The 115,343-nt window shown below is 48.4% G+C and carries 97 protein-coding genes and 1 other annotated feature (1 of these 98 running past the window's edge); of the genes, 10 read left to right on the plus strand and 87 right to left on the minus strand.

What is annotated here, in order from left to right:
* Nucleotides 1-202: 202 nt before the first annotated feature.
* The 8 genes from BC351_RS10680 to rsgA all read right to left on the minus strand — a co-directional run bounded on the left by BC351_RS10680 (nucleotide 203) and on the right by rsgA (nucleotide 6,491).
* Entirely contained in the window at nucleotides 203-1,531 is a 1,329-nt protein-coding gene (locus tag BC351_RS10680) for an IS91 family transposase (RefSeq protein ID WP_167388014.1), read from the minus strand.
* 253 nt (nucleotides 1,532-1,784) lie between these two features.
* A complete protein-coding gene (locus tag BC351_RS10685) occupies nucleotides 1,785-2,243 on the minus strand; it encodes a hypothetical protein (RefSeq protein WP_079411650.1) in 459 nt (152 codons plus the stop codon).
* Nucleotides 2,244-2,263: 20 nt separating this feature from the next.
* Complete coding sequence (gene floA / locus BC351_RS10690) at nucleotides 2,264-3,253, minus strand: flotillin-like protein FloA (protein ID WP_144028352.1); 990 nt, start codon at nucleotides 3,251-3,253, stop codon at nucleotides 2,264-2,266.
* A gap of 11 nt (nucleotides 3,254-3,264) precedes the next feature.
* Nucleotides 3,265-3,930: an NfeD family protein gene (locus BC351_RS10695; RefSeq protein ID WP_079411651.1), complete on the minus strand. Its 666-nt coding sequence runs from the start codon at nucleotides 3,928-3,930 to the stop codon at nucleotides 3,265-3,267.
* Nucleotides 3,931-4,060: 130 nt separating this feature from the next.
* Nucleotides 4,061-4,504 carry a GatB/YqeY domain-containing protein gene (locus BC351_RS10700; protein WP_079411653.1) on the minus strand — a complete coding sequence of 148 codons (444 nt, stop codon included), beginning with the start codon at nucleotides 4,502-4,504 and terminating at the stop codon, nucleotides 4,061-4,063.
* Between the two features lie 8 nt (nucleotides 4,505-4,512).
* Entirely contained in the window at nucleotides 4,513-4,686 is a 174-nt protein-coding gene (rpsU, locus tag BC351_RS10705; protein ID WP_029195880.1) for a 30S ribosomal protein S21, read from the minus strand.
* A gap of 114 nt (nucleotides 4,687-4,800) precedes the next feature.
* Nucleotides 4,801-5,151 carry a histidine triad nucleotide-binding protein gene (locus tag BC351_RS10710; RefSeq protein ID WP_079412023.1) on the minus strand — a complete coding sequence of 117 codons (351 nt, stop codon included), beginning with the start codon at nucleotides 5,149-5,151 and terminating at the stop codon, nucleotides 4,801-4,803.
* Nucleotides 5,152-5,426: 275 nt separating this feature from the next.
* A complete protein-coding gene (gene rsgA, locus BC351_RS10715; RefSeq protein ID WP_079411655.1) occupies nucleotides 5,427-6,491 on the minus strand; it encodes a ribosome small subunit-dependent GTPase A in 1,065 nt (354 codons plus the stop codon).
* A 190-nt stretch (nucleotides 6,492-6,681) separates the two neighbouring features.
* On the opposite strand from rsgA, the gene BC351_RS10720 reads away from it, so the two are divergent.
* The gene (locus BC351_RS10720) at nucleotides 6,682-8,604 is read left to right on the plus strand and encodes an FAD-dependent oxidoreductase (protein WP_079411657.1); all 1,923 of its coding nucleotides are present in this window, start codon (nucleotides 6,682-6,684) and stop codon (nucleotides 8,602-8,604) included.
* Between the two features lie 79 nt (nucleotides 8,605-8,683).
* Here the strand turns inward: BC351_RS10720 and BC351_RS10725 are convergent, their stop codons facing one another.
* The 16 genes from BC351_RS10725 to BC351_RS10805 all read right to left on the minus strand — a co-directional run bounded on the left by BC351_RS10725 (nucleotide 8,684) and on the right by BC351_RS10805 (nucleotide 44,428).
* Nucleotides 8,684-12,547, minus strand: coding sequence for a TIM-barrel domain-containing protein (locus BC351_RS10725; RefSeq protein ID WP_244208957.1), 3,864 nt, complete (start codon nucleotides 12,545-12,547; stop codon nucleotides 8,684-8,686).
* A 51-nt stretch (nucleotides 12,548-12,598) separates the two neighbouring features.
* On the minus strand, nucleotides 12,599-15,874 hold the full coding sequence (locus BC351_RS10730) for a TIM-barrel domain-containing protein (protein WP_079411661.1): 3,276 nt from the start codon (nucleotides 15,872-15,874) through the stop codon (nucleotides 12,599-12,601).
* A gap of 162 nt (nucleotides 15,875-16,036) precedes the next feature.
* Nucleotides 16,037-16,663: a thioesterase II family protein gene (locus BC351_RS10735; RefSeq protein WP_079411663.1), complete on the minus strand. Its 627-nt coding sequence runs from the start codon at nucleotides 16,661-16,663 to the stop codon at nucleotides 16,037-16,039.
* Nucleotides 16,660-20,361, minus strand: a complete 3,702-nt coding sequence (locus BC351_RS10740; RefSeq protein ID WP_079411666.1) for a glycoside hydrolase family 31 protein — start codon at nucleotides 20,359-20,361, stop codon at nucleotides 16,660-16,662. The genes BC351_RS10735 and BC351_RS10740 overlap by 4 nt, the downstream gene beginning before the upstream one ends.
* A 94-nt stretch (nucleotides 20,362-20,455) precedes the next feature.
* Entirely contained in the window at nucleotides 20,456-21,808 is a 1,353-nt protein-coding gene (locus BC351_RS10745) for an ABC transporter substrate-binding protein (protein ID WP_079411669.1), read from the minus strand.
* Nucleotides 21,809-21,906: 98 nt separating this feature from the next.
* Nucleotides 21,907-22,737, minus strand: a complete 831-nt coding sequence (locus BC351_RS10750; RefSeq protein WP_079411671.1) for a carbohydrate ABC transporter permease — start codon at nucleotides 22,735-22,737, stop codon at nucleotides 21,907-21,909.
* On the minus strand, nucleotides 22,727-23,611 hold the full coding sequence (locus BC351_RS10755; RefSeq protein ID WP_079411673.1) for a carbohydrate ABC transporter permease: 885 nt from the start codon (nucleotides 23,609-23,611) through the stop codon (nucleotides 22,727-22,729). Before BC351_RS10755 ends, BC351_RS10750 begins: the two co-directional genes overlap by 11 nt.
* Nucleotides 23,612-23,646: 35 nt before the next feature.
* On the minus strand, nucleotides 23,647-24,672 hold the full coding sequence (locus BC351_RS10760) for a LacI family DNA-binding transcriptional regulator (RefSeq protein ID WP_079411675.1): 1,026 nt from the start codon (nucleotides 24,670-24,672) through the stop codon (nucleotides 23,647-23,649).
* A gap of 293 nt (nucleotides 24,673-24,965) precedes the next feature.
* Entirely contained in the window at nucleotides 24,966-26,903 is a 1,938-nt protein-coding gene (locus tag BC351_RS10765) for a stalk domain-containing protein (protein WP_144028357.1), read from the minus strand.
* A 149-nt stretch (nucleotides 26,904-27,052) separates the two neighbouring features.
* The gene (locus tag BC351_RS10770) at nucleotides 27,053-28,150 is read right to left on the minus strand and encodes a chymotrypsin family serine protease (RefSeq protein WP_244208958.1); all 1,098 of its coding nucleotides are present in this window, start codon (nucleotides 28,148-28,150) and stop codon (nucleotides 27,053-27,055) included.
* Between the two features lie 349 nt (nucleotides 28,151-28,499).
* A complete protein-coding gene (locus BC351_RS10775) occupies nucleotides 28,500-31,988 on the minus strand; it encodes an AAA family ATPase (protein WP_079411679.1) in 3,489 nt (1,162 codons plus the stop codon).
* Between the two features lie 785 nt (nucleotides 31,989-32,773).
* Nucleotides 32,774-33,952 (minus strand): exonuclease SbcCD subunit D, encoded by a 1,179-nt coding sequence (locus tag BC351_RS10785; protein ID WP_079411683.1) that lies wholly within the window; start codon nucleotides 33,950-33,952, stop codon nucleotides 32,774-32,776.
* A 16-nt stretch (nucleotides 33,953-33,968) separates the two neighbouring features.
* Complete coding sequence (addA, locus tag BC351_RS10790) at nucleotides 33,969-37,931, minus strand: helicase-exonuclease AddAB subunit AddA (protein WP_079411684.1); 3,963 nt, start codon at nucleotides 37,929-37,931, stop codon at nucleotides 33,969-33,971.
* A 25-nt stretch (nucleotides 37,932-37,956) separates the two neighbouring features.
* Complete coding sequence (gene addB, locus BC351_RS10795) at nucleotides 37,957-41,484, minus strand: helicase-exonuclease AddAB subunit AddB (protein ID WP_079411685.1); 3,528 nt, start codon at nucleotides 41,482-41,484, stop codon at nucleotides 37,957-37,959.
* A 188-nt stretch (nucleotides 41,485-41,672) separates the two neighbouring features.
* Nucleotides 41,673-42,788, minus strand: coding sequence for a citrate synthase/methylcitrate synthase (locus BC351_RS10800; RefSeq protein WP_079411687.1), 1,116 nt, complete (start codon nucleotides 42,786-42,788; stop codon nucleotides 41,673-41,675).
* A gap of 269 nt (nucleotides 42,789-43,057) precedes the next feature.
* Nucleotides 43,058-44,428, minus strand: coding sequence for a class I SAM-dependent rRNA methyltransferase (locus tag BC351_RS10805; RefSeq protein WP_079411689.1), 1,371 nt, complete (start codon nucleotides 44,426-44,428; stop codon nucleotides 43,058-43,060).
* A 123-nt stretch (nucleotides 44,429-44,551) separates the two neighbouring features.
* Here BC351_RS10805 and BC351_RS10810 point away from each other — a divergent pair, with 123 nt between their 5' ends.
* Entirely contained in the window at nucleotides 44,552-45,559 is a 1,008-nt protein-coding gene (locus BC351_RS10810) for a Na/Pi cotransporter family protein (RefSeq protein ID WP_079411691.1), read from the plus strand.
* Here the strand turns inward: BC351_RS10810 and deoC are convergent.
* The 5 genes from deoC to prmA form a co-directional block, all read right to left on the minus strand.
* The gene (gene deoC / locus BC351_RS10815) at nucleotides 45,522-46,205 is read right to left on the minus strand and encodes a deoxyribose-phosphate aldolase (protein WP_079411693.1); all 684 of its coding nucleotides are present in this window, start codon (nucleotides 46,203-46,205) and stop codon (nucleotides 45,522-45,524) included. The genes BC351_RS10810 and deoC overlap by 38 nt on opposite strands.
* 127 nt (nucleotides 46,206-46,332) lie before the next feature.
* Nucleotides 46,333-47,673 carry a tRNA (N(6)-L-threonylcarbamoyladenosine(37)-C(2))-methylthiotransferase MtaB gene (gene mtaB, locus BC351_RS10820; protein WP_079411695.1) on the minus strand — a complete coding sequence of 447 codons (1,341 nt, stop codon included), beginning with the start codon at nucleotides 47,671-47,673 and terminating at the stop codon, nucleotides 46,333-46,335.
* A gap of 5 nt (nucleotides 47,674-47,678) precedes the next feature.
* Complete coding sequence (locus tag BC351_RS10825) at nucleotides 47,679-48,446, minus strand: 16S rRNA (uracil(1498)-N(3))-methyltransferase (protein ID WP_079411697.1); 768 nt, start codon at nucleotides 48,444-48,446, stop codon at nucleotides 47,679-47,681.
* 104 nt (nucleotides 48,447-48,550) lie between these two features.
* Nucleotides 48,551-49,222: a site-2 protease family protein gene (locus BC351_RS10830; RefSeq protein ID WP_079411699.1), complete on the minus strand. Its 672-nt coding sequence runs from the start codon at nucleotides 49,220-49,222 to the stop codon at nucleotides 48,551-48,553.
* 10 nt (nucleotides 49,223-49,232) lie between these two features.
* Entirely contained in the window at nucleotides 49,233-50,207 is a 975-nt protein-coding gene (prmA, locus tag BC351_RS10835; protein ID WP_079411701.1) for a 50S ribosomal protein L11 methyltransferase, read from the minus strand.
* A 240-nt stretch (nucleotides 50,208-50,447) separates the two neighbouring features.
* On the opposite strand from prmA, the gene BC351_RS10840 reads away from it, so the two are divergent.
* On the plus strand, nucleotides 50,448-51,254 hold the full coding sequence (locus tag BC351_RS10840; RefSeq protein WP_079411703.1) for a glycerophosphodiester phosphodiesterase: 807 nt from the start codon (nucleotides 50,448-50,450) through the stop codon (nucleotides 51,252-51,254).
* 62 nt (nucleotides 51,255-51,316) lie between these two features.
* Here BC351_RS10840 and BC351_RS10845 read toward each other — a convergent pair whose 3' ends face one another.
* From BC351_RS10845 to gpr, 20 genes are all read right to left on the minus strand, one after another.
* On the minus strand, nucleotides 51,317-51,592 hold the full coding sequence (locus BC351_RS10845) for a hypothetical protein (RefSeq protein ID WP_079411705.1): 276 nt from the start codon (nucleotides 51,590-51,592) through the stop codon (nucleotides 51,317-51,319).
* Nucleotide 51,593: 1 nt separating this feature from the next.
* A complete protein-coding gene (locus BC351_RS10850; protein WP_079411707.1) occupies nucleotides 51,594-51,746 on the minus strand; it encodes a YfhD family protein in 153 nt (50 codons plus the stop codon).
* An 83-nt stretch (nucleotides 51,747-51,829) separates the two neighbouring features.
* Nucleotides 51,830-52,663 carry a hypothetical protein gene (locus BC351_RS42875; RefSeq protein WP_079411709.1) on the minus strand — a complete coding sequence of 278 codons (834 nt, stop codon included), beginning with the start codon at nucleotides 52,661-52,663 and terminating at the stop codon, nucleotides 51,830-51,832.
* A 10-nt stretch (nucleotides 52,664-52,673) separates the two neighbouring features.
* Nucleotides 52,674-53,873 (minus strand): ABC transporter permease, encoded by a 1,200-nt coding sequence (locus tag BC351_RS10860; protein ID WP_079411711.1) that lies wholly within the window; start codon nucleotides 53,871-53,873, stop codon nucleotides 52,674-52,676.
* Nucleotides 53,870-54,547, minus strand: coding sequence for an ABC transporter ATP-binding protein (locus tag BC351_RS10865; RefSeq protein WP_079411713.1), 678 nt, complete (start codon nucleotides 54,545-54,547; stop codon nucleotides 53,870-53,872). Before BC351_RS10865 ends, BC351_RS10860 begins: the two co-directional genes overlap by 4 nt.
* A gap of 84 nt (nucleotides 54,548-54,631) precedes the next feature.
* Nucleotides 54,632-56,416: an alkaline phosphatase gene (locus BC351_RS10870; protein WP_482811863.1), complete on the minus strand. Its 1,785-nt coding sequence runs from the start codon at nucleotides 56,414-56,416 to the stop codon at nucleotides 54,632-54,634.
* A gap of 169 nt (nucleotides 56,417-56,585) precedes the next feature.
* On the minus strand, nucleotides 56,586-57,704 hold the full coding sequence (gene dnaJ, locus BC351_RS10875) for a molecular chaperone DnaJ (protein WP_079411717.1): 1,119 nt from the start codon (nucleotides 57,702-57,704) through the stop codon (nucleotides 56,586-56,588).
* A gap of 138 nt (nucleotides 57,705-57,842) precedes the next feature.
* Nucleotides 57,843-59,681, minus strand: coding sequence for a molecular chaperone DnaK (dnaK, locus tag BC351_RS10880; protein ID WP_079411720.1), 1,839 nt, complete (start codon nucleotides 59,679-59,681; stop codon nucleotides 57,843-57,845).
* 67 nt (nucleotides 59,682-59,748) lie between these two features.
* Nucleotides 59,749-60,318, minus strand: coding sequence for a nucleotide exchange factor GrpE (gene grpE / locus BC351_RS10885; protein WP_079411723.1), 570 nt, complete (start codon nucleotides 60,316-60,318; stop codon nucleotides 59,749-59,751).
* Nucleotides 60,319-60,378: 60 nt separating this feature from the next.
* Complete coding sequence (locus BC351_RS10890) at nucleotides 60,379-61,923, minus strand: TCP-1/cpn60 chaperonin family protein (RefSeq protein ID WP_079411725.1); 1,545 nt, start codon at nucleotides 61,921-61,923, stop codon at nucleotides 60,379-60,381.
* Nucleotides 61,920-62,948, minus strand: a complete 1,029-nt coding sequence (gene hrcA / locus BC351_RS10895) for a heat-inducible transcriptional repressor HrcA (RefSeq protein ID WP_079411727.1) — start codon at nucleotides 62,946-62,948, stop codon at nucleotides 61,920-61,922. The genes BC351_RS10890 and hrcA overlap by 4 nt, the downstream gene beginning before the upstream one ends.
* Nucleotides 62,949-63,059: 111 nt before the next feature.
* On the minus strand, nucleotides 63,060-63,533 hold the full coding sequence (locus tag BC351_RS10900) for an N-acetyltransferase (protein WP_279628333.1): 474 nt from the start codon (nucleotides 63,531-63,533) through the stop codon (nucleotides 63,060-63,062).
* Nucleotides 63,534-63,701: 168 nt separating this feature from the next.
* Entirely contained in the window at nucleotides 63,702-64,853 is a 1,152-nt protein-coding gene (hemW, locus tag BC351_RS10905) for a radical SAM family heme chaperone HemW (RefSeq protein WP_079411732.1), read from the minus strand.
* A 76-nt stretch (nucleotides 64,854-64,929) separates the two neighbouring features.
* A complete protein-coding gene (gene lepA, locus BC351_RS10910; RefSeq protein ID WP_079411734.1) occupies nucleotides 64,930-66,744 on the minus strand; it encodes a translation elongation factor 4 in 1,815 nt (604 codons plus the stop codon).
* Nucleotides 66,745-66,819: 75 nt separating this feature from the next.
* Nucleotides 66,820-67,209, minus strand: coding sequence for a DUF3679 domain-containing protein (locus BC351_RS10915; protein ID WP_079411736.1), 390 nt, complete (start codon nucleotides 67,207-67,209; stop codon nucleotides 66,820-66,822).
* 51 nt (nucleotides 67,210-67,260) lie between these two features.
* Nucleotides 67,261-68,493 carry a stage II sporulation protein P gene (gene spoIIP, locus BC351_RS10920; RefSeq protein ID WP_079411738.1) on the minus strand — a complete coding sequence of 411 codons (1,233 nt, stop codon included), beginning with the start codon at nucleotides 68,491-68,493 and terminating at the stop codon, nucleotides 67,261-67,263.
* Nucleotides 68,494-68,959: 466 nt separating this feature from the next.
* On the minus strand, nucleotides 68,960-69,127 hold the full coding sequence (locus tag BC351_RS42180; RefSeq protein ID WP_158082051.1) for a hypothetical protein: 168 nt from the start codon (nucleotides 69,125-69,127) through the stop codon (nucleotides 68,960-68,962).
* On the minus strand, nucleotides 69,099-70,076 hold the full coding sequence (locus BC351_RS10925; RefSeq protein ID WP_079411740.1) for a TIR domain-containing protein: 978 nt from the start codon (nucleotides 70,074-70,076) through the stop codon (nucleotides 69,099-69,101). Before BC351_RS10925 ends, BC351_RS42180 begins: the two co-directional genes overlap by 29 nt.
* Entirely contained in the window at nucleotides 70,073-70,546 is a 474-nt protein-coding gene (locus BC351_RS10930) for a TIR domain-containing protein (RefSeq protein WP_208629677.1), read from the minus strand. Before BC351_RS10930 ends, BC351_RS10925 begins: the two co-directional genes overlap by 4 nt.
* Before the next feature lie 136 nt (nucleotides 70,547-70,682).
* Nucleotides 70,683-71,681 carry a GPR endopeptidase gene (gpr, locus tag BC351_RS10935; protein WP_079411744.1) on the minus strand — a complete coding sequence of 333 codons (999 nt, stop codon included), beginning with the start codon at nucleotides 71,679-71,681 and terminating at the stop codon, nucleotides 70,683-70,685.
* Nucleotides 71,682-71,877: 196 nt separating this feature from the next.
* Between gpr and rpsT the strand changes: the two genes are divergently transcribed.
* Nucleotides 71,878-72,147 (plus strand): 30S ribosomal protein S20, encoded by a 270-nt coding sequence (rpsT, locus tag BC351_RS10940; protein ID WP_079411747.1) that lies wholly within the window; start codon nucleotides 71,878-71,880, stop codon nucleotides 72,145-72,147.
* A 68-nt stretch (nucleotides 72,148-72,215) separates the two neighbouring features.
* On the opposite strand, the gene holA is transcribed toward rpsT, so the two are convergent.
* From holA to BC351_RS10975, 7 genes are all read right to left on the minus strand, one after another.
* Complete coding sequence (gene holA, locus BC351_RS10945; protein WP_079411749.1) at nucleotides 72,216-73,235, minus strand: DNA polymerase III subunit delta; 1,020 nt, start codon at nucleotides 73,233-73,235, stop codon at nucleotides 72,216-72,218.
* Nucleotides 73,236-73,454: 219 nt separating this feature from the next.
* Complete coding sequence (locus BC351_RS10950; RefSeq protein WP_079411751.1) at nucleotides 73,455-74,678, minus strand: anti-sigma factor; 1,224 nt, start codon at nucleotides 74,676-74,678, stop codon at nucleotides 73,455-73,457.
* Nucleotides 74,675-75,223 carry an RNA polymerase sigma factor gene (locus BC351_RS10955; protein WP_079411753.1) on the minus strand — a complete coding sequence of 183 codons (549 nt, stop codon included), beginning with the start codon at nucleotides 75,221-75,223 and terminating at the stop codon, nucleotides 74,675-74,677. The genes BC351_RS10950 and BC351_RS10955 overlap by 4 nt, the downstream gene beginning before the upstream one ends.
* 315 nt (nucleotides 75,224-75,538) lie before the next feature.
* Nucleotides 75,539-76,141, minus strand: a complete 603-nt coding sequence (locus tag BC351_RS10960) for a response regulator transcription factor (RefSeq protein WP_079411755.1) — start codon at nucleotides 76,139-76,141, stop codon at nucleotides 75,539-75,541.
* 21 nt (nucleotides 76,142-76,162) lie between these two features.
* Nucleotides 76,163-77,278, minus strand: coding sequence for a sensor histidine kinase (locus BC351_RS10965; RefSeq protein ID WP_079411757.1), 1,116 nt, complete (start codon nucleotides 77,276-77,278; stop codon nucleotides 76,163-76,165).
* Between the two features lie 3 nt (nucleotides 77,279-77,281).
* Nucleotides 77,282-78,022 carry an ABC transporter permease gene (locus BC351_RS10970; RefSeq protein WP_244208959.1) on the minus strand — a complete coding sequence of 247 codons (741 nt, stop codon included), beginning with the start codon at nucleotides 78,020-78,022 and terminating at the stop codon, nucleotides 77,282-77,284.
* Between the two features lie 26 nt (nucleotides 78,023-78,048).
* Complete coding sequence (locus BC351_RS10975) at nucleotides 78,049-78,933, minus strand: ABC transporter ATP-binding protein (protein ID WP_079411761.1); 885 nt, start codon at nucleotides 78,931-78,933, stop codon at nucleotides 78,049-78,051.
* 170 nt (nucleotides 78,934-79,103) lie between these two features.
* On the opposite strand from BC351_RS10975, the gene BC351_RS10980 reads away from it, so the two are divergent.
* The 4 genes from BC351_RS10980 to BC351_RS10995 are packed head-to-tail and all read left to right on the plus strand — an operon-like array spanning nucleotide 79,104 to nucleotide 83,168.
* On the plus strand, nucleotides 79,104-80,675 hold the full coding sequence (locus BC351_RS10980) for a spore germination protein (protein WP_079411763.1): 1,572 nt from the start codon (nucleotides 79,104-79,106) through the stop codon (nucleotides 80,673-80,675).
* Nucleotide 80,676: 1 nt separating this feature from the next.
* A complete protein-coding gene (locus tag BC351_RS10985; RefSeq protein ID WP_079411765.1) occupies nucleotides 80,677-81,786 on the plus strand; it encodes a GerAB/ArcD/ProY family transporter in 1,110 nt (369 codons plus the stop codon).
* Nucleotides 81,776-82,957 carry a Ger(x)C family spore germination protein gene (locus BC351_RS10990; protein WP_079411767.1) on the plus strand — a complete coding sequence of 394 codons (1,182 nt, stop codon included), beginning with the start codon at nucleotides 81,776-81,778 and terminating at the stop codon, nucleotides 82,955-82,957. The genes BC351_RS10985 and BC351_RS10990 overlap by 11 nt, the downstream gene beginning before the upstream one ends.
* 4 nt (nucleotides 82,958-82,961) lie before the next feature.
* Complete coding sequence (locus BC351_RS10995) at nucleotides 82,962-83,168, plus strand: hypothetical protein (RefSeq protein WP_079411769.1); 207 nt, start codon at nucleotides 82,962-82,964, stop codon at nucleotides 83,166-83,168.
* Nucleotides 83,169-83,237: 69 nt separating this feature from the next.
* Here BC351_RS10995 and BC351_RS11000 read toward each other — a convergent pair whose 3' ends face one another.
* From BC351_RS11000 to BC351_RS42880, 4 genes are all read right to left on the minus strand, one after another.
* Nucleotides 83,238-85,247: a methyl-accepting chemotaxis protein gene (locus tag BC351_RS11000; protein WP_079411771.1), complete on the minus strand. Its 2,010-nt coding sequence runs from the start codon at nucleotides 85,245-85,247 to the stop codon at nucleotides 83,238-83,240.
* A gap of 148 nt (nucleotides 85,248-85,395) precedes the next feature.
* Nucleotides 85,396-87,972: a DNA internalization-related competence protein ComEC/Rec2 gene (locus tag BC351_RS11005; RefSeq protein WP_079411773.1), complete on the minus strand. Its 2,577-nt coding sequence runs from the start codon at nucleotides 87,970-87,972 to the stop codon at nucleotides 85,396-85,398.
* 107 nt (nucleotides 87,973-88,079) lie between these two features.
* On the minus strand, nucleotides 88,080-88,592 hold the full coding sequence (locus BC351_RS11010; protein ID WP_079411775.1) for a deoxycytidylate deaminase: 513 nt from the start codon (nucleotides 88,590-88,592) through the stop codon (nucleotides 88,080-88,082).
* 102 nt (nucleotides 88,593-88,694) lie between these two features.
* The gene (locus BC351_RS42880; protein ID WP_244208960.1) at nucleotides 88,695-89,123 is read right to left on the minus strand and encodes a ComEA family DNA-binding protein; all 429 of its coding nucleotides are present in this window, start codon (nucleotides 89,121-89,123) and stop codon (nucleotides 88,695-88,697) included.
* 165 nt (nucleotides 89,124-89,288) lie between these two features.
* Between BC351_RS42880 and comER the strand changes: the two genes are divergently transcribed.
* Nucleotides 89,289-90,107 carry a late competence protein ComER gene (comER, locus tag BC351_RS11020; RefSeq protein WP_079411779.1) on the plus strand — a complete coding sequence of 273 codons (819 nt, stop codon included), beginning with the start codon at nucleotides 89,289-89,291 and terminating at the stop codon, nucleotides 90,105-90,107.
* Between the two features lie 35 nt (nucleotides 90,108-90,142).
* Here the strand turns inward: comER and leuS are convergent, their stop codons facing one another.
* From leuS to BC351_RS11110, 18 genes are all read right to left on the minus strand, one after another.
* Nucleotides 90,143-92,602 carry a leucine--tRNA ligase gene (gene leuS / locus BC351_RS11025; protein ID WP_079411781.1) on the minus strand — a complete coding sequence of 820 codons (2,460 nt, stop codon included), beginning with the start codon at nucleotides 92,600-92,602 and terminating at the stop codon, nucleotides 90,143-90,145.
* 66 nt (nucleotides 92,603-92,668) lie between these two features.
* Nucleotides 92,669-92,905 (minus strand) — a binding site (T-box leader).
* Nucleotides 92,906-92,975: 70 nt separating this feature from the next.
* Nucleotides 92,976-93,737: a class I SAM-dependent DNA methyltransferase gene (locus BC351_RS11030; protein ID WP_079411783.1), complete on the minus strand. Its 762-nt coding sequence runs from the start codon at nucleotides 93,735-93,737 to the stop codon at nucleotides 92,976-92,978.
* Between the two features lies 1 nt (nucleotide 93,738).
* A complete protein-coding gene (locus BC351_RS11035; RefSeq protein ID WP_079411785.1) occupies nucleotides 93,739-94,632 on the minus strand; it encodes a CvfB family protein in 894 nt (297 codons plus the stop codon).
* Nucleotides 94,629-94,976 (minus strand): ribosome silencing factor, encoded by a 348-nt coding sequence (gene rsfS, locus BC351_RS11040; protein ID WP_079411787.1) that lies wholly within the window; start codon nucleotides 94,974-94,976, stop codon nucleotides 94,629-94,631. The genes BC351_RS11035 and rsfS overlap by 4 nt, the downstream gene beginning before the upstream one ends.
* A gap of 15 nt (nucleotides 94,977-94,991) precedes the next feature.
* Entirely contained in the window at nucleotides 94,992-95,561 is a 570-nt protein-coding gene (gene yqeK, locus BC351_RS11045; RefSeq protein ID WP_079411789.1) for a bis(5'-nucleosyl)-tetraphosphatase (symmetrical) YqeK, read from the minus strand.
* Complete coding sequence (locus tag BC351_RS11050) at nucleotides 95,551-96,138, minus strand: nicotinate-nucleotide adenylyltransferase (protein WP_079411791.1); 588 nt, start codon at nucleotides 96,136-96,138, stop codon at nucleotides 95,551-95,553. Before BC351_RS11050 ends, yqeK begins: the two co-directional genes overlap by 11 nt.
* 12 nt (nucleotides 96,139-96,150) lie before the next feature.
* A complete protein-coding gene (gene yhbY, locus BC351_RS11055; protein ID WP_079411793.1) occupies nucleotides 96,151-96,444 on the minus strand; it encodes a ribosome assembly RNA-binding protein YhbY in 294 nt (97 codons plus the stop codon).
* Between the two features lie 23 nt (nucleotides 96,445-96,467).
* Nucleotides 96,468-97,328: a shikimate dehydrogenase gene (gene aroE / locus BC351_RS11060; protein WP_079411795.1), complete on the minus strand. Its 861-nt coding sequence runs from the start codon at nucleotides 97,326-97,328 to the stop codon at nucleotides 96,468-96,470.
* Nucleotides 97,329-97,345: 17 nt separating this feature from the next.
* On the minus strand, nucleotides 97,346-98,461 hold the full coding sequence (gene yqeH, locus BC351_RS11065; RefSeq protein WP_079411797.1) for a ribosome biogenesis GTPase YqeH: 1,116 nt from the start codon (nucleotides 98,459-98,461) through the stop codon (nucleotides 97,346-97,348).
* Nucleotides 98,462-98,469: 8 nt separating this feature from the next.
* Nucleotides 98,470-98,964 carry a YqeG family HAD IIIA-type phosphatase gene (locus tag BC351_RS11070; RefSeq protein ID WP_173216608.1) on the minus strand — a complete coding sequence of 165 codons (495 nt, stop codon included), beginning with the start codon at nucleotides 98,962-98,964 and terminating at the stop codon, nucleotides 98,470-98,472.
* Nucleotides 98,965-99,057: 93 nt separating this feature from the next.
* The gene (locus tag BC351_RS11075; RefSeq protein ID WP_079411799.1) at nucleotides 99,058-99,834 is read right to left on the minus strand and encodes an alpha/beta hydrolase; all 777 of its coding nucleotides are present in this window, start codon (nucleotides 99,832-99,834) and stop codon (nucleotides 99,058-99,060) included.
* A 56-nt stretch (nucleotides 99,835-99,890) separates the two neighbouring features.
* Nucleotides 99,891-102,122 carry a DUF4129 domain-containing transglutaminase family protein gene (locus BC351_RS11080; protein ID WP_079411801.1) on the minus strand — a complete coding sequence of 744 codons (2,232 nt, stop codon included), beginning with the start codon at nucleotides 102,120-102,122 and terminating at the stop codon, nucleotides 99,891-99,893.
* A complete protein-coding gene (locus tag BC351_RS11085; protein WP_079411803.1) occupies nucleotides 102,115-103,398 on the minus strand; it encodes a DUF58 domain-containing protein in 1,284 nt (427 codons plus the stop codon). Before BC351_RS11085 ends, BC351_RS11080 begins: the two co-directional genes overlap by 8 nt.
* 4 nt (nucleotides 103,399-103,402) lie before the next feature.
* Nucleotides 103,403-104,362 (minus strand): AAA family ATPase, encoded by a 960-nt coding sequence (locus BC351_RS11090; protein ID WP_079411806.1) that lies wholly within the window; start codon nucleotides 104,360-104,362, stop codon nucleotides 103,403-103,405.
* A gap of 244 nt (nucleotides 104,363-104,606) precedes the next feature.
* Entirely contained in the window at nucleotides 104,607-104,957 is a 351-nt protein-coding gene (gene spoVAE / locus BC351_RS11095) for a stage V sporulation protein AE (protein WP_079411808.1), read from the minus strand.
* Nucleotides 104,954-105,973: a stage V sporulation protein AD gene (spoVAD, locus tag BC351_RS11100; protein ID WP_079411811.1), complete on the minus strand. Its 1,020-nt coding sequence runs from the start codon at nucleotides 105,971-105,973 to the stop codon at nucleotides 104,954-104,956. The genes spoVAE and spoVAD overlap by 4 nt, the downstream gene beginning before the upstream one ends.
* A 4-nt stretch (nucleotides 105,974-105,977) precedes the next feature.
* Nucleotides 105,978-106,451: a stage V sporulation protein AC gene (gene spoVAC, locus BC351_RS11105; RefSeq protein WP_079411813.1), complete on the minus strand. Its 474-nt coding sequence runs from the start codon at nucleotides 106,449-106,451 to the stop codon at nucleotides 105,978-105,980.
* A gap of 27 nt (nucleotides 106,452-106,478) precedes the next feature.
* Nucleotides 106,479-107,339 (minus strand): DUF421 domain-containing protein, encoded by an 861-nt coding sequence (locus tag BC351_RS11110; protein WP_079411815.1) that lies wholly within the window; start codon nucleotides 107,337-107,339, stop codon nucleotides 106,479-106,481.
* 194 nt (nucleotides 107,340-107,533) lie between these two features.
* Between BC351_RS11110 and BC351_RS11115 the strand changes: the two genes are divergently transcribed.
* On the plus strand, nucleotides 107,534-107,740 hold the full coding sequence (locus BC351_RS11115; RefSeq protein WP_079411817.1) for a DUF1657 domain-containing protein: 207 nt from the start codon (nucleotides 107,534-107,536) through the stop codon (nucleotides 107,738-107,740).
* A gap of 177 nt (nucleotides 107,741-107,917) precedes the next feature.
* Here the strand turns inward: BC351_RS11115 and BC351_RS11120 are convergent, their stop codons facing one another.
* The 9 genes from BC351_RS11120 to BC351_RS11160 all read right to left on the minus strand — a co-directional run.
* Nucleotides 107,918-108,058 carry an N-acetylmuramoyl-L-alanine amidase gene (locus BC351_RS11120; RefSeq protein ID WP_079411819.1) on the minus strand — a complete coding sequence of 47 codons (141 nt, stop codon included), beginning with the start codon at nucleotides 108,056-108,058 and terminating at the stop codon, nucleotides 107,918-107,920.
* Nucleotides 108,059-108,085: 27 nt separating this feature from the next.
* A complete protein-coding gene (locus BC351_RS11125) occupies nucleotides 108,086-108,844 on the minus strand; it encodes a C1 family peptidase (RefSeq protein ID WP_079411821.1) in 759 nt (252 codons plus the stop codon).
* A gap of 111 nt (nucleotides 108,845-108,955) precedes the next feature.
* Nucleotides 108,956-109,927 carry a glycosyltransferase family 4 protein gene (locus BC351_RS11130; RefSeq protein WP_079411824.1) on the minus strand — a complete coding sequence of 324 codons (972 nt, stop codon included), beginning with the start codon at nucleotides 109,925-109,927 and terminating at the stop codon, nucleotides 108,956-108,958.
* 6 nt (nucleotides 109,928-109,933) lie between these two features.
* Nucleotides 109,934-110,806 (minus strand): UTP--glucose-1-phosphate uridylyltransferase GalU, encoded by an 873-nt coding sequence (gene galU, locus BC351_RS11135; protein WP_079411826.1) that lies wholly within the window; start codon nucleotides 110,804-110,806, stop codon nucleotides 109,934-109,936.
* Between the two features lie 236 nt (nucleotides 110,807-111,042).
* Entirely contained in the window at nucleotides 111,043-111,774 is a 732-nt protein-coding gene (locus tag BC351_RS11140) for a DUF6081 family protein (protein WP_079411829.1), read from the minus strand.
* A 42-nt stretch (nucleotides 111,775-111,816) separates the two neighbouring features.
* On the minus strand, nucleotides 111,817-112,743 hold the full coding sequence (locus BC351_RS11145; RefSeq protein WP_079411831.1) for a prenyltransferase: 927 nt from the start codon (nucleotides 112,741-112,743) through the stop codon (nucleotides 111,817-111,819).
* 156 nt (nucleotides 112,744-112,899) lie between these two features.
* On the minus strand, nucleotides 112,900-114,015 hold the full coding sequence (locus BC351_RS11150; protein WP_079411833.1) for a rhamnogalacturonan acetylesterase: 1,116 nt from the start codon (nucleotides 114,013-114,015) through the stop codon (nucleotides 112,900-112,902).
* A gap of 9 nt (nucleotides 114,016-114,024) precedes the next feature.
* A complete protein-coding gene (locus BC351_RS11155) occupies nucleotides 114,025-115,050 on the minus strand; it encodes a glycoside hydrolase family 88/105 protein (protein ID WP_079412027.1) in 1,026 nt (341 codons plus the stop codon).
* A 53-nt stretch (nucleotides 115,051-115,103) separates the two neighbouring features.
* Nucleotides 115,104-115,343, minus strand: partial view of a carbohydrate ABC transporter permease gene (locus BC351_RS11160; protein ID WP_079412029.1) — the end only. It continues 594 nt past the right edge of the window; only the last 240 of its 834 coding nucleotides appear in the window; its start codon lies off the right edge, out of view; it ends in the stop codon at nucleotides 115,104-115,106.

Below are 115,343 nucleotides of genomic sequence, written 5' to 3' on the forward strand. Positions count from 1 at the left end.
CACCCTCACACCCATCCCTCTTCTATTCTACTTTGAGCTGCCTTCCACTTCTTTGTTCTCTAACCGGTCTGAGACCCGGTATTCGTATCCATATATCCCTTTGTAATACTCTGGATACATAGCTCCTCCACAGCTTTCACATGTAAATTGTGGCGGTACTGCCCGGTCCCCTCGATCCATTCGATCAAAATCTTGCACGACATTAAGCGGTATGCTTTCCACTTCCGAACAAGTCAAACATATATACTTCACTGTCTGTTTCGACAGCACGTAGTTGCTTAGGGACAACTGGGGTTTCTTCTTTTTGCTTTTTGTTTTTTTGCTTCCCGGTGAGATCTCGAATCATCCTTTCTAAACAGCCTCGCGCTCTCTCGCAGACTGCATATTTAATCGTTAGTTTGCCTTCTTCTAGACAGACTTCCCCCTTGTATTCATAGTAACATTCGCACTTTGGACACACCAGCGGGTCTTTACCCGTTATTCTTTGTATTCGTTCTCTCCAATTTCTGCGCTTCAGACGTCTTTGAGCGCGTACGATCCACTTCCTTGCTTCTTTTTGCCAACTTGTCACCAGCATTTTACTTACCTTTTTCAGCCTGCGCGAATAGACCCCATAATACCGGATTGTTTTAAAGTTTTCATCCGGAATATGCCGTATGACCCTTGCAATAAATTCTTCGACCGTTACTTTTTCCGTCTTCTCTTCCCCACTTTTTTTATCGTGGTAGCTGAACACGACGTATTCCCCGTCATAGGACTGGATTCGCTTTAACGCAATAGCTGGTCGCTTTATGTAGCGTCCTATGTAGCCTAGCTGGTTCTTTACGTTCCCTTTTTGTTTCGGCGCATGCACATAAAAACCTTCCCCATTGGCCGAGTAGGCTTGCTGCAGTCTGGACTGTACTTGTTTCTTCTCTTCTTCGTTCAAGCTTCTTCGAATGAGCTTTAACACCACAGTTTGCCACTGTTTTCTAAGCATTTCGAACGGCACGTAATCATACGTTTTCCATTCTCCATTTGATTTCATTCCACCCATCGTCACCAGCATATGGACATGTGGATTAAAGTTCAGACGTGAGCCAAAGGTATGTATTCCCGCAATGATGCCAGGTGTAATCTTATGTTTCTTTTCAAAATGTTCTTTTATGATTCGCACGGCCTCGTCCATGAATTCTTTCAACATTTTCCGATGCTGCAAAAAGACGCGCCATAACCCTTCATCAATGGTAAATACCACATGTCGATGATTGACTTGGAAGACATCTTCCATCAACACGCGGCTCCATTCTTCCGTTTCGCCACAGGAGCATGTTGTGCAAAAACGGCCTTTACAGCGGTACGGCACTCTCCTTATGTCATGGCATCCTTCACAGACTAAAATTTTGAATCCATTTCTAGGATCACCACAGCCACGGAACTTTTGTACCTCTTTGATGACATTTGGCCTCATATGTTCTTTATGCTTTTCTACAAAGGCATCCCAATGCCGATGTTCATCAAAAAATATTCGCTTCATTACGTTCGGGTCCATACCTCTATTTTACCAAAAATTTTAAATAAGGGGTAAGCTTCGCTCACCCCAAACCCCGAAACATATAAATTCTTATATGTTAAATAAGGGGTAAGCTTCGCTCACCCCAAACCCCGAAACATATAAATTCTTATATGTTTAAATAAGGGGTAAGCTTCGCTCACCCCAAACCCCGAAACATATAAATTCTTATATGTTAAAAAAAAGCTGCCCTGAAGTAGATATATCTACTTCAGGACAGCTCTTGTGTATATTATGACCTGCGTAAAGGCTTCTTCGACCTTGGGGGACCCAGTATCTCGGCCCAAACAACGCCCTGCAGCAGTTGTTCTTGCTTAAGCTCTTCGGGAAAAGAATTGGGTGAAGAGATCGTATTTGCATAAATAGGCGAGTTTTCAGCACCTATTTGAGATGAAGAACCAAAGGGAGATGCTTTAGCCTTTGACGCTGCGGCTTTGGCGCTGCCGCTGTTAGAACGGCCGAAATCGTCCGCTGTGCTGTTTTGTGGAGCCGGCCCACCAAACCCTTGCCGGGCTGGCTTCGGTGCTTCAACAGGCCTTGAGGACGGTGTAGACGTCTCGCCGAATGAAGGCATTCGTGATTGCGGAGCTCCTTGCTTCCCGCGCTTCTTGCCGCCAACCTGATACAAAAAGGTGATTGCAATGATGACCAGATACCAATGCTTCACCAGAAATTCAATGAGTTGTTCCACGAGATCACCTCATAAACCTATTATTCTTTCTCACTCTTGCCGTCGTTTAATTTGCCAAGGGAAGAGCGCATTTGTGTATCTGCGTCGATATTTTTGAGATTCATATAATCCATGACGCCTAATTTGCCGTTGCGAAGCGCCTCGGCCATAGCCAGCGGAACTTGCGATTCCGATTCGACAACTTTTGCGCGCATCTCAACGACTTTGGCCTTCATCTCTTGTTCGGCCGCAACCGCCATTGCGCGTCTTTCCTCAGCTTTCGCTTGAGCGATTCGTTTATCCGCTTCCGCTTGTTCCGTCTGTAAATGGGCGCCGATATTTTTGCCAACATCAACATCTGCAATATCAATGGATAAGATTTCAAAAGCGGTGCCGGCATCTAACCCTTTGCCAAGAACCGTCCGCGAAATTAAATCCGGATTTTCAAGAACATCCTTATGCGAATCGCTCGAACCTACCGTTGTAACAATCCCCTCGCCAACCCGGGCAATAATCGTCTCTTCGCCTGCACCCCCGACTAAGCGGTCTATGTTGGCACGTACGGTAACTCTCGCAATAACCTTAACCTCAATACCGTTCTTAGCCACTGCTGAAACGTTTGGCGTTTCAATGACTCGTGGATTAACGCTCATTTGTACCGCTAACAAAACATCCCGTCCTGCGAGATCAATGGCTGCTGCACGTTCGAATTCCAGATGAATTTTCGCACGATGTGCGGCAATGAGAGCATTAACAACCCGGTCCACGTTACCGCCGGCAAGAAAGTGACTCTCCAGCTGATTCACACTGAGATCAATCCCGGCTTTCGTCGCTTTAATCATAGGATTCACAATCCTGCTCGGAGTTACCCGGCGGAGCCTCATAGCAATTAGCGTAATAATGCTGATGCGAACACCGGACGCAAGCGCCGAAATCCACAGCATCACAGGTACAATACTTAACAAAATCGAAAGTGCGATGATAATAACGGCTGCAAGCAGCACTAAATATAAGCCCGGTTCAATATTCATTTTGTTTCCTCCTAATCAAGTTTTGGTTCCATTTCCTTCACAACCACTCGAGATCCTTCCACTTCTACCACAATAATGGATGTTCCGATTGGAATAAAGCTTCCATTCGTTACGACATCGATGCGCTCACCTTGAATGATCGCCGTCCCTGCAGGCCGAAGCGGCGTGATGGCTTCTCCAGTCAGGCCGATCAAATGCGCCCGATCCGGGCTCGATGTAAAGCCTTTGTCAGTTGTTAGCTGCTCTTTCAAAATAAAACGGTTCCATACCCCACGATGCTTAAACGTCCTGATTGCAAAAGCAATCACCACAATAGCAATCAACAGCGCGATTCCAAGCATAAGCGCGGCTTCTTTGGGATCGGACGAAGCCATCAACACGCCGCCAAAGAGACAAATCGCCCCCAAGACGCTTAGTATCCCGAAACTGGGAACTACTAATTCCAAAATAAGCAGAACAAGTCCTAGCCCAAATACGGCCAAATCCCCAAACCCAGCGAAACCCGCCAAGTAAAAACCCAGGAAATAAAGCGCAAAACCTGCAACCCCAGCCAAAGCAAGCAAGCCGCCGCTAAAGAATAGCAGTTCCAATGCAATTCCAATAATACCAACTAACAGCAGTACGGTTGCAGTAACTGGATGAGTCAGAAAAGCGGATAAGTTTTCAGCAAACATCATCTTTCACTCCTTCCCTGAATCTTCCTTATCATTAATATGTACGCTGGAACAACCAAACTGTTTCATTTTACAAAAAAATAAAAGGCCGAGTAGATAGATATCCCCTCGGCCTTGTCAAACATATTTTGTATTATCCCAATAATTGTTGAACTAACTGATTGATAAGCTTACCATCAGCACGTCCTTTAACCTGAGGCATCAATGCCGTCATCACTTTGCCCATATCCGCTTTGGAAGAAGCACCAATTTGTTGGATGGTCTGCTGTACAATGGCTTTCACTTCTTCCTCAGAAAGCTGTTGCGGCATGTACTCAGCTAGAATAACAAGTTCTGCCTTCAGGCCCTCGGCCAAATCATCTCTGCCGGCCTTCGTAAATTCTTGGAGGGAATCCTTACGCTGTTTGATTTCACGAGTTAGAACGTCAAGCACTTCATTGTCATCTAAGGCTCTTTTCAGATCAATCTCTTGGTTCTTAATGGTAGATCTCACCATTCGAATAACCGAGAGTTTGAACTTGTCCTGACTCTTCATCGCTTGCTTCATATCTTCGTTCAATCGATCGCTTAAGCTCATGTTGCCTCCTAGAACTTTCTCTTACGAGCAGCCTCTGATTTAAGCTTACGCTTAACGCTAGGCTTGTCATAGTGTTTACGTTTCTTAACTTCTGCTAGAATGCCATCCTTAGCGATGGAACGCTTAAAGCGACGAAGTGCAGCATCTATAGTTTCGTTCTTACGAACTCGAGTTTCTGACAACAGTTTTCCCTCCCTCCGAACAGACCATCTAAGATCAAACGGTTCATCAAATCCCATTATAGGTGATAGTAATTAGGGTGTCAATCGAATACTTTCGATTCTTGAAAGAGAGCCTTAATTATGAACGCCTAAAGGGGATAATCGTGCCCCTGCCATTAAATGATAGTGAAGATGATGAACAATCTGCCCAGCATTTGCTCCGATATTCGTAATTACGCGATAACCAGATTGTTCAACTTCTAGTTCTCTAGCAATTTGTGCGGCAGCACCTTGAATGTGACCGATTAACGCCCAATCCTCATCTCCCGCATCTGCCAGAGAAACAATATGCTTCTTGGGGATGATCAGCACATGAATCGGCGAAGCAGGCTGAATGTCGTGAAAAGCTAGAATCTGATCATCTTCATACACTTTCTTTGAAGGCAGATCACCTGCGACGATTTTACAAAAAATACAATCACTCATAATTAAGCTTGTCCCTCCACTTTCGTAACCTTCTCCCTTAATTTTATCGGAAATCATCGAAAAAATCCAATCCGATCAGGACATTTTATTGGAACATTTGCAAAAAAAAGAAACACCGCCGTTTCCGATCGATGTTCCCTAGCGAAATGCACTCGTATCTATTAATAATAAGGAAGCAGCGACAAGGCTAATAGTCCGGCTAACGGCAGAACCTGTCTTGCAAAACGCCGTCTGCCAAACCCATAGCCAGGATAAAAATCAATTTATGCGAGCGACTAAATTCGGTTATGCTGCTTTTTTTGCGCTTGGTGGATTTTCTTCCACTTGGCTTTCTCGGCCGCTTGCAGCGCCTTGTCTTCTTTGCGGGCTATAAAGGCGAGCTCTTTCTGCAATTTCAAATAGCTTTGAAACCGGTCAGAAGTAAGCACCCCTTCATCCAGCGCCATTCTCACCGCACATTTGGGTTCATTCTCATGTTTGCAATCTTGAAAAAAGCACCTTTCCGCGATATCCTCAACGTCTTGAAACGAGGTGCTAAGCCCATCTGAGGCATCCCAGAGCTGAAGCTCGCGCATCCCCGGCGTATCAATGAGAATACCGCCTCCAGGCAATGCAATAAGCTCACGATGGGTCGTCGTATGCTTCCCTTTGTCATCTCCGAAGCGGATATCCCCAACGTCCAGAATTTCTTTGCCAAACAGGTGATTGGCTAATGTAGATTTGCCGACACCCGAGGAGCCAAGCAGAGCAACGGTCTGGCCAGATGTCACGTAGGCTCCTAACTGCTCCAATCCTCGCTGCTCGGCGGCGCTGATAATATGAATAGGCACGCCAACGGCAACAGCTTCAACTTCTGCGGCAAGAGCTTCCGGGTTTTCACATAAATCTGCTTTGCTGAGCACGATCACAGGATTTGCTCCGCTTTCCCAAGCCAATACCAAATAACGTTCAATCCGGCGGATATTAAAATCCTGATTGAGTGCGGTAACCAAGAAGACCGTATTCACGTTGGTCGCAACGATTTGCTCATCTGTGACTTGACCGGCCACTTTCCGGGAAAACTTACTTTGTCGCGGCAATACCGCATGGACGGTCGCCCGCTGCTCCTCTTCCCGAACGGTAAGCACAACCCAATCGCCGACAGCGGGATAATCCTCGCGCCGCAGCGCGAGGTGACGCATTTTACCGGAAATCTCAGCTAACATCTCGCCGGATTCGGTTAGAACACGGTACATATGTTTATGTTCCAAGGAAACCCTTCCAGCTTGGTACCCTTCGTTCTGATAAGGTTCAAACGCTTTTTCAAAAAATGAATTCCAGCCTAAATCGGTTTTAATCAAGTGTGTTAGTCCATCCTCTCATCGCTTTCTAATTGTAAGTATAGACGGTGAAAAGCGGTACCACACGGGAAACAATCGTTTAGATTAATCTTTCCTCTTTTGTTTTTAAACAAAGGTTAATTCGATTGTAGACTATCGGTCTATTTTTGCATATAATAGGAATAAATGATGCTTGGAACGGAGTGAGCGGTTGAGTCAATTCATGCGAGCCACTACCCGCAAAAAACGAGATGTCATGATGGAAGTTGCTTTAACCATGTTCATGGAAAAAGGGTATGAGAATGTGTCCGTAGACGATATCATCGCGGCGACCCATACATCCAAAGGAACTTTTTACCACTATTTCAAAAGTAAAGACGCCCTCATCTCAGCCCTTTACACCAAGCAAATCGAATTAATCCAGGATTGGGTCAAACAGCCTCCTTCCAAGGTCCAATCTCTTGAGGGGCATATCAATCGATTATTTTTAGACTTGTCGTCTAACATCGGGATGTCACCCCGTCTTATTCGCAGCTTGCAAGCCATTTCCTTACAAAATGAAACCGTCAAAATGGTCGAGCAGCAGCAGCTGAACATCCTTGCCGAAAGCTTGCTGCATTGGCTGCCCGATCCCCGTAAAATCGATTTGCTGGTCTGCATGTATATAGGAACGATCCGAACTTGGTGCAATCAGGATAATGCCGACTTACTCGAAATGATGACAAACAATTTAGCCTGGATATGGGTAGGACTTCGTTCCGAAGCGCCTTTCGCCTCATTGCAGGTAGATCCAGTCCCTAAGGAGGACAACAACATGAAAATTGCCATTATCGGCGGAGGTCTCGCCGGCCTGACCGCAGCAGCTTACTTATCCGAGAATCCTAACATCGAAGGTATTCTATTCGAGCGCAGCCCGCAGCTTGGCGGACGCGCTTTTACTTATGAGAAGGCAGGCTTCACGCTCAATTACGGAGCACATGCCATCTACGGCATTGATCGCCATACGTTAACCAACATGGAACGGGAACTGGGCCTTTCGTTCTCGTCCAAGCAAGTGGACAAGCGCAAAGTATTTTACGCCAAACATAACCAGCTTACACCTGCGCCGCTTGATGCGATTAACCTTTTGAAAACCGATTTGCTCAGCACGGCTCAAAAAGTCCGGTTCGTAGGCGAAATTGCCGCGATCATCGCAAACATTCATAATTTAAAAAATTACGCAACTTTGGCTGATTATTTGGCTGAATCCAACGCGGACGAGGACGTTAAAGAACTTTGGGAGCATCTCGTTTGCTCGAACTTCTTCATCACGCCTGAAGATGCTCGCAATGTTTCGGGAGCAGTGATCAGCGAGTATTACCACAATCTGTTCCTCTCCTCTAAGCCCGTTAATTACGTGTTAGGCAGTTGGGCTGTCATTACCAATCAATTAAAACAAAAGCTGACGTCCTCAGGCAGATGGGAAATCGCCCTTCAAGAAGGCGTCGAGAGCTTGCGCTACGCTGATCGCAAATTCTTTCTCCAAACCAAAACGCGGGAGCTTTCGTTTGATAAAGTCATTTTCGCCATGCCTGTCCAGCAAGTCGTCAAGCTGTTAAAAGGCACAGCCTGGGAACCTTTCCTTGCCCCTTACGAATCCAATACAGCCACCGAAGTTATGGTGTATGACGTAGGCTTAAGCCAAGTTGTCGCCAGACCTTTCAGCTATATCAGCGATATGGACAATAAGCTGTTCATCAGCGACGTGTCCGCAACAGACCATACTTTGGTGCCGGAAGGCGGCCAATTGCTGCAAGGCATCGCCTACCTTAGCGATCAATTCGAAAGCGACGAACATCGTAAAGCCTACTTGGAAGAAAAGAATAAGCAAATGGAAGCTCTGTTCGACAAGCATTATCCAGGCTGGCGCGATGTGACCGCAGTGAAGCGGGTCTCGAAGAAAGCGATGGTTGCCAGCGTGAAGAACATTGCTACGAACAATCTCCTGCCAACGCGCATAGAGAATGTGCCCTTCTACTTCTGCGGCGATGGCTGTACAGGCAAAGGTGAGCTTGCCGAACGCGCCTTCTCCAGCGCTCGCAGCGCGGCCTTGTCGATCGTTCAAGAAGTGCAGCAAGCTTTGCAAAGCGTTTGATCCTACTACCATCGAGCAAATCCTTGTTCGAATAAAACAAACCAGCGGCCCCCGTTATGCGGGAGCCGCTGGTTTTGGTTTATTGCTTTGTCACACGCACATCATCGATATGCAGGGTCGTTCCACCTGGTGAATCTACATAGAAGCCAACATCAAGCTGGCCATTCGTCACCAGAATATCACTGACGCTGATGTATTTCCAAACGCCACTGTTGCTGATATTCGCGTAAATTGCAGAGCCGCCGTAATTTTGGATTTCTGCTCTGGCTGTCGTTGGGGTCGTGTTCTTCATACGGACCCAAGCTTCAAACTTATACTTCACATTGTTGACAGGTACCGCAATCGTTTGGTGAAGGCTTTGCTGATAAGCACCGGCGGCGAAGAAATAGGCACGCTTGTCGCCTGACCATGGCGATTCCGGTGGATTGGTCGTCGAGCCGCTGTCAATGCCATATGCAATGGCCTGCGTGCTCGGATGCCACTCGACCCAATTGTGGCTTTGGCTCGTATCGCGCTCGAAATCAGGATTGTCGAGCAAATTCTGCTCAGAAGATGGCGTTCCCGGCGCCGCGGTAGACAGCAGTAACCGATCCAGATTAATGTTGCCGCTATCCGCTGCATCGTATTTAAACGCAATCGTATTAGCACCAGCGTTCAAAGAGACCGTCTGTACATTGTCTTGCCAAACGTTCCAATTGCCTCCGGGGCTTGTGAAGCTGGTTTGACCCAATTTAGTTCCATTAATGTAAGTGCTTAGTGTTTTCGTCGCGCTATTTCCATTGGCATAACGCAAAGCGACCTGATAGGTTCCAGCGCTCGGAACATTAACATTGTACTTAACCTGAGCTCCTGCTGCGCTGAGCCCATCAACAAAACCCGCACCGCTGTAGAACCAGTGATTCGTGTTCGGAGTGCCTCCTCCAGAAATTTCTGCGCTTTCTGCCTCATATTTGCCAACTACAGGCGCGAAAGGCACAGTGATGTTGTCGAGATTCGCATTCCCCATATCACCCGCTTCACTATAGTACTTATAGGTCACAATATTCACCCCTGCCGTCAATGGCAGCGTCTCCGATTGTGTAGCCCATGTGTCCCAGTTAGCCAGATTGCCCAGCGATGTCGATTTCACTCTTTTTCCATTCACAAAAATACTGACAGACTTGGCGGCACCTGAAGCGTTCGCATAACGGAGAGAAACATTGTAGTCACCACCCGTGCTCACCTTCGGATAGAAAGTGACGCCAGCCCCTGCATTGCCCAACCCATCTACGAATCCAGTCCCCGTATATCCCGTATGATTCGTATTAACCGTAGCTTTTGTAGCCGTTGTACCGCCAGAAAGCGATGCATCCTCGGCTTCATATTGTGCAGAAGACGCACTCACAACAGCAGTTCCCGAAGTCGCAATGGCTTTGGCAGTTGCGGAACCTGCTGCAACCTTCACATACGTAACATCGCCGTAGATGTCCTTCCCCGTAGCCCAACCTTCGCCGGCAGCCGCTTTCAAGGCTTGCAAGCTGGCATAAGATGTCATCGCTGCCGCATTATTCGTTACGGAGGCAGCAGCTGAACCGTGAAGCTTAACCAAATAAGTTTGAAGAGCTGGCGTGTAGCTTCCGTTCTTCGCCCCTAATGTGAAGCTTTGCGAGCCTGTGCCGTTATCCTGTGCCGTCATATTTTGTTTGAAATAAGCGCTGCCTTCGTAGTTATAACTTGTTCCATCATCATCGTAGTAAGTGAAACTCGATTGTGTCGTGTTCGCAAAAACATCAACGTCAACGGAAGTAACAGCGCTTTGTCCGACGTAATCCTGAACCTTTTGCGTAGGAATGATAGCCCCTTTTTTAATAAAAAGCGGCATATCTGTCAAAGTCTCCGGGTTGACCGAATAATGAATCGTCTGGCCGCCAGCAATGGTTTGACCACGCGCATAATCGATCCACGTGCCTGCTGGCAAATAAATATCTTTGCTCGTCTGTTGTTTGTCCACGACCGGCGCTGCAAGCAGCCAATCCCCGAACATCCAGGCGTCTGTATAATTTTTCACAGCAGCATCCGTCGGATATACCTGCATGAGAGGCCGGACAAGCCCATTGCCGTTCTCGTATGCACTTCTTTCGTACGCATACATATAAGGAATCAATGAATAGCGAAGCTGGATAGCTTCTTTCGAGGCCTCCTCCGCCGTCGAGCCGAAATACCAAGGCTGGCGCTGCTGATGATTGTTCCCATGAACGCGGAAAACAGGTGTCAGCGCACTGAACTGCATCCAACGGGCATATAAATCCGGATTCGGATTATTCGTCGTCCCATCCTGCTGATTGAATCCGCCGGTATCCATTCCCCATTTCACTTGACCGTTGTTCACCGAGGAAAGCATCACTGCCCGCTGCTCCTGCATGCCCGCCGCCCAGTTGATTCGCTCGCCTTTATTGTATTGTATGCCTATATCGCCAGACCAAAGCGTTGTCGCATAACGCTGCGCGCCAGGATAGAACGTCCGTGCTGTCTGCCAGACGCGCTGCGCCCCGCTCGTATAAGCCCGCTCACCTTCATACATCGTCTGAGACATATGGCCAGTTGTAAAGTTCCCGAACCAATAAGAAGCGCCTCCCGACGAGACTTTGTCCGTCTCATCATTCCACCAGCCGACAATACCTTTATCGAAAGCATCTTTGGAGTGATTCCAGAACCAGCTGCGCTCGCTGGCATTATAAGGATCAATGCTTCTTACCGTTACAGGGATGAAATAATCTTGATATTCGTTATGACCTGGATAAAAATATCCGCCATTCGTCGCGTCAGTCCCTTGAGAAGTAGCAGCCGCAGAAGCATCCTTGGTGACGATGCGAGGCTTTGTAATTCCGATCATTTTGATGCCTTTAGCATCCATTGTCGTCTTTAAGGACGTCGAGGCAGCCGATGGGAAATTGGTTGTATTCCAAGCAAATTCTCCATAGTTCGTTTCACCGTACTTTTTCCAGTCATAGTCAAAGGCGTAGGCATCGATCGGGATATTTTTGGCGCGGTACGTGTCTACGTTATTCGTGAATTCCGTCTGATTCGTATCCCACTCGAAGTTCATGAAGCCCAGCGACCACTTGGGAAGCATCGGCGGTTTGCCCGTAATCTCCCCAACGCTGCTCATGATGTCTTTCGGTGTGCCGAGCATGATATAATACTCTACATTTTGCTTCGTATAACGACGGCCTTCAGGAGGTGTTCCTCCGTAATAAAACTCCATCTTGCCCGTTGCGGCATCTGTGTAAGGGTAACCGCCATCACTGTCAACAAGCACGCCATAGCCTGCTGTACTCCAGATCAGCGGCCCGCCGGAATTCCCCTGTTCACCAGCATGAGCAGCCTCCGTCGAGGTATTGCGCAGCAAATCTCCACCGCTGTCAAACGCATTAAAGCTGCGAATGCCGTACATATTGTCCGAGGTGCCATGGACGAAACGCACGCCGTCTGAGAATACCCCGCCGCCAGTGGGTTCCCAGAGAAGCGTAGTGCCATCTGCCTTCTTCACGGTCATTCGTACGGGATTCTTCGTTATCTCAATTTTCATCGCCGAAGTCGTGATGGTCATCGGATTAGCCGCAGTATTGATCGTTGCGCCTACAGCTGACCACGTTTTATTCGGATCAAGCATCGGCGTTTTTGCGCTGGACGCCACTCCGTTCGGCCGGTAATCCACCTTCAAAATCCCATTCTGTACGGCTTGTATAACTAATAGATCATCGTTTGGCTCTGCCCCGTTATCAACCGTGAGTGTCAGGGTATCACCGGTCACACTCGAGCTGATCAGATTGCCGAGACTGCTGACATAAGCATGAGCAGGTGCGCTGGGAAGCACCGCAAGGGTAGAAGCGAATAACGTGCAAGCTGTGAATACAACTAGAAATCGCGTAACTTTTTTAGTAGGCAAATGTACTTGCATCATAGATACTCCCTTTCATTAAGGAAATAAGGGAGGGCACTGCCCTCCCAGCTTTTAGTGCTCTACGATAGCGATATTATCAAGATTAAGGCCAAGTGTGTTTGTGCTATCATAACTAACTTTTACTGTGTTAAGGCCTGCATTTAATGCAACATTAACCGTCGCCGTTCCCCATGTGTCCCAATTCGTCGTTTGCGGTAAAGCAAGATCCGTGACTTTGGCGTTATTCACATAAATCGCCCGCGACCCGTTGCCCGCTCCGGAAGAATAACGAACTTTCAGTGTATAAGTGCCGGCAGCTTTGACAGAAACATCAAAAGACACATTGTCTCCAGACGTTTCGAAGCCATCTACAAACCCTGTTCCTGTATAACCAGTATGATTATTGTTCGTGGATACGCTCGTTAGTGCCGCAAATTCGGCTTCATACTCCACTTTATTAACGCCGCTTAGCACAACGGATTGAGCAGACGCGCTTGCGCCAAGCTTGACGTAAGTAAACTTCTGCACAGTGTCATAATACCAGCCTGTCGAGGCGCCAATCAAAGCGGATAAAGTGCTGTATTCAGTCATCGCAGAACCGCCGACCGTTACAGATGAAGGCTTGGTCGTGAACACCTGCAAGGTTTTCGTTGAATTGATAGCCGGTACAGCGATTGTTTCTTTATTCAATCCATACTGCTCAGTAGACGTGATGGTTTTCACCGAACCACCAATGTCGTCATTCCAATCGTACGTCGTTGTTCCCAACGGATAGATGCGGAAAGCAAGATTCGTATAACTCGTCAAGCTATTGCCGATTGTTCCTCCTACCTGATATTGGGCATTCAAATTCAGAGGAAGAATGCTGCCGGATTTCACAAAGACAGGAAGATCATCAACGCCGGCATTGTAGCTGATCGTCCGACCGCCTGGACGCTGCGCGCCAAACCAGAAATCAATCCAATCCCCTTGCGGGAGGTAGATGCTCTTGTTTGTTTCACCTTGATTCATGACAGGAGCAACAAGCAGATTGCTGCCGAACATGTACTGTTGATTTAATCCATATGTGTTCGTGTCCGTCGGATTATCAAGCACCATTGCGCGCATCATCGGAATACCGGTATCGCTTGATTTCTTCGCTTCACTATAAATATAAGGAAGCAGATTCATGCGGGTATTCGTATATTTGGCAAAATGGTTGATAATCGTGTTGTCGCCTGTGCGAGACTGCGCGTTCCACGGGGAGCGTTCTTCATTAATCCCGGAACTGCCGTTAGACTCGGAGTGGAACTGCATGATCGGGGCAAAAGCGGCCATTTCGGTTGCCCGTTTGTACAATTCAGCGGTAGGATACGAACCTGTGAAGCCAGCCATATCCCAGCTCCAGTAGGGAACACCTGACATACTGGCGGTCAGACCCGCATTTAAGGCTTGTTGGAATGCGCCAAACGTCGATTCTTGGTCTCCTGACCAGAAAATTTGATTCGCCTGCGCACCTTGTGTGCCGGAACGGCTAAAGGAGACCGCATCACTTTTCTTCGAACGCGCATATTCGTTATAAGCCTTCACATATTCATTTGGATATTGATTGCGCATTTCATCGCCTTTTTTACCATTGGAGAACGTATTCGAGCGGCCCCATACCATTTCACCGCCGTCCGTCTTGAAGCCATCAATGCCAACGCCATCAAATAGATAGGCGCGTTTGGACATCCACCAGTTTTTTGCGCTCGTATTTGTGAAATCAAGCAGCAAACTATTCTCAAACCATTGTCCGGCTGGTATCCGGTATTGGCCTCCGCTGCCGTTGCCCACGGCATAATTCTGGGCGATCATATACGTTTCATCATTGTCTTTCTGCGTGTAAGGGGTTGATGTCCATTTCTGGATCGGGACCTGCCATAACACTAGCTTCATCCCATTGTTATGCACATTGTCAGCCATCCCCTTCGGATCTGTCCATTTGCCATTGAATGTGAAATCCGTATAAGCATGGGCAGCACTGCCGGTTTTTGGCGTATAGGTAGCATCATTAAAAATGTAGAAGGTGTTCTCATCACTCCATTGTTCAAGAACAACAGCAGTAGCCGGAATATTGTTCGTATTCGCATTCGTTATGGCTGTTGACACTTTGGATTGACGATCCCACTCATTGGCTGACATCCATAAACCGAAAGCCCATTTCGGCAATGCTGTCGGTTTGCCTGTAATATTGGCATAGTTGCCGACGACATTATTCAAATCATTTCCGTAAATGAAATAATAATCCAGCGTTGAGGCAGCACTTCCCCCTGTATCAGCCGTAAAGCTGAACATATCCGTGCGCTCTGTTGCTAATCGGAACTTGGAATAGTACGTTGATTTCACGAAAATGCCATAACCGCTGCTATTCAGCATAAAGGGAATTGCCATGTAGGTGCGGTCATTTTGGTTCTTGTACTGATTGTACACATACGTGTCCACATCTGTACCGCGTTTGCGGAAGTTGTTGTAGTGCTCGCCAAAGCCAAAAAATTCTTCGGAAGCAGGCGAGTAGAAATGATCTTCCATCTTGTTGATGATGGTGCTGCCGTTGGTCAGCCAAGCGATGTTGCGATTCGTGGTGCTGTCATATTGGCGGGCAATCAGCGTGGTTCCATCCGGTTTATACACACTAAGCTTGAACGGGTTCTTATCCACCTTCACCTTTAATTTGGACGTTGTCAGCCAGGTGGTGGACGCCGTATCCGAAACCGTATAATTGCTAAGGCCGCTGCTCAAAGTTCCTGTCCCTGTCGGGGAGACCTGAACACGTAGCACATCATCGGCGGCAAAGGAAAGATTGATCTTCGGTGTCATCGTTCCGGTGTTCGCTACCGCGTTGAGTACAACACGATTGGTGTTGTTCGTTATTGTACTAACGCTGTTGACTGATTCCCAGCCAGTCACAGTAAACGTGTAAGGTCCGCTCGTCTTCTCGTTCGCGCCATCCTTGTTGCCATGAACGGTGTAGCTGATGGCATCGCCTTTGGCAAAAGTGCCAAGATTGGCCTCCCAATAAGTATTATTGCCGCTGTTGTATTTATATGCCGCTCCGACCGCCGTTTGATTGACCCCATTTTTCGTCCAGGTCACCCAAACGCTTTGCCCCGCTTCGATGGGCCAGGTCGTAATTTTGACATACACCGTGTCTCCTGCCACAGGATCTCTCGGACTTCGTTCTGTCGCTTGTATCTCATACAGATCATCGATGCCGTACGGGGCATGATACACCCCGTCAATGGCATAAATCGAGGGGACTACCAGAAAGAAACAAAGCAAAAAAGAAATCGTAAATCGCAATAATGCAGGCAGCTTTCTTACATGCATGAACGTTTCCCCTTTCGTACTGAAATTTGTTCGTCTGAACTGGGATCACCATGAGTCTCCAACTGACGTTATTTCTTGCCCTCTATGCGCAGTTCCAGGCATCACCCCTTTCACCGAGTGGGGCGGCATCCCAACGTTTCTCGCTCGATGCCGCCGATCGCATTAAATCAGATATTCCCTTTCTACAATGGTTTGCGTTAGCTGGAGCCATTTGACAGAATCCGCGCGCCAGAAGGCATGATCGCCTTCACAAACGTGCACATCGCAAATTTTCGATGTATAACGACTCCACTCCGCCAACTGATCCGCAAGGGCATGCTCATCTTTATTGCCTGTGAAAATACTGAAGCGGGCCCGCAGCGGGCCTCGATTCAGCGGTGTCCGGTACTCCTCCGCAGGCTGGCAGCCCAGCTCAGCAGCTCTGCCCAGCGGTCCCCCGGCTTCAGCCCGAGGCCGCAGCAAGTGCGGGGCGCTGCAGCCAGACAGAAATAAGTGACGAGGTTCCGCCAAACCGTCCTCTTTCAAGCGATGACTGACCTCAAAGGCGAGCAAGCTGCCCCAACAATGGCCGATAAGCACATACTCCTCACCCGGTTCCAGATGCTGTTTGATGAAAGCACAGGCTTCTTCCAGCGCTTGTTCCCAACGAGCCGAGTACACCTCGCGCATGGACAGTCCCGCATGAATCAATTCCACACATTGGAACTTTACATGTGCCGGCAATCCATGGCTCCAAGCAAGATACGACTTGGCGACATCGCCGCAATGCGGGAATCCGAACAAAATCACCGGTCAATCACCAGGCTTCCTGCCGAATCCCGAACCGCAATGAACACTTCTGCAGGAGAAATGAAGTAATGTCCATCTTGCAGCTGAGCCATTTGCTGAACCGGAGACAGCATTGTTTCATACGTGGACACGACAGATACGACATCTCGCTGGGCGAGAATAAAGGTTATCGGCTGGGAGCTGTTGCCTGACCATTGCAGCCGGGTTTGCCCCTTCATTTTCGTCACAGAAATCGTCAAGACATTGCCCAAATCATCTTCAAACACGGTCTCCAGCTCTGTCGCCACATACACTCGGAAACACAATTGCTCATAGCGATCCACCCGATTGCCAACATGATCGCCGAGGGAATAGTTTTCCGCCAAATTCAGGGCAATGACACTGTCCTGTTTCTGATAAACAGGGATACGATCCAATGGAGCAGCCACCTTCAACAAGCAAGGCCCCTGCACTTCTTCCTGATCAAACAGAGAAAGCCATGAGCCTTCCGGGAAATAAATTTCCTTGGAGAAATGTCCCTCGTCCATGACAGGCGCTACTAGCAAGCTGTCTCCGAACATGTACTCACTGATCATCTCAGTGCAACGCGAATCCGCAGGATACTGAAGCGACATGGCACGCATCATAGGCAGCCCCGTTCGGCTGGTACGTATCGCTTGATCGTAAATGTAGGGCAAGAGGTTCATGCGCACATCGGCATACTTTTTGTACAAGTCGATAACGATCATCTGCCCCGTACGTTCAGCGATATTCCATGGCGTCCGGTCTTGATTGAACTCGCCTTTCGTCTCGGCATGATACTGCATGACTGGGCAAAAAGCAGCCATTTGCGCCGATCTCACGAATAGCTCCGCTGTCGGAATATCGCCATGAAAGCCACCCAGATCCCAACCCCAGAACGGAATCCCCGACATGCTGCTGGATAACCCCGCGATCATCGAAGAGCGGAACGCCTCGAAGGTTGAACGCTCATCACCGGCCCAATGCAAGGGGTAACGCTGCGCTCCTGTATAACCCGCTCTGCTGAACGTAATTCCGCCATCTTTGGCATAGGTTTGAATGAAATCATAGTAGCTGCCTACATATAAATTGGGGTACAAATTCCGCATTTCCCGGCCAGTAGAACCGTCATGGAATTGCAGCTGATGTCCAAATACGAATTCACCGCCATCTGTTTTAAAGCCATCCACGCCCATCTCTTCCGCGAGGTAGCGGCGTTTATCGAACCACCATTTCAACGCGTCCGGGTTCGTAAAGTCCATGATGTGACTGTCTTTGAACCAGTTGTAAGGCAGTGTATACGGCATGCCTTCCGCCGTCTTCACGCAATAGCCCAGCTCAAGCAAGGTCTTCTCATCCTGATCGCGCTGACCATGGGCAACACCATACATATGCTTATGAATCGGAATTTGCCATAGAAGCACCTTAAGTCCCTGTTCGTGCAGATCTTCCACCATCGCCTTCGGATTGGGCCAACGGCCCCACTCAGGAAACTGGAATTCCTCATAACGGAAGGACTGACTGCCTTCTTTGACCTCATACTGCGCATCGTTGAAAATATAGAAAGTCGCCTCGTCACTCCACTGCTCTATCACAAGCACCGTGGAAGGAATTTGATACTTGGCCGTCAGCTCCGCCTGTTTCATAACCTCTTCTTGCGAATCCCAATTATTGCTGGACATCCAAGGTCCAAATGACCATTTCGGAGGCAGCATAGGCTTGCCCGACAGCGCCGTGAATTGCCCTACCATCGTTAGAGGCTCGTCTGCAAACAAGTAAACCGTCAATTGCTGCGTACTGGAAACATCTGCTTCCACCTCAACCAGATCAGACAACCGCGTATGAAAGCGAAAGGTCGAATAAAGCGGCGTATCCACAAAGATAGCGTACCCGCCGGAGGAGATCGCAAAGGGAACCGGCATGTACGTTTTCAAACCCTGATCCCGATATTGATTGTACACATATTGATCGACTTCGTGACCCGAATATTCGTAATGGGCAAAGCGTTCCCCCATCCCGAACCAACGATGCTCCGGCTTCGTTTGCCAATTCAATCGCAGCTTATGAAGCGTGCCCGAGCCGTCGATCAGCGCCTCGATGAGCGGCTTCCCTTCGGCGGCGAAGCCCTTCAGAAGCTCGCCCTCCGCGCTGCGCAGCGTCAGCGCGAGCTTGCCCTCGCGCACCTCGGCTTCCAGCCGTGCGCGCCCGACAGCTACAGCCGCCTGCTGCGCCGGCTGGCCGCTCATGCGTTCGCCCGCTGCGGCGAACGTCAACTGCACCGCGCCGCTTGCATCCGCGCGGAAAGCTAGCGATACGGTGCGCAGCGGATCCGCACCGCACACAAGCTCGGCGACGAAGCCATCCGCCGTCGTCTCCAGCGCATGGACACGCTCCAGCGCTGTCCATGTCCGCACGCGAAAGCCATAAGTCGCTGAAAGGATCGACTCCTCTCCGTTCTGAAGCGCGAAGGTATAACTGACCTCGTCTCCTGCGAGGTAAGGGCCAAGCTGCGCTTCCCAGACCTTCTCCCCCTCATCCGTGACTCTCATGAGGGCCCGAACAGACTCGGCCGCCGGAATACCGCCCACGACAGTTTGCACCGTAACAACCTGACTAGCTTGGAACGGCTGGGTCAGCAATCGCACGGATACCACATCCCCCGCTTCCGGTTCCCGAGGGAAGCGTTCATAAGGAAGGATCACGTATGGATCGTCATACCCTGTTGGCAGATGAAGCAGTCTGACACTGTCCAAACTGTCACTGCGCACCGCACCTGAACGCAATGAAGCTTGCGCTAATCCGAGCAAGACAGAACTCCAACTGCTGACAGCCGGCTTCCCACTCTGCTCCAGGGCATAAGCAAGCAGCAATGGTTCATTCGCTGTTGCCGTGTCCATCTCATACAGCACGCCCTGCTCCGCTTGCAAGCTTTCTACATGTGCCAAAAGCTCCTTGGCCCGAACCGTATCTCCTTTTTTGGCATAGTACCAAGCCAAAAAGCATGTAAGATCCGGCCGTTCGCAGCCCCCATACGACAAATCGCCGATTTTGAATCTCACACCTTGATCAACAAGGGTCTCTTCCAGTTTATACAGCGCCTCAATAAGTATGCGATCTTCAATCCCAAGCATGCCGAACGGCATTGCTGCCGTGACGATATCCCCATGAATAGCCGTATCCCCTAATTGGCTGATCACTCGGCCTTCTTTAATAAACTTGGCAAAGACAAGCTCACGAATCGCTTTAAGCAATCGAACCCCTTGTTCGCCAACGCCATGCTGAACATTCGCTTGAATCGCCGCAAAATACATTGCCAAATGACTCAAAAAGATGCCCTCGCTATCCGGTATCAACCAATGCGGCTGCGGCTTTTGCCAATTAGCATCCAGCAACGCCGTTGTCTCTTCCAGAAAACCTCCCAGCTCTGCTTTACTGGACACATCTTCGGTCACCTTCAAGTACTCTCCGATTACCCATAACGCAAGTGCCGCGTCCGTTAGCGTACGTTGATCTTTATGAGATTTGCTGCTCAGCAAGCGCAGCAGCGGCAATACACGCTGAGTCTCACCTTGCTGAATAAGCGCGTAGCTCAAAAAAGCGATATCCCGCAAAGTGGCTGTTTGCCCGGAAATGGTCACTCGACCTGTCTGTTCATCTAGAATGAAATTAAGAAATGGATGTATTTCCTGTGTTTGCACAATAAAGCCTCCTACTCCACTTGTGTGTTAAAAAGAAAGGGGCCGTTGCCGCAACAATGCCCCTTCTTCCAGCTGACTGATTGTCAGTATTTTGCTATTTCGCTACCAGCTTCTCAATTTTGGCCTGCGCTTCATTTAATGCTTTTTCCGCCGTATAATCGGATTTTAATTTGGCTTTATCGAGCTCATCGCCGATCGCCTTCGTCAAATCATTCCATTTGTCCGGAATTGGACCTACAGGCGTCAATACGAGGGAATTCAAAGCTTCGAGAACGATTTTCTTCGATTCCGGAGGCGTTTGTTTGAAATATGCATCCATCACTTTTTCGTCAGAGACTGCCGGCACACTCCAGCCCTTTTCAATGCGTTTGCTGACCACAGATGGATCAGAGGACATGAATTTGATAAATTTCCATGCCGCATCGGCATTTTTGGATTTATCCGAAACGACCAGACCATCCGCGAAGAAGTGATGTGCTTTCTTCGTATTGCCTGGCTCAAGCGCAATGTCCCACTTGAAAGGCGCATCCGCGAAGCGGCCAAAGTTCCAAATGCCTCCGCGAAGCATAGCAATCTTCCCAGCTTTGAACGCATTCAAATCGGCATCCGGTTGATTGAACGTGTCATCATTTAACGCTGGAGATACTTTATATTTCTTAGCTTTATCAAGCATCCAGTTCAAAGCTTCAATGTTCTCTTTGCTGTTCACAGTAGGCTTGCCATCTGCGCTCCAGATGCCCCCGCCGTTCTGAGCAATTGTTTTGTAGAACTCATAGAATTGGATCGGAGCGTAAGTTCCCCATACCCCGCTTTTGGCATCCGTCAACTTCTGAGCGGCTTCAAGTTCCTGTTTCCACGTCCAATCCGCCTTCGGGTACTCAACTTGCTTTTTGTCAAACAAGTCCTTATTATAGAAAAGAACTACGTCCGAAAAAGACTCTACCACGCCATATTGCTTGTTTTGGTACTTGAAAGAGTCATAGGCGAGGCCTTTGTAGATTTCCGGCTTGAACGTCGTGTCCTTCGCAATGATCGGCGTCAAGTCTTTTAATGTATTTTTGGCAGCATAAGAGACAAAGTTTTCGTAACCGACCTCAAATACGTCAGGTGCATCCCCCGATGCAAGCTGTGTATTGAGCTTCGTGTAGTAATTGTTGTAGTCGACGATATCCACCTTAACTTTAATGTCCGGATTTGCCGACTCAAACGCTTTGACCATATCGCCTAGTGTTTGTTCTTGTGAACCGCTAGCCGTATACTGCATGAATTTGAGTGTTACGGGTTCTTTCTTTGTCTCTGGCGTTGTCGCCGCAGCAGCTGCGGTTGGCTCCTGCTTTGGCGTTGCCGATGAAGTTGCTTGCGGTTTCGTATCCGATCCACATCCTGTAGCTGCAAGAGACACAACCACACCTAACGCGACGACCCATCCTGTTTTTGTGGTAACCATGGAATAAACCCTCTCTTCTACTTGAATTTTCTTCTTGTATCCTGCTGCTCAATCGCTTTCGTTCACCTAACGATTAACGACTTACATCACCCCTCTCATTATCCTTTCACACCACTCATCGTCATTCCCTTAATAAAGTATCTGGAAGCAAATAGAAATACGATAAAAATCGGTATAAAGCTGATCACGTTGCCTGCCATCAAAATGTTCCATTCTGTCGCCCATCTGCCCTGCAGTTTACTGAGTCCAATCGGAAGTGTCATTAACTCCTTATCGCTCGTAATAATGAGCGGCCATAGGAAATTGTTCCATGACGCCATGAAAGCGAAGATCGCCAGCGTCGCCAAAGCAGGCTTGCTTAACGGTAGAATGATGCTCATGAATACTCTGAGATAAGAGGCTCCGTCCATTCTGGCCGCTTCGATCAACGGATCAGGAATCGTCATGATATGCTGTCTAAGCAGGAAAGTCCCGTAAGCGCTGAAGATGCCTGGTAAAATGAGACCCAAATACGTATTGGTCAAATGCAGCTTTTGAAACACGATAAAAAGCGGTGTCATCGTGACCTGCATCGGGATCATCATCGTAATAAGATACAGCACGAACAGCGTCTCTCTGCCTCGAAAAGGAATTTTGGCAAATACAAATGCGGCCATCGCGCATACAACGATTTGTGCCGCTGTTGTGACGATGGATACGGCCACACTGTTCCCCAAAAAGCGATAGATCGGAAAGAATTTGGTAATCTCCACATAATTGCTGAATTTAAACGTATCAGGAATGAGATTCGGAGGCATTCTGACGACTTCCAGATTATCTTTGAAGGAACCGGATAGCATCCATACAAAAGGGAACATAAGAACGATAGCTGCCACAATCAAAATAAGATGTGAAAGCAGGTTCCGATACGGCAAATATTTATCTGTCATAGGTAACCCACCTTTTCTGAAGCTTTTGCTGGAAAATAGTGACGATGAAAATAATGACGAACAAGATCCATGACTGCGCTGAGGCGAAGCCCATTTTATAGCTTTGGAAGGCGTTCCCATAAATTTGCTGCACAAGCGTGCTCGTTTGTCCTGCCGGGCCGCCGCCCGTCATGACAAGGACCTGATCAAAAAGCTGAAACCCATTGATAAGCGAGATGACCAGCACGAAGAAAATACTTGGCGTAAGCAGCGGCAATGTTACTCGGATAAACTGCTGAAAGCCGCCAGCACCGTCAATCGTCGCCGCTTCATAGTAATCCTCGGAAATATCTTGCAGCCCAGCGAGAAGAATGACCGTCACGTAACCGATATCCTTCCATACACTCACTGCGATGATGGAGGGCATTGCCCAAACAAAATCCTGCAGCCAGACGGGCCCTTGTATGCCGACCAGCGACAACAAATAATTAATCAGTCCGTTTTGGCCGTTCAACAACCAGCGCCATACGATGGAAACCGCTACCCAAGACGTAATGACCGGCACGAAGATGAACATGCGGTACAGCTTTATCCCTCTGAGCTTTCTATTCAGCAAGACGGCGAATAATACGCCGAAGATGAGTACGGATGGTAAATATCCGATAATGTATTGAATGATATTAAGTAAGGATGTAAGCGTTTTCTCATCTTGCAAAGCTTCCGTATAATTATCGAAGCCTACGAACTTCGCCGGGGTCAGCAAATCCCAATTCGTGAAGCTGATGACCGCCGACGAAAGCATCGGGACGAGCTGGAAAAGCAGCAGCCCCGCTAAGCTGGGAAGTAAAAATCCGATAATGACAACCAATTTGGATAGTTTGTTTTGTCCGACCATGACGTTCTCCTTTTCCGTTATTCCCGGGGTGATGGTTATTCCTTGACCTTGACAGTAGCTCTCTCCACAATCGTTAGCGGCAGCATAATTTCATTGGCCTCTTGCTCCACCCCGCCTTGAATCATGTTGATGAGATGTTCAGCTGCAATCGCACCCTTTTCCGTAATGTTTTGACGAATCGTGGTTAGTGGAGGAATGAACATTTTGGACATCGTAATATCATCAAAACCAATAACGGATATATCCTCGGGAACCTTTTTCCCTTGATCCACCAAGCTCCTTATCGCTCCGAATGCCACCATATCTCCTGTTGCAAACACGGCGGTAATTTCCGGAAATTTCTTCGCGATTAATTGGCCGGCAGCCATCCCATGCTCATAGCTCATCGATTCTTCGAACACGTAATCCGGATTGTAGAAAAAATTCGCTTCGCGAATCGCTCGCTTATATCCGAGGAAACGCTTCTCCACGACTCCATCCTTGCGAATGGCCCCCGTCACCAAACCGATGTTGGAGTGTCCCTTGTCAATGAGATACTTCGTAGCCAAATAACCGCCATACTCATCATCAATGCCAATGCGCTTAAAATAATTATCGTTAATATAGCTGTCGATGAGTACAATTGGGATATTAATCTTCTTAAAGCCGTCATAAAATTGTTCCGGATAAATCCCCATCATAATGGCGCCATCCAAATTGCGTTGAATGGACAAATCCAGATAGCTTTCGCCTTGATTCACGCCCGATAGCAGCAGATGATAACCATACTCCCGCAGCTTGCCTTCAATGCCACTGATCATTTCGCTGTAGAAAGGGTTTTCAAGAATGAGCTGTTTGTGAGACTCCGTCTGCGGAATGACGATGCCAATAAGTTTGGACTGGTTCTTAACCAAGCTTCTCGCCGAGAAATCCGGCTTGTAGTTCAAAGTCTCGATAATCCCCTTAATTCGTTCAATCGTTTCATTTGAAACTTTATCCGTTCTGCCGTTCAAGGCGTAGGAAACTGCGGCTGCGGAAACGCCTGCGACTTTAGCAACATCTTTAATCGTTGGTTTTTTCATGAGTTCCCCTCTTTAGTTACACGTTTAACTGAATTATAGAACGAAATAGCCTATTTTACAAGATGATAACGCTATCTTTTTGCCATTAAATTCATTTATCAGTTATGCGTTTAACTAAATTATAATTAATGTCTATGTCATAATTGAGCCCCAAACCCCTTCCTTGGCGCTAAAAGCTCTATGCAGCCTATCAATTGAGGGGGGGTTAACGGCAGTTAACTAACTGAGCACAAAAAAAAGCTGCCCCATCGCCTGACAGCTTGTCAGAGGATAGAACAGCTTTTTTTCGTTCCCTATTTGGTTGCAATCGTTACTGTCCTGCTTGACCCGTCCCAAGCGACCTCCCCGCCAAAGGTTTCTCCTACAAATCGGGCGGGAGCTAGCGTAAAGCCGTTCACCAGCTGTGCAGGCTCCTCCAGTTCACTTGACTTGCCATTCACATAAACCGTTTTCTGACCTATTGTCAGGCGAACGGTCGTGCTGCCTTTGTGCGCCGTAACTGTCTTCGTTGCGGCATCGTATTCAACTTTCGCCCCCATTGCTTCAAAAATAGCACGTAAAGGCGTTAACGTAGAACCATTCCTGATCACAGGGGGTTGCTCGAATTGCTGCTCTTTTCCGTTAATCTCGACAGATACTTGCGATGAGATACCGAACGTACGCAAGGCAACTTGCGTGCCTGCTTGGTTGTAAACCTTGAGCTGCAGCACAGAACCTTCAGGAACCTCTCCGGCTCGCAGCATCAGGCCGTAAGGCAGCTCCGACTGCGTTGCAATCACACGTCCATTCAGAACATAAGCAATTTTGCCAATGTACACCTCAGGTATTTTCACAAAAGGAATGAACTTCGTCTGTTTCGTGAAAGATTGATGATTGGCATCCACAGGCACATAACCTACGCCATCAGCAGGCTTCGCTGCATCGGCAACCTTGGATAACAAGTAAGGATTCGCAATCATTTGCCGGTAATATGCCTGAATCTCTGAAGAGTCTGACAAGGAGTAATCATTTTTGGCATTTTCCATTTGCTGATCCACATTAAAATAAGTGATCGCTTTTAATCTTGGATATTTGTAAGGCATAATTTCATATAACCGTTGAAGATTCAGTTTAGCCCACTCCGTGAAATCTTCCTGTGCCGCATGCGAATAATGCGGGACTCCCGTTTCGCTAAGCATTAACGGCTTACGATCCGAATACGTGTTGTAAAGCCTTGTCAATCTTTCTACGCTGCTAGTTGGAAGCATGGAGGGCAAAGACGGATCTCCATTTTCGTAGGGTTCGATGTATAAGCTAACGCCAACCCAATCAACATAAGCATCTCCCGGATAATAGGGATCAATATCATTCGCAGGCACATCCCCCGGGCTCCACACCATCGCGACATTCGGAGCCTCTTCAGCGAATACATCATGCAGCATGCGGAATTTGGCGATGTATTGGGCAGGATTGCCGTGCCACTTGACCCAAGCGCCATTCATTTCTCCAGCAAAGCGCAGGAAGATCGGAATCCCCGCAGCCTTGGCATCCTGCGCCCATTTCCGTAAATAAGTGCCGTCTGATACGGGATCCAGCCCATCGTCGGGTTCCCAAGCGATTTGCAATGCTCCCCCTGCTTCTTTGGCGCGTTTGGCATACGTCGCCGGAAAGCTTTGTCCCCAATGCGCATAAGCCAAATTAATCGCATGCTTTTTACCGTAAACAGACTCCGTCTTACTGAATAAGTTGCCTACTTTAGGATCTTGCTCCGAATACATGCCTAAATACGTGCCATACGCGGGTTCAAATTTAGCCAATTGCCCATACTTCGGAAGCGCTGATTGCTTTAGCTCCGATTGATTGCGGTCTTGCTTATATAATTCAACCGTTGTGCGGATTTGATCTGCACGCTGCAGCTTTACGGCGCCCCAGTCTCGTCCCGCTTTTACCCAGTAAGTATTTTCCAATTCATAATAATAAATCGCTTGATCATAATCCCCCAGGGCGTCATAGTAGGCATCCAATTTCCCACAGAAAAGCGCAGCGTTTTCCCATTCCCCTGTACTCGCATAATAATCAGCCAGAAATACCCAATGCGGGACAGCCCCGCCTTTATCCCCGCTGGAACTCAGTGATTCCGCCTTCTGCCAATGATCCCAAACCACATCTGCGCGAGCAGGTGCCGGTGAGCTTGCAAGACTAGCAGCTATAAAACCTGCAGCCAATGTTAAAATCCCAACTCTTTTTCTCATCGTTTTCAAGCCAACCGCCCCCATTTCCCTCTGTTTTGCGTGGTCTGTCTGTAACTAGATACGTCTTAAAGGCTGGAAAGTAGCACTTGGGCCAAAAACAAATAAAACCAGTGAGCTCAGAGCTCACTGGTTCAGCAACAACCCTTCGGTTATCTGGCTTTGACAAAAACGGCGCGCATCCGTTTTCTTTGCTGCTCTGTCAACGGCTGTACGTAGGCATGATTGCCGATTGGAGCAATCCCGCGAATGAACCCGCTCCTAACTGTGTTATTCGCAGCCGGTATAGCCACACGAATTCCATAAGTCGACATAACAATGGCAAGCGGATTGCTAATCGAACGCTTCCCATCAGCAGTGCCGGCAAAATTAAGCGCAGCGGCATACCGATCACTAGCCCGAAGCCAAACGGAACCGGAATCACCTGGAAGTGATACAGGCCCATTATTGCCGAGAATAATGGACTGATTCCGGAACAGCAGTGTGCCCAGTGTTCCCCCATAGGAGACGCGAATATCCGCATTATTGGCTTCTACCGTTCCTCTAACAAAACCGGTTGTCCGTCCTGATTTCATGACTTGCAAGCCAACCGGATAGCTGAGCAAATGCCCCGGAACCGTAATTAATTGGCCAGATGAGCTTATCTGGTAGCGAGGATTCAATACACCGTTTGAAGTCGGGAGAGCAATCGCCGAATCCTGGAAATTCACGCCTCCTGGAACGAGTCTCACGAACTGAAAAGCCCGTCCAATGGTGTCCCTGCTGCCAGTACCTCCATCAGCCGCACCGGGTTGCACTGTCGCCGAAAAAGCCGATGAATTATTGTTGATTAACACGTGGTTATTGCTCAGAACGTAAAGCTGATTATTTTTGATTACAATTAGACCTGCCGTTCCTGTCGCATCTGGATTTAATTTCCCAACACTTACTCCCCCTGGAACTGGACGAACTCTGCCGGTGAACGAAGTCGCTTTACTTCCTCTCGCATTGGAAGATGATCCATGAGCGTTGAATTTGCCTGCATGTACAAAACGCACAGGCACCGACGTGCCCGCTTTGGTTAATACCCCTTTTAAACTAGTGAGACTGGAAGGTATGATCTTCTGGTGGGTATACACAATTACGCCCGCTCCCAACGCAGGCTTCTGAGGATCCGCATAGCCCACGCCAACCGCTGTAACTCCTGCTCTTTTCAGTAAAACAGGGGAAATCCTGTTCTTATGCTTAAGAGCCTCTTGAAAGGTAGCCATCTACATTCTCCTTTTCCGGAAAGATGTAGCAGTTTATGCCAACTTGTACGAATTGGCTTGATGTGTTCACCTAAAGCTAAGAGCAGGCAGCCAAAAGGGGCTGACGCAAAGATTTCACCAAATTTGGAAAGAAAGCCTGCAAAAGTGCAGGTTTTTCCGATCAAATCGGGTGAAAACATAATAAAGCCTGCGATTATGCAGGCTTTATTAGCCTTTCCATCCTGGAATGGAAAAAAGGCTACTAAAAGATGCACAATCGCAGGCTTTTCACCATTTTGCTTGTTTCCAAGACGAAAAGGATGTATAACCGCAGGAATTTACGACAGCAGACGGCAAAACCGCCGCTCCATTACAATTCTTCAAGAACAATACGGCTGCCGCGACCGGATGGTTCAGCAGGATGCACGATTAACTTGCGTGTCAATCGCGCTCTCAGTTCCGGCACGTGGGAAATAACGCCTACGGCCAAGCTGTCCATATGAAGCTTCTCCAACGCTCCGATCACCATATCCAGGAGATCCTGATCAAGCGTACCGAAGCCTTCATCCAAGAAGAAGAATTCCAGCGGGTATTCCCCTTTCAGCTGAATCTGCGCGGAGAGGGCGAGCGCCAAAGCCAGCGAGGTCAGGAAGGTTTCTCCGCCCGACAACGTGCTGACCGGACGCTTCACGCCTCCATTGGCGTCATCCCGGATGACAAAGCCGCCACCCGAGTCGACTTCAATCGCATAACGTCGACGTGTTAATTCGCCCAGCCGTTCGGAAGCTGCCCGGCTGACCTGCATGAGCTGTTCTTCGGCCAAATATTCGACGAACGCATTGGCTTTGAGAACGGCTTGCAATTTGCCAAGCCGCTCCAGCTGCGCTGCCTGCTCTGCACGGCGCGATTCAAGCTCGCACCAGCGTGCATGCCGCGCGGCAAGCTCGCTTGCGCCTTGCGCTGCTTGAGCCCGCGCCTCCAGCGCGGCCGCAGCGCTTGCTTTCGCAGCGCTCAGCTGCGCTTGCGCGAGCGCCCACTCGTCCGCGCTCAGCACGCGGCCTTGCAGCTTCGCTGCCAGCTGCGCCAGCTGGGCGCGCAGCGCCTGCTCGCGCTCGCGGTGCTCCGCCGCGAGCTGCGCCCACAAGCTGCGCTGCTCAGGCGCCAGCACCGCAGCTTCGGCGGCTTCGCGCGACGCGAAGCCGTTCTCAGCCAGCGCGCTGTGCAGCGCGCGCTCGGTCTGGGCCTGCTGCCGCGCAGCAGCGGCAGCGGCTTCGGCGGCGGCGCTGAAGCGCTGCGCCGCCAGAAGCTGCTCGCGCTGCGCTTCAGCGTGCGCGAGCTTGGTCGTCTGCGCGAGCTGCCGCAACTGCGCAAGCGCGGAGGTCGCCTCCGCGATGAGCTGCGGCACAGCCGCGCCGGGCGCGCGCAAAGCGAGCTGCCGCGACTTGTCCGCGGCGAGCTGCGCCAGACCCTGCAGCCGCTCGTGCAGCTGCAGGGCAGTGCGATCCTGCTCCAGAACGGCACGCTGGAGCTCCTCCAGCTTCCCATTCAGCTCGTCCAGGAATGGGATGCTTTTCTCTATGCGGCTGCGCAGCTCCTCCGCCAGTCGTTCATTCGCAAGAAGCTGTTCAAGCCGCTGTTCAACAGTATCCCACGCAAGCTCAGCATATCGCTGCTGCCATAGCTTCAACTGCTCGCTTCGTGAGAACTCAAGCTGCGTCAGCTTGCTCGTCGCCTCCGTCAATAAGCTGGCCGCCGCCTCCTGCTGCGCTGCTGCTTGCACGACTTGTTGTTCTGTTAACGTTTGTTCTTTCAGCAAACTCTGAAAAGCTCGTTCCAAATCTTCAAATGCACGATAATCCGCAGCAAATATGTCCATTTCATGCCACTTAGTGAACAAATCATCCATGCTGCTTGCTTCATCAAGCTCTCTCATACTCATCGCTGCAAGAGAATCATCGCTGACAGCCGCTTGCTGCCAAGCAAGCGAATGCTGTTCTTCCGCCTCATTACCTGCTTCCACATTTCGCGAATAGACAGAAGCTGCTTCCACAGCTTGCTGCGCAGCCGTCTCCAGCCGACGAAACAATTGATTGTGCGAGAATAGCTTTTCCTTGGCAAGCTGAAGAAGCTCTTCTCCTTGGCGAATTCTTTCCTCCACAGATTCTGCATCCTTCTCAGGAGCTGATGTACCGCGTGCCGTTTGATGTTCTTTATAAGGATGCTCTGTTGCACCACAGACCGGACATTGTTCGCCATCGTGAAGATCATTGGCCAAAATAGCCGCCAAAGTGTGCCTCTCTTCCAGTTTCCAAAGCTTCTTCTCGCGATCAATGCCGAGCTGCAAATTGGGAATGAATGCGGTTAGTGTTAGTTGATTCCTTCGTATTGCTGTTCCTACATCCGCAGATTGCTTCAACCATTCAAACAGCTTCGTTTGGATCGCTTGCCTTTGGGATGCTAAAAGACGCTGATTATGCTCAACAGCTGTATAAGCATCCGCTTTTTCCGTTTTCGTCTTCCTAGCTTCCAGCTCCTGACCTTGCAATTGCTCAATCGCCTTCTTATCTTGAACAGCCGAATGCAGCAATTGCCTGGACGCTGCGTTCGTCTCGACTTGCTTTAGCTGATCTTTGAGATCCGATTGCTTTTGGATCGCCTTTTGCTTAGTATCCGCACTTTTGGAAACTTCTGCCTGCAGCAGCGTGAGCTTCGACTTCACTTCCGCTTCTTGCTGCTGAGCAGCTTGCATTTGCAGCTGGACCTGATTCAATTCCTGCCCAATCACAAGCGCTTGTTCAAGCTGATCCAACCGCAGTAAGAGAGGCCCTTCCTGCTGTGCCAAGTCTAGCTGGGCTTGTTCTGATTTATGAGCAGCCGCTTCATACCCTGTTTGTGCGGCATGCTGGCTCTTCGAAGCTTGTTCAAGCTGTGTCTGCGTGATTTGAACCCCGCTAGCTGCTAAACCAAATTGTTCGAGATACGGTTTGACGCGATCAGCTTGTTCAGCTTTGAGCAGCAGCAGCTCTTTCTCACGAACCTGATTTTCTTGCTCCTGCTGTTTTTGCGACTCCCGTTCAAGCTGTTCCTTCTCCTGCTGCCACTGATAAACTCGCTTCTGCTCCTCAGCTTTTATTTCCTGCTGTTCCAACTGCGTTCGACTTCGAACCTCTTCCGCCTCCGCTTGCGAAAGCTTTTCCTTCGCTTCTTGCAGCGCTTGCTCGGACGCGTCCCCAAGCCCCTGCTGCTCAGCTGCAAGCTGCTTTACGGCGCTGTCCGTTTCCTTCACCTTGGCACTCACTTTAGCGCTCAAGTGATCCCCATATTGTTCCAGATGGAAAAGCCGCTGCAGCATTTGTCTGCGATCTTTGCCCGTTAACGTAAGAAACTCGGCAAATTTGCCTTGAGGAAGCACAACCGCTCTCGTGAAATCCTGCATGGAAAGTCCCAAAATATGCTGTACCTGCTGATTCACCTCACCGGCTTTATCCGCGAGTACAATAGTTTCGCCTTCTTTGATATGTAAAAGCCGCGTAATGGTCCCGTTAATCGACATTTCCGTACCACGTTTAAATTGTCTCTCCACATGGTAACGTTCAGTCCCTGCCGCATTCGTAAGTTCAAACGTAAAAGAAACAAACAATGTTTGTTCCGCATGATTCATAATCGCTTGTGTACCGCCACTGGCTCTCTCGACCTTGCCGTACAAAGCTAAGGTAATAGCATCCAGAATGGATGATTTCCCACTGCCTGTGGGCCCGAAAATACCAAAAACACCCGCATCCACTAATTGACCAAAATTGATCGTCTGCAATTCTCGATAACTCTGTAGCCCGGACATCTGCAACTGAATTGGACGCAACGCGACACTCCTCCTTCCTGCTTTCAAGTTATCCACAAGTGTCATTTGGGAATAAAATAAACACAATCAGTACTACATCAAGTTAGTACTTATTTAAGCTAATTAGAATTACTATACTAGATTTATAGAAAGCGAGGTTTTCAAATGAAAACTCTAAACTACTTATCCATGTTGATTCTTGGAATATTCATAGGCATCTTCTACTTTGTAGTAACAATTGTCATATTAATGATAAGTAACTCCAACATAATGGGGCATGAGCAATTGCTTCTTGATATCTACAAATACTATCTCCCCGCATTAATCTTATTTGTTGCAATCATCTTCAAACAAACTCACGCTTTTATTTGCATACTTGTAAGCTTGATTACAGAAATCTATTGCTTCTATCTTTGGGATGAAATGTGGCGTCAAGCAACGTGGATTTTTTAATTAACAGTCTTTGAAACCCAAAGACCCTCTGATACGCACGTTCTGTCATATCTACAAACACTTAAATGAATAAACCTCTATGAACATTTCAAACACAGCCAGTTGACAAGAATAGTGGGAGGGGTGTCCTATGATTATAAACGCATTCAAAACAACGCATCCTCACAAATAATCTTGCTCAAACGGCCGCATAGATTTTGTAGATACAACAGAATAGAACAATACCGAACAGAACATGCTCCGGCAGATATATCTTTATCCAGGTCAGGTCAGATCAGACCCACCACTGCCTACGAAAAGTCATTTCCTCATAATCTTCCAACCTATCTTCTCTCTCGCACATCAACGCCAACTTAGTCACCAACAGCATCCGCCAAATCTTTCTCCTGCAGCAGCTCTAAGAACAACCGCACCAGCTCAGGCTCCGGCTGCGCACCACCGGTTTGACGGGCGTAGAAGCGCGTGAAATGCTCCTCCATGGACAGATCCGCCTTCGGCACAGCAGCTCTGGCCGCCTCCATCTCTGGATAAATCGGACGAATATGGATGAATCCCTCGTACGCTTTGCGAAGTGATTGAATCTGTTCAATCGACATGGCTTCTGTCATTGTGATCTCCAAGTCAATCCACGCTGTCGCATCTTTCCGCTCCTCTAACCATTGGTGGACTTGGCCTATGCCTTCTTTGGCTTTCCAGCTCACGAGCGGACGCCCGGAAGTCAGAAATATTTCCTTCGGCTCGGCAGCCTGTCCAGGGGATAGGTCCAATAATGTGACCGATTTGGCCTGTCCAGCCTCCGAGAAGCTGTAAGCAATCGGCGATCCGCAGTATCTGATGGGAGAAGCAGCCTTCACGTTCTGCGGTCGGTGCAAATGCCCAAGCGCCACGTACTGCGCGCCCGCCGTCAAAGCACTAGTATCCACCGTATAAGCCCCGCCGACTTGAATCGGGCGCTCTGATTCGGTTTCGTGTCCGCCAAGGACGTATAAGTGACTCATAATTAAATTCACGGTGTCCGTTTGGAATGCAGCTGCCTGCTTGCGAATGAGCGAGCCAACCCGCTCCGAGTATTTGCTCCTTAGCACTTCTTCTTCCGCTACATCGGAAAGCAGCTCTTTCAGGCGCGATTCTGAAGGATACGGCAGCGCAATCAAACGGGCTAATTCACCTGTTCGGGCAATGCCAATCGACTGAATATCCGCTACCGGCAGGCCGATTAATGTGATGCCTTGCTTGGCCGCAAGAGGGCCTGAAGCAGCAAGCCGATCCGGATGATCATGATTGCCGGAAATGATCGCTACATGCCGTTTCCCGCCTTCTGCCAAGCGAGCGATGCCTTCGTAGAAGAGCTGCTCTGCTGCGGCAGGCGGATTCACGCTGTCATAAATATCACCGGCAATCAACACCAGATCAACGGCTTCATCCTGTACAATTCGCACAAGCTCATCGACGAATGCAGTCTGCTCTTCCAATCGGCTGCGCCCTTCAAGGGATCGGCCAAAATGCCAATCACCTGTGTGTAAAATCCGCATATTTCAATCCCCCACCCTACATTTCCAACAATTTCGCGCCATCAAAGAAATACAGAAATTTCCCATTGATCGGCCGCTTCCAAATTTGTTCCACAGCTCGTGAATACAATGTTATTTGCTTTTCATAACGTAATTGAAGCTCGGCATCGCTGCTGCCCTTGACCGCATCCGTTTTATAATCAACCAGCACAAGGCCTAGCTCATCCTCAAACAAGCAATCAATAACCCCTTGAATCAGCACCGTCTCGCCTGACGTGGAACGATCCGTTCCCAGATAAACCTCATCTGCGGGCAATCCATAGCTAAATGGAACCTCCCGTTGGATACGGGATGCCTGTATCATTCGTCTTCCAACCTCAGTCTGAAAAAAGCGCAAAATAACAGGAATATCCACAACCGTACTTTGTTCCAACGTGAGTGTTTGCTTACTCAGCATTTCAGCTAACGTGGCCTGTATGCTCGCTTCCGTCGGCATTTCCTGCAAGGATAGATTCTGCATGACGGCGTGAACAATGGTTCCTTTTTCAGCGGCTGTCATTTTCTTCTCTTCCATGAATCTGGGTCTGCGCCAAATGGTCGCACGCGAATTGTGCTTTTCAGGAACATCTGCTTTCAAGGAAGCCATGTCGCCACCAAATGGAAGCTCCATATCTTCGGCAATTCGATTGAGCTCCGACAGCCGTTTGATTTCCGAAACCGTTGTTTTGGCAAACAGCTTAGGCGCTTCGGAATAGGTGTAATCCCAAGACAGCTTATCCTCCAGCCATTCCTTCCAATCACCCGCTACAGCCACAGCTTGCAAATGACTAACTCGCTCCATGCGTGCCGCATCCGGCACATTGCTTTCTGACTCCGTTATTTCTTCCAGCTGCAAGCTCTCTGGCATAATGATGGTTAGTTTCCACTGCGAAGGATCGCTCAGCAGCCGCACCCCCGAGGATGACTCACTGAGCCCAAGACGCTCTCTCCAGAGCGCAGCATCCGGGTGACGAAGCAGCGCTGGACCAACCCAGTCGAGATAGCTTTTGGCTTTGGCCAATTCAAAGTCAGGCAAATACCACTGCGTCCTCGAAAGATGGCGTCCCCAACCACGAAGCAGTTTGTCGAGCGATTTCACGGTTCCGAGCAAATACAGCTTTTCTCTGGCCCTGGTCAAGGCAACATATAAGACACGCATTTCCTCTGCCAAAAGCTCAAGCTTCATACGCCGTTTGATCGCTAAGGAAGGCAGGGTCGGGTAGCTGACTCGCAAGGCGGTATCTACAAACCGTGGTCCGAAACCAAGCTCTTTGTGCAAGAGAAACGCATCATTCAAATCCCGTTGATTAAACATTTTTGCCATTCCGGCTACAAAGACAACAGGGAATTCCAGTCCCTTGCTTTTATGAATCGACATGATTCTTACGACGTCTTCTTGTTCACCTAGCGCACGCGCGGTCCCGAGATCGCCTCCGCTTTCCTTCATTCGTTCTATAAAACGGAGAAAGCGGAATAATCCGCGCAGTGATGTGCTTTCATATTGTCTCGCCCGATCGTACAAGGCTCTTAAATTCGCTTGTCTTTGCATGCCGCCCGGCAAGCCGCCGGCGAAATCATAATAGCCTGTTTCCCTGTAAATGTTCCAAATTAAATCAGCAAGAGAGCCCTGCCTAGCCTCGGTCCGCCATTTTTCCAAAAGACTTAGGAAATATGTCAGCTTCTGCAGAAGAGGCTCATTCTCCGCAGACTTCTCAGCTTTCACAAGCTGCAAGACCGACTCATAAAAAGGCACCGTTTTATCTGCCACTCGTATTTGCGCCAAATCCTCGGCCGTCAGCTGCACGACCGGAGAACGCAAGACGGCTGCCAGCGGGACATCTTGATAAGGATTGTCAATGACCTTCAATAACGAGAGCATGACTTCAACTTCCGTTGCCGAAAAATAGCCTGTGCTAAGCTCCGCATACGCGGGTATGCCTTGCTTTTTGAGCTCTTCAATAAGGATCGGCGACCACATCTGCGTAGCGCGCAGCAGGATCACAATATCCCGATACGTTACAGGGCGATCTCCGCCTGATTTTTTATCAAAAACCTGAAAAGTATCCTGTCCGCCCGCTCCAAGAAGTCCACGAATCTGGCGAGCAATGGTACGGGCCTCCAACTGCGCAGTTTCCAGCTCTTGTGCTTCCAGAATAGGATCAATAGCAGCTGCATGGCCATCTCCTGGTTGTTCGCTATTCCCCTCATCCTCATCTTCTGCTTCTGAAGCAAAGGACTCGCTTGCCCCCGATGTATCCGTCTCACGGTTAATCAGCAGCATTTCAACGGAGCAATCCGAGGCAGATGGCGGGTAACCCGCCCCGTAGACAAGCTCAGCCCGCTCATCATAGGCAATTTCACCTACGGATTCGTTCATTATTTGCTTAAAAAGAAAATTCACCGCATCTACGACTTGCAGCCGACTGCGGAAATTACGCGCCAGATCAATTCTCCCGCCTTCAGCAGGCGATTCTGATGTTTCATCTTTATTAGAACGGTACGCCTTGTACTTCTCCAGAAAAAGACCTGGCTCAGCCAAACGGAACCGATAAATACTTTGTTTCACGTCACCCACCATAAAGCGATTGCCAGGCTTCGCATTCGAAATCAATTCAACGATCGCTTCCTGTACACGATTCGTGTCTTGATATTCATCCAGAAGCACCTCGGCAAACTGTCTACGGTAAGCAAGAGCCGCTTCCGAAGGAATTAATTCACCAGGGATAGCGCCAGGGGCACTGAGGATTTGCAAACAATAGTGCTCTAAATCCGCAAAATCGATCAGCCCCTTCGCCTGCTTCCCTGTTTGATATCGCTGTCCGAAATCAGCAACCAGGTCCACTAAGGTGTGCAGAAGCGGAGCCATATCGGCAATTTCTTGGTGAAATTGTTCCGGTGTGCGGCCGAAGAGCTCTTCCTTTATTTTATTGATTTGCTCTTTGGCTTTGTTGCGCAGCTCCTTAACTTCCTCTTGGAGCTCTTTGTCGTAGTCGTCGCCTTTGCAGGCTTTGAGCTTGCCAAATTCAACGGTCTGAAAGCCCAGATACAGCACGGACCATGGATAGGTGGTCGTTTCTAACAAGTTGTTCACGAGCAGCAAATCTTCCCGTAAATTGTCCAAATACGGTGCCGGCCCGCCAGGGGATTCCGCGATGTCTACGGCTTGGCGCAGCAAGTCCGCTGCGCCTTCCAAATCCAGCGTCAGGTCGCGAATCAGACTCTGCTCCCAGAGCGAGTAATCCACCGGCGCCGCAGCCGCCGCAACGTAAGGCAGCGCCTCCTCTACCACGGAGGCAACCTCCTCCGGCATCTCCTGCGCGGCCGGCGGCCCAAACATCGAAGCCGTCGCCCTTAGCCAGTGCTCCGGCCACGGATGAGAGCGCGACACATCATACAGCTTCTGAATCAGCTGCATGATCGCGTCGTCGTTGCGCTCGCCGCTGAACGAATCGACCAGCCGCCAGAAGGCGCTGTTCTCTCCGCTTGCGGCGTAATATTCTTCAAGCATTTCGCCAAGCAAATCCTGGCGAAGCAGCTCGGCTTCCGTTTCATTCGCGATGCGAAAGCCGGGATCAAGCCGAATAAGGCTGAAATACCGCTGCACGACTTCCAGGCAGAAGGAATGCAGCGTCGTAATCGAGGCGCGCCCCATCAGCGCAAGCTGCTTCCGCAGATGCTGTGAATGCGGCTGCTTCATCAGCTCTTGTTCCAAAGCATCTCGAATCCGATGCTTCATTTCGGAGGCGGCCGCTTTGGTGAACGTTGCGACCAGCAGCCGATCTACATCTACCGGCTCCCACTCGTCCGAGATCCGGCGTATAATCCGCTCGACGAGCACGGCTGTTTTTCCTGAGCCAGCCGCTGCGGCGACCAGCATATTTTGACCCTTAAGCGTAATAGCGTCCCATTGATCATCCGTCCATGTGCTTCCGGGAGGCTTAGGCTGTTGTTGTTTCTTCACGTATCCATTCTCCTTTCCGTCCGTATTAATGGCTCACCTCTTGCTCCAAATCGGACCAAAGCTGATCTTTTCCTCTTTGCTTCAAGACATGGAGTTCGTTTCCTTCAAACAAAGGATCAAACTGACAAATCGATTTATAAGAACAGTACAAGCAGGCTGTTTTTTTGCCCAAACGATACGGGGAAATATCGACATGGCCATCCGTAATATCGGTACCGATCTGCTTGACTTGCTTGCGTACATATTTGCGCAGCGTATCCCACTGCTCGTCCGTAGCAACCGAGGAGCTGGAATAGAAGCTGCCGTCTTTCTTCAAGGCGACCGGAATCAGCTGAGAATGTCCTGCACTTTGTAACAGTTCATCATCCATCAAGCCGGCGACTTCCGCATCAGCGGTAATAAGCCCCTTCATCTTAAAACGTTTGCGCAGCTCCTTCTCAATTTGAGCAGGATCAAGCGCATTTTTTTGCTGCAGCATCGGGTTATGGACGTGGAAATACAGGACGCCTGCCGGCTTGGCGGCAATGCCCAGCCACTGCTCGGCATGGGTAATAATGACGTCCAAATACGTCAGCATTTGCAGCGAAAGCCCATAATACACCTCAGATAGCTGCAACGAGGTTGTGCTCGATTTGTAATCGATGACCCGCAACAGAACGCCCTGTTCGCCGTCTGCGCGATCGACCCGGTCAATACGCCCAATGATTTCCATGGTGCAGCCATTCTCAAGTTCAAAGATCAGCGGCGGCAATTCTTTGCCAGGCCCAAAGTCAATCTCCAAACCAAGCGGCTCAAATTGACCATGCTTCGCATGCTCGCCAAGCACGACGGCCGCCCTTCCCACAACCTGCTTCAATTTCCGCGCAATATAGGCATAGCGGCTTGAACTCAGCAAGATTTCGCCTTGCAGCCTTGGGGCAAGCTCATCAACAACCTGAGCGGAACGCTCCATGCATTGCTCCGCCGTCAGCGAGCCCCAGTCAAGTTGATCCTGCTGCAGCTTCTGGACAAATTGATTGAGCGCCGCGTGGAACAATTGCCCAATATCCGGGGCATCCAATCGGTAGACCCTTCGCTCCTGCAGCCTTAAGCCATGCGAAACAAAGTGCGAGAATGGGCACGCGACATATTTCTCCATCCGTGAAACACTCGCTCGTAGATTTTGACCGTACAGCAGCTTGCTTGTTCGGAGGCTGAGCCCTTCCTCTTTATTCGTATATTGCAAAGCTTGAACGACGGATTGAAGCTTCATTTGCCACTCCGGCTTGGCTGCATACCAGTTAAAGGTTTCCCACCAAAGATCATCCATGCGGCCACCCAGCATCCAGTGCTTCATGCGGACTGCCAAATAAGAAATCGCCTGATTCGGATGGGCAATATAATAAGACTGTTCGTTTGCTGACGACTCATTCGAAGGTTCAGCCAACAATAGCGGAGCTTCTGTTCCCGGAAAGAGCTGGCGAATTTGCTTGATAAGCTCAGAGGGCAGCAGTGATTTCCCTTCCTCATCAGCCAGCGGATAGCTCAACCATAATCTTTTCCCTGGCACGGTTAGCGAGGTATACACAATAAACTGCTCGTCCAGCAGCTTGCGGCGGCTTCCATCTGCCATCGGAAGTCCGGAATCTGTTAAAACCGTTCTCTCTGCTTCCGTCAAAACCCCTTTTTCAGCCATCTGAGCGGGAATGACCCCATCATTTACACCCAATATGTAAGCATAGCGAATTCCGCTGGAACGTGTCCGATCCATGCTCCCAATGAGCAGCTGATCCATGGAAGGAGGAACCAGACCCAGCTTCATGCTCTCCATCCCCGTCTCGATGAGACCATTAAACAGCTCTAATGACAGATCATCTTCGCCCATTGTCTCCACCAGTTGATCCAGCATATCCATGACACTGTTCCACATTTGTCCGTGCTCACGGGCTTTTTCTGGCTTGCCATCGCGGGTTGCCGCCTCGCTCCATGCCTCTAATTTCTCCGGCGCCTGCACCGAGACCAAGAGATCATACAAAGCAGCGACTTGATCCTTGACGGATTTGGCTTGCTGCAGCTTTTTGGAAAACGCCAGCAAAGGCTTGACTACCCATTCTTTGCTTGTGTTCAATGCATCCAGCTCCGCAGTTGGCTCCTGCGCCTGCTCATCCGCTTGCTCCAAGTTGGCCCGGAACTTAAAGGTCCATGGCTTGCCGTCCGTCCACCTATACCCTTGAATTCCAAAAGCCAATACATAGTTCTCTAGTTTATCCAGCTCTGTTCGCTGGTCGGCTGCTTCTACAGGGATCAACAAGTCTGTTTTGACACAGCGAAACACGGCATCGTAATGCCAATTATGCTGCACGACCTCCAACGCAGACCGAATGAACTCTACGAGGGGATGATGAAGCACTGAGCGCTTTTGGTCAAAAAAGTGAGGAATATCATAGTCGGTCAGCATCGCTTTCAACAGATCCTGATAACCTTCCATATTTCGCACCATGACGGCTATTTCTCGCCACCGCACGCCTTGCTCGCGAACGAGCTGCAGCATATCACGAATGGCCCCTTCAACTTCGGCACGGCGGTGAACCGCTTCTTTAATCACAAGCTGGTCGCTTAGCTTCTCATTGGATGCCGGTTGATAACGCCGAGCTGCTCCGCCAATCCGTCGATCGAAGTTGCGTTCCAAATAACCAAGAGCCGGACTATCTTCATAACGAGGCGAGTGCTCAGGCGCCAGCAAATGAACCTCCGGCGCATGCAGCCCAAGCTGCCAAATCATCTCTTGCATGCGAACCATCGTCATCGCTGTCGGATGAAACAGATCCAGCTCGTCCGGTTTATCTTCGGCTTGCAGTTCTCGGTCCACACAAAGTGTAATCGTCACTTGTCTGCAATTCGCAAATAAAGCGCCCACGACAGCAAACTCTTGCGGTGTAAAGCCGTGGAAGCCGTCAATCCAGATCGAAGCCGAACGCAAATAGGCAGACTTGGCTATCTGCTCGGCCAGCAGCGTCAAATAATCCTCACCGTCCAAATATTGACGTGCCAGCTCTGCCTCAAATTGGCGGTAAACCAGCTGTATATCATGCATTTTGTCGCGCAGCAAACCACTTTCACCCAGTGCCGTCGCACGTTTAGCCTCATGCTCCGTGAGCTGCTTAGCCGTCACACAATATCGCTTCATCTCCGTAAAAAGCTGATTCAATCTGTCGACAAATCCCATTTGCTCAGCGGAATGTCCGAATAGGCGAAGCTGATCTTTATATTTATGTAAAATGCTTGTTAAGAGCAATTTCTTGCCTGTATCATCAATCGGCAGTCTGACCGTGCCGCCCTCTTCCTGCATGACACGCCATGCCAAACGATGGAAGCTCAGCACTTGTGCGCGGATCATCCCGCGAATGCCGGGATCTGATACTAGCGCGTGCTCTGCTTGAAAAGTTGCCTGCTCCGGCACTAGTAAAATAAGCGGATCACCTTCCGGCTCTGCCGCCAAAAGCTGCTTCATCTCATCTAAACAACGTTCACTTTTCCCACTACCGGCTCTGCCGATCACGAATCGAATAGACATACAGGGCCTCCTTCATGCTTTCCTCGGAAAGCTTGCTTCGTTAGCAATTCTCACTTCTCTATCTTTCCTATTCTATCATACTTTTGGTAGAAATGAGGCGTGGCAGATGATGGGCCTTTCCCAAATCAAAGAAGCTGATCCTCCGATTTATTGTTAACGGAGAGATCAGCTTCTTTGATAATCAGTTCTTAGGATTGCCGAAGAGAGACGGGCAGTTCGCCAATATAGGTGGATTGTGGTCTGAAAATCCGATTGCAGCTGGCTTGTTCCAAGAGATGGGCCGTCCAGCCCACCATGCGGCTTGCCGTGAAGCTGGCTGTAAACAAATGTGGCGGCAGCTCAATGGCACGCATAACCGCTGCGGCATAAAACTCCACATTCACATATAAATTCCTTCCAGGCTTATAAACAGCCAACAAATCAACAGCTGTCTTCTCAACGTGGACAGCCAGCTCGAACCAGGGATCTTCGGAGGACAACTCCGTCATGATCCGTCTTAATGCTTCTGCTCGCGGATCGTTCGTTTTGTATATGCGATGCCCAAATCCCATTAGGCGTTTGCCGGATGCCAGTTGATTGCGCAAGTACTCCTCTGCCCGATCTTTGCTGCCTATTTCGTCCAGCATATGAAGCACTTCCGAAGGGGCTCCTCCATGCAGCGGGCCTTTCATCGCACCTATGGACGCACAAAGCGCCGAAGCCAGATCCGATTGCGTAGATAAGACAACACGCCCGGCAAACGTTGAAGCATTCATCCCATGCTCCATCGCTAGAATAAAATAAGCGGTCAGTACCTTCACATGGCTGGGCTGCGGGATTTCACCTGTCAGCATATACAAGTAATTGGCAACATGATCCAAATCTGTATGAGGCGCTATGGGCGAAAGTCCACGTGATTGTCGATATTTATACGCAATAATCGTAGGAAGCAATGCCGTATAGGCGATTATTGCCTTATCGCTTGGCGGCCAAGCAGACTGCGTATTATCGCCTGTACCCAGCACAGAGATCGCTGTGCGGAGGATGCTCATCATATCGCTTTCATTAGGCAGCAGGTCAAGTACGCTTTCAAGCGTTGCCGGCAAGGTACGTCCGGCGACCCATTGCGCTTTAAATTCATTAAGTGTCTCTTGACTGGGAAGCGAGCCATACCACAGCAAATAAGCTGTCTCTTCGAAGCTTTTGTGCAATGCCAACTCCTTGGCCTCGTATCCCCTGTAGACCAAATTGCCATTCTGTCCATCAACCAATGATAACTCCGTTTCTGCTGCGATTACCCCTTCTAATCCTGTTACTGATGCCATGTGCGCGTCCCTTCCTTCCGATGAGCAGTAATTAACTTCTTATTCTCATCTTAGTTGGTTTGCGCCGATTCATCCAATTGGCTTTTTCTGTCATCCTGATAAAAAAAATTCAATAATTTATTTTTATTGATCATATAAATTTATCGATATAGGGCAGTGAGGCTGTAAGACAAATAAGAGCCCCCAAAGGCTTCTACTCCGCTCAAATAACCTCTTTGCGCGTGAATAGAAGCTTTCAAAGACTCTTATTTCTCCGAGGCAGCAGCTACTTACTTGCTCCGCACCTCGAAGATAGCGAATTTCAAATAATGACCCTCATCCACGCCAAGAATGCGGGGATGATCCATCCCTGCTTCACGGAACTCGATTAACCGGAGAATTTTACCGGCATCTGTCGCCGCGGCATGAATCGTTTCAAGGAAAAGCTCAGGGTGCATATGGTAGGAGCAGCTCGCTGTAACGAGGTATCCTCCCTCATTCACAAGCTTCATCCCGTGCAGGTTGATATCTTTGTAGCCTCGGCAAGCGCCTTCTACAGCGCTTTTCGTTTTGGCGAATGCCGGTGGATCCAGAATGACGACATCCCAAGTCCGACCGCCTGTTGCTACAGGCTTTGACGTATCCACTTTCGTTTGCCCACTGCCGCCATTCGCGCGCACTTTGCGCTCATCCAAGCCTTTGACCTGTGTACGCAAATAGTCAAAAGCATCGGCAACCACGAACTCTACGCGTTCTTCAAAACCATTCAGTGCAACGTTCGTCCGCGCGCTCTCGATGGCATGCTCCGAAATGTCGAGGCAGGTTACCTTTTTCGCCCCAAATTTACATGCGTTAAGCGTGAAACTTCCGGTATGCGAGAAGCATTCCAGCACGGAAGCGCCATCCCAGTAAGGGAAAGTAACCACTTTCCCATTGGCATTGACCGGAAGCATCTGGCTTATTCCATTTTCTTCGATTTCCTTCAGCTCAATACCGCTGCGATGGCCCCAACCGGTCATTAAAGGACCGATGGCTGCGCGATTTTCTCTTTGATCGAAGAAATAGCCCGTTTTCTGTCCATCTTCAATGTCGACGCGAATTCGCAAGCCATTCTCCAGAATGTCTACATGCTTCGTACATTCGCCATACAGCAGTCCCTTGGTCTGCTTCAAGCCTTCCAGCTCACGAATGGAGACATCGCTGCGCTCGAAAATGCCCTTTGGGTTCATGACCTGAACCAATGCGGCAACAATGTGCTCGCGGCAGCGATCCATGCCCATCGTAAGAATTTGTACGACCAGCGTATCTTCAAATTTATCGACGATCAGCCCTGGAAGGAAATCAGCTTCCCCATATACCAAACGATAGGATTGCGCATCTTTTACGAAGCGCGTGCGATGCTGCAAGCAGCGTGTAAAGCGCTCCACGAAAAACTCGGTGGTCATTGCTTCCAGCGGTTTGTAGGATACGATTCGGACCGTTATTTGTGAAGCCTCGTTAAAATAGCCCGTTGCCAAATATTGACCCAAATGTGTTTGCACAGGGACAAGCTGTCCTGGTTCGATGTCTCCGTCTACACGCTCAATTTCACTCTTGAACACCCAAGGGTGTCCTTGCTCCAAACGAGGTTTGCGTTTCTTAAATAGAAATACTGCTGCCATTATAATCTTAGCCGTCCTTTGCGTGAAACCGTTCACCTCATCAGCTTGCTTGTCATGCTTGTCTGTACGGTCACATATATTGGTTGAAAATAAGTAGTCCGCTCACGAAGGAGAATCTCTACGATGCTGAATGCTATCATCTTGCCTGTGTTAACAGGCTTAGCTTTGTTTCTGTTCGGTATGAAGCTGATGGAAACCGCGCTTTCCTCTTGGGCAGGCCCTCGCCTCCAGCTATGGCTGGAGCGGTTCACCCGCACGCCGGTACGCGGCCTCGCCACCGGCACGATCTTGACGGCGGCGCTGCAGAGCAGCACCGCCATTACCGTGATCGCCATCGGCCTCGTCGGTGCCGGCGTCTTGACCTTCCCGAGAACGCTCGGCGTCATTCTCGGGACGAACATCGGCACGTGCCTCACCACCGAGCTGATCGGGCTCAGCCTCGGAGGCATCGGCGTGCCGATCCTGCTGGCCAGCGCTGGCGTATGGCTAGCCAGCTGGCTGGCCGGACCCTTGCCGCCTGCGGCGCAAGGGCTCGGCCTAGACCAAACGGCCGCCGCTACCCGCGGCCGGGGCTGGCTGCGCAGCGTCCGCTACGGCTCGCTGGCGGTGGCGGGCTTCGCTCTCGTGCTGCTCGGCATCGAGATCATGCAAACGATCGGGCCTGCGCTGCAGACCCGCGGGCTCTTCGCCTGGTTCGTCCAAGAAGCGCAGACGAGCCTGCTCTGGGGCATCATCGCCGGTGCCGCGGTCACCGCGCTCGTGCACAGCAGCGCCGCCGTCATCGCGATGGCGATGGGCCTTGCCGCGGTGCAGGGGATTCCCGTTGAGCTTGGCGTCGCGATTACGATCGGTGCCAATGTAGGCACCTGCGCAACCGCGCTGATCGCTGGGATGAGCAGCTCGCGCGCCGGGCGTTACGTCGCCTGGTCGCATATCCTCCTTAATGTCGGAGGCGCGATCCTCTTTTACCCATTCATCCATCAGCTCGTCAGCCTCTCAGCGCTTCTGGCCAATGATGCGTCCGAGCAAATCGCCCGATCCCAAACGATCTTCAATGTTGCTTGCTCTTTGATCGCTTTGCCGCTTTGTTATCTTAATATGTGGAAGCGTCTTGAGTTCCGTTCACAATAGCAACACCGGAGCTGGTTCCGAGTCTTGTTGCCCCTGCTTCGATCATGGCAACAGCGGTTTGCAAGTCTCTAACGCCGCCGGAAGCCTTAACGCCAATCGTATCGGATACGTTGTGACGCATTAAACGAACGTCTTCTACCGTAGCCCCGCCTGGGCCAAAACCAGTCGAAGTTTTCACGAAATGAGCGCCTGCTTCTTCCGACAAACGGCATGCTGCGGCTTTCTGCTCATCATTCAGGAAGCCGGTTTCCATAATCACTTTGACGATGGCTTTGCCTTTTACTGCATCCACAACTTGCTTAATGTCCGAGCGAACAGCGTCATGCTGGCCTTCAAGCAATAATCCGATCGGCAGCACCGTGTCAATCTCAGCTGCGCCATTTTCCACAGCTTTGGCCGCTTCGAAAGCTTTCACTTCACTTAGGCTTGCCCCCAGCGGGAAACCAACAACAGCTGCCACTTTCACTTCTGTGCCTTCAAGCGCTTTGGCAGCAACAGCAACGAACTGGGAGTTCACACAAACACTATAAAAATGATGCTCAGCAGCCTCTTCACATAATTTGTGAATCGCAGCTGTGCTTGCATCCGGTTTTAATAACGTATGATCAATATATTTAGCAATTTCCTTTGCACTTAACGTTGTCATGTCAGGCACCTCTTCAATTAGTATAGTAAATTATTTTCGTCATCTTTCAAAGACAAAACCTCTATCGCAGTCATTCATGAAAGAGCGACCACGCTTAGAGGTAGGTTTCATCGCCTAAAGGTAAGCCTTACAAATTGACAACTGCTGCCGCTTCCAATACCCGCACCAACTGCCCCTTGCTTTCGTTCACACCAGCTTCTGTTACTTTCACACGGCACACTTGACCGATCATGTCTTCCGAGCCTTCAAATACCAACTGGACATAGTTGTCGGAATAACCGCTGTACAACCCGCTGTCCGGAGCCCCTTTGTAGGCGCGTTCTGGAATAACTTCCAGTACTTGACCGATAAATTTCTGCGCATAAGCCAACTGCATCTTCTCAGACAGATCAATTAGCTCGTGTACGCGCGTATTTTTGATTTCTTCGTCGACTTGATCCTCCATCCGTGCGGCAGGCGTGCCTGTCCGTTTGGAATAAGGGAATACGTGCATCTCGGAGAACTTCATACGCTCCATAAACTCAACGCCATTTCGGAACATTTCGTCTGTTTCACCAGGAAAGCCCACGATAATATCTGTTGTGATTGCAACATCCGGCATAATTTCATGCAAACGCTCGATTTTCCCTGCGAACTCAGATGTTGTATACTTTCTGCGCATGCGAGCCAGAACCTGGTCATCCCCAGCTTGCAGCGGGATATGCAAATGACGGCACATTTTGTCAGACGATTTCAGAACTTCAATGACTTCATCTGTGATTTGGCTGGCTTCAATCGACGAAATCCGAATCCGCTTCAAGCCCTCCACTTTGTCCAGATCCCACAGCAGTTTCGCCAAGCTGTAATCCTCAATATCTTCGCCATAACCGCCTGTATGGATACCCGTCAGGACGATTTCCTGATACCCTGCTGCCACTAGCTGTCTAGCTTGGGCGATCACGCTTTGCGGCTCACGACTGCGCATGAGGCCCCGCGACCATGGAATAATGCAGAAGGTGCAGAAGTTGTTGCAGCCTTCTTGAATTTTCAGAAACGCCCTTGTCCGGTCGGCAAAATCAGGCACATCCAATTCTTCGAATTGGCGTGTTTTCATGATATTGCGCACCGCATTGATCGGTTGACGATCAGTTTCAAATTGTTTGACAAGCGGCAAAATGTTCTCTCGGTCCTGTGTCCCGATCACCATATCCACGCCAGGAATAGCCATAATTTCGGCTGGCGAGGTTTGCGCATAGCAGCCTGTTACCGCTACAATGGCTTCTGGATTGCGGCGAATTGCCCGACGAATCATTTGACGACTTTTTTTGTCCCCTGTATTTGTAACGGTACATGTATTGATGACATACACATCCGCGGTTTGTTCGAAGTCAACCTGCTCGTAACCCTCATTTTTGAATAATTGCCAAATGGCTTCTGTATCATAGAAATTCACTTTACACCCTAATGTATGAAACGCTACCGTTGCCATAACGCTTATCCTCCCATCTCTCCGGTTTCATAGAAAAGACACGTAAGTCCTACCATCGCAGCAGTCTCCGTGCGTAAAATCCTTGCTCCAAGCGATACCGATCGAAATCCGGCGGCCTCCGCCTGTGCGATTTCCTGTTCGGTAAAGCCGCCCTCTGGACCAACAGCAATCAACACTTGTTTGCCAGCAGTCAATTGACCAGCCGCTTGCGCTTGTTGAATCGCTGGCTTTAATTGCTGTCCATCTTCCTTCTCATAGCAGATCCAAGCGATATCGGCTTCCTTCGCCCGCTGCATCAACTGCTTCCACGTATACACGGACTCGACTTGCGGCACCCGATTCCGATGGGCTTGTTCGGCCGCTTCCTTGGCGATCTTCTGCCAGCGCTCGGTCCGTTTGGCTTCTTTTTTGGCATCGTATTGCACAATCGTTCGCTCTGATAAAAAAGGAAGAAACCGGGCTGCCCCGATCTCGGTCCCTTTCTGAATAATCGTTTCCATCTTATCGCCTTTGGGCAAGCTCTGCGCAATCCACACCTGAACCGCTGCTTCCGCGTCCATGGACAGCTCTTCCACAATCTCTGCGGTTACACACCCTTTGTCCAGCTCAGTAAGCCGAACTAGCACTTCACGGTCAATCCCATTGCTGCAAATGACTTTGTCGCCAACTTCTGCTCGCATAACTCGCGCCAGATGATGGGCGTCGTCTCCTTCGATGGTGACGGTCTGTGTGGTTTGGTGAAACTGCTCAGGCGGGAGAAAATATCGCTGCATCGTTAAAGCCTCTCTATCTACGTTCATGTCTGTGATCGTTTGAAACTTCCACTCACCATCATACCTTTTTTGACTCAGAAAATCTAGAGGGGTTGCTGTGAGAGCTACATGCCTAATATCCAAGCAATCGGCCTGGAAAGGAATTGAATGATATCCGAGCCTAAGCTCAAATATGGATCCAATGTTACTTGTCGTAAAGGTCTTACAAATACAACCAGAAGAAAAATAACGGATGCCCATTGCTCGAACTTTTGCAAAGATTCACTATGTCTCAGGTCAACTAAATCCTGAATAATCCGGTAGCCATCTAATGGCGGGATTGGAATTAAATTAAACAGAAACAAGGTGATGTTAATGCTTAACATCAATCGTAAAAAAAGAACAATTGCGTCTGCACTTCCTTTGGACATGCCTTCCAACCAGCCGAATTTCTGGAATAAGAGCGCCACGAATATCGTGATAAAAGCCAAAATCAAATTGCTTATCGGTCCTGCGGCCGTGACGATAATCCCCATCAAGCGGGGATTTTTGAAGTTGCCGCGATTCACCGGCACAGGCTTCGCCCAACCAAATCCAGCAATCAACAGCATAATCGTACCGAACAAATCCAGATGAACCATTGGATTCAAGGACACTCTGCCGAACTGATACGCCGTAGAATCTCCTAATTTATAAGCACTGTACGCATGTGCAAATTCATGGATCGTGAATGAAAGTACGAGTACCAGAATAACAAATGGCAGTGTTTTTAAGTCATAAAATAATAATCCACCCATGGCTTCGCACCTACAGCTTTCTGGCTACGATCACAACCCAATTCGAATCATAGTTTTTCTCTACAATTGTGAATTTAGCAGCAATCAGCGCTTTTTCTACATCCGCTTCCTTGTTTGTAATAATCCCTGACGTGATGTAATACCCGCCCTGCTGAAGCACTTCATATACATCGTCCACGAAAAGCACGATCACTTCCGCCAAAATATTGGCGACAACCAGCTGTACTGGAATGGTAACCCCAAGCTGCGCGGCATCTTCGGTTTCGCTTTCTTTCAATACGCCAAGCAAGTCACTCAATTTCACGGTAATTTGGTCTTCGAGCTGGTTCTGCTTCGTATTGTCTAAGGCACTTGTTACCGCTACCGGATCCAAATCCACAGCCAGCACGTGTTTCGCCCCTAATTTAGCTGCAGCGATCGACAGAATGCCCGAACCTGTACCAACATCAATGACATCGTCTCCAGGTTTCATGACTTTCTCTAGCGTCTTGAGGCATAGCGATGTTGTCGCATGAGTCCCTGTCCCGAACGCCATGCCTGGATCAAGCTCCAAAATCAACTCTTCCGGTGAAGCTGTGTAGTCTTCCCAAGTCGGTTTAATCGTCAAGCGATCGGATACGCGGATGGGTTTGAAATATTGCTTCCAAGCATGCGCCCAGTCTTCATCATCCACTTCTCTTAATTCAAAAGAGGGATTGCCGGTATCAATATCGAACTCGCTTAGCTGTTCTACAGACGCTTTCAGATCAGCCATTATAGGTTCCATATCTATACCATGATAGAAATAACCCTTAATAACGGCTCTTCCTTCCGGAATATCGTTAAACGGCGTTTCGTACAATTGCCCAAATGAAGTATCTCGCTCTTTGTTTAATGTGCCTGACTCTTCAATAGAAACGCCACCGGCGCCCAGTTCATGAATAAAATTCGTAATCATTTCTATTGCTTCTTCTGTTGTATGTACAGTTACTTCTTGCCAAAGCATCTCTCGTGCTCCTCCTGTCGGTTATCACCTTCGCCAAAAACAAGCCCTTGCAGCCTATTTTCACAATGATCATTGTACTACACTTCGCTTTCTGGGTAAAATAGGCGTTTCTCCGCAAGCACTTTACGCTTATTTTCAAAATCCTAACATTGTCTTAATACATGCATGTTAATTTGAATAAGAAGTTATTCAATGCTCTTTCAGCTTGTCCTACATGAATCCAGAATGGGGTCTTTTTCTATGATCAAAACACTCTTTTTCTTTGTCGTTATCTTTGCCTTTGAGCTAGTGGCTCCCTTCACAACTACGACCCTGCTGGCAGATAATTATAGTCAGGTTACTGCACACCGGGGCAGTTCGGCGCATACCCCTGAAAATACATTAAGCGCTTTTCGTCAAGCTATCTTGGATAGAGCAGGATATGCGGAACTTGATGTGCAAGAGACCTCCGATGGCGTCGTGATGGTCATGCATGATGACAATGCCCTTCGCACAACGGGTATCAACAAAAATATGTGGGAAGCTACATCAGATGAGCTTAAAGCTGCTAGCGCAGGCAAATGGTTCAATAGCAAATTCAAAGATGAACATGTGCCTACACTTGATGAGGTCATTGAGACGGCCAAAGACCATATTAAGCTGAACATCGAAATGAAAAATAACGGCCATGGCAAGCGGCTTGCCGAGAAAACCGTTGAAATCATACAGTCTCATGGATTTGTGAAACAGTGTACCGTAACTTCCTTCGATCCCAACTTGCTTCACACCGTAAAGAAAATCAATCCTCAAATCAAAACAGGTCTCATCGTAAGCCAAAAATCAGACCAGAATACGCTCTGGGATAATCCCGATTATGAAGTCGTTTCTGCGGCTTATCCGATGGTGAATGAAGATTTCTTGAAACAAGCCTCTCTGCATAACAAGGAAGTTTATGTATGGACCGTAAATGACAAAACAATGATGAAACGAATGCTGCAATTAGGCGTCTCCAGCATCATCACCAACGTGCCAGACCAACTTGTTCAAGTGATGAACGAGCATACTTAAGCCAAAAAAAGCATTTAGACGAAAGAGCTGCGCTCTATGTCTGAATGCTTTTTTTGCCAACTTTATATCGAGCCGCCTGCACTCTTTATGACGCGAACTGCTTGTTCATAAACCGTATCGTCAATAACAGCCGCGAGGACAATATCAAGCCCCACGGCATCCATGTCCCCGCTGTCGCCAAACATACTGTCAGCCATCGCCGATTCCAGACCTTGGCCAATATCGTTGTTAAAGCGATCCACTGTCACCTCAGCAGCTCGCAATGCTCTCAGCTTCGCTGCCGCCCCTTCAGCTTGCTCTGGGGAGCGAAAATAGGCTAAAATCGCTTTCTCCGCCATTCTAGCTTTCTTCCTGTCTATGATCCGCAGCTGCCGCTCGCTCGGAAGCTTCAAAATCATCCCGATCCGCCGCATCCGCCGCGAATTCAACATCTTCATTTTTGACCACTGGCAGTCCGTTGTGTGTGTCTTGCTCTTCATTGATTGTGCTCATCGCTTAAACCTCCCAAAAACCTTCATAGTCAAATCCAGTTTTTAGTTTGCGGAAAAGCTTTATTTTTATACCACTGCGTTCCTCTACTCCTTGATCTTCTCGAACGAAGCATCATAGAGCCGGAACATCGTTTTGTAGCCGGATTCGTCGAGCTTAACTCCTACATCTAATTTCCCTGTAATAAGAAGCGGTCCTGAGGTGTAACGCAGCTTCACAGAATCAGGAACGAATACGATCATGATCTTGTTCCAGTAGGTTTCGTCGCCGTTATCAAAGGGGCACTCGGCGCCCGGCTTCGGAATCAACAGAAACCAGTGCTTGTCGAAAGAAAGCACTTCACCCATAAAACCTTTGATTTGCACCGTCTTGCCGCTCATATCCCAGAAGGCATTCGATGGCTTATCTTGTTTATCATCATCAAAAAACTGCGTCCAATTGATTTCATTGGACAAGCTGGCAGGCTTCGGCTTCTCCGCTGCCGGTTTCTCATCCTTCGGTTTGGCATCAGGCTTGGCATCAGCAGCAGGTGTTGCCGATGCTTGAGCAGCCGCAGTCGCTGCCGCCTTACCTTCCTTCGCATGAACCGGAGCTGTCTCCTCTACGGGCTTCTGCTCAGAAGCTTTCGCAGAGGGAATGGGCGTCGCTTGTGCATCTTTAGGCGCAGCAGGTTTACTTTCCTCTTCTTTGACAATAGGCGCAGGTGTTGGCGACGATATTACGGGTGCTGTCGAAGCAGCGGGCTTTAATGAGCTTGCCGCTGCATCTGGCCGGCTCGACGGCTCAATAGTTGCCGCTGCTGTTTGTGCTACACTGCCAAATGACTGACCAGCAGATTCTTTCTTTGTCTGACCGCAACCTGTCAAGGTGACAACCAGCACACATAGGCTCAGCACAATGACGACTTGCTGTTTTCTCATAGGGACCACCTCATGATTTAAATAATTGCAAAGGATCTACGCGATAAGCCTGCAAAGCCGGGCCGATAGAAGCTATAATACCGATCAACAAAGTCCCGACGATTAACCAACCTTCTCCGGGCATGAAATGCCAGGTTTGGATTTGTAATCCCGAATATTCAAATACAGCTTCACGGCTTGCATATCCGCCTGCATGACCTGCCAATAGGCCTCCTATGAGCCCGATGAAAGTCAAGAGTATCCCTTCGCCGATCAAGGAAACCCAAATAAATGTTTTCGTTTTGCCAATAAGACGCAATAAACCGACATCTTTCTTGCGTTCATTCACGGCAGCTACCAAGGAAAGCAGAATAGATCCGGCAGCCAACAGAATACAGATCACTGTCACAACGCTCAAAGCCTGAGTACCTTTGTCCACCACATTCACCACATCCGCTACAGCTTTGCTCGTATAAATGGCTTGAACATTATTCATCTGTCCATAGGTTGTTTTAATGGATTGCGCACCAAGCAAAGTTTTCGGCTTGACCAGTATCGTCGTTACTTCCTTTTTCTCTGTTTTTTGACTTTCATGCACAGCCCAAGCATAATCCAGCGTCGTAAAGACTGCCCGATCGTCCGAGGTGAATAAAGGGGGCAATATGCCGACAATCGTATACGTAAAGCTATGATGCTCATCTTCATCCCCATCGTCGTCGACAGCGCCTTTAACTAAGCCATGTGCGCCTTGAAACTTATCTCCAACATGAAGCCCGAGTGTTGACGCAACATGTGAGCCCACGATGGTATCTCCCAGCTTCTCGTATATTTTGCCTTGTGCCATTTGCTTGTCAGCACCGTAGCGAGTTAAGAAATACTCCGCTTCCATACCGACAATGGGAAATCCATTATAATTATCTCCCGTCGTCATCGCATAAGCGCGATCAACGGAAGGGTCCTTTCGAACCTCATCGAGCAGTGTATACGGTATATTACCAGTTGGAGCACCGATATGATAATACGTGTTGAGTGCAAGCTGAGTAGCGCTTCCCTTGGCACCTATTGTCACTTCAAAGGGACCATAGCCTTTCTCGGCCCCTTTCTCAAGACCGTCGCTGCAAAGCAGGAGAAAAACGACAAGCGCTACCGTCACCCCAACCGACATGATGGTAAGCAGCGAAAGCGTTTTGCGATGAAGGACATTGCGCCACAACAAGGTAAGTAAATTCATATGGCTTCTCTCCTCGGCAGCACATTGATATCTTGGATATGAACCCGCTGCGGATACATCTCCGCCAAATGCAGATCATGCGTAACCGTTAGCAACGTGAGCTTCTCCGCTTCGCAAATATCCAGGAGCAATGTCATAATGTCTCCTGCTGTCTCCCAATCGAGACTGCCTGTAGGCTCATCAGCTAATATAAGATGCGGCTTCGTAATGATCGCCCTGATAATAGCAGCACGCTGCTGCTGCCCGCGAGACAACTCGGAGGGCAGATGATGCTGCCGATCTTTCAAACCAACTCTCTCAAACCAATAGTCTACTTGTTCCTTCATCATCTTCTTCGACCAGCTTTGCGGCACGATCAATTCCACATTTTGTTTGGCGGTAAGGGATGAAATGAGATGGAAATCTTGAAAAATATAACCAACATGATCCGCTCTGTAGCGGTCACGCTTGCTTTCCGAGTAAGTATGGAGCGGCAAGCCGTCCACCCATATTTCACCTTCATCCGGCGTCATCACACCGCTGATCAAGTGCAGCAGTGTGCTTTTCCCGCTGCCGCTCGGACCCATAAGTGCTAAACGTTCGCCTTGCTCTACATGCCAATTGGAAACTCTTAATATCGGCAAGCTTTTGCCATGCATCATGAAAGATTTGGAAACACCTTTGATATCGATCATAACGATCCTCCGTCTCAATGCTCTTCAATAAGAAAAGAGGACAAGGGCATCAAAAACCCCTGTCCTTTCTTATCCTGCTATCTGTTAGTTTTTAACGATACGCTCATTGACGGAATCCCATGTGAAGCTTTTTCCAGTCAATTTATTAAAGGCTTCAAGCGGCAAGTAAAGCTTGCCATTATCCACATTTGCTGCGATTGTGCTTGCTGCGCCGTTCTCTGTAACAGCACCTGTTTCAACAAGTACGGTTAATTTCTGGCTGTCTTTCGCAAGTACGACGGATTTCGTTGCTTCATCCCATGTTACTTTGATATCCAAAGCTTCAGCCAATGATTTCGCTGTAAATAGGGTTTTGTTATCGCGCGTTACTTTGAAAAGCGGGTACAAATATTTATCTTGCAATTCTTTCGTCGCTGCTGCCAAATCAGCACCAATCACTTTAGCTCCGCTTTTTGCAATATCCGTGTTGTCGACATCGCCTTTAACAAGGGAAGCAATCGGACCGTAAGCCCATACGCCAACGTCTACACCCGTGTGGCCATGACCTGTCCAACCAACAGCTAGACGCTTGGATACAACGGCATTGTAACCGCCTGCGCGGCCGTAGGAAGAACCATCGCCTTTGAGGATCAAAGCAATTTCCTCATCGGACAAATCTGTGAAGCCGATGTTGTCTGCAACAATTTTACGAACATCGTCAGCCGTTTGTGCTGCTTTGAGAATCGCATCCAAGTACTCGTAGGAATGCTTTTGTTTGTTAAACAAATCTACATTCAATTCATAAACGTTATTGATACCCAAGGATAAGCCGCCTGTTTCGTGATCCGCTGTTACGACGACAGATGTGTTGCCGTCTTTTTTAGCGAAATCAACAAGTGTTTTGAACGTTGCATCCAACTCAAGCATCTCTTGAATATTAGCAGGAAGATCGTTCGCATGGCCTGAATGGTCGATACGACCTTGCTCTACCATTAAGACAAATCCATTTTTATTTTGGGATAAAAGGTCAAGCGCTTTTTGCGTTAATTGCGGCAAGCTTGGCGTGCTTGCATCGCGGTCAAGTACATAAGGGATTTCATTAAGCGCGAAAAGTCCTAGTGCATTTCCAGCTGTAGCCGGGATTGCATCCAAACCGTTTTTATCATAAGCCGTTTTATAGCCTTTTGCTTCGAAGTCAGGAATGATGTTCTTGTCTGTGCGCTTGCCTTTATCATCTTTGGTAACAAAATTTACTTTACCGCCGCCGAATAAAACATTAACACCGCTTGTTAAGTATTGCGAAGCAATGGCATTTTGGTTGCTGCGTTGACGAACATGGGAAGCCCAAACTGCCGGTGTTGCACCAACAATGCTGTCCGTTGTTACGAGTCCAGTAGCTTTTCCTTGCTTCATCGCGGCTTCAACAACGGATGCAAAAGGTTTAGCTACATCGCCGTTCGATACGCTGATCGCGTTATTGTACGTTTTATTTCCTGTCGAGAAAGCTGTTCCTGCTGCTGCAGAGTCTGTTACAGCTCCGGATTCGGATGTATAAGGTCCTGCTTGCGAATATGTAGTTGCTTTCCCCACGTAGTAACCGCCATCAAGCTCTAAACGATCTTTATTTAAAAACTTTTTGGAGTAATACCGAGCCGCGGTTACTTCAGCTGGGCCCATGCCGTCGCCGATAAGTACAATCAAGTTTTTGGATTGCGCTGCCGCTGGTGCTGCCGGTGCCGCTGGTGTCGTTGCTGTGGTTTCAGCTGCTGATGCCACGCCCGCTACACTTAGAGCCAGTAAAGAAATCGATAAACCGGAACCCATGATTTGTTTCAAACTTTTTTTCAAGATGTATTCCCTCCAAAAATAGTATTTCACCTTCTCTAGCATAATACTCAGAGATTAACAGGACGTCATAGGAACATATGCGCAATGTAAAATATTACAACATTTATTTGCGGAATGTTAATACAACGCAAAAAAACATCCCGATAGCAAGCGTCTGACAGATGGCATCTGTTAACGGCTTACTATGGAATGTTTGCTGAAATTCAAGAGATTAATCGCCCAAAAAGGCTCTTTTCATACGTTCAAAAATAGATTGATTCTGCTCATGCGTATGCTCGCCGCTTTGCTTGCCGAACTGACGAAGCAGATCCTTCTGATCCTCGCTCAGATTCGTTGGCGTCATAACGATGACTTTCACGTGTTGATCGCCTTGACCAAATCCACGAAGATGCGGAACGCCTTTGCCTTTCAAGCGGAAATACGTATCCGTCTGCGTACCGGCCGGAATTTTGAGTTTAACCTTCTCGGTCAGAGTAGGAATCTCAATTTCATCACCTAGCGCAGCCTGCATGAAAGTTAAAGGAACTTCACAATACACATCATTGCCTTCACGCTCGAAGAATTCATGTGATTTCACACGGATGACGACATAGAGATCGCCGGCAGGGCCGCCGCGCGTACCGCCTTCACCTTCGCCAGAAACGCGAAGCTGTGCGCCATCGTCAACACCGGCAGGAATTTTAATATGAATCGTGCGCTGCTTTTTCACTTTGCCAGCACCATGACACGTTCCACATTTCTCTTTGATAATCTTGCCTTGACCGTTACAAGTTGAACATACACGACGGTTCACGATACGACCGAATGCTGTATTCTGCACAACTTCCTGTTGTCCGCTGCCATGACAGGTTCCGCAGGTTTCCGGTTTCGTACCAGGCTTAGCGCCGCTTCCGCTGCACGTATCGCAATTCTCTGTTCGCGGAATATGAATATCGGTTTCTTTCCCGAAAATCGCTTCCTTGAATTCAATGGTCATCGTATACTGCAGATCGTTGCCACGCTGAGGCGCATTCGGATTGCGACGGTTTCCACCGCCTCCGCCGCCAAAGAACATATCAAAAATATCGCCAAAGCCGCCGCTAAAGTCTTGACCGCCGCCCATGCCTTGATTAGGGTCCACATGACCGAAGCGGTCATATTGAGCTTTCTTCTGATCATCGCTGAGGACATCGTATGCGTCTTTCGCTTCTTTGAATTTATCTTCCGCATCTGCGGCTTTGTTCACGTCAGGGTGATACTGACGTGCCATTTTACGATAAGCCTTCTTAATTTCATCTGGCGAAGCATCCTTGCCTAAACCAAGGACCTCATAATAATCACGTTTACTCATTGTTCCACTCCCATGTTCAAGACTACAAACGGAAAGTCAAAGCCACGGAGAGACTCCGGACGGCTTTGACTTATTCGTTTTCATTCAAATAAGTGTTTAAAAAGCTGACTTCTTAAACGTCCTTACTCTAGAATATGTTTATTTTTTTTGATCGTCAACCACTTCATAATCAGCGTCAACAACATTTTCTCTGCCTTTAGGAGCATCGTTTCCGCCAGCATCGCCATCAGGACCTTGTGCCGCAGACGCTTGCTCATACAGCTTCACAGAAAGTTGTTGAATGACTTCCGTCAACTCTTCCGTCGCTTTTTTGATTGCTTCGAGTTCGTTGCCAGCCAGTGCAGCTGTCACTTTCTCTTTGGCAGCATTCGCTTTGTCGATCTCGCCTTGGTCTACTTTATCGCCAAGATCCTTGATCGTTTTGTCAACGGAGTATACAAGTTGGTCAGCTTCGTTGCGAGCTTCTACAAGCTCTTTGCGAACGCGATCTTCCTCAGCATGAGCTTCAGCGTCTTTCACCATTTGCTCAACTTCTGCATCGCTCAAACCGCTGGAAGAAGTGATTGTGATTTTTTGGCTTTTGCCTGTTCCTTTATCCAAAGCGGATACGTTAACGATACCGTTGGCATCGATATCGAAGCTAACTTCGATTTGCGGTACGCCGCGTGGAGCCGGAGGAATATCACCAAGCATGAAACGGCCCAGTGTTTTGTTGCCGCTAGCCATGGAGCGCTCACCTTGAAGCACGTGAATCTCAACGCTTGTTTGGTTATCTGCATAAGTGGAGTACACTTGTGATTTGGTTGTAGGAATAGTTGTGTTGCGGTCGATCATTTTCGTGAATACGCCGCCTGCAGTTTCGATACCAAGGGAAAGTGGCGTTACGTCAAGAAGAACAACGTCTTTCACTTCACCTGTTAATACGCCAGCTTGAACAGCTGCGCCAAGTGCAACAACTTCATCTGGGTTAACGCCTTTATGCGGCTCTTTGCCGATCAATTTTTTGATCGCTTCAACAACAGCCGGAATACGTGTGGATCCACCGACAAGAACAACTTTGTCGATTTGGCTTGTGGACAAGCCGGAATCTGTCAACGCTTGGCGAGTTGGTCCAAGTGTTCTTTCTACAAGTCCAGCGGAAATCTCTTCGAATTTCGCGCGAGTCAGGTTAAGCTCCAAATGCTGAGGAACGCCGTCAGCTACCGTGATGAACGGAAGGGAAACCGTCGTTGTCAGAACACCGGAAAGTTCTTTTTTCGCTTTTTCCGCAGCATCTTTCAAACGTTGTACAGCTGCTTTATCTTTGCTAAGGTCAATGCCTTGTTCTTTTTTGAATTCAGCTACGAGGTAATCGATGATGACTTGGTCAAAATCGTCTCCTCCTAGTTTGTTGTCTCCGCTTGTCGCTTTAACTTCGAAGAAGCCATCGCCAAGTTCAAGGATGGATACGTCAAATGTACCGCCACCAAGGTCATAAACAAGAATTGTTTGGTCTTCTGTTTTCTCCAAACCGTAAGCAAGTGCTGCTGCTGTTGGCTCATTGACAATACGAAGAACTTCCAGACCGGCAATTTTACCCGCATCTTTGGTTGCTTGACGTTGGCTGTCATTGAAATAAGCAGGAACCGTGATTACCGCTTGCGTAACTGTTTGGCCAAGGTAAGCTTCAGCATCAGCTTTCAGCTTTTGCAAAATAATCGCAGAAATCTCTTGTGGCGTGTAATCTTTGCCATCAATGTTTTCTTTGTGGTTCGTACCAATGTGACGCTTGATGGAGCTGATTGTTTTGTCTGGGTTTGTGATCGCTTGACGTTTGGCTGTTTCACCAACAACGCGCTCGCCATCTTTTTTGAAACCAACGACAGAAGGGGTTGTACGATTACCTTCCGGGTTCGGAATTACGACGGCTTCGCCGCCTTCCATTACGGCAACGCAAGAATTTGTTGTACCTAAGTCAATACCAATTACTTTACTCATGTTAAAGCTGCCTCCTTTTGCTCCTGGGGAACATATTGGTTATTTGTAATTTTAATTAATAAGATCTTTAGACGCTGACCTTGACCATGGCTGGTCGGATGACTTTATCTTTAAGCATGTAGCCTTTTTGCAGTTCTTCCACGACGATACCTTCTTCATGCTCATCGGATTCAACCTGCATAACCGCTTGATGGAACTCCGGATTGAACGGGTGACCTACGGATTCGATACGCTTAAGCCCTTCTGCGGTTAGCAGTTGATCGATTCCACGGTACGTCATATCCAAGCCTTTCACCAATGCGTCGAAATCCTTCGTCTCTTTGCTTGAAGACAGCGCGCGATCGAAGTTATCTACAATCGGCAAAAGCTGTTCAATCAATTTAAGCGAAGCGTATTTCGCGAAATCTTCCTTCTCCGCTCTAGCGCGGCGGCGGAAGTTGTCGAAGTCCGCTTGAACGCGTAATAAACGCTGATAGTTTTCTTCGGCTTGCACACGCGCCGCTTCCAATTCGCTAACTTCTTTCACTTCTTCAGAAGCTTCTGTTTGCGAATCTTGAGCCGTTGTTTCTTGCTCACCTTCGGCTGCGTATGTAGTGTTTACATCTTGCTCGGCTGTTTTGTTATCTCCAGTACTCAATTGTCCTTCACCTCCTAAACATAATACAACATATTCTCTCTAACGTCAGTTTGCCCAGCTTTAGGCCTCTTCAAAAGGCTGTTTCATCTTGATTACTGTATGAATACGCAGTACAGCAGCTGCGACCTCTCCTGCTGCTTGCAAGGCGTGAATCTTAACGTCTGCCGGATCTACGATACCCGCATGGACGAAATCCGTCACTTGACCGGTATCGCAGTCAATGCCGAGGCTGTCCGTGCTAAGCGCTAGCTGCGCCGCTTTCAGCTCTTCGACCTTTTCCAGTGGATTGTAGCCTGCATTCACAACGATTTGTGCCAGCGGCTTGCGCAGTGCCCCCGCAACAGCGGCAACACCGAAGCCTTCCATGCCCTTCATCGTCTCGCGGGCGCGCTCCAAATCATGGGCGACTGCCATCTCCGCGGCGCCGCCTCCTGGCAAGTACCCGCCGCGGACGGCGGCCTGTACGGCCGAAGCCGCATCCTTCGCGATGCGCGAGCGCTCATGCGCCGCTTCGCGCGTTGCGGCGCCGACGATCACGGTCACGTGCTGATCGCCGTGACCGCCGGCAACGCGCACGCGCTCCAGCCGCTCATCGTACGCGGCATAGCCCGCGCTCCCAAGCGCGGCCCCCAGCTCCGGCGCGCTCTTGCGCAGCGCCGTGCGCCGCACCGGCCTAGCGCCGGTGTGCTCGCTCAGCAGCTGCAGGTCCCGGCGGGACAGCCGCTGCAGCACGAGAATGCCATGGTCGGAGCAGAACTGCTCCGCCTCCGGATCAACCCCGCGGTCTGAAGCAATCAGACCGACGCCAAGCTCCTGCAGCAACCCGAGGCTGCTGCGGAACTGCTCCCGCAGCTGCATGTAGCGCTGGAAGCCTGCCTCGGTGACCAGCGATTCCTCGCTGACCGCCTCAGGCTCCAAGGCGTCATGCAGCACGAGGATGCGGACATCTCGCCGCGCTTCCTCATCGAGATGCAGGTTCATCGGCTTCTGGTTCAGCAGAATGCCGGTCCATACCTCGCTGCTCGCCTCTTCGTGGGCGAGCACACTGTCCGCGAAACGATAGCCGTCTTCGCGAAGCTTGGCCTCACCGACGGCTTCGGCAGCTTGAATGATGAGCCCGGCGATATCCGCCTGCTCCCTGCCTGCCGTAATCGCAATGCGCTTCAGCGCATTGTCACTCAAGCTCTCAATGGCGCGGCTGCGTCCTTGCAAGCTTGTCACCGCCAGCTCGATGCCTTGCAGCATCCCGCTGACGACCTTCGCTACCGGCACGCCGCGCGTCACTTGAGCGACGCCTTCCTGTACGAGTGCGCCTGCAAGCACCGTTGCGGTTGTTGTTCCGTCGCCAATCTGCCGCTGCTGGCTTCGGGCTACTTGAATCATCAGCCTTGCTGCGGGATGCGTGACATCCATCTTTTCCAAAATGGTTACCCCATCATTGGTAATGATCACTTCACCCTGCCCGCCTACCAGCATCGTGTCCAGCCCTTTAGGACCAAGGGTGCCTTCGACCGCGGAGCAAATGGCTCTTACTGCTGCTGCGTTATTAACGAGCGTCGAATAACGTTCTTCGCCCTCGCTGTGAATCGTCTTATTTACGCTCATTTGCCATACCAGCGCCCGAGCACAATTTCCAGGTGTTTGGACAAATGAGCCATCAAATTAATAACTCTTCCATATTCCATTCGCGTTGGTCCTAGTATCCCTATCGTACCTAGCGGCTGACCGCTAATCGAATAGGAGGCTGTTATTAAGCTGCAGTTATTGATAGCTTCAATACTATTTTCGGCACCGATTTTGATCTCAATGCCTTCATTGGACGGTGTAAACAATTTGATGAGCGTAGGAGCTTCTTCCAAGAGATCGAAAATGCTTTTAACTTTCTCCACGTCTTTAAACTCTGGTTGAGTCAGCATATTCGTCATCCCGCTTAGGAAGACACGATCTTTCTCATCACTCTGCAGCACGCTTTCGATCACGGCCAGCAGCTCTTGATACCCGTTCACATATTTGCCTAATTCTTCAGAAATTTCATTGTAAAGCCTAGATTTAAACTGAATCAGCGGCACGTTCTGGAGTCTTGCGTTCAGAAGGTTGACGACCTTTTCAATTTCAGACATCTTAATGCCTTCTGGAATCGTCACGGTTTTGTTCTCTACATGGCCCGTATTCATGACAATGATAGCAACCGCGGTTGTATCCGAAAGCGGGATAATCTGCAAATGCTTCAGTGTCGTACTGAACACCTCGGGCCCGAGCACAATCGACGTATAATTCGTAAGGCTGGAGAGCATTCCGGCGACATGCTGGATCACGCCTTCCATCTCTTGAATCCGCTCGGCAAAAGCACCCTTCATCGAGTCCAAATCATTCTCATGCAAAGCACCATGCTGCATCAAGTGATCGACATAATAGCGATAACCTTTGTGTGAGGGAATGCGGCCTGCAGACGTATGCGGCTGCTCCAGGTAGCCCATCTCTTCGAGATCGGACATTTCGTTACGAATCGTTGCCGGACTGAATCCAACATTGCCCCGTTTTGAAATACTTCGTGAACCAATCGGTTCAGCTGAACGAACATAATCATCAATGATAGCACTTAAAATCATACGCTGGCGTTCTGTCAGCATCAAGTACCCCTCCTCTTCACAAATCGCTATTGTCCACTTTCGTTAGCACTCGTATTTAGTGAGTGCTAATTCCTAATACAAAAATAACAGACCCTAAGGTCTGTTGTCAAGTCAATCCAAACGTTTAAGTACGGCGATTTCATCGCAGCAGTACTGTTTTTTGCAATGCATGCAATCTTTCCAAACCTTCTCTGGAAAAATCTCTTTTGGTACAAGGGTAAAGCCGTTTTTTTGGAAAAAAGCAACCTCATACGTGAGTGCCATCACTTTCTTAATCCCTTGGCTCCTCGCGTCTTCAACTAGGAAATCTACAAGCTTGCCGCCAATGCCTTGCCCCTTGTAGCCTTGGGTCATCCCCAGCGAGCGGATCTCGACTAGATCTGGCCCAAGCCTGGTCAAGGAGCCGCAGCCGATAAGCAGCCCATCGTATTCGGCGACAACGAAGGTATCAATCTGATCCTCCAGCATCTCCTTGCTGCGAGGCAGCATGATTCCCTGTTTGGCATAGCCTTGTATAATGTCAAAAAGCTTATCTATGTCGCTCATAGATGCTTTTCTTACGGACACTGTCGTTGATGAATTCACGGTCATCCCACCAATCGTTACAAAAATGCATAAAATCCATGCTAGCTTCCGAGAGACCTTACGGGTCTACCGCGGCAGCACTAGTGGATTCATGTATAAATATACATCAAACCGTATATTTGCACAAGGTTTTTTTGTACCCGCAACAGCGCTATTCCTTCCGCACTTTTAGGTTAAGAATGAAGCAAACACTTCGTTGCCCAGCAAGATGCCTTGCTTGGATAAACGATAGCCTTCCGGCGTTTGTTCAAGGAGCTGTTTTTGCAGCCATCCTTGCAATGTATCTCCGAACTGAGATTCAATGGATGTGCCAAATTGCTCTGCGAAATCACTATTGCGCACACCTTCCAACAACCGCAAGCCCACCATCATGAAATCCTCCATGGCTTCCTGCTGCGAGACTTCAAACTGCTCCATGATCGGCAAGCCTGCCTTCGTAGCGTCGATGTAAGGCTGAATTCCTTTTACATTGACGTGCCGCTGCCTGTTCATATATCCATGCGCGCCTGCACCTAGCCCGTAGTAGGAGCGATTGCGCCAATACATCGAATTATGTCTGCTTTCACGACCTGGTTTAGCGAAATTGCTTATCTCATATTGCTTATATCCCGCTGTTTCCAACCTTTTCATAATGAGCTCATACATATCAACTTCCTCATCTTCGCTTGGCAGCGGCAGCTGATTTTTGTTGAACAACGTATGGAACAGGGTGTTTTCCTCTACTTTCAAGCTATAAATCGAGTAATGCTGAAGATCCAGCGAAAGCGCCTCATCCAAAGTTGCTTGCATGATCTCCACCGTTTGTTTCGGAAGTCCGAACATTAAATCGATGGAGAGATTGTCAAACCCAAGCTTTTTGGCATTCTCGATACTTCGATGCACATCATCTGTATTATGAATACGCCCAATCGTCGCCAGGATGTCATTATTGAAGGATTGCACCCCAAAGCTGATCCGATTAACGCCGCCTTCTTTCATAACAGCCAATTTATCGATATCTGTCGTCCCCGGATTGGCTTCCATCGAGAATTCAACCTGTGCGGGGTCTGCAGGGAAATACGTGCGGACAATGCGCAGGAACCGCTCCATTTGATCAGGAAGCAGCACCGTCGGTGTCCCTCCTCCAACGAAAATCGTCTCCACCTTGGCGGGCGGATGCTGGCGAACCGTCAGCTCCATCTCGCGCTCGAGCGCATCCAAGTACTCCATGAGCGGCTGCCCTTTAAGCACATAGGAATTGAAATCACAATAATGACATTTGTTCGTACAAAATGGGATATGAATATACACCGCAGTTGGAGCTGCATAGCTAACTAACATAAAGGTATTTCCTTTCTATTGAGAAAAAGCCAAGGGGCAGAGTACTCTGCCACCCCAGCTTCTCATTCGTTCCAAACTATTCGTCAATTTTGAGGACGGCCATGAACGCTTCTTGCGGCACCTCAACGCTGCCTACTTGTTTCATCCGTTTTTTACCTTCTTTTTGCTTGTCCAGCAATTTACGCTTCCGTGAGATGTCACCGCCGTAACATTTGGCTAGGACGTTTTTGCGCATCGCTTTAACAGTCTCACGCGCAACAATTTTCTGTCCAATCGCCGCTTGAATCGGCACCTCGAACATTTGCCGCGGGATGAGTTCCTTCAGTTTATCGCAAATGATTTTCCCGCGATGATACGCCGTATCCCGGTGAACGATGAAGGAAAGCGCATCGACTTGCTCCGCATTCAAAAGGATATCCATCTTCACGAGATTGGATCTCTTGTAGCCGCTCACTTCATAGTCAAACGAAGCGTAGCCTTTGGTTCTTGACTTCAGCATATCGAAGAAATCATAAACAATTTCGGATAACGGAATTTCGTACGTCAATGTCACCCGATTGGTGTCCAGATATTCCATGTTCAAATATTCACCGCGTTTGCCTTGGCAAAGCTCCATAATCGTACCTACATAATCATTTGGCACAATAACGGACGCTTTCACATAAGGCTCTTCCACGAAGTCGATGCGTTGCGGATCCGGATAGTTCGACGGGTTATCAATCTCCATCGTATCGCCATTCGTCAAGGTGATGCGATAAATAACGCTTGGCGCTGTCGTAATCAACGGAATGTTGAACTCGCGCTCGATCCGTTCCTGAATGATTTCCATGTGCAGCAATCCCAAGAAACCGCAGCGGAAGCCAAAGCCCAAAGCTGTTGAGGTTTCCGGTTCAAATCGCAAGGAAGCATCGTTAAGCTCAAGCTTCTGCAAAGCCTCGCGCAGATCATTGTAATCGGTGGTTTCAATCGGATACAATCCGCAGAATACCATCGGGTTAATCCGGCGATAACCAGGCAGCGCTTCAGGTGCAGGGCGAGCCGCTTCGGTGACAGTATCCCCGACTCGCGTATCTCCGACATTTTTGATACCTGCAACAATGAATCCTACGTCTCCAACCTCAAGGGAAGGAACAGATGACATTCTCGGCATGAATGCCCCAACTTCAATAACTTCAAACGTTTTGTTGGTCGCCATCATTTTAATTTTGGAGCCTGCTTTGATCGAGCCGTCCATGACACGCACATACACGATTACGCCTTTGTAGCTATCGTAATGGGAGTCGAAGATCAACGCTTTAAGCGGGTTGTCCGGGTTGCCTTGCGGTGCCGGAACCTTTTGACAAATTTGCTCAATGATTTCTTTAATCCCGATACCGGCTTTCGCAGAAGCATGAACAGCCTCACTGGCATCCAGTCCGATGACATCTTCGATCTCCTGCTTCACTTTGTCCGGATCGGCGCTTGGCAAATCAATTTTATTGATGACAGGTAGAATTTCCAGGTTGTTTTCCAAGGCGAGGTATACGTTAGCCAATGTTTGAGCTTCAATACCTTGCGCTGCGTCAACAACCAGCAATGCGCCTTCACAAGCTGCCAAGCTTCGGGAAACCTCGTATGTAAAGTCTACATGTCCCGGTGTATCAATCAAGTTAAGGATATAATCGACACCATCATCTGCACGGTAGCCTAATCGAACGGCTTGCAGTTTGATCGTAATCCCGCGTTCCCGCTCCAGATCCATCTGGTCAAGCACTTGTTCTTGCATCTCGCGTGACGAGAGGGCGCCTGTATATTCCAAAATACGGTCGGCCAATGTTGATTTGCCGTGATCAATATGCGCGATAATTGAAAAGTTGCGAATTCGTTCTTGTCTTGCTCGAATGTCTGTCATGCTAAAGTACTAACCCCCACTACATGCAAATAATTTTCATTATAGCAGTTGTGGGAAGTGTCAGCAATGTGCCTTCTAACCTTTGCCCAATAACGCGTCAAACAACGAGACGAATAAGCGAATTCCATGATGGGAGGCAATTTGCAGAAGATCACCTAATTTATTGCCTACGTGATTCAAGGAATTATCGTGATCCGCCACCGGTTCAGACTTAGAGCCTGCGTCTGATTTGGCGGCAGTTTGAGCTTTGGCTGGCGTGTCCCCTTTGGCTTTGGCCGCAGGCGCGGGCGAAGCTTGCCCCTTGCCTGTGGAGGCTGCAGCCACAGGCTGCATTGCTTGCGAGGAAGGCTGAGGCCCTTGAATGCGATCCATCCCGTTCGAGGCCAAGCTAACTCCGAACAAAATACAAAATAACAGCAGCAAACCGAACAAGCCCACTTTCACATAAAACTGCCTCAGCTTCATCCTGAAAACCTCCTTAGCGTTCATAAGCATTATGCTCCCAAACTAGCATCCTTAAGATTGTTTAGGTGTCGTAAGGGGAATATCTACTTTCTTCGCATTCAAAATCACTTCGGAAATCGCTTCGGCCAGCCAGTCGGTTGTTCGGTAGCACTCTTCAAGCGTGTTATAAGGACCGCCCACTTCAATCAACAGTGAATTCGGCGAAAAGTTTTGATTATATAAGCCATTATTGCCTTCTGTCGCTTCCTTCGCATGAATTCCCTTCGATATTCCGGGATGTTTGGCTTCTAGCACTTGATGGATCATGTTGGCAAATTCTTCATTCTTCTTCCAATTTGGATTTTTGCCTCCGATAATGAAATAAACTTGGGCATAATCCTTGCCACCGATCGTGGTGGTCGTCTTATCCCGAACAGCGGAATCTCGGTGAATATCGAAGAAATACTGCAAGTCTGGATGTGTAGCTGCGGCTTCCTGCAAGGTTTTCAACGAATATTTATAGGAGTACGGGTAATCAAAGTTTTTGACCGTGCTTGGGTAAACGGTTTGCGAATGAACAGCGCCGATGCCGTCCTTCTCCAGATTTTGCGCCAAGCGTTGACCAACGGAAATGACATTGACTTTATCACTATAGGCTTTGTCTGGATTCGTAACGCCTTTGAGCTCCGGCAAATAAGATTCATTGCTATGTGTCTGGTAAATGAAGGCTATATTGTCTCCCGCCGTCCGCGGCGGCTGTCCAACCGGATTCGCAATCGGAGTAGAACTGGCTATCGGTGAAGGCTCTGGTGATTGTGAAGCCATTGGATTGATCGCTTCCGCCTGCAGATCCCGCGAATTGGGATTGTAGTCGATCGGGTCACTGGGATTGGGCGCACTGCCTCTTACCAAAACCGTTGTTTTATTCGCATCCATCCCTGGCACTTCACTCGCGACCAAACTTCTGGGATCGTTCGGGTTAATATCCGTCATGAACTGGAAAGCAAAATGAAAAACATTATGCTGTGAAAAAGTGAATTTTTTCTGATCTTTATTTAGATGCGGCACTTCCATGCCCAGCATATCGATGAAAAATTGATTCGTGACGGAAGCAGCTAGGCTTTTCATGGACGAAACAGGGGAGGTTGTCATGAATCTACTCTGCAGCACCCCTCCCACACCAATGAGCACAAAAATAGCAAGGGTAGCTGCGCTGAGAATGAAAAATGCTTTGCCGACGGAACTTGCGCTCTGAAACGTTTTGCGAACATGGCTGAGATTTAATGTAGCTGATGTCCATTTCATCGTTTGATTCCTCCTAATCTCTCTTAATTTAATCTATGAAACGAGCCTCTTCGCTAGAACTCGAATCACTAGAAAATTTGATAGAGGGAAGATAGAGAAAGCAATCATGAACGAGCAATGGGTCCTACATGTGATGTCTGTGATGTCTGTGATTCCTGTAATACCTGTGATGCCTGTGATGCAACCTGTGCACTGACACTCTGCATGTGCTTCATGCTGGCCAATGGGAACTATGATCCCCTATTTGATCCAAAATCCCATTTTGGAGGATGAAAGGGAACTGTGATCCCTTATTTCCTCTTCCGATGATGAAATAAAGCAGAATTAAGCAGTTTAGCGTACTGTAGTTCCCATTCAGCCAGCAAAAGGGCTCTCATGGAGCAAATAAAGGATCATAGTTCCGTTTCCCTCCCCTGCCCTGCAACGAAAAAAGAACCCCTTTCGGGGTTCTTCACATGGGCTGTAGCTATGCAAGCGATTCAAAATCGAATGAGCCTTTGGCTACGATAGTCACCCCGCTTGTTTTGTTCAAAACGGTGGGACCTGTATATAGTTTGAGCAGCGTCTTGTCGCTCGATTTATGTTCATTCTTGGGAGTTGATCGGTTACGAACTTTCTTCATGTGCTTCAGCATAGAGAATCCTTCCTTTCACAATCGATTTGAGAGAAGACACAAGCTTCGCATTTCTTTCGGATAATTCCATCATGACTTGATGATGGCTGCGCGCCGGGATATCATCTTTCGTTTTGAAATGGATGGATGAAACGATCGTTGGATGCAGCTTAATGCAGTAAATATATTCATACTCGCCATCTTCCTTATCCTTGGCTCGGCCTAGGTAGATGTTCGTATCTTGGCCTCGATAGCATTCTGCTAAATAACTGTTGGGGTCATCGACGTGGAAACTGTGGTTGTTGCTTACTTGGCCGGCACGACCAAACTGCTGTAAAGTCACACCGTCTACAAGAAGCTCAAAGAGCGTTGCCGCGGTGACTTCTTGAAGCTCGATTATACCACAATTGGTATCAAATGTCTTATGGAATTTATCCAGTACGCGGTCATAATCCACGCTGGACACACTCAGCGAATCCAAAGCATCAAACAAAAAACTGCGGATCGCATCATTCTTTTTCATATCAGACGGCTTATATCGCTTCTTCTGCATACTCATACTATGCTTGATCGGATACAGATGCGGTCCGGCCATCTCCGCCAACTGCGCATTCTCCTGTTGATCATCCAATCTCAAAGGGCTATAGCCTTCCAAATATTCAGGCAGCTCAGCCTCTTGGGACAGCACCAGAAATGTCCGGCTGTGACCAAGCTCCCCAAGACATAATCCGATTAGCACAAGTATATTCGCAAACCGCTGAGGATCATGACAATCCGTCTTCGTCACAATCAGCAAAGCAAAATCCGCTTCTTCGATGTGCCGCTTGAGCATTTTCAATTTCTGCTGAGAGGCTGTCAGCACCCCTTGATTAATCAGCGTTGCCTCGGCTGCCTGAGACAACTGAGATTGATAGAATTCACCCCAAAGCGAACTCGCCGGGGAACAGCCAATAAATAGTTTAGGCTTCATTTCTGTCTCAGCCCTAATCTCCCCAGCATCTGCTTCACAATGAAAGTAGCCGGACCCAGGCCTGCCAGCAAGCCAGAAGAGTGGTTAGGATTGTACATAAGCGGCGTGAGACCAAGCAAATCCGTGGCAATATGTAATTCTTCTCTTTCTGGAATCAGAAAATAGGTTCTCTCTAAACCTATTTGTCCAATGAATAGACCAAGCTCCAGAATGACGTTGTCCCGCACAGAGCTTACTAGGGAATCTCTGAGTAAGGTCAAATCGTTAGGTTGAAAAACAAAAATAGCAAAATCACTAGCTTGGGCCTGTTGGATAAGCGGGGCCAAGATGGTATGTGAGGGCGGAAACAGCAGTTGGCTCCAGATCGTAACATCACATGAATAATGGAGATTGGCCTGCAAGGCTTCTGCAACTTCAATACTTTCGGCAGATGACCCTATAAATAACTTCGCTTGTTGTGAAATGCTCAACAAAATCACTTCCTCGTCAGAGATCATCATCATTAATTCGACATTGTTCTCCTATCTCCTTCCATATTTCCTTAAATTGGACAAAAAAGAAAGAACTGTTCCACTTATCGTCGTGGCCCAGCTCTTCATCCTTGTTTTAGTGCGTATAGGCGGCAACATTATCCACGCTTACAGCGTCGTGTAATGCCGCATTTAAGCCGCTTGCGATTATATTGGCAATATCCTCAATAAACTGGTCAATCTCCTTCGGGGTGACGAGCAGATCGTGTCCTACAGGGTTCAGGACTTCCTTCACCAGCTGCAATCGTTCATCTTCATGGATATTGTCCAACAGTCCCAGAATCTGCCCTGTATTGCTTGTCTGCTCGCTAAAATGCTTATGCATGAGGTCAAATGCGTTGCTCACGATCGTCGAGGCATAAACAACGGTTGGCACCCCAATCGCAATGACAGGAATACCAAGATTCTCTTTGGTCAGCCCTTTGCGCTTATTTCCGATCCCTGAGCCTGGGTGAATGCCTGTGTCGGCAATCTGAATCGTGGTGTTCACACGGTCCAAAGATCTGGACGCCAAGGCGTCAATAGCAATAATGAAATCCGGCTTCGATTTGTCAACAATCCCCTGTACGATATCGCTGCTTTCAATACCTGTTGTTCCAAGCACGCCTGGCGCCACAGCACTAACAGTTCTGTAACCGGGACTAACATCGTCTGGAACCAATTCAAAGTAGTGTCTGGTGACCATGATGTTCTCTACCACAAGAGGGCCAAGCGCATCTGGCGTCACATTGGAATTGCCCAACCCGATAATGAGAGCCTTTGCTTGTTTGGGTATGCCGATTTCGCGCAGGAATTGCTCGAACTCCTGAGCCAGCTTGGTGGCAACACGATCCTGCAGTTGGCTGTCTTTTTCCCGCAAGGCAGGCACTTCTATCGTTATATAGTGACCGAGAAGCTTACCAAGCGCTTTGGAACCTTCTTCGTTCAAAACGTTAATTTTGGTCACTCGAATTCCATTTTCTCGCGTAGATTCCTGCTCAATGCCGGGAAGCGGCTGCCCGTGATTCGCAGCATGCGCCATATCCCGTGCATCTAGTGCGAGATCCGTATGTGTTGTAAAAGAGCCTAAGTCCATTGGCGTTCCCCTTTCTCTGGTTCCTTGCATCCCTTATTGTGTGACGATTTTTTCAGCCTTATACAAAAAAGAAGACCACTGAAAACCTATTGACAGGTCTTGCATTTTCAAATATTGCATGGTAGAATACTTAAAGTTGTCAGCAAACATACAAATGTAACGTTGAACCGTGTTTTGTAAGTAGGAGGTGAATTTCATGCCAAACATTAAATCCGCTATTAAACGAGTAAAAGTTAGCGAAAAGCGCCGTCTTCGCAACGCTTCCCAAAAGTCCGCTCTGCGTACTGCTGTGAAAGCTTTCGAAACTGCTGCAAGCAATAATGTTGAATCTGCCAAAGATGCTCTGATTAACGCTTCTAAGAAATTAGACAAAGCAGCTTCTAAAGGTTTAATCCATAAAAATGCCGCTAACCGCAAGAAGTCCCGTCTGGCTAAAAAGCTGAACGCTCTTACGGCCCAAGCGTAATACAAGGACATAAAGCAAAAGTCCAGCTCTCTTCGGAGGGCTGGACTTTTTTCCGCTGTTGTTTCTCCTTAGGCAGCAAGCCGAAGAAGAAACATTTCAAGACCTAACACTTTATCAATTTTCCCTGTTTTCATCTGATAATCCAGATCCGCCAGCTGCGACATGATGTCGCTCAGCTTCTGAATATCATACCGCCGGGCTTGTCCTTCGGCGACTTTCACGGCAAACGGATGCAAGCCGATCTGCGAGGCCATCTGCTGCTGGGAGTAGCCCTGTTTGCTGAGCTCTTTAACTTGAAGCATAATGCGGAATTGCCGGGCAATAAGCGAAGCGATCTTGATCGGCTCCTCGCGCTGTTTCAACAATTCCTCCAGAATAACAAAAGCTCTCTCCAGCCTTACATTGACAATATCCTCAATGAGAATAAACACGTTCTGCTCCGTGCTCCGAGCCACGAGCTCATCAATGACGTTCACGGACGCCTCTGCACCCACACCCACATACAAGGAAATCTTCTCAATTTCTGCGGAAAGAGACTGCAAATTGCCCCCCGTATACAGGATCAACTGATCAGCGGCTTCTCTTGCGAATGCAAAGCCCAGCTGTTCCGCCTGTTTAGCCACCCAAGCCTGCAATTCATCTGCACTAAGCGAGAGGAACGGAACAGCCGCTTCAAGGTCTTTGACCGCTTTAACAATTTTCTTGCGTTCATCCAGCTTGTCCGCATCTACTGTAAACACAACGACCGTATGCTCCGCTGGCGACTTCAAATAATCCGTCAACCGATCCAGATGATGCTCGATCTTCGTGCTCTCCTTGGCGCCTGTAAAGAATAAGGCGTTTTTGGCAATGACGAGCTTCTTCGGCACCATGAAAGGAAGCGTCTCAGCATCCTCCAAGACAGCGGAGAGGCTGATTTCACTTAAATCAAATTTACTCACAGCGAACTCTTTGTGCTCAGGTTCAATGAGTAAATCTGTCAACACTTGAATAAACTCTCTCATCTTATATTTCTCAGGACCGTAGCACAAATACACCGGTGCCGGGCGACCTGCTTGAATATCTTTCAATGCTCTCTTTGCATCCATGGCTAGCGTTCACTCCTTGCTTCCATTCTACCAACAACAAAGGGATTACGTCAAAGTCCAAAGACCCTGTCGCAATCCCTTTGTTTGTCTATTTAAACACCGGTGAAAGGCTCTAGAAACCTTAAACCATGTGGACAAGCCACCAATTTCGCGCTGCGTGCTGCTGCTTCTTAAAGTATATACAGAGACTGCTCATTTGGTGCATGCATGCCGCAATTGTTAAGGAGACACTTCTGTTTTGGCTTTCAGATCGATGCGAAACGATTGGAGATTGTCTCCACTTTGCGTTTGATAAAATAGGATATCATCTTTGGACCATTCCAAAAGTGAAATCTGATCACCCGTTTGCCAAATATGCTTGGATTCGAAAACAACGGCTTTCGTGGCACTATTTCGAATGACAACATGCTGTTCTTCAACAACGGCTAAATAAACCTCTGAGGCAGATTTCAATGAAGTTACAGCCGGTGGAGCAACATAAAAAGATTGAATGCCAAAGGAATCACTGGATTCTTCACTTTTCTTCTCAAGCGGCGCCGTTTTCTGCTCTCCAGCTTTGGCCTGATTGGCCGCTTTGGCATCGTCATGCTTAGCGGAAGTGTCCCTTTGGACCGGCGGATTCGTCGCCCCAGGAACTGGGTTAATCACAGAATCCTTCACCGTATTCGGGTCCTTCATACGCTCCGGTTCGGTCGTCGAAGGCGCCACTGGCACTTGATCAGAGCCTTTGAGTGTATCTTTGCTGATGGCCAGCGGTTCCTCCAGCTTCGCGCTTGTTGTGGCCTGAGGCGCTGTTCCGGCTCCTGCTGCATCATCCGCTTTGCGCTCTGTCTTCGGCGCGTCCGAAGTGGCTTCCTGTGTCGGTGTTGGCGTTCCTTCCGGCTTGCTTTCAGGGCTGCTGGATGGCTGCACAGCCATCGAATTAGCGGCTGCCTTATTTCCAAGATCGCCAGCACCACCTTGTCCAGCACTTCTGGACTCTGACTTGCTTTGTGGCTGCATCAGGCCATCCGCGTTATCCAAGACAGGATGGTTCAAATTAAAAACGAAGAAGCCAAGGATGAGACCCGCGGCCACGATCCCGCCTGCGAATTTCCATGAGAATTGCGATCCAATTCGGCGTGTCCTAGGGAGTTTAGAGGTCTGCCCAGGGGCGGTCTGGCTTGTACTCGTGCCAATGACAGCCACTTTGTCAGTAATGGACGCCGCGTCATGTTGTCTATCCAATTCGGCTAGTTGCGGCATAATAGCATCGACTAAACTGTATGGAGGAACAACCTTGGGTAATTGGGTCAACTCATCGGACAATTTCTGTAAACGTTCAAACATCTGTGCACAGTCCAAACAGCGCGCCAGGTGAGCGTGAAGCTCATCTTCTTCCTGAACATCCAGATCTCCATCCAGTTGTCTTTGCATAAATTCCATCACCTCTTGACAATTCATCCCCGAACACCTCCTTTCTGATAGTCTTGGAGCAGCGACTGCAATTGCTGTCTCGCTCGAAATAAGTATGACTTCACCGTATTCAGTGGCAAGTTCAGCGATTCTGCAATCTCATGATACGAAAAGTCCTGCAAATAACGAAGAACAACGACAGATCGATGGTGCTCGGGAAGCTTATCTATTGCCTCTCGAATGTCTTTGGCTAAATAGCCGGTCATAATTTCATATTCCACATTATGCTCTGCAGTAAAAGTCATATCATGCTCATCAATAGAAACCGTTGGTTTCGCCTTGCGAAATTTATCGATGCAGATGTTAGTTACAATCCGCTGTACCCACGTCTTGAATAGCGCTTTTTCTTCATACGAATTAATTTTTGTATAAATCCGAAGGAGCGCCTCCTGTGAAGCATCAAGGGCATCCTGTTCATTATTCAAAATATAATAAGCGGTTCTATAGACGTGAGACTCAATTTCTCGCAATAGGGTAATGAGAGCATCACGATCACCGGCTTGAGCTGATCTAACCAGTTCGGGTGCTACCACTGGGATCCCTCCCTCTTGCAATCTTACAGACGCAGCTGCGGCTCATAAGGTTGCAAATCTTTTAGAATAAAATACAATAGCATCTTGCAACTAACAGAATAACAAATTTTCATGAATAAATACACACTTCTTAGACGCATATGAACAATATTAGTTTCATCTCAGTCAAATTCAAGCCTCCCTTTTGTACTATGGTCAAATTACTTTCATTGTAAGTCATTTCGCACGTTGGGTAAGTACTATGTTTATGTAGTACCTAGAAAGCAAAAAACCCGTGCTCCCTTAACGGGCTCACGAGCTCTTCTCAAACCTCATCTATTGAAGCCAACCGTTCTTTTCGGCGATCGCAATCGCATCAATGCGATTCTTGGCATCCAGCTTCTGCAAGATCTCAGACACATAGTTGCGAATGGTACCGCTCGAGAGAAATAGCTGCTTGGCCATCTCCCCTGCCGATAATCCCTGAGCGATCAGCTTCAGAATGTCCTGTTCTCTGCTTGTGAGCGGATTCTCCGCTTCCCAGAATTGGAGAGCAAGCTCCGGTGAAATCGCCCGGCCCCCGCCCTCCACTTTGCGCAGCGCTTCACTTAACTCCTGAATCGGCGCATCCTTCAACAGGTACCCGTGCACACCGGCTTTCATCGCTCGCTGAAAATAGCCGGAACGAGAGAAGGTGGTCAAGATGACTACGCGGCAAGTCATTTTTGCTTCTTTTATTTTATCGGCAACATCCAGGCCTGTCAGCTTGGGCATTTCAATATCCATAATACAGAGATCAGGCTGAAGCGCCTGAATCATTTCCAAAGCCTGTTCGCCATTAGCTGCCTGACCAACAACTTCAATATCATCCTCAAGATCCAGCAGAGCACTCAGTGCCCCTCGAAGCATACCTTGGTCTTCAGCAACCACGACTCGCATTCACGCTCACCCTTTCGCTTCCTATTGTTTGATTATCCTGGGGATTTGGATGACAAGACTGGTTTCGGCATCTGTGCCTATATGGAACGTCATTGTACCTTCAATTAGTTCCAGACGTTCTCTCATCCCCAGCAAGCCGCGCCCCGAAGAAGGCAGCTGTTGTTTATTCCTCTCGCAAACTGGACCGTTATCCGACAAGCTCATGTTCCAGTAAGCCCGATCCTCCTGAAGCTTCAATGTACAAATCGTCGCCCCGCTATGTTTAATCACATTCGTGATAGCTTCTTTCAAACACATGCCCAGAATATTCTGAACCATAGGAGGCATCTTGGATAAATCGACCTGATTGTCCACATCAAACGCCATACCAGCCGCACGTAAAATTTCTTCGGATTTCTTCAGCTCTTCCGTAATAGAGACCATGTTCATCCCTGAAATCAATTCACGCACCTGCTTCAACGCCGCTCGGGAAGTCGCTTGAATGTCCTTCACTTCCTGCACAGCCCGCTCCGGATTCTTGAGGATCAATTTCTCTGCCAGCTCGCTTTTGAGCGTGATCAAAGACAGCGTATGCCCGAGGGTATCATGCAGATCGCGGGAAATCCGCTGCCGTTCATCCAGCTTAGCCAGACGAGCAATCTCATCGTTGGCAAGCGTTAATTTCTCCCTCAGCTCATTTTCCTTCATTCTCGATCGAATTCCGAACGGAAGGATAAGCATAATGACAAGAGAAGGCAAGAAATACCAAAGCCCGTCGCCATAAAATTGATCGAAGTCCAGCAAAATAATGAAAATGACCGTCGTTATCAAAACAGCGAGGGTTAAGAAAAACTGTCTTGTCGTTGGCAGCAGCCCCATTAAGGGAATTGTATAGAAAAACATGTAGATCAAATACGGACTATAAGTCGTGGAAAAAAACAGGATCATCGCACAAATGAGCACAATGTAAATGAATCTCCGCTTGGCATCCCGAAATCCCAATGTGACACAAAGCGCAAAAACAGCTAATAAAGCAAAGCCGGCCCACATTTGCGGAAGCGGCTTTGACGTTAATGTCATGATGGGAAAAATTAAGTAGAAGAACCACAAATACCAAAGATCAACCGGAGATTTCCGGCTTTTGAGAAGCTTGCTCATCGTTTAGGCCGCCTTCTGTTTTTGCAGGATATACGATGATAATACCACAAACACGACCCCGTAACCGATCAGAATGAGTACGCCGCTCCACGTTAAACCTACGCCGGATATGATATTCCAAGCACCTTGACCATAACGAAACGTAGGGACATATTGCGCAATAGTTTGCATGATTTTGGGCATCGCTTGTGTTGGAAACCATAATCCTCCAAGGATGGAAGAACCCATGAAAATTATTTGCGCCACAACTTGTGTAACTTCGACAGTTTTGCATGTGCCTATCAGAAGGCCAAGCGCCATGAAGGGCAAAGAGCCTAACCAAATCCACAAGCCGCAGCCGACCCATTGTAAAAAAGTAAGCTCTACGCCTTTGACAAGCCCGCCGAGCAGAAACATAAAAATAATGGTAACCAAGTTAATAATGCTATGAGAAACAATTTTCGATAATACATAGGCGCTTGACGGCAGCGGCGTAATTTCAATCATCCGAAGCCAGCCCTGCGTTCTTTCCTGGGCGAACTTAATACTGAGCGTATTCACACAAGCTCCGACAACTCCAAAAACGGTCATCGACATCAAGTAATACGCTTTCCAGGAAACCCCTCCAACCTCCGTATTATCCCCCACCGTTGAGGAGAAAATAAAATAAAAAATGGCAGGCATAATTAACGAAAACATAAAAAATCGTTTATTGCGAAACGTTCTAAGCAGCTCCGCTTTACATTGAGCAATCATGGCTCTCATTGACGACATCTCCTTCATATCCCTATTTATTGTTGAACCAGAAACTGAAAAGCGTCTTCTAACCCGCCCGCATGTATTTCAATATCTTTGATATCCAGCTGCCGCTGAACCATGGCGAAGATGACTTGATCCGTATCCGTGCTCGTGATTTTCACCTTGCGACCACTCCATGTCACATCGTTAACGCAAGGCAGCGACGCAAGCTGATCTTCGGTCAGATGAGCACCCGCTGTGAAAAGAATCGTTTTTCGATTCGTAGAAGCTTTGATCTCCGCCGAAGTTCCATCCGCGATCAGTTTGCCTTTGTTGATGACAACAATTCGGTCCGCGATGCTGTCTGCTTCTTCCAAATAGTGAGTCGTAAGAATGATCGTCCTCCCGTTGGCCGCCATCCCGCGAACCGTTTCCCAGAATTGCTGCCTCGCGGTAATATCCATGCCGACGGTTGGCTCATCCAGAAACAGCAAATCAGGATCCCCCGCCAATGCGAGCGCGAAGCCCAGTCTGCGCTTCTGGCCTCCGGAGAGCGATGAAGCACGCTTGTTTTTCTCCGCTCCAAGCCCCGATATGTGCAGCAAATGGTCCAGCGGCAATGAACGGCTGTAGTAGTGCCGGAACAGGTCAATTGTTTCCAGAACCGTCAGACCATCAATCACATTAACTTCTTGAAGCATCGCCCCCAAGCGATTCCGAACAGCTCTGTCCTGAGGATTCCCCTCCCATATCCGAACACTTCCTTTGGTTGGGAGCAGCAGGCCGAGCATCATAGAAACCGTCGTTGTTTTCCCAGCCCCATTAGACCCTAGAAGCGCAACGACACTTCCCTCTTCAATCGTTAAGGATAGGTTATCCACTGCAGCTCTTCCTTTGAATTCTTTGGTTACTTGATCAATTTGAATGATTGGTTTCATAAGCCACCTCACAACGTTTTCTTTGATGTCCTCATCTTATCGCAAATAATGTCCTGACATCATTCACAGGTATCATCGATTTAAGATGACAAATGTCATTTCGGTTAATTTAGGGCAAAAAGGTAAATATTGAAGGTAATGCATTTGCGTAACATGGGAGGCAGCACATCATGTTCAAACAATTATTCGGCAAAAAACCGATCCGACGAGCAACCATTCCGGCAACGACGCAAATTCAAAAAAATCAAACCGCTTCCACTTCCAACCAAGGGCTTGCTCTTGAATTACAAGCTAACCTCGCCATGATTAAAATGCAGTTGCATAACCCAAGCGATCTGATGATACGCGAGTTCACCATTGGCGAGGAACAGCATCCCTGTGCGTTAGTCAGCTTTGACGGGCTGGTGGACACCACGCTTATCAATGACCAGCTGCTAAAACCGATGCTCCATTCTTATCATCATGCAGCTGCGTCCCCTTCTGAGCTTATGACCATTTTGACGCAGCAAATATTAACGACGTATGATCTTGAAATTGAAGATGTTGCGGATGACATGCTATCGGCTCTATTGTCAGGAAACACCCTGCTGCTGCTCGACAAACTGCAGCAAGGCATTCTCATTTCCAGCTGCGGCTGGAAAACGCGCGCTGTTGAAGAATCGCAAACAGAGTCCATCATTCGAGGTCCCCGTGTAGGCTTTTCCGAGGACCTGCGGACCAATACGGCCATGATCCGCAGGAGAATTAAAGATAAAAACCTCGTCTTCGATACCTATCAAGTCGGACGCAGAGGGAAAAGAGAGGTTGTCGTTACCTATATCGCGGATATTGTCCATCCTGAGCTGGTGAAGGAGGTTACGCGCAGAATAAACACAATTGATATCGACGATATAGAAGGGTCCGGATATCTAGAGCAATGGATCGCGGACAGTTTTCTTAGTCCTTTTCCGGTTATTTTGAATACGGAGCGGCCTGATAAAGTGTCTGGCTCCATTCTCCAAGGACGAGTGGGGATTTTGGTGGATGGCGACCCTTTCGCTCTCATTTTGCCGATCACCTTCGCCTCCAGCATGCAATCACCCGAAGACTTTTATCAAAATTGGCTGATTAGCACCCTAACTCGCGTCTTAAGGATGATTTCCGCTTTCATCGCTACTTTCTTGCCTGCTCTTTATATTGCTTTACTCGAATTTCATCATGGCATGATTCCCTCCAAACTGGCTTTCTCTATAGCCGGCGCGCGAGAAGGCGTACCGTTTCCCGCGGTCATCGAAGCTTTCGTCATGGAATTCACCTTGGAACTGCTCAGAGAAGCAGGCTTGCGGCTGCCGAAGCCAATTGGTCAAACCATAGGGATCGTTGGCGGACTAGTCATCGGGGAGTCTGCTGTTGCCGCAGGCATGGTCAGTCCTGTAATGGTCATTGTCGTAGCGGTCACAGCCATTGCGTCCTTCTCCTTGCCATCTTACTCCTTCGCCATATCACTGCGCATGATGCGGTTCGGCATTATGTTGATTGCCGCTGTTTTTGGGCTTTACGGCATCATTCTGGCTTACATCATGATCAATATTCACATCGTTAATCTAAAAAGCTTTGGCATTCCATACTCAACACCATTTGCACCGATATTTATTCGTGACTGGAAAGATCTCATCCTGAGGGCCCCCCTCTTCTTTCTGAGAAAACGGCCCAAAATGCTGCAAACCAAAAATGAAGAACGCATGCTGCCGAGGAGAAAATAACATGAAAACCTTTGAATACGGAGACCGGGAGATTGGTTTTTTGGATATGGTCATTACCATTTCCTCGATGATTATTGGGGTAGGTGTCATTATGCTGCCGCGGGATTTGGCGAAGACCGTCCAATCGTCAGATGGCTGGATATCCATCTTTTTTGCAGGTATTATCGCTGCCGGGTTTGCCTGGCTGCTTGCCTATATTGCGACTCACTTCAGCAAACAGGGCTATTTCGCCTATGCGACTGCAGCCGTTACGAAGCCACTCGCAATTGTAGCTGTCTTTTCCCTTTCCGCTTATTTTCTCTGCTTTGCCGCTTACGAGGTTAGAGCGATAGCCAATATTTCCAAGCAATATTTATTTGAAAATACGCCTGTCGAAGTCATTTCCTTAGCGTTCTTGCTTGTTGTCGTATATGGGGTATCAGGCGCCCGCGTTGGCCTTATTCGATTAAATATCCTGTTTATCCCGATTGTCATCACCATAACGGTGCTCGTCCTTCTGTTCAGTCTGGGAATCGTTGATACCAAAGAATTAAAGCCGTTTCTCATCACCGACTGGAAAGCGATAACCGTTGGCATTAAAAGAACGGCCTTTTCGCTCTTGGGGTTTGAAATCATCCTATTCTATATTTGCTTGATGAACCGCCCAAAGGATGCCCCAAAAGCCGTAGCTATCGGGATCCTGCTCCCCGTTATTTTGTACGCAGCCATCTATCTTGTATGTGTAGGCGTATTTTCCCAGATGACACTGAAAGAAATTACTTACCCCGCCGTAGAATTAGCCAAAGAAATGCAAATTCCAGGCGAATTTTTCGAACGGTTTGAGTCGATTTTTTTTACAATCTGGATTATGGCTGTCTTCACGACAACCGTCATGGCCTATGATTGTGCTGTGTTTGCGATCCATTCGATTTTCCCTAAAAAAAAACATATCCAATTGACATTTCTATTAAGTCCTATCCTTTATTTACTTTGCATGTTTCCAAAAAACTTAACGGATTTCGCTAAAATAAGTAGCGTTATCACTCATTACGGCGTAATCGTCAGCATCTTGTTTCCTATCATCATTTTTATGGTCGCAAAGCTTCGAGGAGTGAAAAGCGATGTCACTTAAAGCCCTATCAACCTTATTAGGACTTGGCTGTATCTTGTTCTTAACAGGGTGCTGGGATCGCGTAGAAATCAATGATCGAGGATTTGTTGTAGGGGTTGCCGTGGACTACAAAGAAGCAGGTGAAAAAAACCTATTCACAGGCACCTTTCAAATGATGGTTCCAGGCGGCTTGAAGCAAAGCAATACCCAAAATAATAGTGCGCCACATGCACAACAAGCCTATTTCAACATTTCAACTTCAGAAAACTCCATGCCTGCTATAGCGGCAAGAATGGCGGCCAAGACAAGCCGCACTCCTTATTTCGAACATTTAAAAGTGATCATTGTATCCAGCGAGGTGGCGAAGAGTAAAGCCGCATTCCCCAGCATGCTCGACTATTTCCTAAGGAATAGCGAGATGCGCAGAGGCGTCCAAGTGCTGATCGCGGAAGGAAAAGCTTCCGATATCCTAGACATTCAGCCAAATAATGAAACCACACCGATTGACTACATCTCTTCGATTGCCAAAAACAATAAAAAAACCAACTACATGCTCCCTCAATCGCGAATTGGAGATGTCCATGAGAATTTAATCAAACGCGAAAGCTACGTGATACAAAAAGTAAAAAAAGAAAATAAAGATCTAAGCTTGAATGGGAGTGCCTTATTCGATGGTGCAACCAATCAATTGGTTGGATTCTTGAATGGGGAAGAAACGCAAGGCCTCAACTTTATTACCAAGGAAGTGAAGGGCGGAATTGTTGAAGCTAATATTGGCGATGAAATCATTGGATTTAAGGTCGAGCGAGCAAGACGTAAATTCATCGTTAAACAAACAAGCCAAGACCACTTTAAATTTACGATTAAACTAGTCGCTGAGGGTGTGCTCGATAAATCGCTTACCAACGGCGATCCGACAGATTCCAAAACACTGGAGTCCTTGCAAAAAAAACTGGAAGAAACACTCATCAAGAACACGAATAAAGTCATTGCGAAGCTTCAAAAGACTTACAAGAAAGATGCTCTGGGACTCGGCTCCTATCTGTTTGAAAATCACTACAAAATGTGGAAGCCAATCTCTGAGAATTGGGATAACGGTTCGAATCTATTTTCCCAAACAGAAGTTGAAGTTCAAGCTCAGGTTATTATCCGACGAGTTGGAAATATATTTGAAGTATCGAGGGAGCGATAAGACCATGTGGTCATCTTTCATGGGTTTAATTCCATCCGGTTTAGTCGTGCTATGCACCCTATTATCTTACGTTGTTCCACTAGGCATTTACGCAATTAATCAAACGCTGCATAAATATGGCGACCCGCCATGGATGCAAACGGCCGTCCCTGAACAGGTTGATCAGCAGCCTGCGAACTATGGAGAAGCATTGCTCAAAGAAAATGAATAAACGAAACAAATGAAAAGGCCCAACAAGACATTCCTTTGCCGGAAATCGTCTTCTTGGGCTGTTCCTATTCTAAACTTTGAACTTGGATAAGGAATCTTGGAGAGCAACGGAAAGCTTCTCTAATTTATCCGATAGCTGCACCAGCCCTTTGCTAATGCTAAGTTGATCGGCGCTTAAAGAAGCGACTTGCTCAGAGTTGGCCAGCGACTGCTCGGACACCGCACCAACGCTCATCATGGTATCACTGAGCACGCCTTGCGATTCTTCCAGCTTCAAGACGGTTTGACTGACAGAACCCAATTGTTGCCTGAAACTAACCGTTTTCCCCTGTACTTGTTTGAACAGCAAATCCGCTTCTTTCACCGATTGAATCTGCTCTTGATACAGCGGATAAGCTTCCGATAGAACGGCCACTGTATCAATGACTTCATTTTGAATCATTTCTGTGATATGTCCTACGGTTTCAATTGATTTGCGCGACTGATCGGCCAGTTTGCGAATTTCATCAGCTACGACCATGAATCCTTTCCCAGCTTCCCCCGCGCGCGCGGCTTCAATAGTGGCATTAAGCGAAAGAATATTCGTTTGCTTGGTCATCTGGCTTAAAATATCAAGCACTTTTCGGATCGACAGCGTGCTATCCTTCAGCTTATCGACCTTCTCAACCATCGAACGTGTCATCTCTTCGGTCATGCTAGTTTTGGCGATAAGCTCTTCCATATAGCGGGTCCCCGTCCTGCTTGAGCTCTCCATCTCCTCTGCTGCAATCCCCATCACTTCATTGGCTTGCACAACACTGGTAATTTGTTCTCCGATTTGCATCGTCAGCTCATTCCCTCGTTCAGCCTGAGCGGCCAAGCCCGATGCACCACCGGAAATCTCATTGATCGCTGCGGCGATTTCACTTGCTGCCGCAGCCGTGTGTTTCGATGACACAGATAATTCTGCAGCCGTTTGCAACACTTCCTCGGAGGAATGCGTCGTTTGTTTGAACAATTCCGTAATTTGTCTCATCATCGCATCGAGGCTGCTTCCTAATTGACCGATTTCATCTTTGGATTTGGTCTGCACACGGATACGCAGATCTCCTCCGGCTCCATCCTCCATCAAATTACGAATATGGCCCAAGGGCTTCCCAATCATTCTGGCAACCAAATATCCGACCCCTGCCGCCAAAACTAATGCACAAAGGGAAACAATAAGCGTTAAATTATAGATAACTCCCATATCTTTGGTCAGATCATGAATCGGAATAATACCGACGTTGAACCAGCCAGTCGCTTCCGATTTGGACAAAACAATTTGTTTCGTTCCATCTATTGAAACAAAGGAATCGCTCTTCTTGCCCTTGCTTTCTTCGCGGATCGGGTAGCCGGAAGCAGCCCCCATTTGAGCCGAATCTTGACTATAAACAACTAGTCCTGCCCCATCTACAACTTGAATCGCACCGCTGTCCCCCATTTGAATAGAAGCCAGCTGATTCTTAACAATGTCCAAGCTGATATCAAACAAAGCAATGTAGTACTCTTTGGAGTTCGCTTGATGTATGAGACTTCCAACTGAAATTACAGGTGTTGTAGTGCGATTGTCCTTTGGCTTCGTGGACAACCATAACGGCTCTCCGTCTTTGGCAACAATAGCCTTAAACCAATCCTGATCGGCATAGTTTTTCTCAGACATCAAGCTCGATTTGGTTTGAATAATATCCCCATTGGACGTAAACAATTCCATCGACTGAATACCTTCATTGGAATATAAGTAAGCCGATAACGTTGCTTCCAAGATTGACATATTATCATTGTACTCTGGTGAATCTTTTTTTACATTTGAAGCCTTCCCGACTTGCTGCTGAAGCGGAGCGTCCATCACAAGCTGAAGAGACAGCTTCTGATACAATTGATAGACAAAATCCAGTTTCTGACCAGCCTGTACAATCGTTTGGAGAGAAGCATCTGTAACTTTTGTTTGCATGACATTTTTCGAAATCTGATACGAGGCGACACCCATGAAGATAACAAAAAACAGACTGCTTGCAATGATCGATAAACTAATCTTCATTCCTACTGATTTTAATGACATTAATCATCCCACCACCATGTCGATTTATGTAATTAGCAAACGGTCGATTTACAATTTCGACATAATTCTTTAAAACCCTTCCCAGAAATGACCATTTCGATCAATTTTTTGTAACATTGGCCGTCACTTATGAATAAAGCACTATGCCTTACGGCCTAGATAGCTTTTTCCTGAACAAAAGCCCAGTTTTCCGAACCTCCACCTGTACCTCTCCCATCTGATCCGTTCGAAATACGGCAATGCCGCCTTCGTTTAAGCGCTGCAGCACATCAGGCGCAGGGTGGCCATAGCTATTCGCTGCACCTACAGAAATAGCCGCCAACGATGGCCGCCAATAATCGAGCCACTCCTGCGTCGTAGAGGTTTTGCTGCCATGATGCGCAATTTTCAAAACATCCACCAGATGTGCGGCATCCACCTTATCTCCCTTTGGATTCCTTTCAAGGATCGCAGGATGGCCTTTCATAAAGTCCAGTACCTTCCGTTCCGACTCCTTCTCCATGTCGCCAGTAAACAACCAGCGCGTGCCTTGCATCTCCAATAAAAAAACAACGGATTGCGCATTTTGCTCCTTCACAATTTCAAGCTGCTGCGCGTTCTCCTCCATGGGATATAAGACATGAAATTTGGTTTGCGAATCAAGCTGAATCCAGCGACTGGCATTGGCAGGCAAAAGCGGTACTTTGCGCGCAACCAGCGTCTCAAATAATTGGACAGTTTGAGCTCCAGGCTTGAAAGTGCCGTTAAACATGAATTGGTTAACCCGCATCTGTGAAGCAACAGCCTGCAATCCCCCGCTGTGATCGGCATCCTCATGTGTGAGCACAACGAGATCCAATTGATGAACACCACGTTTCTTAAGCAGCGGAACTAACAGCTTAGCTCCAACCTCATAGGGGTCCTTTCGCATCTTCCAGCTTTCTCCTGGCTTCCTGAAAGTCAGCGTCCCCCCGCCATCTATCAAGATATGCTTGCCAAATGGCGTACGAATGAGAATCGCATCTCCTTGACCAACATCAATAAATTGGACGATTCCTGTTCGGTTCCATCGCTCCGGCGTATAGCCGATCCAAAGCAGTAGTAGGAAACAGGCACAGGTACAGCATAACCACATCGGGACGTTAAATTTAGTTCGGGCTTGAGGACTCTCCAGATTTACTGGCAGCCCATCTAGCCTTGACTGAGCTAAACGCCGCCACAACCAATAGATCCCAACCAGCAGCACGTAGTACAAAATAATCCAGAGCAGCCTTGGCGTTGGCCAAATTTGCTTAAAGCCCTGCAGTTGTTGAAGCTGATCCGTCGACCAGAAGATGGCCTCATTGAGCCAAGAGATACCTATTCCGAGCCCTTTGCCAGCAGGCACATATACAATCCCCGAGACGGTAGCAAGCAGTCCTGCAGGGAACACCACCAAACTGATGACTGGAACCAAGATGGCATTCGCCAGCCAAGACAATAACGAGAACTGATTAAAATAATAGATCGAGACAGGAAACGAGACCACTTGCGAAACGAGGGTGATGGAGGCGGTATTTCGCAGTATGGAAGACGGAATGCATGACATAAGCAAAGCATTCACGCGCTGGACGCCAAGGATAAGCCCTAATGTGACCAAGAATGATAGCTGAAAGCTGACATCCAACAAATAATAGGGATTCCACAGCAGCATGATCCAAGCAACGATCGCCATAATATGCAGGACGTCCTTCATCAAGCCCTTGCGGGCTGCAAAGAGGGCAACCATGGACATGAGTCCGGCCCTTACAATCGAGGGCGAAGCTCCCGTCAATAAAATATAGAACGGCAACAGCCAGATGCAGATTAGCAGATAGGTTTCCTTGGTTAACTTCATTCGGCGCATCAGCCCTATGCACACACCTAGAAAGACGGCAATATTCAGGCCCGAGATGGCTAAAATGTGGGTCAAGCCCAGCTCCGAAAATTGCTGGAACCGCCCTGGATCCAAATCATCGGTCTGGCCGATGAGCATGCTCTTCATAAACCCCGCCTGCGGCGCGGGGAAGATCAGGTCCATGCGCCTGCTGAGCGCATCGCGCAGCTCATCGTTCCAGCGCAGCAGCTGGACGATGCCGAAGCGCGCTGCCGCAGGCTCGACCTGCGCCTGATCCACCCCACTGGCCGCAAGCAGCCAATGGGTCTGGTGAAGGCGCAAGTACCGGCGGTAGTCGAAGCCGCCGAAGTTGCGGGCCGGGGACGGACTGCACAGCGTCCCCGTCAGCGTCAAAGCGTCGCCTCGGCGCCAGCCCGACGCCACAGCCTGCTGCTCCTGCTCCAGCAGGCGCAGCGAGACCTGCACGCTTTCCCCGCCAAGCGGGAAAGCCTCGCCCTGGAAGCGGACGGTCGCCGCTTCCACGGTGAAGCTGGCCCTGTCGCCGTCGACGGTGACAGGGCTGGAGAAACGGCCGAGCAGCGTGACCTCGCTGCCGTCCGGGTCCAGCCGCTGCTGCTGCGCCAGCGGCAGCGCAGTGACATTGCGCTGGTCGGCCCCTTGGTAGTAGCCGAAGGCTACACCGACCAGCAGCAGGGCGCACAGCGGCTGTCTGCCAGGCAGCCGCAGCGCATAAATGACGATCAGCGCGACCAGCAGCAGCGCGCTCGTCGTCCAGGTCAACCACCTGAGTTCGCTGTATATCGCAAGCACATACCCAGTTATCCACAAGCAGCATCCTAGAACAACTGGCCTTTTCATAAGATTAGACATGTTCCAGCTCCCTCAGCTTGCAAATAAAAAAACCTCTCTCCAGCCTTGCCCGATGGGCAACAGCCGAAGAGAGGTTCTTCCTCATTCTCTTTGCATAATTTCACTACTTAATCGACAACCTCAGACACGGTCCCGTGAGGAGGCTCGTAGCCTTCCATTCGCCGGAAGGCAATGCCGCGCGACACCATTAACTGACTGACTTTCTCGTGATCCTTCGGATACCCCCGATGAAAAACAATCTCGGTCACACCGCTATTTGCCAGCATATTCGCACAAGTCCAGCACGGTTGATCCGTGACATACACCGTTGAACCTTCACGATCTTCCCTATCCGTGAACAACAGTAAATTCTGTTCGGCATGAATGGTTCGAATACAGCGCTGCTTGCGAATCACTTCCTCAATATCCGCTACAACTTTCAGCTCAATTTCTTCCACGAGCATACAGCCTGCTTCCGTGCAGTCTGGCACGCCCATTGGGGCCCCATTATAGGCCGTTCCGAGCAGCTTCTTTCCTTGTACTAATACAGCGCCAACATGCCGACGGTTGCATCTTGAGCGTGTAGAGGCCATGTAAGCAATATCCAAAAAATAGGTATCCCAATCTTTACGAATGCTCATAACGGAGCGGTTTCCTCCTTCGCATGTCCCCTCATGCGTGGACATGGATTGCCTTTTTCATTTCTAGTATTCTCTCATACTTCCTAGCAAAATAAAAGCTGCCTATGGCGAACTGACAAACACCAGCGGCTTTAATTTCTCCAGCATCTTCTCGCCGATGCCTTTGACCTCCGTCAATTCATCCACTTGGCTGAACCGGCCTTTTTGCAACCGATAGTCCAGAATCGCCTGTGCCTTGCTGTTCCCAATTCCGGGAAGTTCGTTTAATTGCTCAAATGTAGCTAAATTCAAATCTAATATAGCTGCAGCCGATTTGGGTACAGGACTATGTACTGGCTTGGACTCCGTACTTACGATTGATTCCTCCGCCACTTCTTCAAGCATCGCTTGCATTTGACTATTCATAGGGATAAACTCAGTTTCGATCTGAGACCTTCCGCCACGCAGGAATGGCCATACGACCCCGATCAATAAACAAAGCACCGCCAAGATCAGCAGAAACTTAACTTTCCTATAACCGCCTAAATTCACAAATTCCCTCCATTCTTTCCCTTTCATTCATGCAAGCAAGCGTTCCTAGCATATTCGATGATCTGTAAGCATATAGATGAAAAAGCATCCGAATGACAACTTAAACTGACTCCGTTTTATAAATATGAACAAAAGTGACTGATTTTTTTCGGGAGGGATTACTGGATGAAAGCAGGATTCATCGGTACTGGGAGTATGGGAAGTATTCTGATTGAAGCTTTTATTCATTCTGGGGCTTTCAATCCGGAGCAAATTATTGCTGGAAATCGTACGATTCGTAAAGTAGAGCTGCTTGCTCAGACATATCCTGGGCTTCAGGTTGCTCGATCGAATAGAGAAGTGGCTGCAGAGAGCGATATCATCTTTCTATGTGTGAAGCCATCCGAATTAAAAACAGTTATTGATGAAATTAAAGAGGACGTGCTTCCTACTCAATTCGTGGTATCGATCACAAGTCCCGTCCTGATCAAACATTTGGAAGGCCTTCTTCCTGCTAAAATAAGTAAAATCATTCCAAGCATCACGAATTATGTATTGAGCGGCGCCACATTGTGTATTCATGGAAATCGCATGCAGCCAGAGGACAAAGAGTGGCTCGAGAACTTATTCGCCTATATTTCCTCGCCTATCTGTGTGTCTGAAAATTATACCCGCATATCTTCTGATTTATCTAGCTGCGGCCCCGCATTTCTGGCCAATTTCATTCAATCCTTCATTGATGCTGCAGTTGAGGCAACCGGTATTTCGAGTGAGGAAGCCACACTGCTTGCCAGTGAAATGACACTTGGCACAGGTAAGCTGCTGACAACAGGGGGGTTCAATCCAATTTCCTTGCAGAAGCGCGTTTCCGTTCCGGGAGGTATTACAGAAGAAGGTTTACATATCTTGAACGAAGAGCTTGCCGGGGTATTCGCACGGGTCATTTCGGCGACACACGCTAAATATGAAGAGGACCTGGAGAAGGCCGAGCATCGCTTTACTTAAAAGCAATAGCCTTCCCCGTCGTCTCCCTCATCTCATTAACCTACAACGATATTGACTAATTTACCTTTGACGACAATCAATTTGCGAACGGCCTTTCCGGCGGTCGCTTCTTTGACTTTATCAAGATCAAAAGCGATTTTCTCCATCGCTGCTTCGTCTGTATCTTTACTGATCAGTACTCGATCGACAATTTTGCCATTGACCTGCACCACGATTTCAATTTCATTATCGACTGTCCATGCTTCATCGTACGTTGGCCAAGGTTCATACGTGATGGACTCCGTGCCGCCCAGCTTCTCCCATAGCTCTTCTGCTAAGTGAGGCGCAAGCGGTGAAAGCATTTGAACGAAGTTCTTCATGGCTTCCAGCGGCAAGCGTTCTGTTTTGTAAGCCTCATTGACGAAAATCATCATTTGGCTGATCGCTGTATTAAACCGAAGAGCTTCAAAATCCTCGGTAATTTTTTTGATGCTGCGGTGCCAAGTCCGTTTGAAGCTATCGCTGCCCAACTGTTCATCTGCGCTGATTTTGGCTTGAACTTGACCGTTCTCATCCACAAACAAGCGCCATACACGGTTCAAATAGCGGTAAATCCCGTCTACGCCCGTCGTATTCCAAGGTTTGGTCGCTTCAAGCGGCCCCATGAACATTTCATAAATACGCAGAGTATCCGCACCTTGATCGCTTACGATATCATCCGGATTGACAACATTGCCGCGAGATTTACTCATTTTCTCCATGTTCTCGCCCAGAATCATCCCTTGATTCACGAGCTTATGGAACGGCTCTTTGGTGTGTACGAAACCAAGGTCGTACAAGACTTTGTGCCAGAAACGCGCATACAGCAAGTGAAGTACGGCATGCTCCGCACCGCCGATATACAGGTCTACAGGCAGCCATTGCTGTTGAAGCTCATGGGAGCAGAATTCCTGATCATTGTGCGGGTCGATGAAACGCAGGTAGTACCAGCAGCTGCCAGCCCATTGCGGCATCGTATTCGTTTCACGGCGGGCTTTCATGCCGGTCTCCGGATCAATCGTATTGACCCACTCGGATACGTTCGCCAGCGGTGATTCTCCAGTGCCGGATGGTTTGATTTCATCTACCTGAGGAAGCAGCAGCGGCAATTGATCCACAGGAACAGGCTTCATCGTGCCGTCTTCCAAGTGTAGAATCGGAATCGGCTCTCCCCAATAACGTTGACGGCTGAACAGCCAATCGCGCAAACGGTACGTCACTTTGCCGCGGCCTTTGCCTTGCTGCTCCAACCATGCGATCATGTGGCTGATTCCTTGCTCGATGTTCATGCCATTGATCGGCTCGGAATTAACATGAGCGCCATCCCCTGCATAGGCTTCCTTCTCAATATCTCCGCCTTGCACGACTTCAATGATCGGCAAATCGAATTGCTTCGCAAACTCCCAGTCACGCTGATCGTGTCCCGGAACCGCCATAATCGCTCCAGTCCCATATCCGCCAAGTACATAATCCGCAATCCAGATTGGCACTTGTGCCCCATTCACTGGATTAACCGCATAAGCGCCAGTGAATACACCTGTTTTGTCTTTGGCCAGATCTGTACGTTCAAGATCGCTTTTGCGGGAAGCTTTCTCTTGATACTCTTTAATTGCAGCTTCTTGCTCGCCTGTAGTAATTTGTGCGACAAGCTCATGCTCAGGTGCCAATACGCAGTACGTAGCTCCAAAAAGCGTATCTGGACGTGTCGTGAAGACAGTTAAATTCTTCTCTGCATGCCCTTCAATCGCGAATTGAACTTCCGCCCCTGTCGATTTCCCAATCCAGTTGCGCTGCATATCTTTAATACTTTCGGACCAGTCAAGCTCCTCTAGATCTTCCAGCAGTCTTTCGGCGTATTCGGTAATTCTTAGAATCCATTGGCGCATCGGCTTGCGAATAACCGGATGACCGCCGCGCTCGCTCAAACCATCAATAACTTCTTCGTTAGCCAGAACTGTTCCTAATGCAGGACACCAGTTAACGGGTACTTCGTCTACATAAGCGAGTCCTTTATTGTACAGCTGGATGAAGATCCACTGCGTCCACTTGTAATATTCCGGATCTGTCGTGCTGATCTCGCGATCCCAATCGTAGGAAAAGCCCAGGGATTTAATCTGACGACGGAAAGTGTCAATATTCTTCTTCGTGAATTCCCGTGGATCGTTCCCCGTATCAAGGGCATATTGCTCTGCCGGAAGCCCGAACGCATCCCATCCCATTGGATGCAAGACGTTAAAGCCTCTCATCCGTTTGAAGCGTGATACGATATCTGTTGCTGTGTAGCCTTCCGGATGTCCTACATGCAGACCTGCTCCAGATGGGTAAGGGAACATATCAAGCGCATAGAACTTCGGTTTATCCGAGTTGTCCAATACCTTGAACGTCTTCTTAGCATCCCAATAGCCTTGCCATTTGGGCTCAATTGCTTGGGGATTATAACCTTGCGTCTCTCTTGTTTCTTTCAATTCCTGTGTCATCTACAATTGCCTCCTATGTTCAAAGCGCTATAAGCACCAAAAAACCCCTCATCGCTAGCGGATATCGCTAGGGACGAGAGGTAAGATTCCCGTGGTACCACCCTAGTTAACACAAGACATTCTTTGCCTGTGTTCACTCTGCCCCTTAACGCGGGTGAGACGATCCGGCTAGCACCAAGCCTGCTGGTGTTCACCTTCTAGCTCCAAGGCGAGTTCACAAGACTAACATCTACCGGCTTCCACCCTTTAACCGATTCTCTGAAAGATGTTCTGCAAGTTACTATTCCTCTTCTAAGCTTTAAGCACATCTGATTGTCTTTGATTATATGTAAAATAATGCCGCAATGTCAAGCAGTTGCTGACATCTTCGCTGTTATTTCTTCGCAATGAAGAAAGCTCGCTCCGTCAAGCGGGTCGGTTTATCCCATGTAAAGTCTGCAGCCACATGCACCTCAGAGAAACCGGCCGCCAGCAGCATTTGGTGAAGCCAATCCAAGGGATAAGCTCGCTGCTGGTGTATTTCGTCGATTCGCCGGAAGACATCCTTGTTGCCGCTTTCTTTGACAAAAATGGTTAAATCGTGCTCGATCTGAACTCTTTCCTCATCAAGCTCGCTTGTCCAGATGTAGGCAACATCTTCTTCATTCAGGAAAAAAGGCTGAGATTCTGCGTAAGCGAACAATTGCTCCGGCGTATGTACATCAAAAAGAAACAAACCGCCTGGTTTCAGTCCCTCAAAGGTTTGACGGAAAGCATCTTCGATGTCTTCTTCTTCGAGCAAGTAATTCAGACTATCACAGAAAGAAATCGCCGCATCCACCGGCTCACCCAAATCCCATTCCCGCAGATCCTGCTGAACCCAGCGAATCGCCCCGCCGCGAAGCGGGCTTTTGTGATCTGCCGCTTTTTGCTCAGCGACCGCGAGCATATCCTCAGACAAGTCAATCCCTGTCATCTGATATCCTGCCACAGCTAACGGAATCGTCAGGTTTCCAGTCCCGCAACCAAGATCAGCTATCACGGCTGGCTGCAAGCCGAAACGATCGAAACTTTCTTTGGCAAACCGCAGCCAATCCTCGTAAGGCATGTTATTCATCAAGCGATCATACGTATAGGCAAATTTCTCGTAGCTCATATCAGCCTTGCGTCTCCTCTGGCTTCAGATAGGTCCAGTCCTCTTCTTGATAAATGAGCCCATCCTTCATCAGCTTGCCTAGGGCGCGTTTGAAGGCTGCTTTGCTAAGACCAAAGCGATCTTTGATGATGTCTGCCGACGTTTTATCGGAAAAGGGCATCGCATTGCCCGGGCGCTCTCGCAGAACACTGAGAATCTTATCGGCGTCTTCATCACGGCCTTTTTCCTTCGCTAAGCGCATCGACAAGTTGACTCGTCCATCTTCTTCCCTGACAAAAGCAACGCGCAGATCCACTAACTCCCCAACACGCAGCAAGCGTGTTCGTTCCGGTGCAGCAATGAGTCCAATAATCCCGTAGCCAAGCACGCCAGCTTCACAAATAACGAAGGTACCGATTTGCAGCGGTCGATATACACGTCCTTTGACCCACTGATGGCTCCAGCTCGAAGGGGCGCGAACGCATAATGGCGCTAAATCCTCTTCCAACGCTAATTTTGCAATTAAACGGCCTTGGCGATCATGCGCTAATGTGGCAAAAACCTTATCTCCGACCAAAGGCCGCAGCTCTTCCAGTTCTGGTACATTTCGGTATGGAAGGAGCAGGTTGCGACCCAATCCCATTTCGAGAAAATAACCAAATCGCGGATGGATATCAACCACTTCAAGCAAGCCGACCTCGCCCATTTGAATAAGCGGACGCTTCATCGTCGCCATTAAGCGATCCTGTGTGTCGTGGAACAAGAAAACTTCCACTTGATCGCCAGGCTTAATCTTCCCTACAATTTCCGCATATGGCAAAAGGACATCCTGATAGCCATCGCTCAGGAAATAGCCATTAGGCGGAACTTCCCTTGCTACCTCGAGGGTAACAAGGGATCCTGCTTCCAGTCTCATACGCGCTCCACAACCTTGGCATCGGACCAAAGTCTTTCGATATTGTAGTATTCACGATCATCGCGGTGGAAAACATGGAGAACAACATCCCCTAGATCAAGCAAAACCCATCTAGCTGTATCGATACCTTCGTAACCACGGATATTTACGCCGTATTCATGCGCTTTCTTTCTGGCTTCGCTGGCAATAGCTTGCACTTGTGTTTCGCTGTTCCCGTGGCAGATAACGAAATAATCAGCAATAATGGACAGGCCTTGCAAGTTTAATGTCACCACATCTGCTGCTTTTTTATCTTCAGCCGCTTCAACAACGAAAGCCAATATTTCCTCAGGGTTTTTACTCATTCAATCATCCTCCAATTATTCTTTGTTTATTTGATGAATCAAATCATTCCGGGTCAAAATGGTCAGCGGATAAATCCGCTTGCCCTTGGACAGCAAAAAGCCAATCGTAGAATCAAATCCGGCTACTAAAGCCTTCTCCAGACTATGCTCCGCAAGTTCACGAATCAAGCCCACTGCCGGGAAGTCACGTCCAGGCTCCATATAATCGGCCAAACAGACGATTTTGTCGAGCAGCGTCATCTGTTCACGACCAGAGGTATGGTACCGGATGGCATCCAAAATCTCTTCATCTTCGATTCCAAACTGCGCCTTGGCAATATAGGCCCCGGCATGAGAATGCCATAGTTCTTTGTCAAATGCCAATAAATCTTGGGGTAACTCATTCTCGCGAATAATCTTAGCTTGCTCTTGAACAGGCCAATACTTGCAATAATCGTGCAAAATAGCTGCCAGATCTGCCTTCACAGGGTCTCCGCCAAAGCGATTGGCCAAGATGACGCTAGTTTCCATCACGCCAAGTGTATGAAGCCAGCGGCGTTCAGGCATTTGTTCCTTAACTGCGGCAATAAGCTGCTCACGATTCATACAATCGGTTCACCTCCAAGTAACGATTCACGGCCTCAGGAACCAGATAACGGACAGACCCGCTCCGCTGTCTTTCCTCTCGAATGACGGTTGACGAAATATCAACCTGTGGCATCGGCACGAGCTTAACGCGACTTCGAATGTGTGCGGGGATTTGGTCCATATCGAGCTCATAACCAGGCCTAGCTAATCCAATAAAACGAATATGCCGCACGATGTCATCGATTCGATGCCACTGCGGCAAATATTGAACCATATCTGCGCCTATAATATAAGCAAATTCTGTATCCGGATACTTCTGAACCAAAAGTTCAATCGTCTGGATACTATAAGATACGCCGCCTTTGGTAATTTCGATATCAATTGGACGAAAAAAAGGATTGCCCTCAGCAGCAAGGCAAACCATCTCCCATCGCTGCTGTGTTGAAGCTTTTGGGGCGTTTGGTTTGTGCGGAGGCACATTAGCCGGCATCAGCCACACTTCGTCCAGGCCTGCTTCCACCCTCGCACGCTCCGCCGCGATCAAATGACCGGTATGAATCGGATCAAAGGTGCCTCCCATAATTCCGACAAGCATGCTTCCACCTCATTAGCGCGGCAGTTCGATCTTCTTCTTGTCACGCGATTCTTTGTAGAGCACTACGATTTTACCAATGACTTGCACGAGCTCTGCTCCGGATTGCTCAGCCAGCTCCGCGCCTACTTCATTACGATCTTCCCCACTGTTGTTGAGTACCGTAATTTTGATCAGCTCGCGTACTTCCAGTGCTTCTTGAATATGACGAATCAAATGGTCGTTCACGCCGCCTTTTCCAACTTGAAAAATCGGATCTACATGGTGCGCCATCGAGCGCAAATAACGTTTCTGTTTGCCTGTTAACATTGATGATGTCCCTCTATTCATTCTTATTCAGCTAATGACTGTTCTACCACTTGTCTCATCGCCGCTACGGGCGCTGGAGTACCAGTCCAATATTCAAAGGCAAAAGCGCCTTGATAAATAAACATTCCGAGTCCCCCGTGAATCCGGGCTCCCTTGGCCTCCGCCTCACGAAGCAGTCTCGTAATTCGCGGGTTATAAATCAAATCACTGACCAAATGATGCTCCCGAAGAAGCTCCGTTGGCATCGGAAGCTCGTCCACATGCGGATGCATGCCGGCAGATGTCGTATTCAGTACAAACTGCACGCCATCGACAACCTCTCCAAGCTCATCCAACCCAAGCCCGATCGCCTTCGTATACACGCTGATCGTTTCAGCTAGCTCTACAGCTCGTTCTTTGGTTCGATTCGCAATGTAGATGCAGCCCGCTCCTTCTTTGGCAAGTGCATAGGCCACTCCTCTTGCTGCCCCGCCGGCACCGAGGAGAAGAACGCTTTTACCTGTCAATTCAATCCCGGTCTCTTCCAAGAGCGATCTCACGTATCCGATGCCGTCCGTATTATAACCGATGAGCTTGCCATTTTCGTTGACGATCGTATTGACCGCTCCTACGATTTGGGCGCCTTCATCGATTTCATCCAGATACTGCATAACTTCAACTTTGTGCGGGATCGTCACATTAATGCCTCTATAGCCTAACGCCCGAATACCGCGAACCGCATCGCCAAGCTCATCAGGACGAACATGGAAAGCAGCATAAACGGCATTGATGTTCGCTTCCTGAAAGGCGCGGTTCAGCATAATCGGGGAACGGGAATGTCGTATTGGATCCCCGAATACCCCATATAAGATCGTGTGACTGTCAATTGTGCGGCTCTTCTCCATGGTTTCCTCTGGTCCCCCTATATCAACGCTTCACGCGTGATGACCTTAATCCCTTTCGGCGCATGAACGGCGAGATCCGCTCCGGCCATACTGTTCACCCGAATCCAACCAAGTCCTGAGATCAGCACATCCATCTGTTTTCCCTTTGGAACGTGCAGAGGATGCTTCACAAGCTTAGGCAGCTCATCCAAATCCGCTTGGTTAGGAGGCGCCAGCATCACACCTTTGTGTTCTTCATATAACGCATCCGCCCGCTCCAGCTTCGTACGATGAATTTGGATCGCATTCGACGTGTAGCAGGTAAAGGATTGATGTTCGCCCTGAACAAAATCAAATCGCGCTAAGGCGCCAAAAAATAAGGTTTGCGCTTCGTTAAGCTGGAAAACCATCGGTTTGAGCGGTTTATCCGGCATGATGCGCGCCAAATCACGCTTTTTGACGATCTCCGTTAAGCGATGCTGATACACAATCCCCGGCGTATCCACGATAAACCGACCGTCATCCAGCGGGATTTTCACCAAATCCAGCGTAGTGCCTGGATACTGTGACGTAGTGAGCTCTGAATCCAAGTCACTGTAATCACTGATCAAACGGTTAATCAGCGTAGATTTACCAACATTCGTTGCACCAACGACATACACATCCATGTTGCCGCGATACTCCTGAACGGCTGTAATCACCCGGTCAAAGCCGATATTTTTCTTTGCGCTGCAAAGGATAATATCGACGACCTTCAGGTTTTCCTCTTTGGCTCTTCGCTGCACCCAGTTAATGATCTTGTTCGCGTTCGTTACTTTGGGCAGCAAATCTATTTTGTTGACGACAAGCAGAACCGGATTCGTGCCTACGAAACGCGATAGACCACTAATCATGCTGCCTTCAAAGTCAAAAATATCTACGATTTTCACTACTAGCGCTTTCGTTTGACCCACATGCCCCAGTAACTTGAGGAAGTCATCCTGCTGCAGCGTGATACTCGAAGACTCATTATAATGCTTAATACGGTAGCAGCGCTGACAGATCAGCGGCTCCTTGTCCATCGCTTCAGCCGGTATATAACCAAGCTTGCCTTTTTCTTCCGTCTGCAGCAAAACACCACAGCCTGCACAACGATTCACTGTTTCGATACCCATGAAACCTCCTATTTCTTCATCCTCGATAAAGCCCATTTCTCAATGCGGCGATTAATTTTTGTGAAAAAGCCTTCATCCTGAATGGAGATGGGCTGAACCAGGATCGTGTAAAGCCCCATTCGGTTGCCGCCAAGAACGTCTGTCAGCATCTGATCGCCAATGACAGCTGTTTGTCTCGTATTCGTACCAAGCAGCCTCATTGCTTTGTGAAAAGACGCGTTTGTTGGTTTTTTGGCACGGTGAATGAATGGGATACCAAGCGGTTCTGCAAAAGCAGAGACTCGTCCATGATTGTTATTCGACACAATGACGACTTTGAAGCCCATTTTCTGCAGCTGTTTCAACCATTCTATTAATTCAGGAGTCGCATGCGGATCACGTGCGCCTACGAGTGTATTATCGAGATCTGTAATAATACCGCGAACACCAAATCCCCAAAGATGATTGGCGTCAATATCATAGATTGTATGTACGGACTGTCTGGGTACGAGCTTTTTCAGCAAACAACTTCCCTCCAACTACTTCCTCGACATATACGTGAAACTATACCATAGTGACCCGTTTGTTGCAAAAAGAAAAAAGAACATATTTTCGCTCTAGGAACGCGAAGGAAGCGGCAGCCATTTCAAAACATTTTGAATTTTGTGATCCCAATAACCCCATTCATGCTGTCCAGGCTCTTCCTCGTACGTCAAATTCAGCTTCAACTCTCGGCAATAATCACGGAATCGGACGTTATCCTCATATAAGAAATCTTCCGTTCCACAGCATTGATAGAGTTGAGGCGCCACTCCTTGATAAGCTGCCAGTTGATCAGCTAAATGAAATAAGTCACTTCCGCTCCCTTTAATACGCGATACATCCTCAAAAATCAGTTTGAAATCATCTGGAAAGTTGGTCGCACGGTGCGAAATATCCACGGCACCGGATAAGCTCGCAGCTGCCGCAAATCGGTCAGGATGGGTTAGCGCCAGCTTCATAGCCCCGTAACCACCCATAGAAAGACCTGCTGCAAAATTCAATTCTCTTTCTTCCGCTAATGGAAAAAAAGAACGGGCCAAGGCTGGCAATTCCTCGCTGATGAAGGTCCAATATTTAGGACCGCTCGCCATATCCGCATAAAAACTGCGGTTCACGGCAGGCATCACGACGGCGATTCCTAATTCTGAAGCATAGCGCTCTATGGAAGTCCTGCGCATCCAGATCGTGTGATCGTCCGATAATCCATGCAGCAAATAAAGCGTAGGATGCTTGCCGCCATAGACGGATGAGGCCAAACCGATTTGGCTTTGTGCTACTTGCGGCAAAATAACATACATCGATGCAGAAACACCAAGGGAATCTGAGTAAAAATGACAGTCAATAAAAGCCATGTGAATATCTCCTCTCATAGGGAAGCCACCCCGTTTAAGCGGAGTGGCTTCTTCGCCTATTTCATTTGTTCTTTTAATTTGGTAATCGATTGGCTTACGGTTTGATAGTCGGTTTCCGTTGAATTGGCTTGGCTGTACTTCGCTCGTTCGAACAGTTCAATAACGGTTTCCAGCTCTTTTTTCATCCATTTGCTTTGGTTCGACCACCGCGTTACCGCTTCTCTCATCGTTTCGTGCTCAAGTCGCGTATAGCCCTTTCTTCGACCTAAGCGCAGCAACTTCTCGAATTCCACAATAATCTTCTGATTAAAATTAATGACCTGTACTTGCTTTCTGCGCGTTCGCCAAGCTTGCCAAACGCCGGTTCTTCGTACCAGGAACACGACTAGACCGCTCGCAATAACAACCGCTGCGCCGCCTAAGGTCAGCCACAGCCAAGTCAAACTTGGTGCTGCTTCCGTTACATCAGGCACAGTTACCGGCTCTGCTTCGGGTGAAGGCTCAACTGGCGGAGGTGTTGCCTCTGGAAACACATTAGGCAGCTTGAAGCCTGAGGTAGGCTCGAAAGAAATCCAACCGTAGCCTTCGAAATACACTTCTACCCAAGAATGCGCATCCGAATTCCGAACGGTATAGATGCCGGCAGCATTGACGTCGATATCCGTACCCAGTTGACCGAGGAAACCGAGCTCTCTCATTTGTTCAGGAACTGGCGAAACACCGGACGAATAGCCTTTTACCCAGCGAGTCGGAAGCCCGATTGATCTCGTCAGCACAGCCATAGCGGTGGAATAATAATCACAGTAACCTTGCTTGACTTCAAATAAGAAACGATCGACGAAATCTTTGCTTTTGCCTTTGCTTTCATCCGGCGTATTCGTATACGGATAATGCTCAGACAAATATTTCTCAATTAATTTGGCTTGATCATACGGATTTGTAGCTGGTTTGGTAATATCAACCGCGAGCTGCTTCACCCGTTCCGGCAAATCAGCAGGCAACTCCAGATACTCGGCCCAATCCGGCTTATTCGCATAGTCCGATTTCACTTCCCGTAATAAGGCTTCATCCAGAATCGGTTCCTGTGTTGTCACCGAATAGTCTTTGGGATAATTATTTTTGCCTACAAAGCGGAGCTCTGATTGGCGGGGTGACCACAATATGCGTTGAAATTGATTCTCGCCTTCATTGACCTCATCGATTTTCTGGATCGCAAATCCTGCGAATAAGACCGGAAATACTTCTTCTCTGTTCATGGTGATTTTCTGTGTCACTTCTTTAGTCTTCAACAAGGATAAATCGAATCGCGGATCAAGCGGGAGCGGATTGAGATTAACACGATTAATCGGCAGCTTCTTCTCAGCCGGGCTTTGCTCCCAGCCTTTTCCATTGTATAACGCTCTGGTTTCACCGCGGAAATAAGTGCGTTTGCTCGTTTCGACCGTCATGACAGGTGTATAATCATAGCGGAAGCCACCGCCAAGCCTACTGTCATCCCGACTGTAGCCGGAAGACGCATCAGCTGTTGAGGCTGTTACAGTAACACCCTTGCCCAAGAGGGGCACAGACTCTCCGCGGCTCACTTTCCATGCTGTATAGGGGTCCGTAATGATTGGATTTACGGTTGGGGCTATATATCCTACAAGAAAAATAACACCCACGATCAAAGCAATAGGAATAATCAGCGTTGACGGATAATCCGTTATCGTTTCCCAAATGACTGGAGCCCGCTGCTTCAATTTCGCGAAATGGAGCTGCATTAACAGCGCGAAACCGCAGAAGATTACCATCGCGACTTGCGGCCACAAGAAGATCGTGCTGAACGAGTCTCGAATGGCAAAAAACATGATGCTGACAAAAATCAGAATGGATACACGGAAACGGGATCGAACGGACCACATCGTGAATAGATAGGTGATCCAGGCGCATAGGCTAAACCAAATGTAAGGTTCCAGCTGCCCCGCATTGAGAGCAATCCACCGCCCCGCTTCTTGCCAAGAAATAATCTTCACCGAAACGAAGCTGTACCCCATTCCAAAGCCATGAAACCATACAATCAGCAAAAATTGTATAATGGAGCGCCATCCTTCGTGCAAGCGCGGTATGAAGTAAGTAATGGCGATAATGAACAAAGTGCCTGTTACGAAGGAAACCGTCTCCGGCAGCCATAGGCCATCTTCCTTCATAATCCAAATCACAAATTGATACAGGAAAATTCCTGTTAGAATAGCACTGACACGCTGTTCCCAGTTAGCCAGCAGCAGCTTTCTCCAAATCGTATTAAGCATATCGTTTCGCCCCTCCCAACAGGTTAGGCAGGTCTGTTAATTGACTGACCTCATAACCCATATAACCTTGAGAGCGAATCGCTTTAATCCAATCCTCCTGCTTGTCCTTCTCCGTAGGCTGTGGCTTTAGCGAAAAGGGTGGCTTGCCATGAACCCAAATATGGCAAGGATTCATTTGCAAATGGTCCAAATGCGTTAAAACCTGCATCATCACGGACCCTTTTTGCGGAGATATCAAGACGAAAAAGCATCCCGCAGGCAGATCTCTTGCATGCTCCTTGAGGATCTGATTCAGCGGTCGATAGCCGTCAGCTTCAACACCAACCAGATGTTTTAGAATCATTTTATGATGATTCTGACTTTGTTTCGCTTCAATAAAAGTAGATTCCTTGCCATTGGACAGCAAGCCCAGTGCCAAGTCGCGGCTGGCTCCATAGCGGAATAAGGAGGCTGCGATAGACACCGCTAGCTCAAATTCAGCCACATCGCCATACGCACGCGCAGTCCGATCCAACAATATAATCGTCTTGGGGAGCGATTCACGCTCGAATTCTTTGGACTTCCACGTTCCAGTCTTCGCGGTAGCATTCCAGTGAATACGGGATAAGCGGTCACCGTAGATATATTCCCGAACTCCGTTAATCTGTGTAGTTTCCCGATGCGCGCGCGTTGTGGTGGAATGATGCTGCATGCCCTTGAGCATTTGGTGAAATTGCGCCCATTCCCGAATCGTAACCGTTTGTGGATATACCGTAATCGGCTGTTCAAGCTCCAAGCGTCCTTTATGTTGAAAAAAGCCAAAGATATCTTCGGTCAAGCATTCCGTCCGGCCGAAGCGGTAATACCCTCTCCTTAAAGGCGGAGTGCTGTAGAGCAGTTCTCCTCTTCGCTTCCAATCCGGGACAAGCGATCCTTCGAAGATCGTTTCTTCTCCATTCAGCCGAACAAGCTGATCTTTGATCATGATGTAGGGAATCGGCCAAAAGCCTGGAATTTGCACCCCAATCCCAATCTGCAGCGATTGTCCTGCCTCAAGATGGGCTTCCTGCCCGACATTCGTCAGCTTGCGGACCCCTTGGGCACGCCGCACACCGCTCCAATTGCCGGAGAGCAGATAAATAGACAAAAGCGTAACAATGATGAACAGCATGGATGCAAGCTTGCCGCCTTGAAACAGCATGAAGAATAAGCTCGCCGTAAAGCAGGAAATCAGAACCCATAAAGCTGCCGGAAACCGGGGACGCACCCCAAATCTTGTGAATACCGGTCGATTCATAGGCTCACTTCTCCAATCGCACCGGCACGCGGACCTGCTCGAAAATCGCGCCGAGAACGGAAGCAATCGTAGCGCCGTCCATCCGAGCCTCGGAATGAAGAATCATCCGATGGCCCAGCACATAAGGGGCCAGGTATTTAATATCATCTGGAATGACGTATTCTCTTCCTTGGAGGAAGGCATATGATTTGGCAGCGAGCACTAATGAGAGCGTGGCTCTCGGACTTGCGCCAAGGAACACAGCTTGATGTTCCCGCGTTTTTCTTGCTATCGTCACCAAATAATCGGCTACAGCTTCATCCAGATGAACGCGCCGCACTTGCTCTTGCATTGCCAGCACTTGGGAAGTATCCATAACCGCCTGCAAAGACTCCATCGGGTGGAGCTTGCTCTGGGAAGCAATCATCAGCTTCTCGGCAGCTTCACTCGGATAGCCCAAGCTGAGCTTGATCATGAAACGATCTAACTGCGCTTCAGGCAATATGTATGTGCCTTCGAAATCAATCGGATTCTGGGTAGCCAGCATGAGAAACGGCGATGGAAGCTCATGAATATCGCCATCAACCGTAATGTGCTGCTCTTCCATTGCTTCTAAGAGAGCTGACTGGGTTTTGGTCGTTGCGCGGTTAATTTCATCCACCAGCAAAATATTCGTCATAATCGGTCCAGAACGAAACAGAAATTTCTCTTCTTTGGGATGATATATAGAAACACCGGTAATATCGGAAGGTAATAAATCAGGATTGCATTGTATGCGGCGAAATTGACCCTCGATCGAGCGTGCGAGCGCTTTGATCAGAACGGTCTTCCCCGTGCCTGGAACATCTTCCAGCAAAACATGTCCGCCGGCAAGCATCGCAGTAAGCAATAATTCAATCTCAGAGCTCTTGCCAAGTATGCACGATTCCAAATTCGCTTTCAGCCTAGCCAGAACTTCTACATGATGATGGGTGGCAGTTTCCATGTCTTGATCCTCCTTAGAGTTGCGTTGCCTTTTGGCGAAATTCCGCCCATATGTCCGAAAACGCTAGAATAATCACAAAAAGTACGTAAATCCAGTTTACAGCAAAGCTTTTCGTCCGTATACTTGTATTTCCTCTAAATTTATTTGTTAAAATTAACCATGTGAACACAGTTTCCCTCACAGCGTATAGACGCAAAACAAGCCCTTTCGGTTCGATCCGAAAAGGCTTGTTTTGCGATATTTCTTATCCTTTGGGTTTCACAAAGACTGCCGCCAAAAACGAGAAAATAATCGCTGCGGAAATCCCGGCGCTGGTCACTTTGAAAATACCGGTAATAATGCCGATATAGCCGTCCTTATGCAGCTCCTCCAGGGCCCCGTGAACAAGCGCATTGCCGAAACTTGTAATCGGAACGGTCGCTCCCGCACCGGCAAATTCAATAAAAGGATCGTACAAATTGCAGCCGTCCGCAATAGCTCCCAGCACAACTAAGGTACTCATCGTATGCGCAGGTGTTAATTTCCCTACATCCATGAGCAATTGACCGAAAACACAAATAGCTCCACCGATAAGAAAAGCCCATACAAAACTCATGCGTACAAACCCCCAGACTCAATAGAAACAGCATGTGCAATACAAGGAATGCTTTCGCCTTGTTGAAAGGACAGCGGAGAAAGCAATGCGCCCGTCGCGACGACGAGAATCCGCTTCAGCTCGCCCTTCTTCATGCGCTTGAGCAAATGACCATAGGTGACGGTTGCTGAGCAGCCGCAGCCGCTCCCTCCTGCTTGAACAGTCTGTTTCTCGCGATCGTATATGAGCAGTCCACAATCACTGAACGTGGTTTGTTCCATAGGAACCTTGTGCTTGGCGAACAGTTCGCGCGCAATGTTCACCCCAACCGTCGCCAGATCCCCGGTGATGATCAGATCGTAGTAGCCAGGCTCGCGATCGAGATCGCGCAAATGCGCCTGGATCGTGTCCACGGCTGCCGGAGCCATTGCAGCTCCCATATTGAACGGATCGGTGATGCCCATATCGACGATCCGGCCGATCGTAGCCGAGGTGACGACGGGCCCGTCACCGGTTTTGCCTAACACGGCGACTCCGGCGCCAGTTACGGTATACTGCGCGGTCGGCGGCTTCTGTGAGCCGTATTCCGTAGGATAACGGAACTGCTTCTCCGCCGTGCAGTTATGGCTGCAAGTCCCCGCCATCACATGGTTGGCGGCGCCGGAGTCCATCAGCTGAGCGGCTAGCGCGAGTCCCTCCATCGAGGTGGAGCAAGCGCCGAAGATGCCGAGATACGGCATGCCCAGCGTACGTGCCGCGAACGTATTGGAGATGATCTGATTCATCAGATCACCGCCAAGATAGAACTGAATCTGGCCGCCGGTCAGCCCAGCATTATCAAGCGCTCGCGCTGCCGCTTCTTCAAGCAGCGCCTTCTCCGCTTTTTCCCATGTCTTTTGACCAATCGTCAAATCGTCATGCACAATATCAAAATCTTCACTGATCGGCCCTTTTCCCTCATCAGGTCCAACAACCGTGCCTGTCGACAGAATGACCGGACGACTCTTAAAGACCCAGCTTTGATGCCCCTTCAGCATATGGTCAACTCCCGCCCATAATAATAAGATGCACGATCCCTACCAAGAATGCAGCAACGGTCCCGAAAACAATGACCGACCCAGCCAATTTGAACATATTGCCCCCAACGCCAAGAACAAGGCCTTCCGCACGATGCTCGATTGCAGCGGAACACAAGGAATTGGCGAAGCCTGTGACAGGAACGGCACTGCCGGCCCCGGCCCATTGGGCGATTTTGTCGTAGATACCCAAGCTTGTCAGAATGACAGAAATAATAATGAGTGTAGCTACGGTCGGATTGCCCGCCGTCTTCTCCGTAAAGCCAAACCAGCTGATGTACATTTGCATAAAACATTCCCCGATCAAACAGATGAGGCCGCCGACTAAAAAGGCTCGCAGGCAATTTTTCAGAACGGGGCGCTTAGGCTCTTGCTCCTTCGCAAGTTTCTGGTACTCTTGTTGGGTCATCGTCATCGTTTTCTTCTTGTTGTTCGCCATGCCTTTCCCTCCTGTTTATTCCGTCGCCTAGCTTTTCAATATCGTCGTGACCGATTGAATCACTTTCGTTAGCTGCCGAGAGCATTCCTCATACATCAGCTTAGCTTGCTCACGATTCGTTGTGAGTGAGAAAAGCTCCAGATCTGCTTCACATTTTTTCAAAGTAGCGAGCAGCATAGGCCTTGCACTAGGTTCGGGGACTTGCAGCTTATCATCATAAAGATCCACAGTAAGCTCTCCATGCGTGTCTACTTGTCCAAGGAACACATTCTCTTTGGTTACCCCTATTTTATCAAGCTCCGTATGCAGCCATCCTGGGCCTCTTCCTGCTGCAGCAAGCGGCTCGTTTTGGACAACGCCATCCATAACGACGGTTTGGGTAGGCTTCTCGGTCACCAGCTTCATATTCAAATGCTTAGGTGTTAAGGGCTGGTGCTCACTTTTAAGCAAAACGCTTAAATCCCCGCTGGATTCCAGCATGGCAAACTCCACATCGGCTAGCCGAAAAACACTCTTGGTGCGCAATTGCTGAAGCAGTTCGTCAGCCGTGAATCTTTCTTTTTTCAGATTATCCTCCAGAACTTTCCCTTCTTTGATCAAAACAGTTCCTTTTCCCTCAAACCAGGTGCGTAATGTTTTGCTTTTGAGCGTAAAAAGCTCCAGAAAAAACGGAATTAGACACCACACCAAGATGGCAATGACGCCATGCAAGAAATTAGATTCCACATCTGTCGAGATGACCCCCGCTAGGTCACCCAGCGTAATTCCGATGACATATTCAAAAAACGTTAACTGGGATATTTGTTTTTTCCCTAAAATCCTTGTAAGAACAAATAAAATGACAAGAGCAGAAGTTGCTCTTACCACAATATGCAACCAATCCGGCATACCCATATCCTCCCTTGCCTTTTACTCCAATCCATGTCATTATGCGCTTTTTGCCTGACAAGTATCATCAATTTTTCATGGGTTTATTTGTCATTTATGTCATGGCTAAGTCGGGGCATATTAATTATCGCAAACAAGACAGCTTCCTTACACATCGCTGCTGATTGCAAAAAACTTTTACGAGGTGAACCTTCATGACCGTGTCCGCACAGGTAAAAACAACGTTGGCTTCTTTAAAAAGCGCTCAAGCAAGCTTAGAAACGTTCGCGCTCAGCACACAGAATCAAGAAGCGAAACAGTTGTATGAGACTGCAGCTAAATCCACACAAGACATCGTCACTCAAGTTTCTTCCCGCGTTCAGCAATTGGAAAATGAAGAACCCCAATACAAAGGGTTCTAGAGCCAAACAAAAACAGCCGCTTGCGCAAGTTGCGCAAACGGCTGTTTGTTTTATTTATCAGGCAAAAAGAAGAAATAACGTAAGCAATACGAACAAAATCAGGATTAAAAAGATAAACTCCTCTTTGGTTATTTCGTTTGGCATGAACGCCGCCCTCGCTTCGAATGAAATACCTGCTTATTCCACGGGCTGGCCGGAAGCTTTTCTAAGCTCGTTGGCCAACCGATTAAACTCTGTTCTTGCCTGTGCATCATTCGTTGCAAAATACGCTGCAGACAAAAAGGCAATGATTTTATTCGCATCTTCCACACTTAACATCGCACATTCCCCTCCTGCAGGACCATATTATTTCCCAGTCCAGTAATCAAACGTCAATCCATTGTTTTTGAAAAAAGAGTAAGGCAAATAGCCGTACCCGCGGGCTCCCCAAGCTTTGCCCCACGAATTCCGCACAATGATGACACCTTGCCCTTTCTTTTTGCCATCCTTATAGCCTACAGCCAGCAGGGCATGACCGCCGAGCAGCTGCTCTTTCTTGCGATTCGGGTAGGGAATTTTCCCAGTCTTGGCTGCAGCTGCACCTTCGAAGGATTCATACACCCAGATGCCAAAAACGACGGGTTGCCCATCAGCTAGGGCTGCTTTTATACCAGCCAAGTCGTGAATGCGATGATACCCTTGAATCCGATAGGCGCCTGCTGATTGTTCTGCTTCTTCATTTGGCTTTAATTTATACTGGTTTATGCGATAAGGCCACTCCGTTTCCGGGCACACGCCTATTTGGTGCAGGACTTTCATGCCATCGCGAACCGTAGCCCCGGAATCTCGATTGACCGTGCCTTCGAGCTTGCGCTCATGCCAATAATGAAACAGGCGGGATAGCCGCCTATCTGAATTCGTTTCTTGGCGCAGCCAATATTCTCTTAAACCGCTTACGATCGCATTGGAGGTACAAGACCCTAATTGCCCCTGATTCACAACCGGTGAAAGCTTATTCCTTAAGTCGACATTGCGGGGCAATTGCGTTTCATGGACATAATTCACGCTGCGATAAAAATAATCACGAAAATCACGCTGATCTCGTTTGACTTTGTAGATTCGCATTCGCTTCCTCCCCCAGGGCTGCCTTCATGGAATGTTATGCCAGTATATTCACCCATAGGCAGGAGCGTGCAAAAGCGCGCCCCCCAAAAAGGGATGCGCGCTGCATTTTTTCTATCCGTTTTTCATTACTTTTTGATAAATCGCTAGGTAACGCGCTGTCATCTTCGAGGTTGTAAAGCGACGAATAACGTAGCGGCGAAGACTATACGGATCGGGAAATTTGGCTTGTTTCACTTTGGCAATCATTTCGGGAATGGAGCGGCAAATCAGATGAGGAAAGCCTGCCATGACTTCGGGAACCGCACCGCGATTCAAGGCAACAACCGGTGTCCCGCAAGCCATGGCTTCAATCATAACAAGCCCGAACGGCTCCTCCCACAAAGAAGGAAACAGCACACACTTCGCATATTTTAGCAGCCTCTGCTTGTTCTTCCCGCCAACGGGTCCGACAAAATGGATGTTGGGATTTCTTCGAATACGAGGAGCCAGCTCACGATTGAACCAAGCTTTATTCTTAATAGGCCCTGCAAGTATTAATTTGTTATTGGTTTGTTCAGCAATTTCAATCGCTTGCAGGACTCCTTTTCCACGTAAAATCCGCCCCATAAATAACATATAGCTTCGTTTCTTCGCGCTAAACTCATATTCACTCGGATTAAGACCATTGTACACGTAATAACCGCGATTTTTGCCCATAACAGTTCTTGCTCGCTTAGAAACATATACCGGATTCTTCACACGACGTTTAACAGGCATATGCAAGGTGCACACGGTTGGCGTTTTGATATTCAGCTGACTTAGCGCAGAATTGAAGGTATGGTCGTGAATGACATCCACGTGCCGCGGCATCTTGGCTAGCACATATCGAGCTATTCCTTTGGCCCCAAGCCCTTTGGGAAAAGAGACTAATCGGGCGCTTGTACGACTTCCTTTGGCTGCAAAGAGCGTAACGTGATGTCCTCTCTTCACAAGATTTTCTGTTAATTCATAGACCACCTTTTCTGTTCCTCCCTGATTGGTTGGCGGCAGTTTATGAGCACTAGGAGAATTAGAAATTACTTGCACAATATGAAGCTGCTTCACCCTCGCTCACTCCGTTTCTCTTAACATGTCTGCTAAGTAGTCGCGAAGCCAAATCTTGAGATCTGGCCTGGTGTTCGCTTCTGAGAGGATCGCTGAAATGAACCCTTTGTGATTGCCGATATCATGCCAATGACCTCTAACTTGGTGGGCATACAAGGCTTCTATTTGATTCAACGAGATTAAGGCATCCGTCAACTGTATTTCTTGACCTACTCCAACTTGTTGTTGTGCCAAAAACTCAAATATTCGCGGTGTTAGAATGTAGCGGCCAAGAATCGCCAAATTTGATGTGGAGTCCTGAAGGGTCGGCTTTTCCACAAGCTTAGTCACCTGATAAATGCCGTCCTGCAAGGATGTCGCCTCCACAACACCATAATTCCGAGCCATCTGTAAGTCCACTTCCTGCACGCCGATGATTGAGGTTTGATAACGATTATAGGACTGGATCAATTGCCCCAGAGCCGGTGACTGCGAATCAAAAAAAGTATCGCCCAGCAGTACGGCAAAAGGTTCATCTTGAACAAAAGCCCGCGCGCACCAAATAGCATGTCCCAAGCCTAGCGGCTCCGTTTGGCGAATATAATGAATATTAGCTAATTGTGCAGGAGCTTGAACACGCTGGAGATGCTCCATCCTTCCGCTTGCTTTGAGCTGTTTCTCCAACTCAAACGACCTGTCGAAATAATCCTCGATCGCCTGTTTCCCTTTTCCCGTCACAATGATGATATCTTCAATGCCTGAAGCTACCGCTTCCTCAATAATATAGTGAATGGTCGGTTTATCAATGATGGGCAGCATTTCCTTTGGCAGCGCCTTGGTCACCGGTAGGAATCGCGTACCCAAGCCTGCTGCTGGGATAACCGCTTTTCTAATCTTCAAACATCTCACCCTCCTCTCAAGTGCATTGTAGATGTCTTATGTTTAGAATATGCAAGTCTCTCAGAAGTGCCCTAGACACTTATCTTTTTCTCTTAAAATGTACTAGTAAACAGGTCAGCTTGGGCTGGCTGGCCCTGAGGCTGCCTTTTTGGCAGGCTCAATACAACAAAAACCCAACTCAGCTGATGGAATCATCACGCTGAATCGGGTTTTTGTTGTGGCTTTCTCCGCTGCTCCTACTCGCTAACTGTTACGGTTACTGGCGACCATTCGCCGATTATGGTTTGACCGTGGAGGGAGACGCTTCCTTGCGGCGTCAGGTCTTTTTCGGTCATGAGCCCGAGCGCAACTGTGAAACGGTTGAACTTGATGGGCACACTGGTTTCGCGGCGGACTACTTCGCCGTTTATATAGAAGATAACTTCATCGTTGCCGCGATGGTAGGTTATTTGGTACGTGTTAAACTCACGTGGCTGGAAGTGGTCGGTTTCTTCTTTGAAAATGCAGAAGAAGCGTGTTTTATCTGTTTCTGGCACTTGTACGCCTGGGAATGGCAAAACGGCATAGACGCTCGCGTACTTGTCATTGCCAGCGAAGAAATCAAGGGCGGCTCCAGTTGTAAAGTCCAATAAATTCAACGAAACGAAGCCGTCGTAGAGATCATCTGGCACTGTATTTTGCGTGCGCGCCCTGATTTGCAGCTCGAAAGAAATCTCTCCAGCTTCCGGGACTTCAACTTCGCTAGCGGAATAGTACATATGTTTTGCGTTGTCTAGAAACTGGATGTAATCATTTTTGCGGCTTAATGGCGCACGCGCATACAGCATGCCATTGCGAACAATCACCACCGCATTAGGCTCGCGGAATTCCCAAAAAGAGCCGTCAGGCATCGGGAAACCGCCTATTTTCCAAACCTCACCTTCCGATAAAATGGTATGAAAATCGCCAATAGTGAATTGTCTGCTCATGAAATCCACTCCTCCGAATGTATGATGTATCAACTACACACCTTATAAAGCTTGCACAACCGCCTCAATCCCCATAGACAGCATCATGATCACACCGCAGCGCACGGTAGCCTTCAGGGAAGCGCCCATCAGCGGTAAATAAGCCGGCGACGGATTCTCCGCTTTAAGATTCCCATAAACCCGCCAAAAAGGTATGACTGTAATCAAACCTACCAGCGCATAATAAGGAAATACGTGCAGGAATACGCACAGGACTAGGGCTGCATATGACAATACACAAAGAAATTTAGAGAAAGCCAACGCCCGCTTCTCCCCCCAGACAACAACTAATGTCCGTTTGCCTGCACTCTCGTCCGCTTTCCAATGCAGGAAATGGTGATTAAACAATATTAAGGTGGTCAATAAGCCGATAGGTAAAGATAATAGAATCGCTCGATAATCAAGCTGCATGGTTTGAACATAGTAGCTGCCCACTGTTGGCAGCACGCCAAAGGAAAGCAATATAGCAATCTCGCTGTATCCTTTGCCTCTATAGCCAAATTTGATAGGCGGGGCCACGTAGAAATAGGCGATTAAAGCACCTAATCCACCAAATAGCAGGACTAGCCAGCCACATAGGAAGCTAAGGATCAAACCGCAAATAAGGGCGACTGCAAACAGCCCCCAAGTCAACAAACTGAACGTTTTCTCCGCAATCGTCCCATTCGCCAGGAAGCCGGAGTTGGTAGAAATGGTTGAGGCCGTTTCTCTGGCTGCTGTATCAATGCCGTTGCGGAAATCCCATAAATCATTGATCATATTAGAAAATAAATGCGCAGCAATGGCACCGATAAAGGTGAGCACAAATAGGATCGGATGAAAGGTATGGTCCCAAACGAGCGCGCCCAAACCGCCAAGAATGACGGGGATAACCATGACTGGGATTACCTGAAAACGGGATGCTTTCATAAATAAAGCAAGATTGCTCATCTCTCACATTCCTTTCCGCAGAAATAACTCTTGCACCTCATAGTATCCCAATCTACCAGCTGCTTCAAGTCAATTCTATTGCCAAAGCACAAGAAAAAACCAGCCAAATCCAAGTCTGGAAATAGACCGGGGTCTGACTGGTTGATCGAACATTTCTCACCGAAAATAACGGCTAAGCGGCTCAATCTGCTGCTTTTGGATACTGGCGACGACTAAGCCGGCAACGGCAATTCCGCCTCTTTCCTGGAAATGCGTGTTGTCCGCTGCCCCTTTCGGAAAGTTAGGGAACTCACCAGGCCACGCCCACATGAACAAGGATTTGCTTTCTTCTTCGCCCAGCGACTCGAACAATTGCTTGCTCTCTTCGGCTAAGTCGATCAAGATGACTTGCTCTTCTTCAGCAAGCTGCTTCATCGCGAGGAGATAGTCGCCATGTGTATCAACTATTTTCCCCATCTGATCATACAATCTTCGCTGCACCGAAGTGACCAAAATAGGCGTAGCGCCTCGCATTCTCGCCTCTTGAATATAGACGTTCAGATGCTCTTTGTAGGTTGTAAAAGGAGAAGTAGCCCGCTCCGCATCCCGCTTCTGATCGTTATGTCCAAACTGAATGAGCAGGTAATCATTCGCATTGATGTTTTCCAGAATTGGAGCCAGCCGCCCTTCATCCAGAAAGCTTTTGGAGCTGCGGCCCGATACCGCATAATTGGCTACAGCAGCATCCGCTTTCAAGAAAAATGGCAGCATTTGTCCCCAGCCTACGTACGGATAGCCGTCCTGAGGCTGATCAGTTACGGTTGAATCACCGGCGAGGTACAGCGTGGCCGCTTGCGGTGCGGATAGAATTTCCAAGGCATTGATGCGCGGCGCCACACCGGAGAATGCCAAGCGAAGCTGCCCGTCAGCCACATGGACGGTAAAGCTGCTGCTCACGAATTCACCGGCAGCCGTTACCAAATCCGACAGCAGGAGCCTGCCAGACCCAGCCTTCAGACCTGTACAGGTGGATGTAATAAGATCACCCATCAAAGTGTGTATCGTATAGTTGCCATTTGGCACGTCTGCAACGAACACAGCCCCTACAGGGATGCAGAAATCTTGACGCAGCGCCTCCGGACGTCCGCGATCACGTTCATAAACCGTGGAGCCCTTAAGAAAGCCATAACCGCCTGCTTTGGCATCATAATCTGTGTTGGCGCTCACTTTCGTGTACCCTTCCTTCGCCGCGCTTGTTTCAGGACCAAAATCAAACCGCAAATGCACACTCATAGTAGCGGCCTACCAGTCTTTGCGGTTGAGCAAGGATGACAGAAAGGTTAGTCCTAGTCCTTGTCCCCAGCCTTGAATGCGTTTGTGGGGTACTCCCCTGTAGCCTTCAATGTCGCGCATAACCGCCGTGCCTGCCGATACCTGTGTAACAGTGCCATCCTCAGTGATGCGGGATAAAATGCCTTGAATCGATTTATTCGTGTATTTGTTGTATAAATTACCTGAGCCGATTAAGGCTGCGGCGATCCCTGCCGAACCAGACGTTTCCAGATAGGATTCTTGATCCGTTATAACCGTATGCCAGAGACCGCTTTCGTCCTGCAATCGGACAAGTGCGCTTAGCTGATCACGCAGCGAGCCTTCCATAATCATAAACGATGGATGTGTGACATGGACCAAACGCAGCGCCCTAGCCATCGTAATTGCTGCCCAAGCATTGCCGCGAGCCCAGAACATGCCGGACATATGAGTTTGAGCAAGGTTATCCCAGCCATGGTAGTACAGATTCGTTGCTGCATCCTGCAAATAATTTTCATGTCCATGGTACTGCTTCAATCCATCTTCGAAATAATCGTCGCGTTTCAGCATAGCGCCAATGCGCAGCAGGAAATACCCAGCCATGAACATCGTATCTACCCAAGCCTGCTCCGGGAAATTATAGGTTTCCGAATTGACCGTATGTTGGAAAATACCTTCTCCGAAACGTTCTGCTTCATGGGTCAGAAATTCGGCCATTTGCGTAGCAATCTCGATGTAGCGCTCTTCACCGGTTTCCTTATACAGCGTCAATAAAGAGTGACCAATAGAGATCCCATTGACAGACAGCTTAGGCAGGCCATCTTCCAATTTCTCGTCCACCCATTCCTTCAGCAGTTGCAAATATTCCTCATTTCCTGTTGCTTCGAAGGCTTCCGTCACACCATAAAAAGCGACTCCACCCGGCCAATCCCAATTAAAGTCCATCCGGAACGTTCGGCGTACTACGCAGTCAATCACCTTGCGAATTTCATCTGCATCGAATTGTAAGGCTGGCATCTCTTCATTTCCTCCCTGTGGGTTCGTAGTATTGATCAGCTTCGTCATGCGAATTATCCTTTCAAACCGCTCGTTGAAATCCCGTCAACAATATACTTCTGGAAAATAATGAACACGATAAAGATCGGAACCAGGGATAACGTGGACATGGCGAACATGCCGCCCCAGTTGTTCAAAGACTCGCTGTCCAAGAATAGCTTGAGTGCTAAAGAAACGGGATATAGACTCGGATTATTCAAGTACAGCAAAGGGGTGTAGAAATCATCCCATCTCCAATAGAAGGAGAAAATAGC

It is taken from the genome of Paenibacillus ferrarius (assembly GCF_002027705.1).
Taxonomy (GTDB): Bacteria; Bacillota; Bacilli; order Paenibacillales; family NBRC-103111; genus Paenibacillus_E; species Paenibacillus_E ferrarius.

Bases quoted from the DNA above. Each gene is read 5' to 3' on its own strand.
- BC351_RS10680 (WP_167388014.1), bottom strand. From the start codon at position 1,531: ATGGACCCGAACGTAATGAAGCGAATATTTTTTGATGAACATCGGCAT.
- floA (WP_144028352.1), bottom strand. From the start codon at position 3,253: ATGAATATTGAACCGGGCTTATATTTAGTGCTGCTTGCAGCCGTTATT.
- BC351_RS10695 (WP_079411651.1), bottom strand. From the start codon at position 3,930: ATGATGTTTGCTGAAAACTTATCCGCTTTTCTGACTCATCCAGTTACT.
- BC351_RS10700 (WP_079411653.1), bottom strand. From the start codon at position 4,504: ATGAGCTTAAGCGATCGATTGAACGAAGATATGAAGCAAGCGATGAAG.
- BC351_RS10710 (WP_079412023.1), bottom strand. From the start codon at position 5,151: ATGAGTGATTGTATTTTTTGTAAAATCGTCGCAGGTGATCTGCCTTCA.
- BC351_RS10725 (WP_244208957.1), bottom strand. From the start codon at position 12,547: ATGATGCAAGTACATTTGCCTACTAAAAAAGTTACGCGATTTCTAGTT.
- BC351_RS10730 (WP_079411661.1), bottom strand. From the start codon at position 15,874: ATGCATGTAAGAAAGCTGCCTGCATTATTGCGATTTACGATTTCTTTT.
- BC351_RS10745 (WP_079411669.1), bottom strand. From the start codon at position 21,808: ATGGTTACCACAAAAACAGGATGGGTCGTCGCGTTAGGTGTGGTTGTG.
- BC351_RS10750 (WP_079411671.1), bottom strand. From the start codon at position 22,737: ATGACAGATAAATATTTGCCGTATCGGAACCTGCTTTCACATCTTATT.
- BC351_RS10755 (WP_079411673.1), bottom strand. From the start codon at position 23,611: ATGGTCGGACAAAACAAACTATCCAAATTGGTTGTCATTATCGGATTT.
- BC351_RS10760 (WP_079411675.1), bottom strand. From the start codon at position 24,672: ATGAAAAAACCAACGATTAAAGATGTTGCTAAAGTCGCAGGCGTTTCC.
- BC351_RS10765 (WP_144028357.1), bottom strand. From the start codon at position 26,903: ATGAGAAAAAGAGTTGGGATTTTAACATTGGCTGCAGGTTTTATAGCT.
- BC351_RS10770 (WP_244208958.1), bottom strand. From the start codon at position 28,150: ATGGCTACCTTTCAAGAGGCTCTTAAGCATAAGAACAGGATTTCCCCT.
- BC351_RS10785 (WP_079411683.1), bottom strand. From the start codon at position 33,952: ATGCGGATTTTACACACAGGTGATTGGCATTTTGGCCGATCCCTTGAA.
- addB (WP_079411685.1), bottom strand. From the start codon at position 41,484: ATGTCTATTCGATTCGTGATCGGCAGAGCCGGTAGTGGGAAAAGTGAA.
- BC351_RS10800 (WP_079411687.1), bottom strand. From the start codon at position 42,788: ATGGCATCAGTAACAGGATTAGAAGGGGTAATCGCAGCAGAAACGGAG.
- BC351_RS10805 (WP_079411689.1), bottom strand. From the start codon at position 44,428: ATGGCAGCAGTATTTCTATTTAAGAAACGCAAACCTCGTTTGGAGCAA.
- BC351_RS10810 (WP_079411691.1), top strand. From the start codon at position 44,552: ATGCTGAATGCTATCATCTTGCCTGTGTTAACAGGCTTAGCTTTGTTT.
- deoC (WP_079411693.1), bottom strand. From the start codon at position 46,205: ATGACAACGTTAAGTGCAAAGGAAATTGCTAAATATATTGATCATACG.
- mtaB (WP_079411695.1), bottom strand. From the start codon at position 47,673: ATGGCAACGGTAGCGTTTCATACATTAGGGTGTAAAGTGAATTTCTAT.
- BC351_RS10825 (WP_079411697.1), bottom strand. From the start codon at position 48,446: ATGCAGCGATATTTTCTCCCGCCTGAGCAGTTTCACCAAACCACACAG.
- BC351_RS10830 (WP_079411699.1), bottom strand. From the start codon at position 49,222: ATGGGTGGATTATTATTTTATGACTTAAAAACACTGCCATTTGTTATT.
- prmA (WP_079411701.1), bottom strand. From the start codon at position 50,207: ATGCTTTGGCAAGAAGTAACTGTACATACAACAGAAGAAGCAATAGAA.
- BC351_RS10840 (WP_079411703.1), top strand. From the start codon at position 50,448: ATGATCAAAACACTCTTTTTCTTTGTCGTTATCTTTGCCTTTGAGCTA.
- BC351_RS10845 (WP_079411705.1), bottom strand. From the start codon at position 51,592: ATGGCGGAGAAAGCGATTTTAGCCTATTTTCGCTCCCCAGAGCAAGCT.
- BC351_RS10850 (WP_079411707.1), bottom strand. From the start codon at position 51,746: ATGAGCACAATCAATGAAGAGCAAGACACACACAACGGACTGCCAGTG.
- BC351_RS42875 (WP_079411709.1), bottom strand. From the start codon at position 52,663: ATGAGAAAACAGCAAGTCGTCATTGTGCTGAGCCTATGTGTGCTGGTT.
- BC351_RS10860 (WP_079411711.1), bottom strand. From the start codon at position 53,873: ATGAATTTACTTACCTTGTTGTGGCGCAATGTCCTTCATCGCAAAACG.
- BC351_RS10865 (WP_079411713.1), bottom strand. From the start codon at position 54,547: ATGATCGATATCAAAGGTGTTTCCAAATCTTTCATGATGCATGGCAAA.
- BC351_RS10870 (WP_482811863.1), bottom strand. From the start codon at position 56,416: ATGCTAGAGAAGGTGAAATACTATTTTTGGAGGGAATACATCTTGAAA.
- dnaJ (WP_079411717.1), bottom strand. From the start codon at position 57,704: ATGAGTAAACGTGATTATTATGAGGTCCTTGGTTTAGGCAAGGATGCT.
- dnaK (WP_079411720.1), bottom strand. From the start codon at position 59,681: ATGAGTAAAGTAATTGGTATTGACTTAGGTACAACAAATTCTTGCGTT.
- BC351_RS10890 (WP_079411725.1), bottom strand. From the start codon at position 61,923: ATGAGCGTAAATAAGACGATTCACAGCGAGGGCGAAGAACGTTATTCG.
- hrcA (WP_079411727.1), bottom strand. From the start codon at position 62,948: ATGCTGACAGAACGCCAGCGTATGATTTTAAGTGCTATCATTGATGAT.
- hemW (WP_079411732.1), bottom strand. From the start codon at position 64,853: ATGTTAGTTAGCTATGCAGCTCCAACTGCGGTGTATATTCATATCCCA.
- lepA (WP_079411734.1), bottom strand. From the start codon at position 66,744: ATGACAGACATTCGAGCAAGACAAGAACGAATTCGCAACTTTTCAATT.
- BC351_RS10915 (WP_079411736.1), bottom strand. From the start codon at position 67,209: ATGAAGCTGAGGCAGTTTTATGTGAAAGTGGGCTTGTTCGGTTTGCTG.
- spoIIP (WP_079411738.1), bottom strand. From the start codon at position 68,493: ATGAAATGGACATCAGCTACATTAAATCTCAGCCATGTTCGCAAAACG.
- BC351_RS42180 (WP_158082051.1), bottom strand. From the start codon at position 69,127: ATGCTGAAGCACATGAAGAAAGTTCGTAACCGATCAACTCCCAAGAAT.
- BC351_RS10925 (WP_079411740.1), bottom strand. From the start codon at position 70,076: ATGAAGCCTAAACTATTTATTGGCTGTTCCCCGGCGAGTTCGCTTTGG.
- gpr (WP_079411744.1), bottom strand. From the start codon at position 71,681: ATGGACTTAGGCTCTTTTACAACACATACGGATCTCGCACTAGATGCA.
- rpsT (WP_079411747.1), top strand. From the start codon at position 71,878: ATGCCAAACATTAAATCCGCTATTAAACGAGTAAAAGTTAGCGAAAAG.
- holA (WP_079411749.1), bottom strand. From the start codon at position 73,235: ATGGATGCAAAGAGAGCATTGAAAGATATTCAAGCAGGTCGCCCGGCA.
- BC351_RS10950 (WP_079411751.1), bottom strand. From the start codon at position 74,678: ATGAATTGTCAAGAGGTGATGGAATTTATGCAAAGACAACTGGATGGA.
- BC351_RS10960 (WP_079411755.1), bottom strand. From the start codon at position 76,141: ATGCGAGTCGTGGTTGCTGAAGACCAAGGTATGCTTCGAGGGGCACTG.
- BC351_RS10965 (WP_079411757.1), bottom strand. From the start codon at position 77,278: ATGAGCAAGCTTCTCAAAAGCCGGAAATCTCCGGTTGATCTTTGGTAT.
- BC351_RS10970 (WP_244208959.1), bottom strand. From the start codon at position 78,022: ATGAGAGCCATGATTGCTCAATGTAAAGCGGAGCTGCTTAGAACGTTT.
- BC351_RS10975 (WP_079411761.1), bottom strand. From the start codon at position 78,933: ATGAAACCAATCATTCAAATTGATCAAGTAACCAAAGAATTCAAAGGA.
- BC351_RS10980 (WP_079411763.1), top strand. From the start codon at position 79,104: ATGTTCAAACAATTATTCGGCAAAAAACCGATCCGACGAGCAACCATT.
- BC351_RS10985 (WP_079411765.1), top strand. From the start codon at position 80,677: ATGAAAACCTTTGAATACGGAGACCGGGAGATTGGTTTTTTGGATATG.
- BC351_RS10990 (WP_079411767.1), top strand. From the start codon at position 81,776: ATGTCACTTAAAGCCCTATCAACCTTATTAGGACTTGGCTGTATCTTG.
- BC351_RS10995 (WP_079411769.1), top strand. From the start codon at position 82,962: ATGTGGTCATCTTTCATGGGTTTAATTCCATCCGGTTTAGTCGTGCTA.
- BC351_RS11000 (WP_079411771.1), bottom strand. From the start codon at position 85,247: ATGTCATTAAAATCAGTAGGAATGAAGATTAGTTTATCGATCATTGCA.
- BC351_RS11005 (WP_079411773.1), bottom strand. From the start codon at position 87,972: ATGTCTAATCTTATGAAAAGGCCAGTTGTTCTAGGATGCTGCTTGTGG.
- BC351_RS11010 (WP_079411775.1), bottom strand. From the start codon at position 88,592: ATGAGCATTCGTAAAGATTGGGATACCTATTTTTTGGATATTGCTTAC.
- comER (WP_079411779.1), top strand. From the start codon at position 89,289: ATGAAAGCAGGATTCATCGGTACTGGGAGTATGGGAAGTATTCTGATT.
- leuS (WP_079411781.1), bottom strand. From the start codon at position 92,602: ATGACACAGGAATTGAAAGAAACAAGAGAGACGCAAGGTTATAATCCC.
- BC351_RS11030 (WP_079411783.1), bottom strand. From the start codon at position 93,737: ATGAGCTACGAGAAATTTGCCTATACGTATGATCGCTTGATGAATAAC.
- BC351_RS11035 (WP_079411785.1), bottom strand. From the start codon at position 94,632: ATGAGACTGGAAGCAGGATCCCTTGTTACCCTCGAGGTAGCAAGGGAA.
- rsfS (WP_079411787.1), bottom strand. From the start codon at position 94,976: ATGAGTAAAAACCCTGAGGAAATATTGGCTTTCGTTGTTGAAGCGGCT.
- yqeK (WP_079411789.1), bottom strand. From the start codon at position 95,561: ATGAATCGTGAGCAGCTTATTGCCGCAGTTAAGGAACAAATGCCTGAA.
- BC351_RS11050 (WP_079411791.1), bottom strand. From the start codon at position 96,138: ATGCTTGTCGGAATTATGGGAGGCACCTTTGATCCGATTCATACCGGT.
- yhbY (WP_079411793.1), bottom strand. From the start codon at position 96,444: ATGTTAACAGGCAAACAGAAACGTTATTTGCGCTCGATGGCGCACCAT.
- aroE (WP_079411795.1), bottom strand. From the start codon at position 97,328: ATGGAGAAGAGCCGCACAATTGACAGTCACACGATCTTATATGGGGTA.
- yqeH (WP_079411797.1), bottom strand. From the start codon at position 98,461: ATGGGTATCGAAACAGTGAATCGTTGTGCAGGCTGTGGTGTTTTGCTG.
- BC351_RS11075 (WP_079411799.1), bottom strand. From the start codon at position 99,834: ATGGCTTTTATTGACTGTCATTTTTACTCAGATTCCCTTGGTGTTTCT.
- BC351_RS11080 (WP_079411801.1), bottom strand. From the start codon at position 102,122: ATGCTTAATACGATTTGGAGAAAGCTGCTGCTGGCTAACTGGGAACAG.
- BC351_RS11085 (WP_079411803.1), bottom strand. From the start codon at position 103,398: ATGAATCGACCGGTATTCACAAGATTTGGGGTGCGTCCCCGGTTTCCG.
- BC351_RS11090 (WP_079411806.1), bottom strand. From the start codon at position 104,362: ATGGAAACTGCCACCCATCATCATGTAGAAGTTCTGGCTAGGCTGAAA.
- spoVAE (WP_079411808.1), bottom strand. From the start codon at position 104,957: ATGAGTTTTGTATGGGCTTTTCTTATCGGTGGAGCTATTTGTGTTTTC.
- spoVAD (WP_079411811.1), bottom strand. From the start codon at position 105,973: ATGCTGAAGGGGCATCAAAGCTGGGTCTTTAAGAGTCGTCCGGTCATT.
- spoVAC (WP_079411813.1), bottom strand. From the start codon at position 106,451: ATGGCGAACAACAAGAAGAAAACGATGACGATGACCCAACAAGAGTAC.
- BC351_RS11110 (WP_079411815.1), bottom strand. From the start codon at position 107,339: ATGCCGGATTGGTTGCATATTGTGGTAAGAGCAACTTCTGCTCTTGTC.
- BC351_RS11115 (WP_079411817.1), top strand. From the start codon at position 107,534: ATGACCGTGTCCGCACAGGTAAAAACAACGTTGGCTTCTTTAAAAAGC.
- BC351_RS11120 (WP_079411819.1), bottom strand. From the start codon at position 108,058: ATGTTAAGTGTGGAAGATGCGAATAAAATCATTGCCTTTTTGTCTGCA.
- BC351_RS11125 (WP_079411821.1), bottom strand. From the start codon at position 108,844: ATGCGAATCTACAAAGTCAAACGAGATCAGCGTGATTTTCGTGATTAT.
- BC351_RS11140 (WP_079411829.1), bottom strand. From the start codon at position 111,774: ATGAGCAGACAATTCACTATTGGCGATTTTCATACCATTTTATCGGAA.
- BC351_RS11145 (WP_079411831.1), bottom strand. From the start codon at position 112,743: ATGAGCAATCTTGCTTTATTTATGAAAGCATCCCGTTTTCAGGTAATC.
- BC351_RS11150 (WP_079411833.1), bottom strand. From the start codon at position 114,015: ATGAGTGTGCATTTGCGGTTTGATTTTGGTCCTGAAACAAGCGCGGCG.
- BC351_RS11155 (WP_079412027.1), bottom strand. From the start codon at position 115,050: ATGCCAGCCTTACAATTCGATGCAGATGAAATTCGCAAGGTGATTGAC.